The following is a 115,017-nucleotide window of genomic DNA, read 5'->3' as shown; positions in this document are numbered from 1 at the left end:
CGCGGCGGCATCCGGCTCACCCGCGTTGTCCCCGGTGACCTTGGCGTAGACCACCACCGACCCGACCAGCACGACCAGTACCAGCAGGACGGTCAGCGGCGAGTTCTTGCGGCGGCGCGGCGGCTTCGGCGGCTCCGGATCGAGGTAGCCGGAGTAGTCGGCGTAGCTCGGATACGGATCGTGGTACCCGGGGTAGCCCGAGCCAGCGGACCCGCCGTGTTCTGGCGGCTGACCCGGCCCAGAAGGCGCCGTCATCGCGTCTTCACCCCTCTTTTCCCACTCGATGCCCCGAAGCATAGGTCGATGCCGCTATTCTCCGCTGCCGTGTTGACGAACTGGGGCGCCGTGCTCTCCGCAGCCGTGCTGGCACCTGTCGCGTTCCTCGCTGTGCCCCCGCCGCCCTCGGGCGGAGTCGAGCCCAGCGGCCCCCAGGGGCTGCCCGGCACGATCGCCGCCGACGTCTCGCTCCGGCTGGAGCGCGACGGCAAGCTCAGTGTGACCGAGCAGGTCGCCGTGCCGGAAGGAAAGACGGTCACCCGGACCGTGCCACTGCGCATCGCCGCAGGTGACGACGTGGAACGGGTGTTCACCGTCAGCAAGGCGGCGGTGGAGGGCAAGGGCAGCGTCGAGCAGAACGCCGAGGAGCTGACGCTCCGGCTCGACGCGGGCCAGTCCAAGATCACCTACACCGTCGAGGGCGCGGTCAGCGAGTCCGGCGACGCCCAGGACCTGCGCTGGCAGGTCTCCGGCGGCTGGAGCGCGGACCTGGACTCGGTCACGGTCAGCTTCGTCTCGCCCAAGCCGCCCACCTCGGTCACCTGCCTGGCAGGCGTGCCCGGCTCGGCGACCCTGTGCACCAACGCCCAGGTGGTCGCCGGTGAGGCCGCCTCGGCCCGCAACATCGGGCTCAAGCAGGGCGAGCGGGTCGACCTGGCGGTCGGCCTGGAACCGGGCACCGTGCCCGCCAACGCCCGCTTCGACCAGGGCTCCACCCTGGCCAGGGCCTTCGCGCTCACCCCGCTCACCCTCGGCGGACTCGGCGGCCTGGCGCTGCTGCTGCTCGGCGGCGTGGCCCTGCTCTGGTTCGCCCGCGGCCGCGACGCCAAGGCGCTGGCCAGCGACGTCGGCCCGGTGCAGGTGCTGGTCGCGGACGAGGAACAGCGGGTCAGCTTCGCCTCCCCGGACGGCGTGCTGCCCGGTCAGGTCGGCACCGTGGTGGACGAGCACGTGGACGTGGTCGACGTCTCGGCCACCGTGGTCGACCTCGCGGTGCGCAACTACCTGTGGATCGAGGAGATCCACGGCGGCAGCGGCGTGGCCAACTGGCGGATCGTGCGGCGCAACCCGCCGGATGACTACCTCACCGACTACGAGCGCGCCGTCTACGACACCCTGTTCACCGGCGACCGGGAGCAGGTGCTGCTCTCCCAGCTGCGCGGTGGCGGCGGCCTGGACCTGACCGGCGTGCGCGACGCGCTCTACACCGACGTGGTCGAGCGGCAGTGGTTCACCAGCCGCCCGGACACCGAGCGCACCCGCTGGTGGTGGATCGGCCTCGGCCTGACCGGCCTGGGCATCGCGGCCACCCTGGTGATGGCCTTCACCACCACCTACGCCGTGCTCGGCCTCGCGGTGATCGTGGCAGGCGTCGCGCTGACCGTCGGCGCCCGCTCCATGCCCGCCCGCACCCGCCGGGGCAGCGCGCTGCTGGCCCAGGTCCGCGGCCTGCGCGGCTACCTGCATACGGTCCAGGTGGACGACATCCCGCCAGCCGACCGCGAGATGGTCTTCTCCCGCTCGCTGCCCTACGCGGTGGTGCTCGGCGAGACCGACCGCTGGCTGCGCGCCTTCGCCACCCTGGACTCCGACGCGGACGGCACGCCCGGCCTGTACTGGTACGGGGAATCGGCCCAGGGCGAGGAGTCCACACCCGACCTCCGCCGGTTCGCGGCGCACTTCCCGCTGTTCCTGGCCGCGGTGGACGGGGTGCTCGCCGAGGCTGGGCACCTGCGCGCACTTCGGTAGGGCCCGTAGTCTTACGTCATGTCAGATCCCCAGCTGCACCGGGTGACTCTCGCCAACGGACTGCGCGTCCTGCTCGCGCCCGATCGCACGGCTCCCGTGGTGTGTGTCAGCGTGCACTATGACGTGGGCTTCCGGTCGGAACCCGAGGGCCGCACCGGTTTCGCGCACCTGTTCGAGCACCTGATGTTCCAGGGCAGCGAGAGCCTGGAGAAACTCGCCCATTTCCGGCACGTCCAGGGCTCCGGCGGGGTGTTCAACGGTTCGACACATCCGGACTACACCGACTACTTCCAGGTGGCGCCCTCCGCGGCGCTGGAGCGGATGCTCTTCCTGGAAGCCGACCGGATGCGCGCGCCCAAGCTGACCGAGGAGAACCTGCGCAACCAGGTCGACGTGGTCAAGGAGGAGATCCGGCTCAACGTGCTGAACCGGCCCTACGGCGGGTTCCCGTGGATCACCCTGCCGCCGGTGCTGTACTCCACCTTCGCCAACGCGCACAACGGTTACGGCGACTTCTCCGACCTGGAGCAGGCCAGTCTGCAGGACTGCGCGACCTTCTTCGACACCTTCTACGCCCCGGGCAACGCGGTGCTCACCGTCGCCGGTGACTTCACCGTGAACGAGGCGATTGACCTGGTGCAGAAGCATTTCGGCGACGTGCCTGCCCGCCCGGTGCCGGTGCGGCCCTCCTTCGCCGAGCCGTTCCCGCAGGGCGAGCTGCGCGGGGAGTACACCGACGCGCACGCCACCCTGCCCGGGGTCGCGGTCGGCTACCGGCTGCCCGACCCGGCAGGCGATCTGGACTCCTACCTCAACTACGTGGTGCTCACCGCGCTGCTCACCGACGGGGACTCCTCCCGGTTGCAGCGCCGGATGACCCAGGACGAGGAGCTGGTGGTCGAGGTCGGCGCCCGCTGCGGCCTGCTGGGCAGCGCGCTGGACGCGCGGGACCCGGACACGCTGACGGTGACCGCCATCCATCCGTCCACTGTGGACGTTTCGCGGGTGATCGGCGCGCTGGACGAGGAACTGCACCGGCTGGCCTCCGACGGTCCTGACACCGACGAACTGGCCAGGGTGGAGGCCCGCTGGGCCGCCGCGCTGTACTCCGAGCACGACCGGCTGATGTCGCGCACGCTCGCCCTCGGCGCGGCCGAACTGCTCTTCGGGCGGGCCGAGCTGATCAGCGAACTGCCGCGGCGGATCGCCGGGGTCAGCGAGGAGGACGTGGTGACCGCGGCCAAGGCGCTGCGCCCGGACTCCCGCGCCGTGCTCGTGCTCAACGCCGGAGGAGACCAGTGACCGAGTCCACTGTGACAGCGGGTCTGAAACGCCGCCCACGCACCGCAGAAGAAATCGGCCGCACCGAAGCGGGTCCGCGTCCGCTGCCGCCGCTGGGCGAGCAGAACGTGGCCACCGAAGTGTCCATTGTGGACAAAACGCTGGCCAACGGACTGCGGGTGGTGGCCGCCCAGCGCGCCACCGTGCCGCTGGTCGGCATGCGGCTGTTCGTGCCCTTCGCGGGCACCGACCCCCAGCACCCGGCCATCGCCGAACTGCTGGCCGCCACCGTGACCACCGGCACCGGCAGGCGCAACCGGCTGCAGATCGCCGACGAGCTGGCCCTGGTCGGCTCCTCGATCAGCGCCACGGTCGACCCGGAACGGCTCTCCTTCAGCGGCGAGGGCCTGGCCAGCGGCCTGGACGTGCAGCTGGACGTGCTCGGCGACCTGCTCACCGGCGCCAGCTACCCCGAGGACGAGCTGCTCCGTGAACGCGAGCGGCTGGCCAGCGCGATCGCGCTGGCCCGCAGCGAACCGGGCACCATCGCCCGCGAGGCCCTGCAGAAGCACCGCTACGGCGACCACCCGTTCGTCAAGGAGGTGCCGCTGCACTCCGATGTCGCGGAGGTCTCCGCCGAGCAGGTCCGCGCGCTGCACAAGAACAACCTGCTGCCGCGCGGCTCGATCCTGGTGCTGGTCGGCGATGTCGACCCAGACAAGATGATCGAGGTCGTGGCGGACAAGCTCGGCGGCTGGCAGGGCGAGGGCAGCGCGACGCCGCTGCCCGCGCTGCCGGAGCTGACGGGCGGCGACCTGAAACTGGTGCACCGGCCCGGCGCCGTGCAGTCCCAGTTCCGGCTGTCCACCCAGGCGGTGCCGCGCAACCACCCCAAGTACGCCGCGCTGCAGCTGGCGAACCTGGTCTACTGCGGCTACTTCTCCTCCCGCCTGGTGGAGAACATCCGTGAGGACAAGGGCTTCACCTACTCGGCCCGCTCGGCCTTCGAGTACACCCCCGGCAACGCCACCCTGTTGCTGGACGCTGACACCGCCAGCGATGTCAGCGCCGCCGCGCTGCTGGAGATCCGCTACGAGCTGGGCCGGATGGTGGTCTCGCCGCCGACCCAGGCCGAGGTGGACTCCGCCCGCAACTACCTGATCGGCATGCAGCTCATCGCCGAGGCATCCCAGGCCGGACTGGCGAACACGCTGCTGTCGCTGACCGCCTTCGGGCTGGACTTCGACTGGCTGCGCGCGCACCAGCGCAGGCTGGCGCAGGTCAGTGTGGCGGAGGTGGCCGAGGCGGCCCGCGAGTTCTTCGCGCCGGAGGCCTGGACCGGGGTCGTGGTCGGCGACGCGGACGCGCTGGCCGGAACAATGGGCGCCCTTGGCGGAGTTCTCCTTCCGTGACCCAGGAATTCCAGCTCGACCGGCTGCCCGCACTGTCCAGGTCCACGGTGGACCGCGACGATCTGCTGCGGGACGACGCGGCCCGCCTCGCCGGACTTTGGCGCACGGCGGAGCTGCTCGTTGTCGACAACCGGGGCCGGGTCGAGTTGCGCGAGGGCGGTGCGGGACTGCGGTTGCGCGCCGCGCTCGAGCACTCGCCCGAACCCGGTGACACCGCGGTGCTGCTCGGCACCCAGGACGGCCGCTCGTACTGGGCCGTGCCCGCCGAGCAGGAGCTGGAAGAGGAGAACTGGCAGGACCTCCGGATGACCGGCGCCCTGCTCGACGACACCGACGCGGGTCTGCTGACCACCGCGGTCGGGCTGCTGACCTGGCACCGGCACTCCGGTTTCTGTGCGCGCTGCGGCGCGTCCACCAAGCCCGAACGGGCCGGGTGGGCGCGCCGCTGCACCGGCTGCGGCCGCGAGGAATACCCGCGCACCGACCCGGCGGTGATCTGCCTGGTGCACGACGGCGCGGACCAGGTCATCCTGGCCCGCCAGCCGATCTGGCCGCCGGAGCGCTACTCGGTGCTGGCCGGTTTTGTGGAGACCGGCGAGTCCCTCGAAGCCTGTGTGGTGCGCGAGGTCGCCGAGGAGGTCGGCGTCAAGGTCCGCGACGTGCGTTACCTGGGCAGCCAGCCCTGGCCGTTCCCGCGGTCGCTGATGGTCGGCTTCGCCGCACTGGCCGATCCGGGCGCCACGCTGACTCCCGCCGAGGGCGAGATCGAGGAAGCCAACTGGGTGCACCGGGACCAGGTGCGGGCCGCGATCGCCGCCGGCGGCGAGATCCCGGGCCTGCGCCTGCCGCCGGAGACCTCCATCGCGCGCCGCATGCTCGAGGGTTGGGCGGCAATGCGAGGATGACCCGGTGGGTGACGCCGAGACGCTTCTTGCGGGACTGGATCCGGAACAGCGCGCGGCGGTAGAGGCTCCACGGGGCCCGGTCTGTGTGCTGGCCGGAGCGGGCACCGGCAAGACCCGCACCATCACCCACCGCATCGCCTACCTGGTGCACCGGGGCCTGGTCGCCCCCGGCCAGGTGCTCGCGGTCAGCTTCACCAGCCGCGCGGCAGGCGAGATGCGCACCCGCCTGCGTGACCTGGGCGTGCACCAGGCCCAGGCCCGCACCTTCCACGCCGCCACCATGAAGCAGCTGCGCTACTTCTGGCCGCGAGTCGTCGGCGGCGATCCCTGGCAGCTCATCGACGGCAAGATGCGGGCCATCGCCCAGGCCGCCCGCCGCGTCGGCATGTCCACCGAGACCGAGATGCTGCGCGACCTCGCGGGCGAGATCGACTGGGCCAAATCCTCACTCATCGCCCCCGTCGACTACGCCACGGCCGCCGCCAAGGCCACCCGCGACCTGCCAGCCGCCGCGGCGCAGATCGTGGCGGTCTACGAGTGCTACGAGAAGCTCAAATCCGGCGCCCGCATGCTCGATTTCAACGACTACCTGCTGCATACCGCGGCGGTCTTCGAGGAACACCCCGAGGTGGCCACCGAGTTCCGCGACCGCTACCGCTGCTTCGTCGTCGACGAGTACCAGGACGTCACCCCCCTCCAGCAACGAGTCCTGGACGCCTGGCTCGGCGGCCGCGACGACCTCACCGTCGTCGGCGACGCCAACCAGACCATTTACTCCTTCGCCGGCGCCGCCCCCCACTGGCTGCTGAACTTCCCCCGCCGCTACCCCGAAGCCACCATCGTCCGCCTGGAACGCGACTACCGGTCGACCCCCGAGGTCGTCTCCCTGGCCAACCAGGTCATCAGCGGCGCCCGCGACCGCCCCAGCGGCTCCCGCCTCAAACTCATCGGCCAGCGCCCCAAGGGCCCCCGCCCGCACTTCGCCGAGTTCGACGACGAACCAGCCGAGGCGCACGCGGTAGCCCGCCGAATCGGCAAACTGCGCAAAGCAGGCGTTCCAGCGCACGAGATCGCGGTCCTGTTCCGCGTCAACGGCCAGTCCGAGGTCTACGAACAGGCCCTCACCGAGGCCGACATCCCATACCTGGTCCGCGGCGGCGAACGGTTCTTCAACCGCCCCGAGGTCCGCCAGGCCATGCAGGCCATCCGCGCCGCGGCCCTGACCCGCCCGCGCAGCGAACCCCGCCCCGCTGACCTGGCTGCCGAGTCGCACCCGGCCGCCGAACCCCGCCTCGCTGACTCAGCCCGCCCCGTCGCCGAGCCCCGCCCGGCTGCCGAGTCCCGCCCCGCCGATCTGTCCCGCCCCGTCGCCGAGCTTCGCCGCACCGCCGAGTCGCACCCGGCCCACCCCACCGCCGCGCCGTACTCGCCCGGCCCCCACTCCGCGACCGCCACCGCCCTGGCCCACCGCGCCGCAGGCGTCCAGTCCCGAGTCGCCGACCCCGAGGCCCCGCCCGCCCCCGCCGATGCCGAGGCGCCCCCCGCCGCAGCACCCCGGCCGCGCCCCTTCGACCTGCTCGCCGTGGTCCGCGCCGTGCTCGCCCCCCTCGGCCTCACCCCCCAGCCCCCCGCGGGCGGCGCCGCCCGCGAACGCTGGGAATCCCTCTCCGGCCTGCTCGGCGTGGCCGATGAACTGCTCACCGCCCTGCCCGAGGCCGACCTGCGCCGCTTCTCCGCCGAACTCGACGCCCGCGCCGAGGCCCAGCACCCGCCCACCGTCGCCGGCGTCACCCTCGCCTCCATGCACGCGGCCAAGGGCCTGGAGTGGGACGCGGTGTTCCTGGTCGGGCTGGTCGAGGGCACGTTGCCGATCCAGCACGCCATCGGCGACACCCCGGCCGACGCGGCGGCGATCGAGGAGGAGCGGCGGCTCTTCTACGTCGGGATCACCCGGGCCAGGGAGCACCTGTGGCTGTCCTGGGCGCTGTCCAGGGCCGAGGGCGGCAAGCGGTACCGGCGGCGCAGCCGTTTCCTCAACGGACTGATGCCCGAGGACCATCCGGCCGCGCTACCGGCCCGCGCCCATGGTGTGTCCGGCAACACACTGTCTCGGCAATCGGTCAAACCGGGTTGCCGCGGCTGCGGTGGCGCGCTCATCGGCACCACCGCGATCAAGCTCGGCCGGTGTGCCGGTTGTCCGTCCACTGTGGACGAGGAGTTGCTCGCCCGGCTGCTGGCCTGGCGGGGTGCGCGAGCCAAACAACTCAAGGTCCCGCCCTATGTGGTCTTCACCGACGCCACCCTCACCGCGATCGCCGAACAGCGTCCCGCCGACGACGCGGCGCTGGTGTCGATCTCCGGCATCGGCGCCACCAAGCTGACCAGGTTCGGCGCGGACGTGCTCGCGCTTGTGCACGGCGCGCAATCGTCTGACCACGGGGAAGACACACGATCGGGCAGTTGAAGAGCATTTTGTAAAAAGCGGTTGCATGTCCGCGGGACCGAGCAATAACCTGCAACAGCCGGGTGCGAAGAGCCCCGAGCCCGCGAGACTCGATCTCGCCAACTGGGGAAGGGGGTGGATGTCGTGAAGAACCTGATGATCATCGGAACTCCGGCCCACCCCTTGACCGGAAAATTCGGCCTGTCCGGCCACGGCATCAATGGTAACGGCGGCGCCCTGTGCGCCGGGGTGAATTCGCGGGTCGGCCTTGCCGCCCGGCGTTACGCCCAGATCCAGGGGACCACTGTGTTCGCAGCGTGGGCCCCCACCACCGTCGCCGCCCTGATTCCGAGCGTCGTCGATGTGCCGAACACCGATGAGCGTCGCACGTCCGCGTTGGAGAGAAGTCCCTGACCACAGGTCAGGAATGACCAACCTCTCGAGGCCGCGGACCCCCACCAGGGACCGCGGCCTTTTTGTCGCTCCAACCCAAAAATAATGCACAGAACCGTTGGTACTGAAGGAGAAACCCCTTGTTTACCGTCACTGCTCCGTCCACTCGTGACGTGGCCCCTACCGGCTGGGACACCTCGGCCGGTGTGACTGACCTGCTGGACGACGCGTCAGGTGCGGGCCTGAGCCTGCCCTGCCGCGTCAACGACCCCGACCTGTGGTTCGCCGACACCCCCGCCGACCTCGAGGTCGCGAAGGGTTTGTGCGCTGGCTGCCCGGTGCTCGCCGAGTGCCTGGCCGGTGCGCTTACCCGTCGCGAGCCCTGGGGCGTCTGGGGCGGCGAGATCTTCGAGCGCGGTGTGGTCATCGCGAAGAAGCGTCCGCGTGGCCGGCCCCGCAAGACCGACACCGTCGCGACCCCGGTCGCGACCCGCACTGAGGAGGCAGCGGCGTGAACACCAGCGGCGATGCCACCTTTTTCCTCGTCATGAACGTCGAACGCTCGAGCCAGGGATTCAAGACCATGCATCTGTACGAAGAACTGTCCAAAGTACGAATACAAGAGGCTCAACGGGTGTCGGCCGAGCGCAGGCTTGCCTGCGACCTCGCGTCGGCGCGCCGGTGGCGGAGGTTGTCCCAGTGGGCGGCCCGCCGCGCGGAGCGGTTCTCCGCGTCCTGAGCCCACACCCCAGCTGACCCTTCAACCCCGGCAGGCGTCGTTCCCCGTGAACGACGCCTGCCGGCGTTCAACCGGTCTAGTCCACCCCGTCCTACTGGCCAGCGGGCAACACCTCGCAGCTGTGCTCGGCCCCCTGCTCGCCCAGCCATCGGCTGTACCGATACCGAGCGCCGAGCACCGCCGCCCGCACCACCCGCCGCGGCGCGAACAACACCGCCCCCACCCACAACTCCGGCCAGGGCTCGTTCCGCCACGCCTCCAGGTGATCCATCCCCATGGCCACCGCCTGCCGCATCACCAGCGACCCGGGCGCCATCGCCAGCACACTGCTCACCGCGTAGGCCGTCTCCTCGACCGTCCCGCCCCCGACACCCCAGGACCCGTCGGCCCGCTGGGTCGACATCAGCCAGTCCACCGCGTCCGCCCGGACCCCGTCGTCCAGCCCGTCCGCCGCCGCCAGCGCCAGCCAGGTCGCGTGATAGGGCGAGAGGTGCCAGCGGTGCTGCCAGTAGGCACTCTCGGAGCGGTGGTCGCGCAGCTGCCCGAGCACGTCGGCGAGTGCGGCCGAATGCCGCCCAGGATCGGTGGCCAGCGCCCCGATCAGATGGATCGGATCAACATCACTGCTGGTCAGCAGGCCGATGAGATCCTGATCGACCGGCAGACCGCAATACCCGCGCAACGCCAGCAAGATCGCTAGTCGATCAGCCTCGGCACCACCGCCCGCACCCGCGCTTGTGTTCGCCAGTCCGTCCCCGCTCGGCACACCCAGCGCCGCCACCGACGGCCGGAGCAGCTCGCCCGGCACCCCCGACCGGGCCAGCGTCAGCGCCGTCCACAGCGTCTCCAGCTCCTCGACCGTGCCGAGGCAGAGGCTGGAATCGTTGGGCGCCAAGGGCTTCTCGCAGTGAGTGGCGGCCAGGTCGGCCAGGTTGGGGTAGGGCAGCGGCAGGTCCAGCTCGCGGGCCCGGTGCAGCAGGATCGACAGGTGGGTGGCGAAGTGCGGCGGGCGGCGCGGATCGTCCTCGCGGACCCCGGACAGCGCGTTCCACAGGTAGGCCACGCCGGCGTGGGTGGCGGGCAGGACGTCCGGTCCGTCCGCCGGATCGGCGCGATCGGCCTCGGTCAGCGCGACCACCGCGGCCAGTGTGTTCAGGCACCGGTCCGGTGCGAACGGGATCGCGCCGCCCCAAGACCCGTCGCGGTGCTGGGTGTCCAGTAACCAGCCGGTCTGCAGCGGGTCCAGGTGGCCGTCGGTGAGCGCGGCGACGGTGCGGAACGCGCTGGAAGTGGTGTGCTCCGGCATCGCGGGCTCAGCCAGCAGACGCTGGATCGCCGGCTCCGGGCAGTCCTGGTGGCTCGACACAGCGGCGAAGATTTCCACGACGCTGTTTCTGTCCGCCAGACACTTTTGGGCAAGCTTGCCTGTTCGTTCCGCCAGCGACTCATGCGCTAACGGCCAGGAGCGCGCGTGTTCGGCCCAGTACGAAGGACGGCTGTTCGGGTGTGTAGTGGTAACCCGAACAGGTGCATACTCAGAATACTGGTCAGTCACATCGTCGCGGGCTCGGTAAACGGCTCGGCAAACGGCGGGTGCACCACTGCTCGTCGCCGCTCCGGCACGTTCGCCAGACTCGGCCGACTGGATGACTAGCCAGTCAGTCAGGATCCAGGTCAGACTTAGCCATCCGACCTATCTGGTTGGGATACCTATCCACAGTGCGAAAAATCTGTTGGGGTGCAGAGATGACGCTGATGACGAGAACAGCGCCAGTCCTTCGACGAGACCACACATCGGAGCGATCCAGTGTTCCCAGTCCCGACCGCATGGGTTTGATCACAGTCGGTATCGCCGACGACGAGATTCTCATCCGCACCGGCGTCCGCGGCGTGCTGGACCGCGCCGCGGAGATCGTCGTGGTGGGCGAGGCCAAGGACGGCCACGGCGCCGTGGACCTGGTGCGCACGCACCGGCCACGGGTGCTGCTGCTCGACGCGGTGATGCCAGGAACGGACGCGCTGGCCGCCCTCCGGGTGATCCGCCGTCACTCTCCGCTGACCCGCGTGGTCATGCTGGCCAACCCGGCCGCGGGCGAGTTGTTGCTGCCCGCCCTGCGCGCGGGCGCGGTCGGCTTCCTGCCCAAGACCGGCAGGCCGGAAGAGCTGGTCAACGCGGTCCGCGTGGTAGCGGCGGGGGACGCCATCCTGTCCCCGGCGGCCACCCGCAGCCTGGTCGACCACGTGGCAGGCGCCGAGGCGGACCGTCGTGACCGGGCCTCCCACCGGGTCCGCGCCCTGACCAAGCGTGAACGCGAGGTCCTGGTGCACGTCGCCAAGGGCATGGCCAACGCCAAGATCGCCAGGGTGATGTGCCTGAGCGAAAGCTCGATCAAGGCCCACGTCAGCCGCATGCTGACCAAGCTGCGCTGCGACAACCGGGTGCAGGCCGCGCTGATCGCCCACGACGCCGCGATCATCGGCTAGGCGCTAACGTCAGCACATGGGCGAGTCCGACCCGCCGATGTGCCTCCGCTGCGGCAGCCAACGCGACCAGGACAGCGATCCGGCTGTGCTGCTCGCCTGGTCAGCCGAACGCACCACCCGCGGCACCCGCTGGCTGTGCCCCGACTGCGCACGCGCCCACGTGCGCGACATCGAGGGCAAACTGCCCGACGAGTACTGGTGACCCTGCCCCGGGCCCAGCCCTCCTCGGCCAGCCAGTCCACCCAGCACCACTCCGGACAGCCGCCCTCTCCGGCCCCGCGCAGTCGCGCCGCGCCGAGCGGCGCCGACGCTTCCGCACCCAGTCGCGCCCAGGCCCGAACTCGCGTGCCGGGCGACTCGACCCGTACCACCCTGGCCCGGTGGTGGTTGGTCAGCCTTCGTTGGCGAAGCCGGGTTGCCAGCGGGTCACGATGTCCAGCAGGGAGGTTTCCGCGTCCAGTTGGCACAGGATGCCGATGGAGCCGAAGGTCACCCGGTGGATCAGCAGGTACTGCGGTGGCAGGTTCAGGGACCGGCCGGTGCGGAAGTCCGGGCCGCGCAGGTCGCTGATCCGTTCGGCCTGGCCCTGCAGCCAGGACCGGGTGAAGTGGAACTGGTCCGTGCGCAGTGGGTCGACGAACGGGCCGAGGTAGGCCAGCACGTCCTCGGCGGAGAGGTCCGAGCCGGGACGGATGAAACCCTCGCCGCGCAACCGGTCCAGCATGTCGTCGGAGCGGCCCTCCAGGGCCAGCCGGGTGACCACGCCCAGGGTCTCGGGCAGGCCGTCGGGAAGCTGGGCGCAGGCGCCGAAGTCGAGCACGCACAGCCTGCCGTCGGGCAGCACCAGGAAGTTGCCGGGGTGCGGGTCGGCGTGCAGTAGTCCGGTGCGGGCCGGGGCGGAGAAGTGGAACTCGGCCAGCCGGCCGCCGACCTCGTTCCGTTCCACCCGCTCGCCGTCCCGGATGATCGCCGACAGCGGGGTGCCGGTGACCCACTCGGTGACCATCACCCTCGGCGCGCTGGCCACCACCCTGGGCACGAGCACCCGCTCGTCCCCGGCGAAGGCGGTGGCGAAGGTGCGCTGGTTGGTGGCCTCGTTGCGGTAGTCGAGTTCCTCGACCATCCGCTCCCGCAACTCGGTGAGCAGCGGCTTGACCTCCATGCCCGGCACCACGGCCTGGAACAACCGGCTGAAGCGCTCCAGCTGGCGCAGGTCGGCGAGCAACGCCTCGTCCGCGCCCGGGTACTGCACCTTGACCGCGACCTCGCGCCCGTCGTGCCACACCGCGCGATGCACCTGTCCGATGCTCGCCGCGGCCGCGGGTTCGTCGGAGAACTCGGTGAACCGCTTGGCCCAGCCGCTGCCGAGCTGCTCGGCCAGCACCCGGTGCACCGTCTTGGCTGGCAACGCGGGCGCGGCGGACTGGAGCTTGGTCAGCGCCTCGCGGTACGGCGCGGCCATTTCCTCGGGAATGGCCGCCTCGAACACGCTCAGCGCCTGGCCGAACTTCATCGCCCCGCCCTTGAGCTGCCCGAGCACCGCGAACAACTGCTCCGCGGTCTTGGCGGACATCTCCGCGCTGATCTCCTCGGCGCTGCGCCCGACCAGGCGTTTGCCCCAGCCGGCGGCGACACGTCCCGCCACGCCGAGCGGCAGGCTGGCGAGCTTGGCCGTGCGAGCGACGGCACGGCGCGGGATCTCAGTCACCGAGCGATTCTCCCCCGAGTTCGACGGCAGTCGGAACAGACCCGGTCACACCGGGACCGGCCCACCCAGTTGTCTGCCTACATGTAATCAGCATGGGGTGAGCCAGCGCCACAGGGGCAATCCGGATGCGGGGTCAGCACCTCCTTCCCCATGGAGGCGTTGATCGGGTCGATCTCCAGCACCGCCGACCAGCTCGGCGGCGGCACCCGCCCGCTCTCCGGCCAGGACAGGGCGAGCAGCACCTGGGTGGCCGCCAGCGCCGCGGTGGCCTGCGCACAGCTCAGCTCCGGCGGCGGGGTGCGCCACAGCAACTGCGCGGACACCCGCGGCCAGTGCGGATCGGCCGTGCCCCGGTGCAGTTCGACGCACTGCAGGCAGGCCCCGCGCCCGGCCCGGACGAACGGCCCGACGTAGCCGACGCCCTCGCTGACCCGCACCGCCAGGTGCGGCACCCGGTCGGTCATCAGCCTGCCCAGCAGCTCCGCGTCCGGGGCGTGCCAGTCGGTGAGGACCACCAGGTCCGGCCGGCGGCGGCCGGTGAGCGCCTCGGTGCGCACCGAGGGCGCGCAGCGCAGCAGGTGCGCCCGCGCGGCCTCCGCCCGGGGCCGCCCGATGTCGGTCTCGGTGAACCCGCAGCCCAGATCGTCCACGTCGACCGCGCCGGAGGTCTCGATCTGCACGTGCCCGACGCCCGCGGTGGCGAGCAGCCCGGCGATGGCGGTGGCCAGCCTGCCGCGGCCACGCACCTGCACCGCGGCGTGCTCGCGCAGCGCGATCAGCGTTTCCGGGGGTGAGCCGGTGCGTAAGGCCCAGGTGGCCCGGTCGCTGCGCAGTCGCCCGCCCGCGCCGGGGCCGACCGGCTGGTCCAGCAGCCCGGCCTCGGTCAGCAGGTCCAGCACCTGGTCGACCTGCTCGGGCGGGGCCAGCTCGTGCAGGTCGGCCACGGTGTGTCCGCCATCCAGGCGCAGCACGGTTTTCACCTGGTCAGGGGACAGGCGGTCGAGCAGCACGCCGTGTCGGCGATCCAGGCCGAGCTGGACGGTGTTGTTCTCCCGGCGCAGCACCGGCAGGCAGGGCAGGATGCGCGGCCTGACCAGGGAGAGCGGGTCGTCGGTGCTGGTCGCGGCGGGTGCGGGGGCGGTGGGCTGGAGGGTTGCGGTCATGGGGCCACGGTCGCAGGGCGGGGGCGAAAGTGGAAAAAAGCTATCCACAGGGGGGTGGGTTATCCACAGATTGGCCGCGGGGGTGTTGGGGTGGTGTTTGGGCTGGTAGAGGGCGTGAAAGAGGGGCGGCTCGTGGTGAGCCGCCCCTCGAATCGTGTGGTGCCGCGTGTTGTGGCGACAGTCTGTTCGGTCAGACAGTCGCCTTGCCGAGAATCCGGGTCATCTTGGTTCCGCACACCGGACAGGTGCCCTTGGCCATCCGACGGTTGTTGCTTTCCTCGACCTGGCCCTCGAAGTCCCGCTTCTCCCGGCACTTCACGCAGTAGCCGTTGTAGCTCTCGGCCACGGCGACCTCCCTTGGCTGTTGTGGCCCCGATCTCCCACGACCGGGGTTGACTGAGCTTGGCCCGCCCGCCTCGCTCGCGACTCGCGGCCACGCTACCTGTGGTTTCTGCGAACCGCCGGAACGACACAGCCACGGTGTGCCCGCTTCACCCGACCTCGCCTGTGGATGGTTGCGACCAAAATGTCGGTGCTGGCCGTACGGTGAACCTCGTGGCGAAGGCGCAGGTCGAGGTACGCCGCAGCTGGCGGCGTCGGCGCACGGTCACCGCGTACCGGGAGGGGGACAAGATCATTGTCCTGCTACCGGCGAGGATGAGCCGGGCAGAAGAAGAGCATTGGGTCGAGGAGATGCTGCGCAAGCTCCAGCGCAGTGAGACGCGGCGGCGTTCGCCCGCCCGCTCCTCCGACGAGGTTTTGCTGGCCAGGTGTGCCGAGCTGAACGCGAAGCATTTCGGCGGCCGGGCGAGCCCCAGCAGCGTGCGCTGGGTGCCGCCGATGCGGACCCGGTGGGCTTCCTGCACGCCGGGGGACGCCACGATCCGGATCAGCGAGCGACTGCGCGAGGTGCCGTCCTGGGTGCTCGACTACGTGCTGGTGCACGAGCTGGCGCACCTGCTGGTGCCGGGGCACGGGGCGGATTTCTGGAAGCTGGTGCGGGCCTATCCGAAAACCGATCGGGCGATGGGGTTCCTGGAGGGACTGTCCGCGGCGGCTGGGCTGGGGATCGAGGTCGAGGGGGACTGAGGGCAGGGGCGCGGGACTGACTGGCCGGGCGGCTGAGCCGGGATTGGCGAGCCGAGGTCGCTGTGCGGGGTCGCTGAGCCGGGGTGGGTCGCCGCGCCGGGCCGCTGAGGTGGCGGTGGCTGGCTGGGTCAGGCCTCCTCGGGGCGGACCAGGCGTTCGATGTGGCGGCTGGCCAAATAGGCCGGGTCGGTGCTGCGGGATTGCTTGACCACCGCTGGCCGGATGCCGCGGTCGATCAGGCGGGCGAAGGCCTTGAGGAAGTCCAGGCCGGGGATCTGGCCCTCCGGGAGGACCAGGGCCACCGGGCGGGGCAGCGGACTCGGCGGCTGGTGGTCGTATTCGCGGATCAGGCGGGTCATGGTGGCGGCGATGGGTTTGCGGGCGCCGGTGTTGGTGAGCAGGCCGAGGTCGTATTCGAGTGGGTTGAAACCGGACAGGGCCGGGTTCAGGTCGTGTGAGCACCACCAGGTGATGCCGAACAGGTCGCTGCTGGCGGCCATGGCTCTGATCGAGCGTTCGGTCCACTCGGGGATCAGCTCCGCGGCCATCCACTTCGTCGAGACACCGGTTTCCTCGACCCAGACCTGGCGGTGCGGATCCTGGTGGAATGCCTTGATCACCTCGATGAAGTACTCCGAGTAGTGCACCGACGGGGTGGACAGCGGGCCGAAGTCCTGGATCACCCTGGTCCAGCCCGCCCAGGTGTGCACGGCGCTGGCGGTGCCGCTGGTGGCCAGGCCGTCTCGGCTGAAATAGGCGTCGTTGAGCCAGGGGTAGTGGTCGATTCCGGACACGTGCAGCTTGCCGGGAGCCAGGCGTTCGCAGGTGGCGAACAGGGTGCTGTGCCAGGCGTCGCCCTGGGCGGGGGTGGGTTTGAGGCCCAGCGGGATACCAGCCCAGTGGACCTCGTTGGACAGGTCGAAGCCCAGGAAGCGGCGGTGTTTGCCGATGCGGGCGGCCAGGGCTTCCAGCAGGCGGTGCTGGGCGGCCAGGGCCGGTGGGTCGGTGAAGAAGTCGCGGACCTTGCCGGTGCCGTTGTCGATCAGCCAGGGCGGGATGAACAGCAGGCCGCTGACCGCGCCGTTGAACACGGTGACCTCGACGTCCAGGCGGTTGCGGTCGGCCAGGTCGAGCAGGTCGGCGATCCGGTCCAGCTGTTCGGCGCGGACGTAGTGCGGGTTGGGCTGCAGTTCCGGCCAGACACACATGATCCGGATGTGGTCCATGCCCAGCGCGGCGATCCGGTCCAGGTCGCGGGCGATCGAGGCGCGGTCCCAGTCGGCCCAGCTGAACCACCAGTTCTTGCTGGGGACGTAGTTGACGCCGAAGCGGATCCGGCGGCGGGACGCGGGGGAGCCCGCGGTGTCCGGGCTCGCCGCGGGATCAGGGGAGATCGGGCCGGTGGCCGGGCTCGCGGTGGCCGCGGGGGTACCGGCGGCGACAGCGGCTCCGGCCAGGGGCGCGGCGGCCGCGGTGCGGAGGAAGGAGCGGCGGGGCAGTTCGGCTGGCACCACTTCATGGCACCCTGCCCTGCCCCGCCGTGGCCAGAGTCGTTAGTCGCGGGCCGGACGGCTCACCCGGCCGGCCCCGCGCACTGGCTCTGCGGGCTCACTTGCCCTCTGGCTCGTCGTCCTTCTCGCGGCGTTCGGCCTCCTCGGCGCGCTGGATCGCCGCGATCGGGTCGTCCAGGTCCGCGTTGCCCTGGCCCCAGCGCTCGGCGAAGCCCAGCGGGTCGTCCAGATCCTCGGTGGTGGGCATCAGGTCCGGGTGCTCCCAGACCGAGTCGCGGCCGGTGACCCCGTGCTGGTCGGTCATCACCCGCCACAGCGCGGCCGCGGCCCGCAACCTGCGCGGACGCAGCTCCAGGCCGACCAGGGTGGCGAAGGTCTGCTCGGCAGGGCCGCCGCTGGCGCGCCTGCGCCGCAGCGTCTCGCGCAGCGCGTCCGCACCGGGCAGGCGGTCGCCCACCGCGTCGCCGACCACCACGTCCACCCAGCCCTCGACCAGGGCCAGCATGGTCTCCAGGCGGGCCAGTGCCGCCTTCTGCTCCGGGGAGTGCTCCGGGTTGAGCACGCCCGAGCCCATCGCCTCTTCCAAAGCCGCTGGGTTGCTCGGGTCGAGCTGGCCCGCCAGGTTCTCCAGTGCGGCCACGTCCACCTTGATGCCGCTGGCGAACTCCTCGACCGTGGCCATCAGTCGCTGCCGCAGCCACGGCACGTGCGCGAACAGCCGCTGGTGCGCGGCCTCGCGGGCGGCCAGGAACACCAGCACCTCGCTGGCCGGGCGGCCAAGGCCCTCGGTGAACTTCTCCACGTTGGCGGGCAGCAGCGCGGCCACCCCCTCCGGACCGAGCGGGAGGCCGACGTCGGTGGAGGTCAGCACCTCGGAACCGAGCTGGGCCAGCGCGTTGCCGAGCTGGGAGCCGAAGGCGAGTCCGCCCATCTGCCCGACCATGGACAGCAGTGGACCGGCGGCCTGCCGCGCCTCGTCGGGCAGCGCGTCCACCCACGCCCCGGAGACCCGCTGGGCGACCGGATCGCACAGCCGTCGCCAGCTGGGCAGGGTCTGCTCAACCCAGGTCATCGCCGACCAGCTCTGCGTGCTGCGCGCGCCCACCGGCAGCGCGGTGGCCGGGTCCAGCCACAGCTCGGCCAGGCGCACCGCGTCGGCGACCGCCGAGTCCTGCTGACCACTGGGGTTGAGGTTGCCGCCGTTGTCGATGAGCTGTTGCACGGCGATCTGTTTCGCCACGTCGTAGTTGACCGGCCCGGTCTGCCCGGAGGACTGGCTGAGCATCTGGCCGAGCTGGCTGAGCATCTGGCCGAGCGCGCCCATGTCGATGCTGCCGCCGGGCGGCATGCCCGGCAGGCCAGGGATACCCCCTGGCGGCATGCCGGGAATGTTGAACCCGAAGGGGTTCTGCTGGCCGCCCGCTCCCTCGGAGCGCTTGCGGCCGTCGCCCTCGTCCGGGTCCGGTGCGCTGAAGCCGAACGGCTGGTCCGTCATGCCTCCACGGTACGCGGACCGTGGAGGGTGCACCCGGCGACGTCGACCGCCCCGTACGCTGTGTCGTCGTGACCCGCCGTACCTGGACGCTGCTTTTCAGTTCCGTGCTCGTGCTGGTGCTCGGCCTGCTCGGCGCACTCCTGCCGGTGCCCTACGTCGCGCTCGGGCCCGGCCCGGTCTACGACACCCTCGGCAAGGTCAGCGACACCCCGGTGGTCGACATCGGCGGTGAGAACACCTTCCCGACCGGCGGCAAGCTGTCCATGACCACGGTCTCGCTCAACGACGGCATGACCCTGCTCACCGCCTTCGGCCTGTGGCTTTCCGGCGATTACGCGCTGGCTCCGCGCGAGGAGCTGTTCCCGCCGGAGAAGACCAAGCAGCAGATCGACCAGGAGAACAGCAAGGCCTTCCAGGACTCCCAGTCCAGCGCGGAGATCGCCGCGCTGCGGTTCCTGAAGTACCCGGTCAAGGTGCTCGCGGTGAAGGTCGAGGAGAACAGCGCGCTCAAGGGCATCGTGGAGCCGGGCGACCGGATCCTCGCGGTGGCGGGCAAACCGGTGGCCAACGCGACCGAGGTGCGGGCCGCGCTGGAGAAATCCAAGCCGGGTGACCAGGTAGATGTTCGCTACCAGCACAACGCCGACCCGGAGAAGACCGCCCGAGTGACGCTGGGCAAGGCCGAGGACCGGCCGCAGGGTGTGCTCGGGGTGACCTCGGCCGAGCGCCCGGACGTGCCGTTCCAGATCAAGATCGCGCTCAAGGACGTCGGCGGCCCCTCGGCCGGACTGATGTTCGCCCTCGCCATCGTGGACAAGCTGACCCCCGGCGAGATCAACGGCGGCCAGTCCATCGCGGGCACCGGCGAGATCGACGCCGAGGGCAAGGTGGGCGCCATCGGCGGCATCCCGTTCAAGATGATCGCCGCCCGCAACCAGGGCGCCACCGTGTTCCTGGTGCCGGAGGGCAACTGCGCCGAGGCGAAGCAGCGCACCCCGGACGGGCTCAAGCTGGTCAAGGTCGGTTCGCTGGGCCAGGCGGTCAGCGCGCTGGAGGCACTGCGGAACAACCAGCCGACGCCGGCCTGCTGAGCGGACTCGAACCGCGCGGCGGTGCCGAGCAGGCGCCGGCCGGGTGCACGGCGAACCCGGCCGGCGCCACTGGCTCAGTCCTGGAAGGTCTGCCGCAGCGCCTCAAGCAGGTTCGGCGCCAGGTCGGGCTGCTCGACCAGTTCGTCCCCTGGGCCGTCCGGGGCCTTGCGCACCCGCAGCACACAGGCGCCGGTGCCGTCCCGCAGCACCGCGGCCACCAGCCGGGCCTCCCGGCGGTCCGGGTGCTCGGCGGCGATCCTGGCCGCCTGCGCAGGGTCGGTCTCCGTCCCGTTGAGTTGCTCCTCGGCCGTCGGCGGCAGCACCACGATCTCCTGAGTGACCACACAGCCCGCCACCGCGTCCGGCCACACGATCCGGGACAGCGCGGTGCCCAGGTCGCCGTCGGGCAGGCTGTCCTGGGCGATCGGGGTGAGCATCGCGTCCGGGTCGAGACTGTCCGCCAGCTCGGGCTCCTGTTGGAGCAGCGCGGCCGTCGGGACCAGCGCAAACAGCTGCGGCGGCTGGTCCCAGCCACCGGTCGCAACGAAGTCGTCCACCTCTCGTGCGGCTGCGGGCAGGGCTGCGGTGAAGTCGGGTGCGGAAGACACGGCGCACATCGTCGCACTTCGATAACACGAGGCGAGTCAGGAACCCAAACGGCCGTCCGTAGAGTTGGACATACGGGACGATGCCTGTCCGTTGCTCAGCCGTGTTCTCGGCCTGGACGACATCCGGCCCAGACCGCTGAAAACTGATCGACCGCGACCCAGGAGCGTGCTCACGTGGCCATGCGGCCCCCGGTCGGGATGCCGAAGCTATCCCGGCGTAGTCGGATCCTGCTCATTGTCGGCGCGCTGATTCTGGGCGCCTTCCTGTTGGCCTCCCAGCTGCTCGGCACCTATGTCGACTGGCTGTGGTTCGGCGAAGTCGGCTTCCGCTCGGTGTTCACCACCGTGCTCTTCACCCGGATCGCGCTGTTCGTCGCGGTCGCCGTGCTCATTGGCGGTTCAGTCGGGTTGAGCCTCTACCTCGCCTACCGCAGCCGGCCGGTGTTCGTGCCGGTGGCCGGTCCCGACGACCCGGTCTCGCGCTACCGCACCGCGGTGCTGGCGCGGGTGCGGATCGTCGGCTGGGGCATCCCCCTCGCCGTCGGCCTGGTGGCCGGCACCGCGGCGCAGAGTGAATGGGAACGCATCCAGCTGTTCCTGAACTCGGTGCCCTTCGGCGTCAACGACCCGGAGTTCGGCCGGGACATCAGCTTCTACGCCTTCCGCCTGCCCTTCTACGAATGGCTGGTGTCCTGGGCGTTCGTGGCGGTGGCCGGCGCGTTCTTCGTCGGACTGATCGCGCACTACATCTTCGGCGGCATCCGGCTGGCCGGCCGCGGCGGGCAGCTCTCCGTGCCCGCACGCGTCCAGCTCGCCGTGCTCGCCGGGGTGTTCGTGCTGCTCTACGGCGTCTCCTACTACCTGGACCGGTTCGGGCTGCTGCTGAGCACCCGCAAGGCCGAGTTCAACGGCGCGACCTACACCGATCTGCACGCGGTGATGCCGGCGAAGCTGATCCTCACCATCATCGCGGTGATCTGCGCGGTGGCCTTCTTCGTCGGCGCGTTCGTGCGCAACCTGCAGATCCCGGTGATCGCCGCGGTGCTGATGGTGCTCTCCAGCGTGCTGCTGGGCGCGGCCTGGCCGCTGCTGCTGGAGCAGTTCTCGGTGCGCCCGAACCCGATCGCCCGCGAGTCCCAATCCATTGAGCGCAACATCGCGGCGACCAGGAACGCGTACGGACTGACCCCGGACAAGGTCAAGTACACCGACTACGCGGGCAGGTCCGAGTCCTCGCAGGCCGAGGTCAAGGCGGACCAGGGCACCATCCCGAACATCCGGTTGCTGGACCCGGGCGTGCTCGCGCCCACCTTCACCCAGCAGCAGCAGCGGAAGAACTTCTACTCCTTCGGCGACAAGCTGGACATCGACCGCTACACCCTCGACGGGAAGATCCAGGACTACATCGTCGCGGTCCGGGAGCTGAACAGCGCGGGGCTGGCGGAGAACCAGCGGGACTGGCTCAACCGGCACCTCACCTACACCCACGGCGATGGTTTCGTCGCGGCCCCGGCGAACACGGTGAACTCCGCGCTGCAGGACGGCAGCGGCCAGGGCGGCTACCCGAACTACCAGGTCAGCGACCTTTCCACGAAGAGCGCGTTCAACGTGGAACAGCCGCGGATCTACTTCGGTGAGAAGATCACCGACTACGCCATCGTGGGCAAGGCCGGTCAGGCCGCCGCGGAGTACGACACCGACTCCAGCAAGTACACCTACACCGGCAAGGGCGGCGTGCCGATCGGGAACTGGTTCAACCGCCTGGCCTTCGCGGCCAACGAGGGTGAACGCAACATCCTGTTCTCGGGCGCGATCGGTGGCGACTCCAAGATCATCTACAACCGCAATCCGCGGGACCGGGTGATGAAGGCCGCGCCGTGGCTGACCGTGGACGCCGATCCGTACCCCGCGGTGGTGGACGGCCGGATCCAGTGGATCGTGGACGGCTACACCACGCTGCAGAACTACCCGTACGCCCAGCGCAGCTCGCTCGGTGAGACGGTGCAGGACTCGCTGCCGGGCCAGCCGCGGCTGCCCAACACGCAGATCAACTACATCCGCAACTCGGTCAAGGCCACCGTGGACGCCTACGACGGCACGGTGACCCTGTACGCGGTGGACGAGCAGGACCCGGTGCTCAAGGCCTGGCGGGGCGTGTTCCCGAACCTGGTCAAGGGCAACAACGAGGTCAAGCCCTCGCTGCGGGCGCACTTCCGGTACCCGGAGGACCTGTTCAAGGTCCAGCGCAGCCTGCTGGCCCGTTACCACGTCGAGCAGCCCGGTGTGTTCTTCAACCAGAACGAGTTCTGGGACGTGCCGGACGACCCGACCGATGAGACCGTGGGCACCTCCACCGCCACCGGCAACCGCGAGGGCAAGCAGCCCCCGTACTACGTGGTGGCCCAGCTCAACGGCCAGACCAAGCCGACCTTCCAGCTGACCAGCGCGTTGACCGGTCTGCGCAGGGAGTTCCTGGCGGCCTGGGTGAGCGCCTCGTCCGATCCGGACACCTACGGTCAGATCAACGTGCTCAGATTGCCGACCAACACCCAGACCGAGGGTCCCGGTCAGGTGCAGAACAGGTTCTTCTCCACACCCGAGGTGACGGAGAACCGGACGCTGTTCAGCAACCCGAACGCGAGCGCGGTCAACGGCAACCTGATCACGCTGCCGGTGGCCGGTGGTCTGCTGTACGTGGAGCCGATCTACATCCAGCGCAAGGACCAGAACGCCTTCCCACAGCTGGCCAGGGTGCTGGTGAGCTTCGGGAACCGGGTCGGGTTCAAGCCGACCCTGGCCGAGGCGCTGGACCAGGTCTTCGGGGCAGGCGCGGGTTCGAACATCACGAACCCCGGTCAGCCGGGCGGTGGCACCACCACGCCGGGGCAACCGCCGAACCCGAACACCGGTGGCCTCAACGACGCCGCGCAGCGTGCGGCGGCGGACATGGTCTCGGCCTGGGCCAAGTACAAGAAGGCGCAGACCGATGGGGACTACGCGACCCAGGGTCAGGCGCTGAAGGATCTCGACGACGCGTCCAAGCGGTTCGACACGGCCCGTCAGGCGCCGCCGCCGCAGCAGCCGCCGCCTTCGAGCAGTAACCAGCCGACGCCCACCTCGAAGCCGGGCGGCTGATTCCGGGTGCGGGGTGGATCACATTTCTGGGTCTCCAGGTGATTCACCCCGTACTCCCGGAGCGCGAAAGTCATGGTCAGGCCCGGTTCGCCGGGCCTTTCCGCTTTTCCGGGGTACGTGCGGGCGGGGTCTCGATCTCCGGGTCGCGGCCGGGCTGCGGTAGGCTGTTGGAAGTTCCCGCAGGTCAGGGGCGGTTTTACCCCCCGATTTGGAAATGGTTGGACCGCCGTGTAAAGTAGTTCCTGTCAGCAAGAACGACAGAAAAAAAAGTAAGAAGCTCCAAGGCTCCAAAAGCTAGACGGCGCGGGGTGGAGCAGCTCGGTAGCTCGCTGGGCTCATAACCCAGAGGTCACAGGTTCGAATCCTGTCCCCGCTACTAGATCCGGCCCCCAGGGTTTCACACCCTGGGGGCCGGATTCTTTTTGTCTTTGTCCAGGTTCGAGCCGGGGCTCGCGCCGAGCCCCGGCCTCGCCGGCTCAGTAGTTGCCGAGCAGGCGGTTGAAGTTGCGGGCCTGAGCCTCCGCGTCGAAGAACGCCGCAGGCACCGCCTCGCCAAGGCTCAGCAGTTCGACCACCATCCCGGTGCCCAGGCTGGCCAGCAGCTGGGTCAGCTCCGGTGAGGGTTCGCCGCCGATGGCTCGCAGCATCCGGTCCTGCCAGTCCACGAACAGGTCCCTGGCCGCCGCGACCCCCGGGCGCAGTTCCGGGCGGCGGACCGCTTCCAGGCTCAGCTCCATCGTGGCGATGGTCAGGGTGGGGTTGACGCGGATGGCGCGCATGTTGGCGGTGATCAGCTGCGCCAGTTCCAGGGCGGTCCTGGGCGCGGCGTCGGCCACCGCGGCCATCCGGGCCAGCTGGAGCTGCGCCACCCGGGCCTGGGCGGCCTCCAACAGGGCCAGGCGGGTGCGGAAGTAGTACGAGGTGGACCCGGCCGCGATACCGGCCTTGGCGTCCACCGCACGGTGCGTCAGGCCCCGGGAGCCGTGTTCGGCGAGCACCTCGATGGCCGCGTCGGCGATAGCCTCGCGGCGGGTGGGCTGCTCGTTGCTCATGGTTGCTCGCACCTCGGCGTCACGCGGTGTACTCTACGGCTGTAGAGCCTCTACATCCGTAGAGTCTGGGCCAGGATCTGGGGGAGTGTGTCATGTCGACGCCTACCACTGAATTTCTCACCCTGATGGGGCCGGAGCCGTTCGCGCTGCTCACACAGGCGCGGGAACTCGCGCCGGTGGTCCCGATCAAGTTCCCGGACGGGCTGACCCGGCATCTCATCACCCGGTACGCCGACGTCCGCCGGGTGCTCGGCGATCCGCGCTTCAGCAACGATCTGACCGACACGGTCAGTCAGCTCCAGGGACCGACCGCGATCGTGCTGCAGAAGTTCCAGGAGCTGCTGGGCTCCTCGATGCTCAACGTGGACCCGCCCGACCACACCCGGCTGCGCAGGCTGGTGGTGCGGGCCTTCAGCGCCAAGCGGGTGGACTCGCTACGGCCGCGGATCACCGAGCTGGCCGAGGGGCTGCTGGACGAGGTGGCAGGCCAGTCCGAGATCGACCTGGTCGCCGCCTTCGCCTTCCCGCTGCCGGTGCTGGTGATCTGCGAGCTGCTCGGGGTGCCCGCGCAGGACCGGGCGCACTTCGGCGCGCTGTCCCACCAGATGCTGGCCTACCTGGACTCCGAGCAGGTCATCCGGGAGGCCGCGGCGGCGGTGGACGGGCTGGTCGCCTACATGGCCGGGCTGATCGAGGCCAAGCGGGTGGCCCCGGCCGACGACCTGATCAGCGATCTGATCGCGATCAGCGAGGACGGCGACCGGCTCTCCGCCGAGGAGCTGGTGGCCATGGGGGTGCTGCTGCTCAACGCCGGGCACGAGACCACGGTCAACCTGATCGGCAACGGCGCCGTGCTGCTGCTCCAGCGGCCGGACGTGCTGGAGCGGCTGCGGGAGCGGCCTGAGCTGGTGCCGGCGGCGGTGGAGGAGTTCCTGCGGCTGGACGGGCCGGTGCACCCAGGGCTGATCCGGGTGGCCACCGAGGATTCCGAGATCGGCGGCGTGCCGGTGCCGGCGGGTTCGCTGCTGTTGCTGTCCACCAGCGGGGCGAACCGGGATCCGCGGCAGTTCGCCGACCCGGACCGGATCGACCTGGATCGCCCGGCGAACGCGCACCTGGCGCTGGGACACGGCATCCACTTCTGTGTTGGCGCGCGGCTGGCCCGGCTGGAGGGCGAGATCGCCTTCAGCACGCTGTTGCGCCGTTTTCCCAAGCTGGAGCTGGCGGTGCCCGCCGCCGAGTTGCTCCGGCGACCTGGCGCGCTGCTGCGGGGCTACGCGTCGCTGCCGTTGCGGGTCGGCGACTGAGGGGGAGCGCGGGCCGGTCCGCCAACCTGGGGACCGGCCCGCCTACTCCTGGCTCAGAGGCCCTTCACCCAGGCGTGCGCGCAACCGGGTGAGCACACCCGGCCGTCGCCGTTGGCCACGGAGTGCGGCTTGAGCTTCTTCCCGCACACCATGCAGTTGTCTCGTGGTCCGGTCTCGGTGAGCTTCTGCGGGATCAACGCCTTCGCCCGCGCGGTCACGTTGCTCTTGACCTTGGTCGTGACCTCGTCCTTCTTCTCGGCCAACTTCGTTCGGAACCAACTGCGATGCACGGCAGGACCTCCCCGTCACAGGATCTGCTCGTCGGCGGACGACGGGACCCGTACGGCGTTGGACGAGCCCCGCGCCGAGTGATCTTCCGGGCTGTTCGGCCGTCCGGGGTAGACCTGTGCGCGGGAAACACCGGTCCGCGCGGGGCGAACCACCCGCGTGGGGTTACCGAACGCGCTGCTGGCTGCGCTGCGTGAAGGACCGCCGGTACTCGCCGGGCGGTAGACCATAGGCGTTCTTGAACACCTTGCTGAAGTGCGCGGCGTCCCGGAACCCCCACGCCGCCGCCAGCACCGCCACCGGGCGGCCCGCCTGGGTGACATCGCGCAGATCGCTGCGGCAGCGCTCCAGCCGCCGGGCCCGCACGTAGGCGGCCAGTGATTCGGGCCGGTCCTGGAACAACTTGTGCAGGTATCTGGTGGAGACGTGGTGCGCGGCCGCGATCGACTCCGGATCCAGGTCCGGATCGTGCAGCTGGGTCTCCACGAAGGAGAGCACCCGTAACAGCAGCGCCCGCCGGGCCGAGTCCGGCTCGATGGACCGTGGCGCCAGGTGCTCGCCGAGCAGCACGCCGAGCAGATCGAGCAGGTTGTCGGTGAGCCGCACGCCTGCCGCGCCGTCGGTTTCGTCCATTGTGGACACCACATGCCGCAGCAGCTGGGCGACCACCTCGCCGAGTCCGGCCGAGGTGGGCAGCCGCAACGCGCGCAGCCGGTCGTACTCGTCCAGCCCGGCCAGCAGTCTGCGCGGGTACTGCAGCACCAGCAGCCGCACCTGCTCGGGCATCACCATCTCGTAGGGCCGGGAGCCGTCGTAGAGCACCAGGTCGCCCGGCCCCAGCTCGGTCCGCCGCCCGTCCTGGCTCAGCACGCAGTTGCCCTGTGCCACCAAGGTGGTCTTGCACAGCTCGGTGCCGGTCTCCCCGCCGCGCCGGGCCCGTCGGATGATGTGCGGGCTGGCGGTGATCTCGTTCACCTGCACCGCGCCGAAGCGCTGGCCACGCAGGCGGGCCCGGAAATCGCCCGGCCGCGCGTCGGTGATCTCGATCGGCATCGCCGCCCGTTCGCCCGCGTCCCGCCAGAAGTCAAGGCGGTCGCGCTCGGTGACGGTGCTGGTGTGCACGAGCACGGGCATGGGCGGGCCTCCTCCTCTATCCGACCAGTGAACCGGGTCAGTGCGTGCGTTGCCAACCAGTGTGCGTGCGCGGACGGACAATCGTTGCTCCATTCGGTGATCAAGACTGCCGGTGCGAAGCGAGGAAACGGGGGCCGCTCATGCGCATGACCGGCGGACAGGCCCTGGTCGCGCAGCTGCTCGCCGAGGGCGTCCGCGATCTGGCCGGGGTGCCGCACGACCTGCTGGGCCCGGCCACCGAGGCGATCGCGCGCACCGGCGGCGCACTGCGTCTCTACGCCGCGCGGCACGAGCAGGCCGCGGCCCGGATGGCCGACGGTTACGCCAGGGCGTCAGGGCGGATCGGGGTCTGCCTGGTCGGGCCGGGCGCCGGCGTGCTGGACGCGTTGTCCGGGCTGGCCACCGCGCACAGCCGGTCCACCCCGGTGCTGCTGCTGGCCGGTCAGGCGCCCTCGCACCTGCTCGGCGCCGGACTCGGGCTGCCGCACGAACTGCCCGACCAGTCCGGCGTGCTGGCCGCGCTGACCACACACTGCGCGCTGGCCAGGCGGCCGGAGCAGGTGCCTGCCATGGTGCGCACCGCGGTCCGCGCGCTGCGCTCGGGCCGGCCGCGCCCGGTGGCGCTGGAACTGCCGCCGGACGTGCTGGCCGCCGAGGCCGACATCCGGTTGCTGGACCCCGGCCTGGACGCCGCCTGCCCGGTGCGCCCGGACCAGGGCGAGATCGAGGCCGCCGCGAAGTTGCTGCGCGGCGCACGCAAACCCGTGCTGTACGCGGGCTGGGGCGTGCAGGCCGCCGACGCGGACGCCGAACTGCTCGCGCTGGCCGAATCCCTGGGCGCGCCGGTGGTCACCAGCCTCGGCGGTCCCGGCGCGATTCCCGGCGATCACCCGCTGGCCTTCCCCCACCTGGCGGGCAGGCAGTTGCTGCGAGCGGCCGATGTGGTGCTGGCCGTCGGCGCCCGGTTCCTGGAGTCCACCGGCGAGCCCAACCGGATCGGCGCGCACACCAGGCTGGTGCTGCTCAACGCCGACGAGCACGATCTGGGCGGCCCGCGCGAGCCGGATGTGACCGTGCACGCCGACGCCCGGCTGGGCCTGGCCGCGCTGACCGAGGCGGTCGGCCAGGTGCGTGGCCGCGGCTGGCCGATGTCCACATTGGACCGGATCTGGGCGTGGACCGCGCGCGAGCTGACCGCCTGCGGTCCGCAGCTCGGCTGGGTTTCCGCGCTGCGCAAGGCGATCCCCGCCGACGGCGTGCTGGTCGACGAGGTCGGTCCGATCGGCTGTGTGGTCCCTTCGGCCTACCCGGTATTGGAACCGCGAACCTTCCTGGCCGCCGGGCAGGACGGCGGGCTGGGTGGCGCGTTCGCCACCGCGCTGGGCGCCAAGCTGGCACAACCGGACCGGCCGGTGGTGGCGCTGCTCGGCGACGGGGTCTCGGCCTGGAACCCGCAGGAGCTGGCCACCGCCAAGCGTTATCGGATCGGTGTGATCACGGTGGTGTTCAACGAGAACCCGGCAGGCGTGGACTTCCTTGGCCTGGCCAAGGCTTTCGGCGTGCGCGGCTTCCGCGCGAGCGATCCGGACTCGCTCTGCGCCGCGGTGGCCCAGGCGATCAACCTGGCCGAACCCGCGCTGGTGGAGGTGCCCACCGGGCCCATGCCCAGCCCAGCACATCTGGTGCGCGAGCGGAGATCCCCGCGGCCGGCGGTCTCAGTCCGCAGAGGGCCATTCGGGTGATCACCAGGCCCGTTCGGCCCAGAGCGCGACCATACACAATGGACAGAACGGCTGACCAATGTGGACAGCGGAGGAAAGCCGTGGCACCGTTGAACATGTGTCAGAACTGAACGCGACTGCCGCGGCTCTCCTCGGCCTGCTGCACGACGGTCCCAAGACCGGCGGCCAGCTCGTTGCTGCCGCAACGGAACGCTTCGGTGCGTTCTTCAGCGTCACGCGCAGCCAGGTCTACCGGGAACTGCCCGCGCTGGCCGATGCCGGCCTGCTGAAGCTAGGCAAGCAGGGGCCGCGCTCCAGCCAGCAGTACCTCATCACGGCCGCGGGCAAGAAGGCCTTCAAGGCCTGGCTTGCCACCGAGCCGGGACCCGACCACCTGCGCAGCCCGCTGATCCTGCGGCTGATGCACGCAGGCTCGTTGCCGGCCAAGCAGCGCCAGACGCTGGTCGACTCCGCCAAGCAGGCCTACAACGGCCAGCTGGACGAGGCCCGCAACTCGGCCAAGGCCGCCCAGGACCCCTACGCCAAGGCCGCCGCGGACTTCGCCGTGGCGCACACCCGGGCAGTCATCAAGCTGCTCGACGCCATCCCCGTCACCTGAGCGGCGGCTTCCCAGTACGCTCTAGGGCTGTGAACCCCGACGTCGCAGCCGACCTCAAGGACCTCTCCGCCACGCTGGCCAGTGTTGAGGCGGTGATGGGCCTCGACAAGTTGCGTGCCGAGGTTGCCGATCTCGAGGAGCAGGTCGCCCAGCCGGACCTGTGGAACGACCACGAACGGGCCCAGCAGGTCACCAGCCGGCTCTCCCACAAGAAGGGGGAGCTGCGCCGGGTGACCGACCTGCGCTCGCGCCTGGATGACCTCGGCGTGCTCTACGAGCTGGCCGAGGAGGAGGAGGACGAGTCCTCGGTCGCCGAGGCGAACAAGGAACTCGCCCTCCTGCGGGAGTCGATCGCCTCGCTGGAGGTCCGCACGCTGCTCTCCGGTGAGTACGACTCCCGGGAGGCGCTGGTCTCCGTGCGCGCCGAGGCCGGTGGCGTGGACGCCGCCGACTTCGCCGAGATGCTCATGCGGATGTACCTGCGCTGGGCCGAGCGGCACGGTTACCCCACCGACGTGTTCGATGTCTCACACGCCGAAGAGGCCGGCATCAAGTCGGCCACCTTCCGGGTCTCCTCGCCCTTCGCCTACGGCACCCTCTCGGTCGAGCAGGGCACCCACCGGCTGGTGCGCATCTCGCCCTTCGACAACCAGGGCCGCCGCCAGACCTCCTTCGCCGCGGTCGAGGTGGTGCCGGTGGTCGAGCAGTCCGACCACGTCGAGATCGACGAGAAGGACCTGCGCATCGACGTCTACCGCTCCTCCGGCCCCGGTGGCCAGGGCGTGAACACCACCGACTCGGCGGTGCGCATCACGCACCTGCCGACCGGCATCGTGGTCTCCTGCCAGAACGAGCGCAGCCAGCTGCAGAACAAGGCCACCGCCATGGGCGTGCTCCAGGCCAAGCTGCTGGAGCGCCGCCGCCAGGAGGAGAAGGCCAAGATGGACGCGCTCAAGGCCGACGGCGGCGGTTCCTGGGGCAACCAGATGCGCTCCTACGTGCTGCACCCGTACCAGATGGTCAAGGATCTGCGCACCGAGCACGAGGTGGGCAATCCCTCAGCGGTGCTCGACGGGGACATCGACGGCTTCCTGGAGGCAGGCATCCGCTGGCGCCGGACCAGCGAGTAAGCCGACCAAACAGGACCAAACAGACCTACCGTTCACCCCATGTAACCGACCGAATACCCACTTGCGGGCTTGCGTCGCACAGCACTCACACGTCGCATGAGTAGACTCCGGCGTCGTGATTCGGCTCGAACACGTGTCCAAGTCCTACAAGACCTCGACCCGTCCCGCGCTCGACGATGTGTCGGTGCATGTGGACAAGGGCGAGTTCGTCTTCCTCATCGGTCCGTCCGGCTCCGGCAAGTCGACGTTCCTGCGTTTGCTGCTGCGGGAGGAGACGCCGAGCAAGGGCACCGTGCACGTGGCCGACTACAACGTCGGCAAGCTGTCACGGCGCCGTGTGCCCCGGCTTCGCCAGCGCATCGGCTGCGTGTTCCAGGACTTCCGGTTGCTGGTCAACAAGACCGTCGCGGAGAACGTGGCGTTCGCGCTGGAGGTGATCGGCAAGCCCCGGCACACCATCCGCAAGGTGGTGCCCGAGGTGCTGGAACTGGTCGGTCTGGACGGCAAGGCGGACCGGCTGCCCAACGAGTTGTCCGGTGGTGAGCAGCAGCGGGTGGCGATCGCGCGAGCGTTCGTGAACCGGCCGCTGCTGCTGCTGGCCGACGAACCGACGGGCAACCTGGACCCCGACACCAGCCAGGACATCATGTTGCTCCTGGAACGGATCAACCGCACCGGCACCACCGTGCTGATGGCGACGCACGACCACTCGATCGTCGACGCCATGCGCCGCCGGGTGGTGGAGCTGCACCTCGGCAAGGTCATCCGTGACGACGCCCGAGGGGTGTACGGCGTCGGCCGCTAGGTCCGACCCCCGACTCCTGCCCGACTACCCAAGGAACGCCGAAGCCCGATGCGCGCCAGTTTTGTGTTCAGCGAAGTCATCACCGGCCTGCGCCGGAATATCACGATGACGATCGCGATGATCCTGACGACGGCGATCTCCCTCGGCCTGCTCGGTGGTGGCCTGCTGATCGTGCGGCTCATCGACAAGGTGCAGAACCAGTACTACGACAAGCTCCAGGTCGGCGTGACCCTGTCCGGCGATCTCAGCGCCAACGACAAGGAATGCGCCCAGGACATCTGTTCCGCGCTGCGGAAGAGCCTGTCCGAGAGCCCGCTCGTGGACACCGTCACCTACGAAAGCCGGGACAAGGCCTTCGCGCGGTTCAAGGAGATCTACGCGACCAACCGCGACCTGGTGGAGATCGTCCGCCCGGAATCGCTGCCCGCCTCGTTCCGGGTCAAGCTCAAGGACCCGACCCGGTTCGACGCGCTGGCCAAGGAGTACAAGGACAAACCAGGCGTAGCCAAGATCAATGACCAGCGGGCGCTGATCGACCAGCTGTTCGCCTTCTTCGACGGCCTGCGCAACGGCGTGTTCTTCATCGCGCTGTTGCAGGCGCTGGCCGCGCTGTTGCTGATCTCCAACACCATCCAGGTGTCCGCGTTCACCAGACGCACCGAGGTCGGCATCATGCGCCTGGTCGGCGCGACCCGGTGGTACACCCAGCTGCCCTTCCTCATCGAGGCCGTGGTGGCCGGTGTGATCGGCTCGATCCTGGCGGTCACCGGGTTGTCCATCCTCAAGGCCACCGTGGTGGACCCGATGATGGCCGAGCCGGTGAAGAACGCGGTGCTGCCGCCGATCGGCATGGGTGACGTGCTCTACGTCTCGCCCTGGCTGTTCCTGGTCGGTGTGGTGATCTCCGCGGTCACCGGCTACGTGACGCTGCGGCTGTACGTGCGGCAGTAAAATGGGTTTTCTCCGTACGTAAGGTCGTCTCATGCCCAAAGAAGTTGGTCGCAAGGTGATCGCGTCGAACCGCAAGGCTCGGCACGACTACGCGATCGTGGACACCTATGAGGCCGGCGTGGTGCTGGTCGGCACGGAGGTCAAAAGCCTCCGTCTCGGCCGCGCCTCGCTGGTCGACGCCTTCGCCACCGTGGACGACGGCGAGGTGTGGCTCCGGAACCTGCACATCCCGGAGTACTTCCAGGGCACCTGGACCAACCACACCCCTCGGCGCAACCGCAAGCTGCTGCTGCACCGCAGGGAGATCGAGCGCCTGATCGGCAAGCTCAAGGAGAGCGGGCTGAGCCTGGTGCCGCTGTCGATGTACTTCAACGACGGCAAGGTCAAGATCGAACTGGCCCTCGCTCGCGGTAAGAAGGCCTACGACAAGCGGCACGACCTGGCCAAGCGGGACGCCCAGCGCGAGGTGGCCAAGGTCGCGGGCCGGATCCGCAAGGGCAAGTGGTGACCGGGCCGGGCGGCGACGGGCAGATCCGCGACTGGGTACGCGGGCTCGGGCTGCCCGGACTGGTCGACCTGCACGTGCATTTCATGCCGGAGCGGGTGCTGGCCAAGGTGTGGGCCTACTTCGACGCGGCCGCGCAGCACTACGGCACGCCATGGCCGGTGACCTACCGGGTGGACGAGCAGGCCAGGGTGGAGCTGCTGCGCGGATTCGGCGTGATCGGGTTCGCGCCGCTGGTCTACCCGCACAAGCCCGGCATGGCCGACTGGCTCAACGAGTGGTCGGCCGGGTTCGCCGAGCAGGTGCCGGAGGCGGTGCGCACCGGCACCTTCTACCCCGAGCCGGGCGCGGCGGACTACCTGGCGCGGGCGCTGTCGCAGGGCGTGCGCTGCCTCAAGGCGCATGTGCAGGTGGGCGATTACGACCCGGCGGATCCGTTGCTGGACAAGGTGTGGGGCCTGATCGCCGAATCCGGCGTGCCGGTGGTGATCCACTGTGGACACGGGCCGCTGCCCGGCCGGTTCACCGGGCTGGAGGTCTTCGAGCAGGTGCTGCGCAGGCATCCTCGGCTGACCGCGGTGCTCGCGCACGCCGGCCTGCCGGACTACTCGGGCGCGCTGGACCTGGTGGCCCGCTACCCGAGGGTGCACCTGGACACCACCATGGTCGGGGTGCCCTTCACCGTGGAAGGCGCGCCGCTGCCCGCGGACTGGAACGCGCGACTGGCCGAGTTCGGCGACCGGATCGCGCTCGGGACCGACTTCCCGAATATTCCGTACGAGTACAGCGAGCAACTGCGGGCCATCGCGGGCTGGGCCGAGGACCTGGGGCCGGACTTCCTGCGGGCGGTCCTGCACGACACCCCGGCCAAGCTGCTCGGCCGCTGACCGGCCCGCGCTGACTCAGCCCGCCAGCACCGCCACGCCGAGCCGGCCGCCGTCCACGTCCAGCACGGTGCCGTGCGCGAAGGCCGCGTCCGCGCTGGCCAGGTAGACCGCGGCCTGGGCGATCGCCTCCGGCCTGCCGATCGCGCCGTAGGGCGTGCCCTTCATCATCGCCGCGGCCGGGTGGCCCTCGGTGTCGGCGTGCACCACGCCCGGCGAGATCGCGTTCACCCGCACCCCGGCCGGGCCGAACTCGGCGGACCAGGCCCGGGTGAGGGTCTCCAGCGCGCCCTTGGAGGCCGCGTAGGCCGCGCCGATCGGGATGCCGAGGCGAGCTACCCAGGAACCCAGGTTGATGATCACACCGCCGCCCTGGGCGGCCATGGCGGGCGCGATGGCGGCGGTGAGGAAGAACGGCGCCTTCACGTTGACCCCGAAGACCTGATCGAAGGCGGCCTCGTCGGTGCCGGTGGTGGTGCGGCCGCCGATCGCGCCGGAGTTGTTGACCAGGATGTCGATCCGGCCGCCCAGCGCCTCGGTGGCCTGCGCGGCGAACTCGCGCGCGGCCTGTGGCGAGCCGCTGAGGTCCGCGGCCAGGAAATCGGCCCGGCCGCCCGCGGCCTGGATCTCGGCGACCACGGCCGCGCCGCGGCCGGGATCGCGGCCGGTGACGAGCACCTGCGCGCCCTCGGCGGCGTAGGCCAGCGCGATGGCGCGGCCGAGATTGCTGGTGGAACCGGTGACCAGGGCGGTCTTGTTCGCCAAACGCATGGCGGATCCTTCCGAACGGAGTGGACCGTACGGTCCAGAAGCTAGCACAGAAGTGGACCGCACGGTCCAGAGCGCGTAGGGTAGGGCACATGACCTCGGCAAACCTCACCGCGCGAGGTGCGGCCACGCGGTCCCGGATAGTCGAGGCGGCGGCGGACCTGCTGCTCGCGCACGGCGTCGGCGGCACCAGCCTGGACGACATCCGGGAGCGCACCGGCACCAGTAAGAGCCAGCTCTTCCACTACTTCCCCGGCGGCAAGTCCGAGCTGGTCGGCGCCATCGCGGGCTTCCAGAGCGGGCGGTTCGTCGAGGCCCAGCGGCCCTGGCTGGATCGCCTGGACACCTGGGCGGACTGGGACGGCTGGCGGGACGCGGTGCTCGCGCACTACGCAGGGCAACCGCACTTCGGCTGCCCGATCGGCGCGGTGGCCGCCGAGGTCGCGGGCAATGACGAGAAGCTCGCGGCCGAACTGCACGGGCACATGGAGCGGTGGCGGGGTTACCTGCTGGCCGGGCTGGTCCGGATGCGGGACAACGGGCTGCTGCGGGCCGAGGCCGACCCGGAACAGCTGTCGCTGGTGCTGCTCGCGGCCCTGCAGGGCGGCAAGCTGCTCAGTCAGAGCATGCGCTCGCACGCCCCGCTGGCGGCCGCGCTGGACGGGGCCCTCGCCGCGCTGCGCAGCTGGTCAGTGGTGGCCTAGGTAGGTCAGCACGGCCCGCACCCTGCGGTGTTCGTCCGGGGTGGGCTCCAGCGCGAGCTTGGCGAAGATGTTGCCGATGTGCTTCTCCACCGCGCCGTCGGAGACCTGCAGTGATTTGGCGATGGCCAGGTTGGAGTTGCCCTCGGCCATCAGCGTCAGCACCTCCCGCTCGCGCGGGGTGAGCTGTTCCAGGGGATCGCGGCGGCGGCCGAGCAGCTGGGCGATGACCTCCGGGTCGATGCTGGTGCCGCCACCGGCCACCCGGCGGACCGCGTCCACGAACTCGGCCACATCGGCCACCCGCTCCTTGAGCAGGTAGCCGACACCGGCCGCGCCGCCGCCGATCAGCTCCACCGCGTAGCGCTCCTCCACGTACTGGGAGAGCACCAGCACCGGGAACCCGGGATGGCGTTCGCGCACCGCCAGCGCGGCCCGCAGGCCCTCGTCGGTGAAGGTCGGCGGCATCCGCACGTCCACCACGGCCAGGTCCGGCTGGTGCTCGGTGACCAGGTCCAGCAGGTTTGCGCCGTCGGCGGTGGTGGCCACCGTCCGGATGCCCTCATCGGCCAGCAGCCGCTCGATGCCCGCGCGCAGCAGCACCGAGTCCTCCGCGATCACCACGTGCACGGCAACTCCGCCCGGATCTTCGTCGGCCCGCCCTCGGGGCTGTCCACGGTCAGCACACCGTCGATGGTGGCAGCCCGGTCGGCCAGCCCGGCCAGCCCACCACCCGGAGCCGCGGTGGCGCCGCCCCGGCCGTCGTCGTAGATCTCCACCAGCACCCGGTCGCCGTGCCGCTGCACGGTCACCGCGACCGTGACCGCCTTGGCGTGCTTGGCCACATTGGTCAGCGCCTCGGCCACGATGTAGTAGGCGGTGCTCTCCACCACCGTCGGCGGCCGCTGCGGCAGCTCCACCGAGACGTGCACCGGCACCGGGCAGCGGCCGGCCAGCGCGGACAGCGCCGCGTCCAGGCCGCGGTCGCCGAGCACCGCCGGGTAGATGCCGCGGGCCAGGTCACGCAGTTCCGCGATGGCCTGCTTGGCCTCACTGTGCGCGCCGTCGATGAGCACCCTGGCCGCCGCCGGATCGGAGTCCAGCTTGGCCTTGGCCCGCCCGAGTTCCATCGCCACCGAGACCAGCCGCTGCTGCGCCCCGTCGTGCAGGTCCCGCTCGATCCGCCTGCGCTCGGCCTCGGCCGCGTCCACCCCGCGGGCCCGGCTGGCCCGCAGCTCGGTCGCCTCGGTGGCCAGCGCCCGCACCGAACTCGGCCGCAGCAGACCGGCGGCCAGCTGGGCGTACATCCAGCCCAGCCCGCGCAGCCCGGCCACGCAGGGCACTGCCAGGAGCAGTCCGATCGGCACCGCCAGCAGCGCTTCACCGAGAGTGTCGATGCTCCAGTCGATGCCCAGGTTGACCTGGATGCCGCCGGGCACCGTCCAGTACCAGAACGGCGCGCCCAGGAAGGACAGCGGCAGCGTCACCAGCAGCAGCCCGAACACGAAGCCGAACAGTCGCACCGGGAACAACGCCACCAGGAAGGCCAGATCCCGCCAGCTGGCCGGATCGGTGATCATCCCCTTGAGCTTGCCCAGCGGCCCGCCTGCCGGCAGCGGCCGGTAGGGGTGCGAGACCTCGTGGCCCATCACGATGCCCAGCCACAGGCGTTCCAGGCCGGCCGCGCCACGGGCGATGAACAGCGTGATGAAGAAGAGGAACACGCCCACCCAGATGATCGCGGTGCCCGCGCTGACCGAGAGCAGCGTCACGAACAGCACGAACCAGAACAGGCTCAGCGGGAACCCGGACAGCAGGTAGAGCGCCGAGCGGGCAGCGCTGCTCAGGCTGCCGCCGATCCGGCTCGGGGCGGTGGTCTCCGTCATGGCGCAAGCCTGCTGCATCACCCCCGCTGACGGCCATGGAGCGACCCCGTCACCTGGGGGTAGGGCTGTCCCCACCCCGCCAGGAGGAACCGGAATGACCAGCGCCGCCCGAAGCGTTATCCTCTGTGCAGGCACATCCACAACCCACGGGGGTGAACGGTTTCGACTCTGGACGTTTAGGCAGGGGAAGCGTGCCGGTGCAGGCAGATGACCACCGCAAGCGTCGCTGCAAAAAAATCAAGCGCCGACAACAATCAGCGCGCTTTCGCTCTCGCCGCCTGACGGTAAGAGTGAAGCTGTCGGCCCGGGTGCGTCTCCGACCCGGTGTCCGGCATCAGCTAGGAGACTTACCCGCGTTCCCGGTCACGGGGAGCAACGGGGAAACCCACAGTGGCTGGGCCCGTCATGTTGAACTTGTCTGTGTGATCAACAGGGCCGAGTAGAGACAGAGCAGACTGCGCACGGAGAAGTCCTGTCGAAGCGGCAGAGGACCCGGGTTCGATTCCCGGCACCTCCACCGATTGGCCGAGCCCTGCCCGCGGACGACCTGCGGGCGGGGCTCGGTGTCGTCATTGCTCTGGGGGGCCGAGCCCCCCAGGCCCCCAGCCGGAGGGCTGCGCCCCCGGACCCCCATCGCCGGTGCGAGTTGCTTGGGCTGGTCGCTTGGGGCTGGTTGTGGGCTTGGCCCCAAACCCTTTTTCTCAAGCTTTCGGAAAATCGCGCTCAGGCGGCCGCTGGCCCGATGCTCGGACCAGCGGCTGGCTATACCGCAGTCATTCGCAGCCAACTAGCCCGGTGTGTGCGGGCCAAGTCGAGCTGACGGGATTCGGCGGTGTTGAGAAGTCGCCGGGGTGGTTAGGGGTGGTCGCCTCGTTCGGCGTTTTCGCGGCGGGCTTCGTGGAGTTGGTCTTCCAGGCTGATGATCCGGCAGGCCGCGTCCAAGGCGGTGCCCTGATCAACCAGTTCCCGCACCCGGGCGGCGATGCGCAGTTGGTAGCGGGAGTAGCGGCGATGGCCACCGGTCGAGCGTTGCGGCTCGATCAGTTTGGCCTCGTCCAGGCTTCGCAGGAAGCTCGCGGAGGCGCCCAGCATCTCCGCCGCACGGCCCATGGTGTAGGCCGGGTAATGATCATCGTCGAACTTGTCGGCCGCGCCTGCTCCGGCCGTTTCTCGCTGGTTAGGAATCATTGCACCTCCGCATCACGAGGAGCCCCGGCGCTGATAGCGCCGGGGCTCCAGGGGTTTGGGTTTTATCACCATCAACCGACCGTAAGATCGGCTTCCGTTATCCGCGTGACCCGCCCGAGAGGCTGAATCCGCGGGGATCGCATATGCGTAACCGAAGATCACCTTCCATTCCGATGGGACTGCGGTACCCGCGTGGCGCATAACAGCCGACAGCGGGCGATCCGGCGGTGGGTAACCCTTCCCTTCTGCTTTGATTAACTGGCCTGTACTGCTATCTGACTGTCCTGCTTGTCCGCTCGCGGCGATCACGTCTGGAACCCCTCACCTGACTCGGTCCCAGCACCTGATGCCGCTGGTCACCCGCCAGAACCCCTTTTGCTGATCGGCTCTGGCGCACCTGACCGTCCAACAACTGCTCGCGGGTAGTACGTCATCTCCCGCGTCGATCCCTCTTGCGTTCCCTGGCCAGCTACCGGAACCCCGTCCCAAAATTGGCTCCGGTACGCCTGGCCGTCTTGCTCCTGCGTCACGGGTAGTTCGTCATCTCCCGTGCTGTCAGACGTTTTCTTTCCTTGTGCTGGGCAGAACACTACCCACAGCCAGCATCGAATGTCTACCCCGGCCAGCATAGATTTGCTCGGACGGGTGATGAAGGTGTGCTCTGGCGACGCGCCGGGGCCGCTGACCTGCGGAGACCCGGATCGGGCTGTCCGCGGCCACCCGGGCGCCGGCCGCTCAGGCGGGGTCGATCACCAACTCGAACTCGGTGTCCAGTAGCCGTCGCGCGTCCAGGCTGCCCCAGTAGGCGGCGAGTTCGAGCACCTGGGCTGCCTCGTCATCCTCGCCGTGTTCCAGCAGGAACGCGCCAAGGTGATAACCCCACGAGGGCTCGTGCAGCTCCCCGGCCAGCCGATACTCGCGCTCGGCGGCGGCAGGGTCGGATCGGCGGTGACTCAGGAAACTCGCGTAGTCGATGTGCGCCTGCGGGGCGCCCAGTTCGACAGCGGTGCACAGCAACTGCTCCGCCTCATCGAGGTGGCCCAGCTCAGCACGGACCTCGGCCAACGCGCAGTAGGTCGTCGGCGCGTCCGCGGTGAGGTGACGTTCGGCTACCGCCTGCGCGGCGGCGATGTCGTGCAGATCGTGCAGGTAGGTGCGGGACAGGTTGGCCGGGGCGAGCATGTCACCGGCCGCGATGGCGCGCTCGAACATCGTCACCGCCTCCGCGAACCGGCCCTGGTCGGCCAAGAACAGTGCGAAGTTGTTCATCGCCTCGCTGTCGCCTCCGCCGGTGGCGACCAGGTAGGCGTGCTCGGCATCGTCGGTCAGACCGAGATCGGCCAGCACATTGGCCAGTGCGCCGGCGAGGTCGATGCGTCCGTCCGCCACCAGTGGGGCGAGTAGTTCGTGTGCCTCGACCAGTTGTCCGCGTTCGAGGTAACCGCGTGCCAGCAGCCGTGCCGCCTCGGGTTCACCCTCAGCGACGGCCTGTTCGAGAATCTCGATCGCCCGCTGGTGCGGGCGCCAATCAGTGGTGTCGTCGTCGAGCAGTTCGGTGGCGCGACGACTCAGTAGGCCTATGTCAGGCTCGCTCATGCATTCACCCGCAATCTCCCCCGAAGCCTAGCCCCGCGGACGGCTGTGCCCTGACCAGCGGCAGTCAGTAGCGGGCCGCGTAGGTGGTGGGGGGTTCGCCGAAGAGGGACTTGAAATCCCGGGTGAAGTGGGGCTGGTCGGCGTAGCCGAGGTCGGTGGCGAGGGTGGAGAAGTTGATCTGGTCGCCGGTGGTGAGGCGTTGGGTTACCTCGTGTAGGCGGTAGCGGCGGATTACCCATTTGGGGCCCACGCCTACGTAGTCGGCGAAGAGGCGTTGTAGTTGGCGGACTGTGGTGTTGTGGGCTTGGGCTACCGCTTCTACCCGGGACAGGGTGGGGGTGGTGGCGATGGTGTTGACGATTGCCGCTGCTTCTTGGGCGCGGGGATCTGGGGGTGGGAGGTGTTGGCGTAGGTAGGTTTCGGCGGCTTCCACTGTTGTCGGGGCTGCTGGGGGTGGGCCGAAAAGTGTTGTGGCGTCCAGGGTTTTGTCGGTGATGGTGGAGATGGGGTGGTTGAGGAAGGGGCGGAAGCAGCCGGGGCGGAAGCGGATGCCGAAGACGGATCCGTTGCCTGCCAGGAGTTTGTGGTGGAAGTGGGTGTGGACGCCGTTGATGGTGGCGTTGTTGTCCTGGAAGGTCAGGTGCACGTGGGGGTGGGGGACGATTTTTTGTTGGTAGGGCTCGGGGTAGTCCCAGGTGACTGACCAGTACTGGTCTACGTAGGGGGCCAGGTCGGGGGACGGGGCCGTGTAGGTGTGGCGCTGGAAGTTCTTCCAGGCGCTGGCCAGTTCGCGTGGGTCCCTTGGCACGAGGCGATTTTATGTCGCGTTTGTTCAATACGCGGGGGCTGGGCGTGCCTAGGTTGGGGGCATGTCTGCTGAACACATGGCGCTGGTGGGTGCGCCGTTGGCCGAGGTTGTGCGGAATCTGCGGGTGGAGTCGTTGGGGCTGGCGACGCCTTGTTCGGAGTACGACGTGCGGGGGTTGGTGAACCATCTGTTGTTCTGGGGGCCCTCGTTGGAGGGGGCTGGGCGGAAGGAATCCGTGCCACCGCCCGCGGCGGGGGAAGGGGAGGTCGACCTGGTGGGGGAGGGATGGGCGAGTGCGTTGGGGGAGCAGGTTGGTCGGACTGTCGCGGTGTGGAGCCGGGGTTCTGCTTGGGAGGGGGTGACCTGGATGGGTGGTCCTGATGAGATGCCTGCCGCTGTTGTCGGGGGCATGGTGGTGGCCGAGTTGGTGGTGCATGGGTGGGACTTGGCTCGGGCCACTGGGCAGGTGGTGGAGTGGGATGCGGGGTTGGTGGGGTTCCTGTACGAGCAGGTGTCCATGACCGCGCAGCAGGGGCGGGAGATGGGGGTTTATGGGGCGGAGGTTGTGGTGTCTTCGTCTGCGTCCACAGTGGACCGGGTTTTGGGGCTTACCGGGCGGGATCCGGGGTGGACAGCCAGGTTGTGACCAGGGTGGTGACCACCTCGCCCGCGCGGTCGTTCAGGTGCAGGTTGTCGGTGAGCAGGTGCAGGCCGTTGGTGGTGGAGATGGTGTTCCAGGAGCGGCCGAGCAGGTAGCGCTGGATGGCGATGCCGAAGGTGTCCAGGAAGGTGAAGTCCTGGGCGGTGGGGGTGCCGTTGTGTTCGCGGAGCAGGGTGGTCAGTGCTTCGTTGAGGGGGAGGTAGGTGATGTTGTGCTGGGCGGCCAGGTCCTTGATGGCCTGGTTGTAGGGGGTTAGGGCCTGGTTTGCCTGGGAGGTCAGGTTTTCGCCCTGGGGTGGGAGGGAGAGGATCGCGGTCCTGGTTGGTTTCAGGCGGGTCAGGATGTCGGTGAGGTTGTCCTTGAAGGTGGGCAGCGGGACCTGGTCGCGGGCGTCGTTGCCGCCGATGAGCAGGGTTACCGCGGTGGGCTGGCAGGCCAGCACGTCGGTGTCCAGGCGGTGGCGGAGGTCGGTGGTGGTGTCGCCGTTGACGCCTGCGTTGATCACCGCGGTCGCCGGGCCGAGCCGGGTGCGCACGGCGCCTACCCAGTCGGTGCTGAGGGTGCCGCGGGTGGAACTCGAACCCGCGGCGAGCAGGACCTGGCGCACCGAGGGGTCTTTCCCTCGGTTCTGGTAGGCGGACGGGGAGTTCTCCGGTGCGCGCAGGAAGGCCGCGTAGGCCAGGGCGGCGGTGCCGGCGGTGAGCACCGCGGTGCTCACGGCCAGCGCGATCAGGGTGCGGCGCAAGGGTTTTCTCATGTCGCGACCGTCCGGGCGGTGCCGACGGTCGACGGAACGGTCAGGGCGTGCAGCAGGGCGTCGGCCAGGTCGGCGCGCGGGATGCTGTTGCCGCCGGGGATGTTGCGGCCGTTGGCGATGCGGTAGACGCCGGTGTGCGGGGCGTTGGTCAGGCGGGGTGGGCGCACGATCGTCCAGTCGGTGTCGCTGGCCATGATCAGTTCTTCCATCCGGCGCATATCGCCCCAGGGGTGGCGGAAAACGCGGTTCAGGATGGGTTTGAGCAGGTAGCGGGTGAAGGGGTCGTCGCCTTCGGTGGTGGCGCCGGAGGTGCTGACCACGACCAGCCTGCGGACGCCTGCCTTGGGCATCGCGCGCAGGATGGACTCGGCGCTGTCCGCGCAGATCGTGGTGGGTTTCAGGTTGCCTGCGCCGAGGGCGGAGATGACCGCGTCGCGGCCGATGAGGTGTTCGGTGATGGCGGTGGGATCGAGCACGTCGGCCTGGACGATGGTCAGCGCGGGATGGTGCAGCTGGAGTTTGGCCCGGTTTCTGACCACCGCGGTGACCTGGTGCTTTGCCGTGAGTGCCTGCTGGACGACGTGTTCGCCGGTGCGGCCGGACGCACCGAAGACGGTGATGTTCATGGACTCCCCAATGGTTAGTGAGTGCTCACTAACTACTATGGTGGGTGAGTGTTCACTAACCTGTCAACCGTCGGCGGTGAGCGGAGGATGTGTGAGTACTCGGGGCCGGATCCTGGACGCGGCGGCGTCGGTGTTGCGCACCAAGGGCCTGGCGCGGGCCACCACCAAGGAGATCGCCAAGGCGGCCGAGCTGTCCGAGGCCGCGCTGTACAAGCACTTCGCGGGCAAGACTGAGCTGTTCCTCGCGGTGCTGGGCGAGCGGGTGCCAGGGGAGCTGCTGGCGCGGCTGACCGCGCTGCCCGAGCGGGCCGGGGCCGGTGCGGTGCGGGGCACGCTGGTGGAGCTGACCAGGGCGATGCTGGTGTTCTTCGGGGAGTCCTTCCCGATGGCGGCCTCGTTGTTCGCCGAGCCGGAGCTGTTCGCGGCGCATCGGGCGGTGCTGCGCGAACGGGGCAACGGACCGCAGTTCATCGGGCAGGCGGTGGCCGGGTACCTGGCCGCGGAGCAGGCGGGTGGGCGGCTGGCGGCGGGAGTTGATCCGGTGGCGGCGGCGGAGTTGCTGACCGGGGCCTGCATGCAGCACGCGTTCCTCGGGCACTTCGTCGAGCACGCGGAGTCGCTGGATCAGGTGGCGGAGCGGTTGGTGGGAACTTTGCTGGCCGGGCTGGGGAAATGACCGGTCAGCGGGCCGGGGTGTCGGCGATGTCGTGGGCGGCGATGTAGCCGAAGGTCATGGCGGGGCCGAGGGTCGAGCCCGCGCCTGCGTAGCTGCGGCCCATCACGGCGCTGGTGCAGTTGCCGGAGGCCCACAGGCCAGGGATCACCGAGCCGTCGGGGCGCAGCACCCGGGAGCGGGCGTCGGTGCGCATGCCGCCCTTGGTGCCCAGGTCGCCGGGGACGATCTTCATCGCGTAGAAGGGGCCCTGGGTGATGGGGGCCAGGCAGGCGCTGGGAGTGTTGGTGGGGTCGGCGTAGTAGTGGTCGTAGGCGCTGTCGCCGCGCTTGAAGTCCAGGTCGCGGCCTGCGCGGGCGAAGCCGTTGAAGCGGTCGACGGTCTCGCGCAGCAGCACCGGCTGGATGCCGATCCGGGCGGCCAGCGACTCGATGCTGTCCGCCTTGGCCATCGCGCCGCTGTCGAACCAGGCCTGCGGCAGCGGCAGCAGGGGCGCGATGTCCTTGAACAGGTAGCGATTCCGGTACTGCTGGTCGGTGATCAGCCAGGCTGGGATGTGCGAGGCGCCGGGCTGGTCCTTCTCGTACATCACGTGCACGACGTCGCTGTAGGGCGCGGCCTCGTTGACGAACCGCTTGCCCGCGCCGTTGACCAGGATGCGGCCGGGCAGGGTGCGTTCGGACAGGCAGAAGTACGGGCCCTCGGGCAGCGGGATCGCGGGGCCCCACCAGGCGTCGTCGAGCAGGTCCGTGGCGGCCCCGATCCGTTGGCCCGCTTCGATTCCGGCGCCGGTGTTGGCCTTGGCGCCCACGGACCAGGCGGTCCCGATGGGTTCTTCCTGATACTCCTTGCGCATACGTTCGTTGTGCTCGAAACCGCCGGAACCGACGATCACCCCGCGCCGGGCGCGGACCTGGATCTGGGCGCCGTTCTGTTGCGCGATCACGCCGGCGACCCGGCCGTTCTCCACCAGCAGGTCCACCAGCGGGGTGTTCAGCCAGACCGGGACCCCGGCGGTCATCAGGCCAGCGCGTAGCCCACCGGCCAGCGCGCCGCCCATGGTCAGCGGTTTCTGGCCGGCCAGACCGGCCGCGATGCCGCGGGCGACCATGGTGCTGGCGGTGGCCACGCCGCGGGGGTGGCGGGCGATGAGGGTGAGCCACTTGTAGTCGACGCCGTAGACGACGGTGGCCGGCGGCGTTGCCATGTAAGGGGGATTGAGGTTGGCCAGCTCCGCGCCCAGGATCCGGCCGTCGATCATCTGCGGTTCGATCGAGCGGCCGGCGGGGATCCCGCCGGGGAACTCCGGGTAGTAGTCGGAGTAGCCCTCCATCCAGGTGAACTTCAGCGGGCTGTTGCGCTGCAGGAAGGAGAGCATCGCCGGGCCGTTGGACAGGTAGGCCCGCTGGCGCTCGATCGGGATGTCGCCGACCACGTGCGCCAGGTAGGTGGCGGCCTTCTCCGGCGTGTCCGGCACGCCCGCGGCCAGCAGCACCTCGTTGTTCGGGATCCAGATCGCCGCGCCCGAGCGGGCCATCGACCCGCCGAAGACCGCCGCCTTCTCCAGTACGACGGTCCGCAATCCACGCTTGGCCGCGGTGAGGGCCGCGGTCATCCCCGCGGCTCCGGCACCGACCACCACCACGTCGAACTCCGCCATCGCCGCCCTCCGTTGGAGCTAGGGGTCAATGTGGAACAGGTTATAGTTTTGCGAGGTGTCTGTGTTCTGCCAAAAGAAGGAAGTTGTTGGGACTGAAGTAGAACGTGTTCAACTGACATCGATCTTGAGTAGGGAGGCAAGAACATCGATGCTGTGCCTCAAGGTCGCTTCCAGGCTGAGGTCGTCGTCTGAGCGGCCCATGGTGTCGAACCGGCCAAGGTCGAGTTCGAGCGAGTGCCAGAGGTGCCATGGGGATCGATGCTCGGCGCGTTCCTGGCTCTGGGTGTGGAAGCTGATCAGGTAGGCGATCGAGGCTGGCCAGATGTGGTTCAGGAAGGTGATGGGATCGATGTCCGGCGGGCCGTCCCACTCTTGTGCGTTCTCGGCCCACTCGCGGTTGAGCCGGTGTGTGGCTTGTTGACGGGCTGCGGGAAAGGCTTGATCGATTGCGTTCATCACGGCGCCCAGGGAGGCTCCGCAGCCGAGATGGCGCAAGGCTGCGGGGCGGGTGGACGCCTCCGGCAGCCAGAGCCAGAGCTGCTCCGGTGTGGACCAGTGAGTCGCGGGCAGCGGCAGAATGCCGTTGCCGTGCCAGAGTGCCTGGAGGTCACGTCGCCAGTCGGGTGCCGCTGCGCAGGCAAACAGAGCGATGATCGCGTTCCAGCCTGCCGGGGCGGCGAATTGGTCGTACAGCAACTCGTCGAGGTGATGCGACAAGATCTCTGGACGCCAACGTTTCCCGATGTCGGTGTCGAACATGCATGAGGGGCAGAAGCTGAAGAATCCGCCTTGCTGGTCTTCTGCGCTGTCACTGACCCCGAGTAGGTGAGTTTGCGGATAGTGATCACCGCAGATGTCACATTCGGTGTGGTTGCCTGGCGTGGCGCTGAGGGCCTGCCGGCGACCCTGGGCGATCGCCTGGTTTGCCCAGCTCACCAGGTTGGCGATCGGCTGATCCGCGTCGGCATACGCCCATAGCTCATCGGGTGCTTCGTGCATGAGCGGAGCGTGTGCAGACAGGATCAAGTTGGCGCTGAGCGGGTGCCACTCCTGTTGCTCGGTCTCGATCGCGAGGGTGGCTGGGCCGCTGTAGCAGCGGTACTCGCCCAACTCGGGCAGGATGTCGGTTTCCACCGGCCATCCGAAGGCTCGTAGTGCGTTGGCCAGTCGGCGGTGAATATCCGCCGCGCGGGCCTGCTTGGGGTCGGTCAACGCCCAGTGTGCTGCCGAATAGGAACCACCGACGTTGTGGCGCAACGCGCGTGCGGCCCGCTTCCGGGCTCGGTCCCGGGTCATACCCAACTCCCACCGCGGCAGACCACCCGTGTCGACCTGCCGAGCGTTGTCGGGCAGCACGAACCTCGCACGCGATTCCGAGAACCTTCGTCCAGCCAATACGACGTCTTCAACACGGGTTCAGACGTCTGGATCAGGCGAGCGTGAACCGCCTTGGTGATCCTTTCCGGCGGAAATCCTACTACGCTCGGCTACCAGCCTGCTGCGGGGGGCGAATCTCCAAATCAACATGGGTGTTGTAGATTTGCCGGGTGGACCTTGTGGATTTGGTGGAGCTGGTCACCGAGCTTCGGGGAGAAGGGAGCGACCTCGCCGAGGTGGAGGTGAAGCGGGCCGCGGGTGGGTTTCCCCGGTCCCTGGTACCGACGCTGTCCGCCTTCGGGAACACTCCCGGTGGTGGCCTGGTCATTTTCGGGCTGGACGAGGGGCAGGGGTTCGCGGCCAGGGGTGTGTACAACGTGGTGCAGTGCAAGCAGGCGCTGGCCGCGGCGGCGCGCAAGTCCGTGGTGCCGCCCTTGACGGTCGCCAGCACGACACTGGAGTTCGAGGGTGTCGAGTTGGTAGTGGCCGAGATCAACGAGCTGCCAGGGTCGGCGCGGCCCTGCCGGGTGAGCGCGACCGGCAAGGCGTACCTGCGTGGCTATGACGGGGACTACCAGCTCTCCGAGTTGGAGGAACAGGCATTCCTGGCCAACCGGGAGACGCCCAGGTTTGACCAGCAGCCGGTGGCGGCCGCGGCACGGGAGGACCTGGCACCGGATCTGATCGAGTCGTACACCGAGTCCTGTCTGGCCACCTCGATGGCGTTGCGCCGGTTCGAGCCGGAGGAGTTGTTGTTCCGGACCGGGGTGCTGGTGCTGGACGAGCAGGGACGCCGGGTACCAAGTGTGGCCGGGTTGCTGGCGCTGGGCGCCTATCCGCAGCAGTACTTCCCGAACCTGGTCATCCAGGCCAGTGTGGCACCCGGGCCCGCTGATCCTCCCGGTACCCGCGCGGTTGACCCGGTCCGCTTTGACGGACCGTTGCCGATGATGCTGGACGAGGCGTTGCGCTGGGTCACCCGCAACGCGCGGAGCCGGATCCGGTTCGGCGCTGACGGCCATGGTCGTGACGAGGCCGAGTATCCGCCGGAGGCGGTGCGCGAGTTGTTGTCGAATGCGTTGGTGCACCGGGATCTGGGACCGTACGCGCTGGGCGAGGCGATCACCCTGCGGCTGGAGAACGATCAGCTCGTGCTGTCCAACCCGGGTGGGCTCTGGGGACTGACCGCCGCCCGACTGGGCACCACCGGGGTGACTTCGGCGCGCAACGGGATGCTGGTGCGGATTTGTCAGAACGTGCGTTACGCCGGTGAGCTGCGGGTGGTCGAGGCACTGGCGACCGGCATTCCCACGGTCCTGCGCACCCTGCGTGAGGCTGGGATGGTGCCGCCGCGGTTCCACGACCAGGGCATCCGGTTCACCGTGCGGATGCCCAGCCATTCGCTGCTCGGGTCTGACGATCTTGAGTGGCTCGGCGCGGTGACCGAGGGCCGCAAGATCAATGATGTGCAGCGGCACGTGCTCGCCACCATGCGGCAGGGCGCAGGCTGGACGAACAAGTCGCTGCGGACGGCGTTTCCGATGGATTCCAGGGATGCCAGGCGCACCCTCGGTGGCCTGGTGGAGGCCGGTCTGGCCGAGGCGCACGGCGAACGCGGCGGGCGGGTGTACCGGCTCGCCAGCCGAATCCCGACCGTGGTGCCGCCCGAAGTTGATCTGGGGGATAGGTCCGGACCCGCCGTCGCCCTGGTGACCGCCTTGCGGAGTGGCGCGCTGACCATGAACGAACTGCTGGAGCGCACCGGGCTGACTTACCGGCAGGCCCAGTACACCCTGGCCGTGTTGCGCGCGGAGGGTGTGGTGACCCTGGAGGGCGGTCGCGGCCGCCGGGGCAGTCACTACCGCCTGGTGTGACTCAGCCGATCGGTAGCACAGTCACGGTGCCGCGGGTGGTGTCCGGGATGAGTAGCCGCTTGCCGCGCTCGTCCAGCAGGAAGTCGGCGGTGCCGCCCGAGCCGAGGCCGGACAGCAGGAGTCTCGGGTTCTCGCCGTCGCGGTCGACCCGCCACACCGAGCCCTGGTCGTAGCTGGAGACGTACAGGGTGCCGTCGGTGGCCTGTTCGATGCCGTCGGCGGCGCGGAAGCCGGTGGCCAGGATGCTCTGGCGGCCGGTGCGCAGGTCGATCTCGGTCAGGTTGCCGTAGAAGAACTCGGCGGCGAGCAGGGTGCCGGGGCGGTTGCCGAGGGCGATGCCGTTGTGGATCAGGGTGCGGCGGGACGGGGCGGCGGCCTCGGTCACCTTGCCGGACAAGGAGATCCGGTAGACGCGGGCGCGGGCCGGGATGTCCAGGGCCTGGGGGCTGTCCACCGGCCAGAGGGCGCCGCCGGGGTCGCGCATCTTCTCCCGGGCGCCCATCTCGGTGACGTAGACGGCCTGGCCGCCGGGTTCGGCGACGGCGTCGTTGAGCGCGGCCACCGGGTGCGGGAAGGCGGTGGACTCGGCCAGCACGCGCTTGGCGCCGGTGCGGTCGATCTGCCACACCCGGGTGAAGTCGGTGGCGATCAGGAACTTTCCGGTGAAGGCCAGGCCGCGGGGGTTGTCCAGCCCAGTGGCGAAGGTGCTGACCTGGCCGGTGGCGGGGTCGAGGGTGCGGATCTCGCCGTCGCCGCGGCCGGGGGTGGCCTCGCCCTGGACGGAGACGTAGACGCGGCCCTGCCAGGCTTGGACAGCGCTTTCCGGGCGGGGGCCGATGGGCCAGGTGACCGGGGCAGCGGGGGAAGTGGGAGCGGTGAGGGTGGCTGGGGCGGGCAGGCTCGCCGGGGCGGGCGGGCTCGCGGGGGCTTCCGGGGCGGCGGAAACGGCGGTCGCGGTGGCCGTGAGCAGCAGCGTGGTGGCCAAGGCCAGTGCGGCGGGTCGTCTCATGGCCAGCATCCTTTCCAGCTGGTTCAGACCACGCCAGAGCCGGAAGGCCAATTCCGGGGTCGTCAGGAAACGGTCAGGCTACGGTCTGTCGGGAGTCAGGGTGATGGGTTGTCGTGACAGCCTTGACCGGTGTCGATGACGGGAAGCGGTGGCGGAGCGATGCGCCTGGACGCGATGGCCGCGACTGCGGGGACCAAGGTGCTCGTGGTCGACGACGAGCCCTACATCACCGAGCTGCTCGCCACCACGCTGCGGCTGGCCGGGTACGACGTGCTCACCGCGGGCAGCGGGGCCGAGGCGGTGCGGGCCGCCGAGAGCGGCAACCCCGAACTGCTGATCCTGGACATCATGCTGCCCGACACCGACGGGTTCGAGCTGTGCCGCAGGCTGCGGCTGGACCGGCCGAGGCTGCCGGTGGTGTTCCTGACCGCGCGCGATTCCACCGAGGACAAGGTGCGCGGGCTGACCCTCGGCGGCGATGACTACGTGACCAAACCCTTCAGCGTGGCCGAGGTGCTGGCCAGGGTGCAGGCCGTGTTGCGGCGCACCAGGGGCGGACAGGAGGAGTCCGCGGCACTGCGTTGCGGGGAGCTGGTGCTGGATGAACAGGCGCACGAGGTGCACCGGGCCGGGCGGCAGCTGGAGCTGTCCCCGACCGAGTACAAACTGCTGCGCTACCTGCTGGTCAACACCGGCCGGGTGGTGTCCAAGGCGCAGATCCTGGACCACGTGTGGCAGTACGACTTCGGCGGGGACGCGGCGGTGGTGGAGAAGTTCATCTCCCGGTTGCGGCACAAGGTCGACGCCGAGGGGCCGCCGCTGATCCACACCGTGCGCGGCTTCGGCTACACGCTGCGCCCGGCCAAGGGCTGACGGCGTGGCCTGGCGGTTCGCCTCCCTGCGCGGGCGGTTGCTGGCCGGCACCATCCTGCTGGCCACCATCGGCATCGTGGTGGTGGACGCGGCCGCCTACCTCGGGCTGCAGCACTACCTGCAGGTCCGGGTGGACCAGGCGTTGCGGGTGGTCGAGCTGCGGGTCAAGCAGATCGACAAGGATCACCGGGAGCTGACCAGGGAAGCGGTCGAGGCGATGGGCGCGCTCGGGCCCAGCGGCAGCTACTTCGCCCTGATCGACGGCGCCGGTCAGGTGATCAGGGAGGTCCAGGTGGACCGCCCCGGTGGACCGCCGGAGCCGGTGCCCGACCTCTCCGACGCGCAGCGCAAGGCCGCGGGCGGCGAGCCATACACCGTGCTGGCCAAGGGAAATCCCGATCTGGAGTACCGCACGCTGGTGGTCTCGCTGACCCAGCCGCTGCGCACGCCCAGCGGCAGCGTGGCGCACACCGTCGTGGTGGCCACCTCGTTGCGCCCCAACGCCGACACCCTCGCCGGACTGGCCGGGTTCGGCCTGATCGCCACCCTTGGCACCGTCGGCCTGCTCGCGATGCTGTCCCTGTGCGTGCTCTGGGTCGGGCTGAAACCGTTGCGGGACATGGCCGCCAACGCCACCGCCATCGCCGCGGGCGATCACACCAGGCGGATCGGGGTGACCGGCGGCAACACCGAGGTGGACCAGCTCGCGCACGCGGTCAACCTGGCCTTCGACGCCCGGCAGCGCTCCGAGGAACGGCTGCGCAGCTTCATCGCCGACGCCTCGCACGAGCTGCGCACCCCGCTGACCACCATCCGCGGCTGGGCCGACCTCTACCTGCAGGGCGTGGACGATCCGCAGGTGGTCGAGCTGGCCATGACCCGGATCGAGGACGAGGCCACCCGGATGCACTCGCTGGTCGAGGAGTTGCTGCTGCTGGCCCGGCTGGACCAGGGCCGCCCGCTGACCGCCGAACCGGTGGACCTGGGTGTGCTGGCCGGGGACGCGGTGGCCGACGCGATGGTGGTCGACGGCGAACGCGAGATCACCCTGGCCGTCACCACGGTCGACGCGGTGGTGCGCGGTGATGCCAACCGGCTGCGCCAGGTGCTGCGCAACCTGCTCGGCAACGCCCTGCAGCACACCCCGGCGGGCAGTCCGGTGCACGTGGCGGTGCGCGGGGTCGGCGCGGGCGGGGTCGGTGTGGTGGTCGCCGACGAGGGACCAGGGCTGTCCCCCGATCAGCTCGGCCGGGTCTTCGAGCGGTTCTACCGCGGTGATTCCTCCCGCGGCCGGGGCGGGGCCGGGCTGGGGCTGAGCATCGTGCGGGCGATCAGCGAGGCGCACGGCGGTTCGGTCTGGGTGGACTCGCAGCCGGGGCAGGGCGCGGCGTTCACCGTGGTCATCCCGCGCGGAACAGCCGACGTCAGCAAACTGTCAGGTGACATTCGGTGAACCGGCAGGTGGTCCTGGTCACCTGGAGTCGTTCCCACGAGGAGGGCTCCGCGATGACCGAGACCATGGCCGCACCGCCGTTCCCCATGCAGCGGCAGTGCCCCTTCCACCCGCCACAGGAGATCGGCGAGCTGCGCGACAGCGCGGCGCCGATCGCCCGGATGACCTTTCCCAGCGGTGACGAGGGCTGGCTGCTGACCCGGCACGCCGACATCCGGTTCGTGCTCAACGACCCCCGGTTCACCGTCCGCAACCGCAGGTTCCTCTTCACCAAGCTCCAGCAGGAACCGCAGCCGGTCCGCCGGGGCATGCTGCTGAGCATGGACGCGCCGGAGCACCCGGCCTACCGCAAGCTGCTCACCAGGGAGTTCACTGTCCGGCGGATGCAGCACCTGCGGCCGCGGATCCAGCAGATCGTGGACGAGCACCTCGACGCCATGTCGGCCAAGGGCGGGGTGGTCGACCTGGTGGAGGAACTGGCGCTGCCGGTGCCCTCGCTGGTGATCTGCGAGCTGCTCGGCGTGCCCTACGCCGACCGGGACCACTTCCAGGCCGTCACCGTGGACCTGCTCCGGCTGGACACCCCGCCGGAGCGGCGCAAGGCGGCGGTGGACGAGTTCGACCGGTACCTGGGGGTGCTGGTGCGCACCAAGCGGCTGGACCCCGGCGAGGACCTGCTGTCCGACCTGATCGCGCGCGCGGACGCCGGTGAGGAGCTGATCGACGACGAGGTGCTGGTCAGCTTCGCCTTCCTGCTGCTCGTCGCCGGGCACGAGACCACCGCGAACATGATCGGCCTGAGCACCGCGGTGCTGCTGGAGAACCCGGACCAGCTCGAGCTGCTCAAGAACAAGCCGGAGCTGGCGGACAAGGCGGTCGAGGAGCTGCTGCGCTACCTGACCATCATCCACCTGGGCCTGCAGCGCAGCGCCCTGGAGGACGTGGAGATCGACGGCCACCTGATCAAGGCGGGCGAGATCGTGGCACTGCACGTCTCCGGGGCCAACTTCGACCCGGCGCTGCTGGAGGACGCCGAGCGGCTGGACATCACCCGCCAGCCGGTGCCGCACCTGACCTTCGGCTTCGGCCCGCACCAGTGCCTTGGCCAGCAGCTGGCCCGGATGGAACTCCGGGTGGTGTTCAGCACGTTGTTCGAACGCTTCCCCACGCTGGCGCTGGCCGCGCCGCTGGCGGAGATCCCGTTCCGCTCGGACATGGCCATCTACGGCGTGCACAAGCTGCCCGTGCGCTGGTGAGAGAGGAGTTCCGCCGATGAAGGTGCTGATCGATCAGGACCGCTGCTGCGGCGCTGGCTCCTGCGTGCTGGCCGCGCCGGAGGTGTTCGACCAGCGGGAGGAGGACGGCATCGTGGCGCTGCTGGATCCGGCTCCCGATGATTCCCAGCGCGCCCTGGTGGATGATGCGGTCAGCCGCTGTCCCGCGGCCGCGATCTCAGTAGTGGAGTAGACACGGTGTTGCGTCAGGTCGTCGTGGTGGGTGCCTCGGCCGCTGGGTTGACCACGGTGGAGGCCCTGCGCAGGGGCGGGTACGAGGGCAAGGTCACGCTGGTCGGCGCGGAGCCGCACCTGCCGTATGACCGCCCACCGCTGTCCAAGCAGGTCCTGTCCGGGGACTGGGCTCCTGAACGGGCCCGGTTGCGGGCCGAGGACCACCTCGACGGCCTGGACGTGGAACTGGTCCTGGGCAACGCCGCCACCAGCCTGGACCCGGTGCTCGGGCGGGTGGAGCTGGCCGACGGCACCGGGTTGAACTATGACGGGCTGGTGATCGCCACCGGCGTCTCCGCCCGCACCCTGCCCAGCGCCGAGGGCCTGGCCGGTGTGCACGTGCTGCGCACCCTGGACGACGCGCTCGCGTTGCGCGCCGACCTGCTGACCGGGCCCAGGGTGGTCGTGGTCGGCGCCGGGCTGATCGGCTGCGAGGTCGCCGCCACCGCGCGCAAACTCGGCGCCGAGGTGACCATCGTGGAACCCCTCGACGCGCCGATGGTGCGGGTGCTGGGCGCGCGGATCGGCGGGCTGATCAGCCAGGTGCACGCCGATCACGGGGTGCCGGTGCGCACCGGGGTGGGCGTGGCCAGCCTGGCAGGCTCGATGGGCCGGGTCACCGCGGTGCTGCTGGCGGACGGCACCAAGCTGCCCGCCGACGTGGTGGTGCTGGGCATCGGCGCCAACCCGGCGGTGGGCTGGTTGCGGGGCAGCGGGCTGACCGTCAGCGCGGCCGGGGTCGAGTGCGACGCCACCTGCCAGGCCGTGCCAGGGGTCTACGCCGCGGGTGACGTGGCCAGCTGGACACACCTCGGCCTTGGCGCCCAGCTCCGGCTGGAACACCGGACCAACGCGACCGAACAGGGCATCGCGGTGGCCAAGAACCTGTTGGCCGGACCGGCGGACGCTCAGCCGTACCAGCCGCTGCCCTACTTCTGGACCGACCAGTACGACCTCAAGATCCAGGGCTTCGGCCTGCCGGCCGCGCAGGACGAGGTCGAGGTGGTGGAGGGCGATCTGGACTCACGCAAGTTCGTGGCGCTGTACCGCCGCGCCGGTCGGGTGACCGGCGCGGTCGGCTGGAACAGCGCTCGGGCCATGCGGCCCTACCGGCAGCAGGTCATCGACGGGATGACACCGGCCGGAGCCTGACCTGGGTCAGCTGATCGGGAAGTTGCGGGTGCGGTCGCTCTGGCTCATCTGGAGCCGGTCGCCCCAGGAGGAGAGCTGGCTGCCGTCGGAGAACTGCAGGTCCACCCGGAAGTTGAACCGCCAGGTGTCGTTGCCGTTCGGGTCGATGCGCAGGTGCAGGTTGCCGCCCTGGAGCAGCTCCCAGCGGCTCGGGTTGTGGATGTACATGCCGAACGGACCGTTGTCGCTGTGGTCGTCGAAGTCGCCGAAGGCGTTGGCCACCCTGGCCGCGGTGGTGCCGTTGCGGTCGACGGCGGTCACCGTGATGTGGGTGTCGTGGTCCTTGTCCTCATCGTTGGTGTGGAAGAAGACGGTGGCCCTGGTCAGGTGGGCGCCGGGGGCCGGGAGCTGCCCGGCGAAGGAGGCGGCGTCCAGGGTGATCGACTTGGCCGGGACCGGCGTCGGCGAGGCCATCGCGGCCGGGGTGATGACCAGGGTCGCGACGGCGGCGGTCAGCGCGGCCAGCTTGGACAGGTTCCGCAAGGTGTTCCCCCTGTGCTCGGGTCGGATTCGGTGGCCACAGCCAAGCGCCGGGGGCGGTCGCGGTGCTTCGGCATAACTACGTACGCGGGTGCTTCGGCACTAAAGTGAGTCCCGGCCGTACGCCCGAATGGGCACACCCGGATAGAGAACATTGACGCAGCGCCCGTTGCTCCAGGTGCACCAGTACGGTCCGCACCGGGGTCACCGGGTCTTGAGCGCGGGGGGATGCTGTGCCACAGGTCCGTGTGCAGCCGGGCAGGTCCGCTTTTGTCGGCCGGGAACGGGAACTCGCCGAACTGGTGTCCATTGTGGACGGACCGCCGTCGGCCCGGTTCCGGTTCGTGCAGATCGTCGGCGAGCCGGGCATCGGCAAGAGCCGCCTGCTCGCCGAACTCGCCGACGCGGCGCGGGACAAGGGCCAGGAGGTGCTGCTCGGCCGGGCCTCGGAGTTCGAGACCTGCCGGCCCTTCGGCGTGTTCGCCGACGCCCTCGACGACCATTTCGCCGCCCTCGGCCCGGCCTGGTACGAGCGGCTGGGCGCGGTCACGGTGGCCCGCTGCGCCGCGGTGTTCCCGGCCTTCGGCGCGCCAGGCCAGGACAACCTCGGCGCGGAACGCCATGTGCTGCACCGCGCGGTGCGGGCCGCGCTGGAGGCGGTGGTCGGCAGGGCCGGGCTGGTGGTGGTGCTGGACGACCTGCACTGGGCCGATGTCGCCTCGCTGGAACTGCTGGACCACCTGGTGCGCAGGCCGGGCCGGGGCAGGCTGACCTTCGTGGTCGCGCACCGGCCGCGGCAGCTCTCGGTGGCCGGGCACACCATGCTGGCGCGGGCGATGAGCGACGGCCACGGGCACCGGCTGGAACTGGGCCCGCTCAGCCAGGAGGCCACCGCGCTGCTGCTCGGCGCCGAGGCGGGCAAGGCCAGGGTGGCCGGGCTGCACCGGGCCAGCCAGGGCAACCCGTTCTACCTCCAGGCACTGGCCACCGTCACCGATCCGGTGCTGTGGCAGCAGACCCCGGCCGAGCTGAGCGAGGAACTGCCTGCGCACGTGCGGGCCGCGTTGCTGTCCGAAGTGGACAGACTGAGCCCGCTGGCCCGGCTGGTGGTGCGTGGCGCGGCGGTGGCCGGTGAGCCGGTGGACGCCGAACTGGTCGCGGTCACCAGTGTGCTGCCGGTGCCGCAGGTGCGCGCCGCGCTGGACGAGGCGCTGGCCGCGGACGTCTTCCGCGGCGGCACCGGCGCCCGCGCGGTGGAGTTCCGGCATCCGCTGCTGCGGCACCTGGTCTACGACGCGTCCCCGCTGAGCTGGCGGGACGGCGCGCACCGCAGGCTGGCCGAGGTGCTGCACCGGCGGGGCGCGGCCCCGGAGGTCCGGGCCAGGCACCTGGAGCTGACCGCCCGGCCAGGGGACACCGCGGCGGTGGAGGTGCTGGTCGAGGCGGCCCGCCGGGTCCGCTTCCGGGCGCCTGCCACCGCGGCCCGCTGGCTGGCCGCCGCGCTCGGCCTGGTGCCCGCGGTGTCCACAGAGGACCGGGTGGAACTCCAGGTCGAACTGGCCGACGCGCTCACCGCGGCCGGGCGCACCGAAGAGGGCGTTGAGGTGCTGCGCAGGCTCATCCGCGGCCGCAGGCCCGGTGGCTCGCCCGCGCAGACCCGCGCGGTGGTGCTGTGGTCCACGGTGGAGCGCTGGCTGAGCCAGTTCCGCGCGGTCGCGCCGGTGCTGCGCGCCGAACTGGTCACGGTGGACGAGTCCGATCCGGTCACCGCGGCCACCCTGCACCACGAGCTGGCCTACGTCGAGCACGCGCTGGGCAACCAGGCGGTGGCCGAGGCGCACGCCACCGCGGTCGCCCGCACACCCCCGGTGCCGGAGGTGCGCGGCCTGCAGGCCAGCGCCTGCGGACTGTTGTCCTACAACCGGTTCCAGCAGCGAGACATCCCGGCCGCGGCGGAGTGGATCGACCGCTCCATCGCCGATTTCGACGCGCTCACCGACGACGAGCTGGCCCAGCACCTGCTCGCGATCGAGCACAGTCACTGGGCCGGGCTGTTCCAGGGCCGCTACCCGGACACGGTGCGGCAGGCCAAGCGGATCCTGGCGCTGGCCGGTGGTTCCGGGCACCACCTGGTGGTGCTGCGCAGCCAGCTGCGCGCCGCCACCGCGCTGTACATGCTGGGCGAACTGGTGGAGGCCGAGCAGTTCGCCGAGGAGGCCATCGAGGTCGCCACCCTGGTCGGTCAGCCCTTCGAGCTGGCCCTGAGCCTGTTGCTGACCAGCGAGATCGCCGGGGACCGGGGTGATCTGGACCGGTCGGTGCGATTGGCCGAGGAGGTGGTGGAGCTGGCCCGCAAGCACGAGTTGCGCTCGATGGGCCCCGCGGTGTTCCAGCTCGCCGAGGCCCGCCGGATCTCCGGCAGGCCGGTGGACCTGGCCGCCGACTTCGCCGAGCTGAGCTACGAGCACCCGTCCCGGCGGGTGTGGGAACTGCCGAGTTTCCAGCTGGAGCAGCTGGTCGCGCACGCCACCGCGCTGGGCGATTTCCACTACGCCGAGCAGGCGCTCAAGCACTGCCAGACCCTGGCGCACGAGCTGCTCCGCGGCTCCACCGGCCACGCCCTGCTGTCCGAGGCCCTGTTGCTGCTGGCCCGCAAGGAATCCGGCCGGGCCGCCGAACTCGCCCGCGCCGCGGTGACCAGCTTCGCCGCCGACGGCCTGCCCTTCAACGTGGGCAAGGCGCACCTCACCCTGGGCGCGGCACTGGCCGAGTCGGGCGAGCGCGCCCAGGCCCTGGCCGAACTGGACCGGGCGATCGTGCTGTTCACCGAGTCCGGCGCGGACCGCTGGGTCGAGCAAACCGTGAAACTGCAACGCAAACAGGGCCGCCGGGTGCCCAAGGCCGCGCCCAGGGTGTCGCCGGGGGAGCTGACCGTGCGAGAGTCCGAGATCGCCGAGCTGATCAGCCAGGGCTTCCCGAACAAGGCGATCGCGGAACGCCTGGTGCTCAGCGAACGCACGGTGACCACGCACGTGTCCAACATCCTGGCCAAGACCGGGCTGCCCTCGCGCACCGCGCTGGCGGCGCACATGTTGCGCGCCGCCAACGGGGACTGAGCCGGTCAGCTCAGCCGGATGCCCACCGCGTACGCGGTCAGCGCGGCGGGCGAGGCCCCGCCGTGGTCCTTGGACCCGGCCCGGTAGGCGCGCGAGCTGCCTGCCACCGGTGTCAGCTGCCACAGCAGGTTGCCCGCGCCCTGCCAGTGCACCTCGGCGCCGCCGCCGGTCAGCGCGAAGCCCTCGGCCAGGGTCGCGGTCGCCCCGGGGTGGTTGGTGAAGGCGGAGCCGCCGGGCAGCACGCTGCCGGAGACCCGGCCGGCAGGCAGGTTCCGGTTGAGGTAGACGCCGTAGGCCACCACCTTGGCCGGATCGCCCTGGTTGTGGTCCTTTCCACGGGCCTTCCAGGTTTCGCCGCCGGTCGGGAAGGAGGCGGTGGCCAGGTTGCCCGCACCGGTCCACTGGAGGTTGAACCCGCCGCCGAGCAGCGCCCAGGAGTCGGCGCCGGGGTTGGGCGCCTCGGCCTCCGGGTGCCCGGCCACCGCGCTGGTGGCCTCGGTGACCCGCAGCTGCGCACGCAGCGCCTCCGCGCTCATCCCCGCGATCCTCAGCCCGATCACGTAGCCGCGCAGGCTGTGCGGCTGGCTGCCGTGGTGGTCCTTCGAGCTGGCGGCCCAGCCGGTGAACCCCGGCAACGGGTAAGAGGCGGTGAGCAGCGCGCCATTGCCCTGGTTGGTCGCGACCGCGCCACCGCCGACGGCCACCACGTCCGCGTCCGGGATGGTGACCCGGTGGTCCCGGATGTGCGCGGCCACCGCGCTCGCGCGTTCGTACACGGTCACGGTGACCTTGCCGGAGGCATCCCGGTAGGTGTTGACCAGCGTGCCCGCCTCCGAGGGTTCGGCGGTGGCGCTGAGCTGGGCGCCCGCCGCCAACAGGCAGACCGCGGTCAGGGCGGTGAGCAGGATCTTGTTCGGCTTGCGCACGGGATGCCCTTCGATGGTCAGGGGTGACCGCGCCAGCAAACCGGGTTTGGCGGCCGGGTGGTTCGTAGGAAGTGCGTACGGCCGCTGGTCTGCCCAAAAGGATCGCGGGAGTTGGCGGCCCGCCGCTCGCGCGCCGCCAACCCGGGGTGCGTGGACTCAGAACAGGCGGATGCCCAGTGCCCACACGGACATCGTCGCGGGCGAGTTGTGCCGGTGGTCCTTGGCGCCTGCCTGGAAGGTCCGGGTCAGACCGGCCGCGGGCCGGAGCTGCCACAGCATGTTGCCCGCGCCCTGCCAGTGCACCTCGGCTCCCCCGCCGGTGAGCGCGTAGTCGGCGCCCACGCTCGCGGCAGCCTCGGGGTGGGCCGAGTGCCCCGCGTGCCCTGGCTCTCGGACGGCGGTCACCGTGCCGACCGGCAGGTGCTTCTTGATGTAGATGCCGTAGGCGTCGATGGCGGCCGGGTCGGATTCGATGTGGTCCTTCGACTTGGCCTTCCAGGAGAGCGCGGAACTCGGGTAGGAGGCGGTGGCGAGGTTGCCGGCGCCGCCCCACTTCACGTTGAACCCGCCGCCGAGCATCTCAAAGGGACCGCCGGTGGGCGGCGGGCCCACCTCGGCCTCCGCGTGCGAGGCCATGCTGCCGGGGTTCTTGTTCACGTGGATGTAGCGTTCCCGCAGGTCGTGCCCGCTGATCCCGGCGATCTTCATGCCGATCACGTAGACGGACAGGTCGTGCGACTGCGCCTCCACGTGGTCCTTCGAGGTCGCCCGCCAGCCGCGCTTGTCCTCGCTGGGGTAGGAGGCGGTCAGCAGCGCGCCGTAACCCTGCTTCCAGGCGACCGCGCCACCGCCGACGACCGCCATCTCCGGGTCCGGCATGGTCACCATGTGATCCCGGTGCAGCTGCTGCTGGTGGCTGCGCCGCTCGAAGACGGTCACCGTGACGCGGCCGGAGGCGTCGGTGTGACTGCTGATCGGGGTGCCCACATCGCTCGCGCCGCTGGGTTCGGCGGTGGCGCTGACCTGGGTGCCCGCGGCCAGCAGGCTGAAGGCGGTCAACGCGGTCAGCAGGACTCTGTTCGACTTCCGCACGAGTGGTCCTTCCATCTGGGGGTTGGCCGGGCAAGCCGATCAGGACCGGCCGGCCGGCGGCTCGTAGGAAGCGCGTATGGCCCTTTGTCTGCCCTAAAGGGATCGGGGGTCGGCTGTGTCCACTCGGTACGGTGGGATCAAGGGGGATTCATGGCTTGGGCAGGACGTTCCCGCGAGCTGGACGAACTGGTTGCTTTCCTTGGCGCACAACGAACCTGGGGGGTCCGGTTCGCGCAGGTGACCGGCGATCCCTGGATTGGCAAGACCGCGCTGGTCAGCCGGGCCCGCCGGGCGGTGCCGGAGCTGGAGTTCGCGACCGACCTGCGCGGGGGCCTGGCCGGGGCGCCGGTGGTGCTGCTGGACGATCTGCACCTGGCCGGTCCGGACACCTTCGCCTTGCTGGCCAAGCTGATCCGCGCGCCCGATCGGTTGCGGCTGACCGTGCTGCTCGGCTACCGGCCGCGGCAGCTCGCGCCGGCGGTGCAGGCGCTGCTGGACGAGGTGGACGGGCTCCGGCTGGAGCTGGGGCCGTTGTCCCTGGCCGAATGCGGTGCGTTGCTCGGCGCGGCCAGTCCGGCCAGGGTGGCCGAGTTGCACGCGGCCAGTGGTGGGAATCTCTGTTACCTCAAGGCGTTGGCCGAGGAACCGTCGGCGGGTGCGCTGACCGCACTACTGTCCGAAGTGGACGGACTCGGCGAGACGGGGGCGCTGGTGCTGCGGGCCGCCGCGGTGGTCGGCGAGGCGATCACCGCGGACCTGGTCACACCGGCCAGTGACTGCCTGCCGGCCAGGGTGCGGCAGGCACTGGACGCGGCGGTGGCCGCGGATCTGTTGCGGGAGAACGGGGCGGTGCTGGAGTTCCGGCATCCGGTGGTACGGCGGATGGTGTACGGCTCGGCCCCGCACAGCTGGCGGATCGAGGCGCACCGCAGGGTGGCCGCGGTGCTGCTGGCCCAGCGGGCGCCCGCGCCGGAACGGGCCCGGCAGCTGGAGTTCGCGGCCCGGCCCGGTGACCGGGGCGCGGCCGAGGTGCTGGTGCGGGCCGCGCGCGAGGTGCGCGGCCGGGAACCGGCCACCGCGGCCCGGTGGCTGGCCGCGGCGCAGCGGCTGTGCCCGGCGCCGGAGGTGCGGCTGGAACTGGCCGACGTGCTCATCGCGGCCGGGCGCACCGAGCAGGGCATCGGGCTGTTCCAGGAGGTGGTGGGCTCGGCGGGGCCGATCGCGGCCAGGGCGGTGATCCGGTACTCGGCGGTGGAGCGGATGTTCGGGCGCAACCTGACCGCGCGGGCGGTGCTGCGCCGGGTGCTGGACAGCAGACCGGACGCGGATCCGGTGGAACTGGCCGCGGTGCGCACCGAGCTGGCCTACGCCCTGCACAACACCGGCGACACCGCGGGCGCGGTCCGGCTGGCCGCCGAGGTGCTCGGCACGCCGTTGCCCAGACCGGACGCGCTGATCCACGCGGCCTGCCACTCGCTGCTGGCCTACCACCACTGGACCTTGGGAACCATCGAGGCCGCCCAGCACGCGGCCGAGCGGAGCATCGCGCTGGTGGACGAGGCCACCATGGGCGAGCTGGCCGACTGGCTACTGATCGCCGAGCAGTGCGTGGGCATCGTGCTGCACCTGGGCCGCTTCGCCGACGCGCGGCGGCTGGGCGACCGGATGCAGCAGGTGGCCAGGGACACCGGGCAGCGGCTGGTGCTGATGCGCGGGCACCTGCGCTCGGCCTTCGGCCAGGTGCTCGCCGGCGCGTGGGCGCAGGCCGAGGTCAACCTGGCCGAGGCGGCCGGGCTGGCCGGGCACATCGGCAAGCCGCCGGTGCTGGGCTACGCGCTGTCGCTGCGCGGCTACCTGGCAGGCGAACGCGGTGACGCGGCGGCCGCACTGAGCTTCGCCGAGCAGGCCGAGGCACTGGCCCCGGCCGGTGATCACCCGTGGTGGGCCCAGGTGCGCTGGCAGCTGGGCGAGGCGCGCCGGGCGATGGATCTGCCGGTGCCCGCGGACTTCCTGGCCGAGGTGCGGGACAACCTGCTGGCCCCGCACCTGGAGCAGCTCACCGAGAGCGCGCTGCGCCGCGGTGACCCGGTCGAGGCCGCGGACTGGGCCCGCCGCTGCCGGGCCGCCGCGAACGAACCGGGCGCGCTGGCCTACGCCCTGCTGGCCGAGGCCCGGCTGCTGCTGGCCGGTGGCGAACGCGGTGCGGCGGCCCTGCTGGCCGGGGAGGCGGTGCAGGGGTTCGCCCGCACCCCGTTGCGACCGGGCCAGGCCAGGGCGCACCTGGTCGCGGGCAGGGCGCTGGCCGGGCTCGGCGAGCGGGCCGCCGCGCTGGGCGAGCTGGACCGGGCCAGCGAGTTGTTCGCCGCCTGCGGGGCGAACCGGTCGCTGGAGCAGACGATCCGGGTGCAGCGCGGACTCGGCCGCCGGGTGTCCAGGGCGGCGGGCCGGGTGGCGCCGGGTGAGCTGACCGCGCGGGAACACCAGGTCGCCGGGCTGGTCAGCCAGGGCTGCACGAACCGGACCATCGCGGACCGGCTGGCGCTGAGCGAGCGCACGGTGACCACGCACGTGTCCAACATCCTGGCCAAGACCGGGCTGCCCTCGCGCACCGCGCTGGCCGCGCACCTGCTCAGGGGTTGAACGGATCCTCCGGCCACTTGTGCTTCGGGTAGCGCCCGCGCAGCTCGGCCCGGACCTGCGGATACCCGTTGCGCCAGAAGGATTCCAGGTCACTGGTGACCGCGGCCGGCCGACCGGCGGGGGAGAGCAGGTGCAGCAGCACCGGCACCCGGCCGTCGGCGATCCGCGGTGTGCTGGTCCAGCCGAAGGCCTGCTGCACCTTGACCGGCAGCACCGGCGTCGCCTCGCCGTAGTCCAGCCGGGCCCGGTTGCCCGAGGGCAGCGCGATCCGCTCCGGGGCCAGTTCGTCCAGCCGTCCGGCCACCGGCCAGGGCAGCAACCGGCGCAGCGCGTGGCCGGCGTCCACCTTGGCCAGATCGGCCCGCCGCCGCGCGGTGGTCAGCTCCGGGCCGAGCCAGCGCTCCAGCCCGGCCAGCAGGGTTTCCTCGTCCATCGCGGGCCACTGCTCGCCGAAGACCTGGTGCAGGAAGGCCAGCCGCTGCCGCAGTCCGCGCGAATCGGGTGTCCAGCGCAGCAGGCCCAGCCCCTCCTTGCGCAACCCCTCGGTCAGCGCCGCCTGCACCGCGGCCCGGTCCGGATCGCGCAACGGCTTGTCCGACAAGGTGATCGCGCCCAGTCGGCGCACCCGCCGGGCCACCACATCGCCGTCTGCCCAGCCGATCTCGTCCACAGTGGACAACAGACTCGCCCCGGCCGAGGTGGCCAGTGCCTCATCGGCCACCGCGGCCAGCCGGATCCGGCCGTGCGTGCGACCCGGCTCCCGGTCGGCCACCGCCACCGCCAGCCACTCCGCCTCGCCCAGCCCGTCGCCGTCCCCGCGCAGTTCCACCGCGGTGCCCCCGGCCATCAGGTACACCCCGGTCTGCCCGGACCGCTTGCGCGCCAACCGTTCCGGGTAGGCCAGCGCCGCGATCAACGCCGGATCGTCCTTGCCGCCGGGGGTGTCCGGCAGCGAGCGGGCCAGCCGGTCCGCCTCCCGCCGCCACCGGCTGCTGGCCGGGCCGCGCTCGTTGCGCAGCCGCCGCAGTGAGGCGGTCAGGTCCGCCGAGGCGGCCAGGGTGTCGTCGTCGAGCACCGCGACCACCTCCGCCGCCCGCCGCGACCCGACCCGGCGCGAACCGTCCACCAGTGCCCTGGCGAAGCGCGGATGGGTGCCCAGTTCGGCCAGTTCCCGGCCACGTGTGGTGAGTTCGCCCTCGGCGTCCAGCGCGCCCAGCGCGTGCAGCACGGTCCGGCCCGCGGCCAGCGCGCCGGCCGGGGGCTGATCCCACCAGGACAGCGCGGAGCCGTCCGGCGTGCCCCAGACGGCCAGTTCCAGGGCCAGCCGGGTCAGATCGGCCAGCCGGATCTCCGGTTCGGGATAACGCGGCAGGGCGGACTGCTCGTGCTCGGGCCAGCAGCGGTAGACCCGGCCCGGCGCCTCCCGCCCGGCCCGGCCCGCGCGCTGTTCGGCCACTGCCGCGGACACCCTGGTGGTCACCAGCCCTGACATGCCGCGCCGATGGTCCACAGTGGACACCCGGGCCAGTCCGGCGTCCACCACCGCCCGCACCCCCGGCACGGTCAGGCTGGACTCGGCCACCGCGGTGGCCAGCACCACCCGCCGCCGCGGCCCCGGCCGCAACGCCGCGTCCTGCGCCGCCGAGGACAGCCTGCCGTGCAACGGAAGCACATCCGCGTCCAGTCCGGACAGCGCCGCGGCCACCCGGTTGATCTCGCCCACCCCCGGCAGGAAGGCGAGCACGTCCCCGTCGCCCTCGGCCAGCGCCACCCGCACCGCCTGCGCCACCGCCTGCTCGATCCGCTGCCCGCGCACCGGCGGCAGGTACCGGGTCTGGGTCGGGAAGGTCCGCGCGTCCACCCGGATCACCGGCGCGTCCCCGAGCAGCCCGGCCACCTGCTCGGCCGCCACCGTGGCCGAGGTGGCCAGCAGCCGCAGGTCCTCGCGCAACCCGGCCCGCGCGTCCAGCAGCAGCGCGAGCAACAGATCCGCGTCCAGGTGCCGCTCATGGCACTCGTCAAGCACCACGATGTCCACAGTGGACAGTTCGGGATCGTGCTGCAGCCGCCGCACCAGCAGTCCGGAGGTGACCACCTCGATCCGGGTGCGCGCCGAGCGCTTGCGGTCCCCGCGCACCGCGTAGCCCACCGTCTCCCCGACCGGTTCGCCCAGCAGCTGGGCCATCCGGGCCGCGGCCGCCCGCGCCGCCAGCCGCCGCGGTTCGGCCACCACCACCCTGGCCCCGCCCTCGGCCAGCGCGAGCGGCACCAGGGTGGTCTTGCCCGTGCCCGGCGGCGCGACCAGCACCGCGGCCCCGTGCGCGGTCAGCGTGCGGACGATCTCGGGCAGCGCCGGGCGAACCGGCAGGTCGGGCAGCTCCACAGCCACACAGTCTGCCCTGGCACACTCGGCCGCATGAGCGCACTGGGGCGGATCGGCGCCGGACTGGCGATCACGGTCGCGGTCGCGGCGGTCGGCCGGATGGTCAACTCCGCGTGGGTGATGCGCAAGGTGGCCCCGCCACCGGCCGAGCCACTCGCCGAACCGGTGGCGGTCGCCGCGATCATCCCGGCCCGCGACGAACAGGCCACCATCGGCCGCGGCGTGGCCGCCCTGCGCGCCCAGCGGCACCCGAACCTGCGGATCATCGTGGTCGACGACTCCTCCGCCGACCGCACCGCCGAACTGGTCGCCGTCCAGGCCGCCCAGGACGAGCGGGTCACCCTGGTCCGCGGCGAGGACCCGCCGCCTGGCTGGTCCGGCAAGGTCGCCGCGATGGCTGCCGGGGCGCACGCCGCCGGTGAGCCGGAGTGGCTGCTGTTCATGGACGCCGACGGTGTGGCGGGTCCTGGGCTGATCGGCCGCCTGCTCGCCGCCGCTGAGGCCACCGGCGCGGACCTGGTGTCCAGTCCCGGCGCGATGCGGCCCAGCGCGGGCGCCAGCCTGCTCATGCCCGCGGCCGTCGTGGCGATGTTCGAGGTCGTGCCGCCCAACCGGAACACCAAACGGGTGCTCGCCATCGGCCAGTGTCTGCTGCTGCGCCGCAGCGCGTACGAGCGCATCGGCGGCTGGGCCGCGCTGGCCACCTCCACCACCGACGACGTCGACCTGGCCACCCGGGTCCGGGACACCGGTGGCCGGGTGCTCATCGTGGACGCCACCGCCGAGCTGGCCGCCCAGGGCCACGACGGGTTCGGCCAGCTCTGGCGCTCGCTGCGGAAGAGCTTCGTGGTCGGCAGCGACGGCAACGTGCCGCTGCTGGCCGCCGGGGCCGTGGTGAGCCTGGTCTTCGGCCTCACCCCGCCGCTGGCCACGCTCACCGGCCTGGCCCGCCGCAACCCAAAGATCGCGGTGGCCGGGCTGATCGGCTGGGCGGCCCAGGGTTACGGGCACCTGCTCTTCGCCCGGTTCTTCCACCAGCCCGCCGCGACCGCGCTGCTCGCACCGCTGTCCTGGGCCGCGCTGGGCAGTGTGCTGGCCGCCAGCCTCGGTCAGGTGCTGCGCGGCACCGCGACCTGGCGAGGGCGCTCCGTCACCCGCTGAGTTCAGCCAGATCCGTTGCGTGACAACGGAATAACGTCTTGCCGAGATCGCTTATCCTCTTGTCGACTAGTTAGTGAAGCTAACGAAGATCATGGAGGCAGAGTGCGTTCGGCCGAGGAGTCCACCGACCAGAGCGCACAGCGGTTACCCGCCGAAGTCTGGGTGCTGGTCGTGGCCAGTTTCGTGATCGCGATCGGCTTCGGCATCCTGGCCCCCGCGCTGCCCAGTTACGCCGCCAGCTTCGACGTCGGCGTCACCGCGGCCTCCATCGTGATCAGCGCCTTCGCCTTCATGCGACTGGCCTTCGCCCCGGTCAGCGGCAAGCTGGTGACCAGGTTCGGCGAACGCCCGATCTACCTGATCGGCATCCTGATCGTCGCGCTGTCCACCGGCGCCTGCGCCTTCGCCGACTCCTACTGGCAGCTGCTGCTCTTCCGTGCCCTCGGCGGCACCGGGTCCACCATGTTCACCGTGTCCGCGGTGGCCCTGCTGGTCCGGCTCAGCCCGCCGCACCTGCGTGGCCGCGCCTCCGGACTGTGGGGCACCGGCTTCCTGCTGGGCAACGTGATCGGGCCGATCTTCGGCGGCGTGCTGGTGTCCATCTCGCTCAAACTGCCCTTCCTCGGCTACGCCGCCGCGCTGGTGCTGGCCGCCTTCGTGGCCTGGCTGTTCCTGCGCCGATCCACCCTGGCCGCGCCGGTGAAGAACGACAACGGCCCGGTGCTGACCGTGCGCGAGGCGCTCAAGCACCGCGCCTACGTGGCCTCGCTGGCCTCCAGCTTCGCCAACGGCTGGGCGGTGTTCGGCGTCCGGGTCTCGCTGATCCCGCTGTTCGTCTCCGCGGTGCTGCTGCAACAGCCCAGCATGGCCGGCTGGGCGATGACCGTGTTCGCGGTGGGCAACGCGGCCATGCTGCTGCTGGCGGGCTGGCTGGCCGACCGGCAGGGCCGCAAACCACTGGTGCTGATCGGCCTGGTCATCTCCGCCATCGGCACCATCTGGGTCGGCTTCACCACCTCGGTGCCGATGTTCCTGGCCTCCTGCCTGGTCGCCGGGCTGGGCGCCGGTCTGCTCAACCCGCCGCAGAACGCCGCGGTCGCCGACGTGATCGGCAACCGGGGCCGGGGCGGTCCGGTGCTGGCCGGGTTCCAGATGGCCGCCGACGTCGGCGCGATCATCGGCCCGCTGGCCGCCGGGGCGATCGCCGAGACGATCTCCTACCAGGCCGCCTTCGCGGTCACCGGGCTGCTGAGCCTGCTCGCCGCGCTGGTGTGGCTGGCCGCGCCGGAGACCCTGCCGAGCAAGGTCGAGCAGGCCGAGCAGGCGGCGGAATCGAACCGGGGTGTCGCGGTGGCCGCGGAGTGCGGCTGCCTGGACGAGGGGCCCGAGGTGCCGCTGGGCGCCAGGGTGGCCGGGAAGCCCCGTCAGCCCGAGGCCTGAGACTTGGGAACGTGGGGGGCCGGCGCCCTCGCAACCGGCCCCCCACGTGTCCGCCGAGTGTGCAGGTCGTCACCCGTACTAGGGAATGGGGACTCCCGGCGGCAGTCGGGTCCGGCGCTACCCACTGTTGATAAACAGTTGTGGCGAAATCCAGTCCTGAACTGAAAACGGCAGTTCAGGGTCTTCCGGCGGTATGCGCGTTTGCGCGCCGGGTCACCGCCGGAAAGTTCCGACGGTAATTCAATGGAACTTCGCTCACCCGCCCGCGCTCACCCCGATGAGTGAGCCCACCAGGTAGGTGGCACCCGCCGCGATCGCGCCGAAGAGCAGTTGGCGCAACCCGTTGAGCCACCAGGGCCGGGTGGTGAACCTGGCCACCACCGCGCCCGCGATCACCAGGCCGACCCCGCCCACCAGTAGACCAGCCGGCAGGGAGTCGTAGCCGAGCAGGTAGGGCAGCAGCGGGAACAGCGCGCCCACGGCGAAGCAGAAGAACGAGGAGATCCCGGCCAGCCAGGGCGAGGGCTGTTCGGTCGGGTCCACGCCCAGCTCCTGGGTCAGGTGCACCCGCACCGCCAGTTCCGGGTCCCGGTGCACCTCGGTGGCCACCCGGCGGGCGGTGTCCTCGGTCAGCCCCATGTCCACATAGGACTCGACCAGCTCCGCCAGCTCGGCCCTGGGATGTTCGCGCAGCTCTCGGCGCTCCACCTCCATCTCGGCCCGCACCTGGTTGTTCTGCGTCTCCACCGAGGCGTACTCGCCCAGCGCCATGGAGAACGCCCCGGAGACCAGCCCGGCCACCCCGGACAACACGATGAAGTGCGCGCCTGCCCCGCTGCCGCCCACGCCCGCGACCAGCGCGATGTTGGTCACCAGCCCGTCCATCGCGCCGAAGACGGCAGGCCGTAGCCAGCCGCCGGAGACATCGGAGTGCACGTGCCCGACTTCCTCGGCGCCACTGCTTTCCGGTGCGGTCATGAAATTTACGTTAGGGCGTTGCCGGGAAAACCGACATTCGACTCACGGGGTTCTCATCCGATGACCATTAGGCTGCGGCCGAGACCGCCGCACGGTGGTCGGTTCGTCGCTGGAAAGGACCAAGACGTGGGCGGTGCCGAGCGCAACGCGCGAAAGCGGAAGCAGGATGCCGCCGCGGCGGCCAAGGCGATGGCTTCGGCCCGCAAGAGCGACCGCACCAAGATGTGGGTCGGCGTCGGGGTGGTCGTGATCATCGCCGCCGCGATCTTCGGCGGCATCTACTTCACCGCGCAGACCGACAACACCGTCACCGCAGGCGCGATCCCCAAGGTCCAGGTCAACCCGACCTACCCGGTGACCAGGGACAACGCGATCGTGGTCGCGGGCAAGGACACCGCGAAGGCCACCGTGGACCTGTACGCGGACTTCCTCTGCCCCGGCTGCGGCGGCTTCGAGAAGCAGTTCGGCACCCAGATCCAGGACAAGCTGAACTCCGGTGAGCTGAAGGTCCGCTACCACATGCTGCCGATGCTGGTGAAGCTGTCCAGGCCGGAGGGCTACTCGCTGGACTCGGCCAACGCGGCCCTGGCCGTGGCCAAGGCCGCGCCGGAGAAGTTCCCGGACTTCTTCGCCAGCCTCTACGGCAAGCAGCCGAAGGAGAACGGCGCGGGCTACACCAAGGAGCAGCTGATCCAGCTCGCCCGCGACCTGGGCGTGCCCGGTGAGGACTTCGCCAACGACATCCGCAACGGCGCCAACAACCAGGCGCTGCAGGACTCCTTCGCCAACGTGGACAACGACCCCGGCTTCAAGGACGCGGGCGGCTTCACCGGCACCCCGGCCGTGGTGGCCGACGGCAAGAAGGTGGACCTGCAGAACACCCCGACCTGGTTCGAGGACCTGTTCAAGAAGTAGCCCTCACCCGATTCCCGGAACCGGCGCGTCCCCGGTGCTCCACCGCACCAGGCGACGCGCCTTTCCGGTTTCCGTGCGCGGCACCACACCCGGTTCGACCACGGTCACCGCGCAGCCGATGCCCAGCCGCTCGCGCAACGCGCCGGTCAGCTCGCGTTGCAGCGCCTCCCCGTCCACCGCGGCCGCGAACGGCTCCACCGCCACCCGCAGCTCCGGCCGCGCGGCCACCCGCCGGTCCTCCACCACGAGGTAGTGCGGGCTGACCCGCTCATCGGCCAGCAGCACCGACTCGATCTCGGTCGGATACACGTTGACCCCGCGCACCACCAGCATGTCGTCCGCGCGCCCCAGCAGCTTGCTCATCCGCCGCAAGGTGCGCGCCGAACCCGCCACCGGCCCGGCCAGACTGGCCACATCCCCGCTGCGGTAGCGGATCAGCGGCATCCCGGTCTTGGTCAGCGTGGTGAACACCAGCTCGCCGGGAGTGCCGTCCGGCACCGGCACCCCGTCGGCGTCCACGGCTTCGACGTAGAAGTGGTCCTCGGCCACGTTGAGCATCCCCTCGGAGTCCAGCGACTCGCAGGCCACCCCGGGTCCGATGATCTCGGAGAGCCCGTAGATGTCCAGCGCCCGCAACCCGAGCAGCTCCTCGATCTGCCGCCGCATCTCCGGCGTCCATGGCTCCGCCCCGAACACCCCCACCTGCAACCCCAGCTGCGCCGGCGAAATCCCCGCCGCCCGCAACGCCTCACCCAGGTGGATCGCGTAGGAAGGCGTGCAGCACAACACCTCCGCCCGCAGATCCACCAGCAACCGCACCTGCCGCTCGGTCATCCCACCGGACAACGGCAGCACGGTCGCGCCCAGCCGCATCCCCCCGTGATGCACGCCAAGCCCACCGGTGAACAGCCCGTACCCGTAGGCGTTGTGGATCCGGCTGCGCGCGGTCACCCCGGCCCCACCGAGCGCCCTGGCCATCACCCGCGCCCACACGTCCACGTCGTGCGCGGTGTAGGGGATCAACGTCGGCCGCCCACCGGTCCCCGAGGACCCGTGCACGCACACCACGTCCTGCTCCTCCACCACCCGCAACCCGAACGGGTAGTGATCCCACAGATCCCGCTTGCTCAACGTGGGCAACAGATGCAGCTCAGCCAGCCGCACCTCCCGTCCACTGTGGATCCCGCACTCCCGCAACCGCCCAGCCAGCACACCCCCGGCCCCCAGCACCCGATCCACCACCCCCCGCAACCGCCGTTCCTGGAGCACGGCCCGCCGCTCCGGCGAGGCGCCCTCGGCGTCGGGATCGGTCAGTACCGGGTTCACTGTGCGCATGCACGGGGTCTACCAGCCCAAACACCGTTGGCCAACCCCCGATTTTTGTTCATGAGGGGAGATGGGGTACGGTATCCAAGCACTGAACGGGAGAGAAAAACTCCAGGTCAGCGCACCGGAGACGGGGCTGTAGCGCAGTTGGTAGCGCACCACACTGGCAGTGTGGGGGTCAGGGGTTCGAATCCCCTCAGCTCCACTCGGTTGAGATAGCCCCAGAAGCCCTGGTGACACGGTCCACAACGTGTCCCAGGGCTTCTGGCATTTCCGGGCCAGGTGCCGACGAGCCTGCTTATCTGTCCTTTGTGGACGGTGACCCGGTGGCCGCGTCGAGCAGCGCCGCCGCCGCCGCTCGGGCGTGCTCACCACATCCGGGATCGTTGAACACCATTGCCCTGCTGGCGACTCCGTCGGCGAGGATCGCGAGTTGCTCGCCGAGGATCTCCGGATGTGCCGCGCCGAGCTGGCGCACCAGCTCGATGACGCGGTGGGTGAAGCGCTGCTTCTCCTGGCGGGTGTGGGCGTGCACCGGGCTGTCCGGGTCCGGGAACTCGGCGGCGGCGTCGATGAACGGGCAGCCGCGGATGGGCCCGGTTCCGGTGCGGGGCACGGTGAACAGTTCCAGGAGTCGCTGTCTGGGCGACAGGTCCGCCCGGTCCAGTGCGTGGTCGATCGTGTGTCCGCTTTCGGCGAGGTGGCGCAGATAGGCCACCACCAGCTGGTCCTTGGTGGGGAAGTGCAGGTAGAGGGTGCGTTTGGAGACCGGGGCGTGGGAGGCCACCTGCTCCATGCCGGTGGCGGTGATCCCCTGTGTCTCGAACAGCGCCATGGCCGCGGCCAGGATGCGTTCCCGCGCTCCGCGTCCGCGCCGGCGGGCGGTCTCGTCCTGCTCAGCCACGCTGTGAAGTATACGTCACCGTTTACCTCATGCCGGTCGCCTGCTACGGTCCTCCACAAGGTAAACGGAACCGTTTACTTCAGCTGTGTGACACCACCCGGAGGCGAGGCCATGACCACCGGCTACCCACCCGAATACGCCGAACACCTGATCCGTGCGCGACGCGCCACCCGCGCGTTTCGTCCCGATCCCGTCCCCGACCACATCCTCCGCGCCGTCTTCTCCCTGGCCGGCGCGGCGCCGTCCAACTCCAACACCCAGCCCTGGCACGTGGAGGTGGTCAGCGGCGCCGCCCGCGACCGCCTCGCCGAAGCGCTGGTGGCCGCGCACACCCGGAACGACCTCTCCCCGGACTTCCCCTACCGCGAGGACCTCTACCAGGGCGCCTACCGCCGACGGCGTCAGTGCGCGGGCGAGCGGCTGTACGCGGCGGTGGGAATCGGTCGCGCGGACCACGCCGCCCGCGCTGCCTACAACGCCCAGAGCCTGCGCTTCTACGGCGCGCCACACGTCGCGCTGCTGTTCACCCCGGCCAACGCCGAGGTGCGCATCGCCGCCGACGTGGGCATCTACGCGCAGACCCTCATGCTGGCGATGACCGCCTACGGCCTAGCCAGCTGCCCACAGGGACTGCTGAGCTTCTACGCCGACACCATCCGCGCCGAACTGGGCGTGCGGGACAGGAAGGTCCTGCTCGGGATCTCCTTCGGCTACGCCGAGGAATCCGCTCCGGCCAACACCGTCCGGGTCGTCAGGGCCGAACTCGCCGAGACCACCCGATTCCACTCCTGAACCCCCGTCAGGCCACCGGCAGGTTGGGCGGCGACTTGAACTCCAGCCACCGGCTGGTCACCACCGCCTCGACGGAGTGCGGCACACCCCGTGGATGCAACAGCGTCCCACCGGCGTGCAGCTCGCACGGCTGCCCCGCGATGGTCCCGCGCAGGTGTCCGGACAACAGGTAGATGAAGCTGTCGTGATCATGCTGGTGTTCCGGCGAGCGGACACCCCGCGGATACTCGATCTCCATCAGCAGCCCGGTCCCGGTCCGCAGCGGCACCCGGTACCGACCGGCCCCGCCCAGCAGCGGAAGTCCTTCAACCTGTGTCAGTGGCAGCCACATGCGCCCAGTCTGCGTGACCAGGCTAGGTTGCTCGGATGGGTCTCCTCGAAGATGTGGCCGAGCGCGACGGCTGGCGCTGCTGGGTGTGCGACGAACCGGTCGACCCCGGTAAGTCGGTCAACGACTCCCTGGGGCCCAGCGTTGACAGCCGCACCGCCGACCGCAAGGCCAAGATCGCCGAGCGGCTCGCGCACCGCGGCTGCAACTCCCGCAAGGGCGCGGTCAAGGTCGTCATCGCCTGGCCGGACCGCCTGCATGTGGTCGAACCCGCACCGCTGAGCACCGTCGCCACCCGGCTGGAGCGCAAGGGCGGCCGCGAGATGGTCGCCCGCTGCCCGACCAAGCGGGACGCCCAGGAGGCGGCGGACTGGCTGGTGGACCGGTTCTCCCGACTGGTGCCAGGGCTGCCGGTGACCACCAGCATCGAGCCGGGCGGCGGCCAGTTCCTGGTCATCCTGGCCACCGGGCGCCGCTGACCGGTGCAGGTCAGGTCGTGCGGCCTGGCCTGGCGTGCGACCCGTCCTGACCTCGGCCGCGAACAACCGGTCGGCTGGGCCGCTCGCCTGCATTACGTCGGGTTATGCCGAAATGTCAGTATGGACGGCTTTTCCACTCGGTCACGCTGAAGATCGCGAAGACCGGCTGGAAGGCGTGGCATGTCCGAGGAAGCACGACGGGTCGCCGAGACCGTCCTGGAGCTGGTGCTCCGGCATCAGCGCAAGCTTGGCGGGCCGGTGGGGGGTTGTGCGCCGCGTTGTGCGCGGTGTCTGGCCGCTCAGCTGGGGCAGGTGGAGCGCAGCGTCTTGGCCGGGGTGCCGGTCGTGTTCGTGTTGCCCGCCTTTCCCGGCAAATCGCCGAATGCGGCCAAGGTGCTCGGTGCGGTGCCGGATCTGGCCGAGCGGTTCGCGCTGGAGTTCCTGGACGGGCTCATCGCCGAGATCGGCACGGTTCATCTGCCCGGCGCCGAGTTGGTGATCGGCTCCGACGGGCGGGTTTTTGGTGATGTGGTGGGCATTCCGGATGAGGACATCAGCACCTATCAGCGGGAACTGCAGGTGATGATTGACGGCCTGCCCGGCCGCCGGATCCGGTTGTTCACCCTCGATGACATTCCGCTGCTGGCCGGTCAGGGCCACCACCGGGCCAGGGAACTGCTGGTGGAGGGGTTTGCCGAGGATCTGGATGCGATCAGGGAGCGGGTCCGGGCCGGCGTTGACGTCGAGTTGTACCGCGCTCTCACCCGGTTCCTGTTCGAGGACGGGGACACGCCGGCGTATCAGGGCAGCCGGGCCGCGCTGCAGCGGAGCGCGCGGGCACGGGCTTACCTGATGATGCAGCGCAGCAAGGCCTGGGGCGATCTGCTGGTCGAGTACTTTCCCTCGGCGGTGCGCCTGTCCATCCACCCACAGCCTTGCGGCGCACCGAAACTGGGCGTCCATCTCGCCGAGACCGCCGACAGCTGGCTCACCCCGTGGCACAGCGTCGCGGTTGATCTGGGCGATCGGTTCGTGCTCATGAAGCGGGCCGAGGCCGAGGCCGCGGGGGCTGAACTGGTCAGCAGGGACGGGCGGCCGAGTCACTTCGCGATGTCCCGGTCTCGCGTCGAAGTCGCCTAGAACATGTTGCCGGACAAGGAGAAGCAGATGACCGCCGACATCGTCGTGGAGAAGCTGAGCCCGTTCGGGGTAGTGGTGCGTCCGGCCCGGCCCGCCGCCGCGGTGACCGAGTTGCCGCTCGATCGGTTGCGTGAGCTGGCCAGGGCCCATCATCTGGTGCTGCTGCGGGGTTTCTCCGCCTTCGCGGGGCCGGCGGAACTCACCGGGTGGTGCGGTGAATGGGGCGAACTCGCGATGTGGCCGTTCGGCGCGGTCCTCGAACTTCTCGAGCATGACCGGCCCGAGGACCACATCTTCGACCACAGTTACGTTCCGCTGCACTGGGACGGCATGTACCGGCAGCAGGTGCCGGAGTTCCAGATCTTCCACTGTGTCAGCGCGCCCGGCGCGGATCAGGGTGGCCGGACCACCTTCTCGAACACCCCCGCGGTGCTGGCCGACGCTGACCCGGACAGCCGGCGGCTGTGGGAGCGGGTCACCGGCACCTACCGCCGCAAAATGGAGTTCTACGACAGCGAAGCCGTTTCCCCGGTGGTGACCACGCATCCCGTTGGCGGGTTCCCGGTGCTGCGCTACGGCGAACCCGCGATCGCCGGGGACCCGGACTTCATCAACCATCCCGACCTCGAGTTCACCGGTGTCGGCGCGGTCGAGCTGGAGCGTTTTCACCGGAGTCTCCGGGAGGCGCTGTACGCGCCCGCCCATTTCTACGCGCACGCCTGGCAGGATGGCGATGTGGTCGTGTCCGACAATTACACGCTGCTGCACGGGCGGGAGGCATTCACCAGCCGCGCGCCCCGGCATCTGCGCCGGGTGCACGTGCTCGGTGACCCGCCGTTGGACAACCCAGCGCTGGTCCGTTCCTGACCGATCGGAGATGTCAGTCGTGTCGAACGAGACCACCGGGTCGCGGGTGGATGTTCTGGTTGTTGGCGCGGGCCCGGTCGGCCTGCTGTGTGCCCTGCTCGGGCGACTGTACGGCCTGCGGGTGCTGATCGTTGACAAATCGGCGGCGCCCATCAGCACGGGGCGAGCCGATGCCCTCAACGCGCGTTCGCTGCAGCTGCTGGAGATTGTCGGGATTTTCGCGGAGCTTTATCCGCTGGGGAAGACCTGCAACACCAGTTCGGTGTGGGCTGATGGCGAGTTCGTTTCTCGTCAGTCCACTTGGTGGGACAATCTGGAGGGGTGTTTTCACAAGCATTTCCTGATGCTTGGCCAGGCATTCGTCGAGAGTTCGCTGGATCGGCGAGTCGGTGAGCTGGACTGCGCGGTGCGGCGCAACACCTCGGTTGACCATGTCGCGATCACCGAGACCGGCTGCCGGTCGGTCCTGTCCTCCGGCGAGGTGGTCGAGTCGAGGTTCGTCATCGGAGCGGACGGCTCGCGGTCCGCCGTCCGGGACTTCTTCGGCATCCCGTTCGAGATCACCCGGTCAGAGCTGACCTGGGCGGTCCTGGACGGGGTTTTCGAGACCGACTTCCCCAAGGTGCCGGAGATCATCGTCTTCCAGGCCGACACCTCGGACGTGGCCTGGATTCCGCGCGAAGGGGAGATCGATCGCTTCTACGTGCGCATGGACGTGGCCGAGTTCGACCTGGATCAGGTGGTCGCCAAGATCAAGCGGGCCGTGCGGCCGCATGAGTTGAGCTTGAAGCGGGTCGAGTGGTTCTCCCGGTTCTCGGTCAAGGAGTCGGTTGCGGAGAGTTTCTCTGTCGACGACCGGGTTTTTCTGGCTGGCGACGCCTGTCATATTCACTCGGTCAATGGCGGGCAGGGGTTGAACACCGGTTTGTCGGATGCGTTCAACCTCATGTGGAAGCTGGGCATGGCCGCCAACGCGATGTCCTCGCCGGAGATCCTGCGCACCTACGAGCAGGAGCGTAAGCCGGTCGCGCTGAGTGTGGTGGAAACCTCGGGCGCGCTGGTGCGATCGACCAAGTACTCCGAGGGAGGAACCCATGCGGTGGATTACGTCAAGACCGTCGAGCGGAAGGCGGGCAACATCACCGGCATGGGGATCCGGTATGGCGAAGGCGGGCTTGCGGGCTCGCGGCTTTTCGACTTCATGGTCCATGGTCCCGATGGCGAGTTGCCGGTAGGCGAGCAGGCGCGGGTCTACTCGTTGCTCGACTATCGTTTCTTCACGCTTCTCGTCTTTGGCGATGACAAGCCGGATCTCGCGCTGCCCGCCTTCGTGCGGACGATTCAGCTCCGCGACACTCCTGGCGAGTCCCCCTATGCGGATCGGTTGCTGTTGGTGCGGCCTGATTCCTACCTCGCCGCGTCGGCCTCGATCGACGATGCCTCGCCGATCGTCGACTACCTGCGGTCGCTGTCGCAGGCCAGCCTCCCGGTGTGTCCTTTGTAGACAGTGTGTCGACCTCTCCGCGCACACCCTTTCACTAGTTACGTAGTGAAAGGGTGTTAGCATCGTCGGCATGGGACAGCGGAGAGGAGTGGGCGGATGACGGACCAGCAGGCGCCGGTGCTGGCGGAGGGGCTGGGGAAGAGGTACTCGCGGGGCTGGGCCCTGCGGGACTGTTCGCTGGAGATCCCGCCGGGACGGGTGGTGGCGCTCGTCGGGCCCAACGGCGCGGGCAAGAGCACGCTGATGGGCCTGGTCACCGGGCTGGTTCGGCCGAGCGCGGGCCGGATCGAGGTGTTCGGCGAGGTGCCCAGCGGGCGCGGCATGCACTCCTCGGTGTCCTTCCTGACCCAGCAGAAGCCGCTGTATCCGCAGTTCACCGTGGCCGAGACGCTGCGGCTGGGCAGGCACGCCAATCCGGGCTGGGATCAGGCCTACGCCGAGGAGCTGGTGGCGCGGGCCGAGGTGCCGCTCACGGCCAAGGTGGGCACGCTCTCCGGTGGGCAGCGGACCCGGGTCGCGTTGGCGCTGGCGCTGGGCAAGCGGCCGCGGCTGCTGATGCTCGACGAGCCGCTGGCCGACCTCGATCCGCTCGCCCGGCAGGCCGTGTTGCAGACGTTGCTGGCGGAGTGCCGGGCGCAGGAGATCACCGTGTTGCTGTCCTCGCATGTGCTCGCGGAGCTGGAAGGGGTGTGCGACCACCTGGTGCTGCTCATCGCCGGCCGGGTGCGGCTCGCCGGTGACGTCGCCCAGCTGGTGCACGAGCACGCCCTGCTGGTCGGGCCGCCCGGTCAGCCGTGCCCGGCGGCGCCGGGGTCGGTCATCGACACCCAGGTGGTCAACGGTGCGCAGCTGGTGCTGGTGCCCGCGCACGCCGCCCGGCGCCAGCCGGGCTGGCAGCTGCACCGGCCGCGGCTTGGTCACCTCGCGCTCTCCTACATGCGCGGCACCGGCCTGGAGGTCGCGGCATGACCTGGATCGTGTGGCGTCAGCAGCGACTCGCGCTGATCAGCCTCGCCGTCGCGCTGCTCGCCGGCGTGGTGGCGGTGTTGTCGCTGCGGGCGGGAATGACCGCGGACCTGACCGCCAGGGGCATCGCGGGCTGTGTGCTGGACGGGATCAAACCGGGCTCGGCCTGTTCCGGCACCGCGGTCACCGAGTTCCAGGACACCTGGTTCGACCGGATGAAGATCGCACAGTCGCTGGTGCTCGCGTTGCCCGCGCTGGTCGGGGTGTTCATCGGCGCTCCGTTGTTCGCGCGGGAGTTCGAGCAGGGCACGCACGTGCTCGCGTTCACCCAGTCGGTGAGCCGGATCCGCTGGATGGCGAGCAAGTTCCTGGTCACCGCGGTGCCCGCGCTGGTGGTGCTGCTGACGCTGCAGTTCCTGGTCGGCGGCTGGCTGGCGGCCGCGGGCAGCCTGGGGCCGTTGAAGACCGGGCCGTTCGCCGCCACCACCTTCGGCGCCAGCGGGATCTCCCCGTTCGCCTACACGCTGTTCGCCTACACCCTGGGCATGTTCCTGGGCGCGTTGTCCCGGCGGACGCTGATGGCGATGACGCTCACCCTCGGGGTGTTCGTGGTGATCCGGTACGTGCTCACCGGCCTGCAGCAGTTCATGCTCACGCCGAAGCGGATCATCTCCGACGACCCGACCAGCTCGGCGGTGCCCTCCGGCGACCGCTCGCTGGTGCTGGACACCGGCCACCTGGACGCGGCGGGCGCGGTCGTGCCCAACAGCTGGTCCCGGATCAGCGGCTGTGGCGCCCGCGGCAGCGAGGCCATGCCGACGGATCAGCTGACCTGCTACCGCGAGCACGGACTGGTGAAGTCCTACGCCGACCTCATCCCGGCCGACGCGGCGACCTCGCTGCACCTGGTCGAGGGCTCGATCTTCCTCGGGCTCGCGGTGCTGTTCACGCTGGGTTCGATCTGGGCGGTCCGGCGGCAGGTGTGAGGTGAAGGTGGAGTGCCAGGGACCGGTGGACACCTATGCTGAACGGCGTGATCGAGTTTCGCATCGATCGGCACTCCGGGGTGGCCACCTACCTCCAGATCGCTGCGCAGGTCAAACAGGCGATGCGGATGGGACTGCTGGGGCCTGGCGACCAGCTGCCGACGGCCAGGGAGGTGGTGGCGGCCACCACGGTCAACCCCAACACCGTGCTCAAGGCCTACCGCGAACTCGAACACGAGGGACTGGTGGCCGGCCGCCGCGGGATGGGCACCTTCGTCACCGCGTCCCTGGCCACCGACGCGGTGAAACTCGGCGCCCCACTGCGGCAGGACCTCGAACAGTGGATGGGCCGGGCGGTCACCGACGGGCTGGTGCTGGAAGAGGTCGACGCGATCTACACCGACGTGCGGGACACGCACTACCCGGCCTGACTCGCGCGCTCGCCGGTCCCCGTGAGGGTGGTGGACAATGCCCGGCATGAACGTCCCCGCGCTGCCGCGTCCGGACGCGAGCCCGGTCCGGGTGACGGGCGTGGCCAAGCAGTTCGGCCGGACGATGGCGTTGCGGGACTGCGACTTCGCGCTGCCGCCGGGCAGCGTGACCGCGCTGGTGGGCCCGAACGGCGCTGGCAAGAGCACGCTGCTGTCCTTGATCGCGGGCCTGGCCAGACCGACCAGCGGCGAGATCAGCGTGCACGGGGCGCCGGTGCACGGCCGGATGCACCCCGACGTCTCGCTGCTGACCCAGCGCCGTCCGCTCTACGACGGCTTCACCGTGCGCGAGATGATGCGGGCCGGCGCGGCGCTGAACAGCCGCTGGTCGGCGCGGCGGGCGGAGGAGGTGCTCGACCTGCTGGCCGGGGTGGACCGGGACGCGAAGGTGGGCACCCTGTCCGTCGGCGCGCGCACCCAGGTCGCCATCGCGCTGGCGCTGGGCAGGCTGCCCAGGGTGCTGCTGCTCGACGAGCCGCTCTCCGACCTGGACCCGCTGGCCCGCGACGAGACGTTGCGGATCGTGCTGACCGAGGTCGCCGAACGCGGCACCACGGTCCTGCTGTCCTCGCACCTGCTCACCGACCTCGGCGACGTCTGCGACCACCTGCTGCTGCTCGACGAGGGCCGGGTGCAGCTGGCCGGGGACATCGGCGACACCCTGGCCGAGCACCAGGTGCTCATCGGGCCGGCCGGGTCCGCCGCCGCCATCACCGGCACGGTCATCGACTCCTCCGGCACCGAGCGGCAGCGGACCGTGCTGGTCCGCGGCGGCGGCGCACCCGAGGGCTGGCTGGCCGAGCGGCCCGATCTGGAATCGCTGGTGATGGGTTACCTGCGTGCCTCGCGGACCCGCAGACTGGCCGTCAGCTCGCCGCGTCCAGGCCGCTGACCAGCGCCGACCTGCCGCCGAGGCAGCGAGCCCGCAGTTTCCGCCTGGCCCGGAACAACCGGGTGCGCACCGTGGTCACCTGGGTCGAGGTGGCCTCGGCGATCTCCGTCGCGGTCAGGTCCGCCCAGGCCACCATCAGCAGCACCTCGCGTTCCTCTGGGCGCAGTCCGGCCAGTGTCCCGGCCAGGTCGGTGGCCATCGACTGGGCGTCCACCACCGCTGCGGTGTGCTCGTCGACCTGCTCGGTCACCGCCCGCCGCCCGTGCTCCCTGGCCCACGCCCGCAGGCGGCGGCCTTCCGCGCGGGTGTGCCTGCGCAGCAGGTTGGCCGCGATGCCGAACAGCCAAGCCCGCGGGGTGGCGCGCGCAGGCTCGAAGCTGTCCCGGCGTTCCCACGCGGTCAGGAAGGTCTCCGACACCAGGTCGTCGGCGACCTGGGTGTCCACCCGGCAGGACAGGTAGCGGTGCAGCTCACGGGCGTGGCGGTGGTAGAGCCGGGCCCAGGTGTCCCGGTCCAGCGGGCTGGTCACTTCGGCTCCGCGGTGGTCCCGACCGGTTCGGGCGCCGGGACCGCCTTGGCCTCGCGGCGGCGGCCCAGCGCGATCATCGGCCGCTCCACCCAGCGGTAGCAGAGGTCGGCGAGGCCGATCGCGACCAGCGACACCGGCACCGCCAGCAGCAGTCCGGACGCACCGGGCGCCAGCCCCACCACGATGCCGTGCGCGATCGACTGGACCAGGTAGATCGAGTACGAGCGTTCGCCGAGGTAGACCATCACCCGGGTGGAGAGCAGGCGCTGAGGCAGGCCGGGACCGAGCAGCGCGGGCATCAGCAACGCGGCGGCCAGGGCGTAGACCGGCACCACCGCGACGAAGCCGGGAATCCCGAACACGGCCTTGTCCAGCAGGTCGGACAGGGTGGACACGGACAGGTGCGCGCCGAGGAACAGCAGACACACCGCGCCCGCGACCCAGGGCCTGGTCAGCGGCTTGACCAGGGCGTAACCGCGCGGATTGTGCATGATCATCGCGAGTAGGCAGCCGATCAGCACGGTGAAGTAGTGCACCGACCAGCCCTTGGGGTCCGCCGCCACGGTGAACGGGATGACGGCCAGCGAGAGCGTCATCAGACCGGCCGTGACCAGTGGACGGGCCCTGGGCAGCAGGGTGAAGGCCAGCAGCGGCCACAGCAGGTAGAACTTCTGCTCGATGCCCAGCGACCAGGAGTGCCCGTACGGTCCGCCGAGCCCGAACTCGTTGAAGAACACCAGGTACAGCCCGAAATCCCGGCCCAGCGGGTTCGAGCCGAACTGCCCGGCGACCAGCAGGCCCGCGGCGGTCAGGAACAGCACCACGAAGTACACCGGCAGGATGCGGAACGCGCGCCTGCGATAGAAGCCCGGCAGGTTGATCCGACCGGTGCGGGAGTGCTCGCGCAGCAGCAGGGTCGTGATCAGGAAGCCGGACAGCACGAAGAACACCTGCACACCGAGCCAGCCCTGCAGCAGACCGGGGCCGTCGTTGTGGAAGAACACGACGAGCAGCGCGGCGATGGCGCGCACCCCGTCCAGGGCGGGGAATCGCTTCAGCGCGAGGAACTCCCCGTGGCTCATCGGCGCGTGACGAGTGGTGCTCATGGACACTAGTTGCCGATGGACCCCCCGACGTTCCTATGAGGACAGTCACACCGCCGGAGTGGGAACGCGGGCGCGGCCTGCGGCGAAGAGTGTCCATGCTGAACCTGAAGTCGCTGGTCAAGCAGGCCGTCGCGGCCGGACCCCCGGCGGCCGCCCACGCTGCCACCGCCCGCTCACCCCGGTGGGAACTCGCCCACAGGGTGGTGTGGGGCCTGTGGTGGCTGATGCTGATCGGCCTGCCGCTGGCCTTCATGAGCCGGTATTTCCTGGACCTGGAGGTCTATCGCAACGGTGGACTCGCGTGGTGGCAAGGAATTCCGCTCTACCTCGACTTCCCCGGCCCGTTGCCGGGCCCACGGCTGCCGTTCACCTACCCACCGGTGGCGGCGGTGCTGTTCAGCGTGTTCGCCGCGTTGCCGGGCTGGCTGATGAACACCCTCGTGCTCGCCACCAGCTTCCTGGCGATGACCGCGGTCTGCGTGCTGGTGGCCGGGAAACTGTTCCAGCGCAGGGAAATCGCCTGGACCGTGGGCGCCGGCGCCGCGGTGCTCTCGATCGGCATGGAGCCGGTGATCTCCACCCTCGCCTTCGGCCAGATCAACATCATGCTGATGGCGCTGGTGGTCATCGACTGCTTCGCCGTGCGCGATCCCCGCTGGCGCGGGGTGCTGGTGGGCCTGGCCGCGGCGATCAAACTGACCCCCGCGGTGTTCGTGCTGTACTTCCTGATCCACCGGGACTGGCGGGCCGCGGTGAACTCGATCGGCGCCTTCGTGGTCCTCGCGCTGATCGGATTCCTCGTCGCGCCAACGGATTCCACCGAGTACTGGTTCCACGCGCTCATCGACCCGACCCGCATCGGCGGCCTGGCCTACGCCCCGAACCAGTCCCTGCGCGGCCTGCTGCACCGGCTGAACCCCGGCCCGGACGCGATTTCGTTGCTGTGGCTGGGACTCGCCGCGCTGGTGATGCTGCTCGCGGTCATCGTGGCGCTGCGCACCCGGGACGAGGTCATCGCCCTGCTGGCCATCGCGGCAGGCGCGCTGCTCGCCTCACCCGTGTCCTGGTCCCACCACTGGGTCTGGTGCGTGCCCGCCTTCCTGGTCGCCGCCGCCCGCGCCAGGGTCTGGCAGCACTGGGCACTGCTGCTGAGCGTGCTCGCGCTGTACTGCGCGCATCTGTTCGCCATGGTGCCCAGCACCGAGGACCGCGAACTGCGCTGGACCCTCTGGCAACACATCCCGGGCAACGCCTACATCTGGATCACCCTCGCCGCACTGCTGGTGCTGGCGATCCGGCCGGTGCGATCCCGCCTGTCCAGCCGGTAGGCATCCGGCCCGCCGCCGGCAGGGTGGCGGGCCGGACACCAGGCAGGCTAACTGCCCGCCGCGTCGAAGATGGCGCTGACCAGCGAGGTCGCCCCGGTGGTGTCCTGGGACAGCTCCCAGTTCATGATCCCGCCGGCGTTGGTCTTGGCCCACTGGGTCTTGCGCTTGATGGTCGGGATGCCGTTGTAGCACTGCTGGGCGCCACTGGCCTGGATGCAGTCCTTCTGCGCGTTGGCCGCGTTCATGGCCACGATCTGCGCGTAGGTCAGGTAGTTCGGCCTGCTGTAGAACGGCACGCCGAGCACGGCCTTGCTCGCGGGCAGGCCGCGGGCCTTCCAGCCGTTGAGCGAGTCGATCGACCACTGGTAGTTCGCGTGCGGGCTGCCGCCGTCGTAGGCCATGATGTTGAGGAAGTCGACCACGGCGAACACCGCGGGCTGCACGCCGTTGGCGGTGCCGCCACCGGAGACCACGGCCGCGGTGAGCAGCTTGCCCTTGGGCTTGAGCGCGCCGCTGAGCTGCTGCATCAGCGCGGTGAAGTTGTTGCCGGAGGCGCCGGGGTCCGGGTACTCCCAGTCGATGTCGACCCCGTCCAGGTTGTACTGGTTGATCACGTTGACCACCGCGTTGACGAAGGCGGTCCGGGTGCCCGCGCTCCGCGCCAGCGCCTCGAAGGCCGAGTCGTTGCCGTCGTTCCAGCCACCGATCGCCAGCGACACCTTGACGCCGTTGCTGTGCCCCTGGGTCACCAGCGAGCGCAGCTTGTTCGGGTCCGGGATTGCCTGCAGGGTCCCGTTCGCGTTGGGCAGCGCGAAGGCGTAGTTGATGTGGGTGAGCTTGCGGTACTGGATGCTGTTCACGTTGCCGGACCAGGACGGCATGTAGCCCACGCTGCGGAAGCCGGGCGGCAGCGCCTGCACCGCGGTCGGTTCCACGGCGGCCTTGTCCACCGGGGCCGCGCTACCCGGCGCGGCGAGTCCCATCGTGATCGCGGCCGCCGCCGTGACCAAGGCGATTCCCGTTGTGGCCCAACGAGAGCGGACCATACGTGAACGAATGGCAATCGTTTGCATGACGATATATCCCTTTCAGGGCAGGGGCTGAACGGGTATTGCGGTGCGCGCACGATGCCGGGCCGCGGCGGCAGGGGGCGGCGGCGACGTCGGACGCGTTACCGGAAACCGGTTTCCACGGCTAGCGGGAACCGGTTGCTATGGTGAGGTTGATTCGGCCAGAGCGCACACCAGTGACGGTGTCTTCACAGACACATCCCTCCTGGCAGCGGGCGAGAGTCAGCCTACTGCATGACTTGAATCAAGTCACGGCAAAAGCACCGATGGGTCCAGACCACTTTGGTCTGGACCGGTGCGGCGGGTGGCGGCCCGCCCGCGCTCAGGTGGTGATCAGCTTGTCCGGGTCGGCCACCGGGTATTCGAGCTGGAGGTTCTTGTACTCGTCCTCGATGCCGGAGTTGTGGATCTGGATCGCCAGCGGTCCGACCCTGGCCGCCTTCTTGTCCTTGAACGACAACACCTCGGTGGCCTTGCACTTCGTGGCCCCGGCCGGCAGCGGGCAGCAGGCCATCCGCGCGATCCCGGTGGCCTGGTTGCCCACGATCTCGCACTGGCTCCACTTCCGCACGTCCCACTTGGGGTGCGGGTACCTGGTGAAGAACTCCTTGCCGCTGTTGTTGTGTCCCGGCCGGTAGTCCCAGTGGCCGCCGTTGGGCGGCTGGAACTGGATGGCGCCCAGGCCGTTGATCGGCTGGGTGACGCCCCAGATCAGCACCGAGGGCGCGTGGTTGCCCTTGACCTGGCGCAGGTGGAACAGCCAGCGGAAGGTGCCTGCCTGCTGCTTGTTGTAGTACAGCCAGCCCCTGGACTTGCCGGTGCTGTGGATCGCCCCGTCCTTGACCAGGTACTCACCCGGTTTGGACGCGGTCCAGCCGTCCAGGGTTTTCCCGTCGAACATGGGCTTGAGCACCGGGTCGGCTGCCGCCGGTGTGGTGAAAGCCGTGCCCAGCAACACGATCCCGGCCAGCATTGTCCACAGTGGACGACGAAGCATGGTGACCATCCTTCCCGCAACGAAAACGTTTTCATTGGGGCGGTGGAACCGAGGCTACGAGCGTGCCGAGGACAGCGTCAACCCGCGTCATCCGTTCGGTCGCGGGCGATACGCCCGGCCGCGCACGGCGACCGGGCATATCGGGCGAATCAGCTACCGCAGGCGGTGCTCAGCTTGGTGAGCTGGTCGGTCTTGTTCTTGAGCCAGGTGGCCAGCGCCTCCGGGCCGAAGTCCTTCAGCGTCACCGCGGACATCGACTTGGCCATGTCGTCGATGGCGGTCTTGACCGTGGCGTCGCCTGCCTTGGCCGCCAGCGCCTCCAGCTCCTTGGCCTTCTTCTGGGTCTCTTCGAGGGCCTTCTGCGGGTCCGCGGCGTTCGGGGTGAAGCCGGCCAGCTTCAGCGCGTCGATGCACAGCGTGGCCTTGTTGGCCACGTCGCCCACCTTGTTCGCGGTGTCGGTCGCCTGCTGTAGCGCGCCGCAGCCGGCCAGGCCGCCGAACAGGCCCAGGGTCAGCAGAACGGTGGCCACTGGACGAGCTGCGCGCATGCCGTATCTCCGATCATCGTGTGTCTGTTAAGTCCGACTCTACCGGTGCGCGGATCCCGGGGCCGGGGCTTCACCCAAGATCATCTGCCCAGGCTCTGTCAGAACTCCGCCCGGCGCCCGGCGGCCAGGGCCGTTGGGATCGCCGGTGCGGGCGAACCGGGTCCAGTAGTCGATCATCGCACCGGCAGCGGCCGGGCGGCGCGGGCCTTCGGCGTGGTCACGTTGAGGTACAGGCAATCCTCGGCCACCCTGGCCTGCTCGCCGAGGATGCCCCGGTTCCGCGCGCACTCCGGGCCGGGGGCAGGGCTCGCCCTACCCGACCGGGAACAGGTTGCGGTAGAAGGAGTTCGACCGGAAGCCGTCGTCGTGGTGGGTGGAGGTCCAGGACAGCGGGACGGTGCCGGTGCGGGCCCGCAGTTCGCCGTCCAGGCGGTAGTCCGGGTGCACGCCGTCGTTGCTGATGGTGGTGGTGAAGGTGACCGACAGCCGGTCGCCGCGGTGCACCGGCAGGCCGCCCGCGGAGAGCGGGGCGTAGACCGGGAGCCAGTTGCAGCGCTGGGCCAGCGAGTCGATCGGCTTGTCCGCCGCGGACACCCACAGCCGCACCCCGAGCGCGAACCCGTGCAGCGTGCCGCGCCGGGTGATGACCAGCTCGCGTTCCTGGGCGCCCTCCGGGACCAGGTAACCGCCGAAGTCCAGCGGTTCCACCTCGGCTACCCCGGACAGGTGTGCGCGGCGGCGCAGCTCCGGTATGCAGGCCCGCACGTCGAAGGGCCTGCCCACCGAGCTGAACACGTGTTCCAGGTAGGGCAGTGCCAGTTCGGCGAAGCCGGGCCTGCCGCCGGGTGCGGCGTGGTCGAGGTCCAGCGCGACGATCGTGGTGGTGCTGCGGTGCGGGATGAACACCCCGCCCGGCCGCACCAGCCTGCGCCCGGCATCGCGCAACACCGCGCCGGCGCCCTCCGCGCCACCCAGGTTGCCGATGATCTCCGAGACGCAGACGTCGGCGCGTTCGGGCAGGTCGACCGTGGTGGAAAGGCCCTCCAGCACGGTGATCCGGTCGGCGAACCCGGCCCGCGCCACCGCCTCGCGGGCCCGCCGGGCCGCCTCGGGCAGCACCTCCACCGCCCACACGTGCCGGGCGCCGGCCCTGGCCGCGGCCAGCGCCCAGACCGCCTCCTGGCCGGTGCCGATGTCCAGCACGGTGCGGCCGGGCGCGTGCCTGCCGATGGCGGCGGTGTAGCAGTCGTTGCGGATCCGGTCGTTGAGCATGAAGTGGTAGAGCCGGTCGTCATAGACCGGGTACTCGCCGAGTGAGGGCACCAGCAGCACCGGCGCGGTGGCGCCGGGTTCGCGGGTGCGCACCAGCACCCGGCGGTCCGGCGCGGCGACCTGGGTGATGAAAGAACCGGACAACGGTGTTCCTTCCCGGGAGGTGACGGTCAGCCCGCGGTGGGCCAGCGCAGCGGCAGACTCGCCACACTGAGCTGAACGAAGGCCCGTTCCCGCACCGGGAAACCGGCCGGGATGTGGTAGTCCGGAATGCGCCGGTGCCATTCCTCCAGCGCCACCTTCAGTTCCAGCCGGGCCAGGTGCGCGCCGACGCAACGGTGAATTCCCCAGCCGAAGGTGAGATGCCGGTTCGGACTGCGGTCCAGCAGCACCTCATCGGCCCGGTCGAATTCCCGCGGATCCCGGTTGGCCGCGCCGGAGAGCAACAGCACCAGATCGCCGGCGCGCATCGGACAGCCGGCCAGTTCGACGTCCTCGGTCACCCTGCGGCCGTCCAGGATGATGTCGTAGTAGCGCAGCAGCTCCTCCACCGCGCTCGGGATGATCTCCGGCTCACGCACCACCCGCGCACGGTCCGCCGGGTTCGTGGCCAGGTGCCAGAACGCGTAGGACAGGTGTGAGGAAATGGTGTCCAGACCGGCGATGAACAGCACGAACAGCAGGTTCGTCAGCTCCTCGCGCTTCGGCTCCCGCCCGTCGATCCGCCAGGTCAGCATCCGGCTGACCAGGTCGTCACCGGGTTCGGCCACCCGGCTGTCAACCAGCTCGCCGAAGTAGTCGCGCACCTGCTCGCGCACCGCGTCCAGGTCGTCCTCGGCCTCCTCCGGGCGCAGCACCGCCTCCTCCCAGGCCAGGAAGCGGTCCAGTTCGGTCTGCGGCAGGTCGAGCATGGTCAGGAACACCGCGACCGGCAGCCGCTGGGCGAACTCGGCGACGAAATCGCAGGAGCCGGTGGCCAGCAGCCCGTCGATCAACTCGGTGACGTGGCCGCGCACGACCGGCTCCAGCGCGCGGGCCCGAGCCGGGGAGAACTCGCTCATCAGCGGTTTCCGCCAGGCGGTGTGCACCGGCGGGTCGAGCTGCATGGGGATGGCGGGCTCGATGGGATCCGGGTCGAGCAGGGACAGACCGCTGTTGGAGAAGGCGGCCGGGTTGCCGAACAGCTCCCGCAACGGCGCCATCCGGCTGACCACCCAGTAGCCGCCGTCCGCGGTGCTGCGGAAGCCCGGACACTCCTCGCGGGCGGCGTCGTGCACCGCGCGGTAGTGCCCGATGCGGCGCGTGCCCTGCAGATAGCGGAAGTGCTTCTCCGGAACCCCAGCCTCGCCCGGCATGGCTTTTTCCTCCGTCGCGTCGAATACCCCTCGTGTCGCTCAGGAATACCCGTACACATAACCGGAAACCACGCCGGATAAACAATGGTGATGCACTGGAGGTCAGCCTCCAGTGCCTGTTGTGGAATTCCTCTGGGCGATTTCCGGAAATTCCACTGCGAATGGGCGCGCTAGGCCCCGGCGATCTCCTCCGGCGGCACCGCGGCGAGCACTTCCAGCGCGGAGAGGAACGCGGCCCGCTCCGCCGCGGGCAGCCGAGCCAGCACCCGCTCCTCCTTGGCCTGGATATCGGCCTGCGCCGTCCGCCGCAACCGGGTCCCGCGCTCGGTGATCGACACCAGCCGCACCCGCCGATCCGCCGGATCAGCCCGCCGCTCGATCAACCCCTGCTGCTGCAACCCGTCCAGCACCCCGATGATCCGCGTCTTGTCCGCGCCGATGGCCTGCGCCAGCGCCGCTTGCGTCCGCACCGGCCCCTCGTCGAGCGCGGTCAGCACCGAATAAGCCCACATCGACACCCCGTGCGCCCGCAACACCGGCAGCTCGGCCGCGATCAGCCCCCGCACCAGCGGCCCGATCATGGCCGCGAGATCGCGACGGCGCCCGGTCATGGGGGCAGCTTACTGACCTTGACGAGATCGTAGGCGCATGCACATCATATGCACATGCTTACGACTGAGTTGGGACAGCAGCACCGGCGTGCGGTGCTGGACAGCGTGACCGCGGTGAACCGGATCAAACCCACCGACCTGGGCCGCCCAACCCCGTGCGCGGACTGGACCGTGGCGGACCTGCTGGCGCACATGACCGTGCAGCACCACGGCTTCGCCGCGGCCGCCGAGGGCGACGGCGCAAACCCGGCGGTGTGGCAGGTGCGCCCGCTCGGACCGGATCCGGTGGCGGAGTACCGGGACGCGGCGGAACGGGTGCTGGCGGCGTTCGCGGCCGAGGGCGCGCTGGAGCGGGATTTCGCGCTGGCCGAGTTCGGGGTGACGGTGCCAGGGCGGCGGGCGGTGGGGTTCCACCTGATCGACTACGTGGTGCATGGATGGGATGTGGCCCGGGCGCTGGGGGATTCGTATCGGCTGGCGCCGGAGCTGGCGGAGGTCGCGCTGGGGATCGCGTTGGCGGTGCCGGATGACGAGAGCCGGGGGAAGCCGGGAGCGCCGTTCGGACCGGGATTGCCGGGGGAGGGGACGGCGCTGGACCGGATTCTGTTGGCGCTGGGGCGTTCGCCGCACTGGCCTGCGTGATTTTTCCTACGGTGTCCCTATGACGCTTGGTGAACTGGTGGAGTCCATCCACGAATGCGATGAGGGCTCGACCATCTTCGTTGAGGACGTTCCCGTGCTGGCGCCGTCAACCCGGGCCGTGCTGGTGCCGGAAGAACGCGAGGACGAGACGCCCGAGGGGATGCGGTATCTGCTTGAGGTGTTCATCGCGTGGGAGGTGCTCGATGCCTGGTCCGGCCAGCGCGACGGGGCTGAGCCGGACAGCGCGCAGAAGTTCGAAGCGGTGATCTGGTACGCGGAGCACGATGCCTACCTGCCGGAGAACTGAGCGGCAGGTGGTTGTCCGTCGCGCTACGTAGTTGCCCTGTTCGGCCTATCGCAACTTCGCGAACCAGCTGCCTATAGTTCGCCCGCGGTTTCTGGCCGCGCGTCTGGGGGGCGCAGCCACGTTCTGGTCGTTGAGACCACGTGGTTCTTGAGGGGGAGCTGGTTTGAGGTTCGGCGCGCAGCGCTGCCTTGTGCAGCGCGTGATTCGTGCTGCCGTCATCACGACGGTGGCCGCGGTAGCACTGTCCACAGTGGCCATACCGGCCGTCGCCGCACCCGCGGCCGCGGTCCGGGAGGCCCACACTGAATCCGCGGCACGGGCCGCGGCGAAACAGCAGAATCAGCCGGTCACGGTGGCGTCCAAGACCACCGAGACCGGCCAGGTGGTGGCCAATCCGGATGGCAGTTTCACGCTCACCGAGCACGTCCAGCCGGTCCGGGTTCGCCGCGGCGACCAGTGGGCCCCGATCGACCTGACCCTGCGCAAACGCGCCGACGGCCTGGTCGAACCGGCCGCGTCACCGGTGGACCTGCGGTTGTCCGGCGGCGGCGCACAGAAGCTGGCGGTGCTGGGCCGGGACGGCCGGGAGGTCGGCCTCGGCTGGGAGGGTGCGCTGCCTGCCCCGGTGCTCGCGGGCGCGACCGCGACCTACGCCGAGGTCTATCCCGGCGCTGACCTGGTCGTACGGGCCACGCTCACCGGGTTCAGCCAGTTGCTGGTGGTCAAGAACGCCGAGGCGGCGAAGAACCCCAAGGTGCGCAAGGTCGTCTTCGACTCGCACACGAAGAACGTCACCCTCGGCCTGGTGCCGCCGCCGGCGGGCGGACGCGGCGCCCCGGCCGTCGGCAACGGCACTGACCTGCAGGCCGTCGACGGCGAGGGCAAGGTCGTGTTCACCGGCGAGGCGTCCCGGATGTGGGACTCCACCGGCCCCGGCAGCCATGCGGACCGGTTGAACGGTCCCGGCGACGGCGGCCGGGAGGCGGCCATGGGCGTGGAGTTGTCCGGGGCCAGGCTCGCCGTGCTGCCGGACGCCGCGTTCCTCACCGCCACCGACACCAGGTACCCGGTCTACATCGATCCGGACTACCAGTGGACCGGCCGGAAGAACCACCACGCGGTGGTGCAGAGCGAGTGGCCGACCGAACGCAACTACGACAAGACCGGCGGCGACCTCAACGACCTCAAGGCCGGATACGCGCAGGAACGCGGGGCCTGGATGACTTCCCGGTCATTCGCGGAGCTGGACATCGTCCGCGTGCACGGCACCATCATCCACTGGGCCGAACTCAAGACCACGGTCGTACACTCGGCCGCTTGCAACAACCAGCCGACCCAGGTGTGGGTGACCGGTGGCATCGACCCCGGCACGACCTGGAAGCACCAGCCCAACTGGAACCGGCGCCTGCAGGACATCACCCAGAGGAACAACGCGACGTACTGCCGCACTGACGGTCAGGCCAAGGTCGAGGCCGGTGACGTTGTGCGCCAAGGGGTTGCCGAGGGCTGGCGGAACGTGACCTTCGGGTTCCGCGCCGACAACGAGGGCAGCAAGGACCACTGGCGGCGCTTTGATCTCAACCCCCGCCTGGAGATCGGCTACAACACCCCGCCCAACCCGCCGACCGAGCTGAGCATGGAGGTCGGGCAGATCCCCTGTGTCCGCGGGCCTAACCGCCCGGTGGTGTTCACCAAGACCCCGCGGCTGCGCGCCCGGTTGTCCGATCCGGACTCCGGCGCGCTGCTGGACGCGGGTTTCCGGGTCCTGAAGGGCACCGCGGAGCAGCACACCTGGGACGGCAACGAGACCAAGGCCGACAAAATCCCCTCTGGGGAGTTCGCCGAGGTCAAGGTGCCCGAGGGCGTGATCACCGACGGACAGGTCTACACCTGGCATCTCTGGGCGGGCGATTACGAGGTGTCGGCGTGGTCGGAGCGGTGCGAGTTCACCGTCGACTTCGAGGACCCTGGGATGCCCGCGGTGTCCTCGACCGACTACCCGGCGGGCAAGGTCTCCGGCGGCGCCGGGCAGACCGGCCGGTTCGAGATCAAAGCCAATGGCACCACCGACGTCGAGCACTACCTGTACTCCTTCACCGACCAGGACAGCGACGACCCGAAGAACCGGGTCAACGCCAACGGAATCGGCGGGAACGCGGTGGTGCACTGGACGCCGACGCTGGAACGCCCGCAGACGATGTACGTGCGCTCGGTCGACCGGGCGAGCAGGCGCTCTCCGATCCACAAGTACCAGTTCATCGTCAAGCCGCACGAGGTCGCCACCGCCGGGTTGCAGGCCCACTGGCGACTGGACACCGATCTGAGCGACTCCTCCGGCAACAACCGTTCACTCGCACCGGAAGGCGCGCCCGCGCAACAGGCCGAGGGGTACCGCGGCAAGGCAAGCCAGTTCGACGGCGTGGACGACCGGATGCTGCACCGGGGACCGGTGCTGGACACCGCCAAGAGCTTCACCATCTCGGCCTGGGTCAAGCTGGATCGGGACAACGGCTGGTTCACCGTGGCCAGCCAGGAAAGCACCGACCCCAGCCACAAGGTCAGCTCGTTTTTCCTGCAGTATGCCGACGAACCGGACCGCTGGGCCTTCGCCATGCCCAACAAGAGCGATCCCTCCGGCGGCACCGCGCGAGCGCTGTCCACCGCACCACCGAAGCTGGGTGTGTGGACCCACCTGGTCGGCGTGCACGACGCCGCCGGTGGGAAACTCTCCTTGTACGTCAACGGTATCCGCCAGCAGGAGGCCGCGGTCACCGGCTGGTCCGGTGCGGGCGACCTGGTGATCGGCGCGGCCAGGTGGGACGGCGGGCTCGTCGACTACTTCCCCGGCACGGTGGACGACATCCGGGTCTACAACCGGGTGCTGGTGCCCACCGAGGCCGCTTTCCTGGCCAACCAGCCCATCTCCCGGGCGCACTACGTGCTCCAGGAAGGCAACGGCAGCACCACGCGGGACGCGGTGAGCGGCCGGGACGCGCGGTTCCACGGCGGGGTCAGCTGGTCGGCGGAGGAGTACACCGCGGTCCGGCTCAACGGTGAGCACGGGCCGAATGGCGGTCATGTGGTCGCGCCCAGGCCAGGTTTCCGGACCGATCAGTCCTTCACGGTCTCGGCCTGGGTCAGGGCGGAGTCCCTCGACAACCGGGCGCAGACCGTGCTCAGCATCGGTGACCCCAAGTACTCGCCATTCCTGTTGCAGTACCGGCCGGAGCAGGGCAAGTGGGGATTCCTGCTCTCCTGCTCGGACCGGGAACCCTGCGGGCGGACGGCGTTGTCCAGTGAGCCGGCCAAGGCCGGGGAGTGGGTGCACCTCACCGGTGTCTACGACGCGGTCGCGGGTGAGGCGCGGATCTACGTGGACGGCCTGTTCGCCGGCCGCGAGCAGAACGTCAACGGCTGGAACAACTCCGGCGACCTGCTGATCGGCCGGGCGCAGTGGGGCGAGCAGGCCACGGACTACTTCAAGGGCGCGGTGGACGAGGTGAAGGTCATCGCCGGTGTGCCCAGCGACGCCGAGATCCTGCAACTGAAGAACCGGTCCTGATCATGGTGAATCGGCCGCGAGGTCGAGCTGAGGAGGGGGCAGTCATGAGGGTCCGAACATTCTGGCGCGCCGTGGCGCTGGTCGCGGGGGTGAGCCTGGCCGCGACACCGGCCTCGGCCATCGCCGCACCGGCCGCCGCGGCGGTCACCAGACCCGCGCCACAGAAGGAGCGCTCGGTGCCGGGCAAGCCGGTACCGGCCCTGCCGGTGCCGGTCAGCGAGACCGACACCAAGGCGATCAGCGCACCGCCACAGGTTTCCTGGCCTGCCAAGGGCACGGCGGACGTCGAGTTGCCTGCCGGGCGGACAACGCCACTGGGTAACCCAGGACCGTCCACTGTGGACTATCGCAGGGCGGGAGACCTGCCGGTCGCGATTGGTGTCCTGCCCGCGCAGGCATCAGCCCGATCGGCGCCTGCTGATCCGGGCAAGGTCCGGGTGGAGGTCCTCGACCGAGCGGAGGCGGTCAAGGCCGGTGTTCCCGGTGTGCTGCTGAAGGTCACCGACGCCGGCGGCACCGCGGGCCGCGACCTGTCGGTCCGGCTCGACTACCGCGGGTTCGCCGAGGCATACGGCGGCAACTACGGTTCGCGGCTGCGCCTGGTGCAGTACCCGGAGTGCGTGCTGAGCACGCCGGCGCGGGCTGAGTGCCGGACCGGGACCCCGCTGCGCGGCGACAACCACGCCAAGGACCGGCTGCTGAGCGGCGCGGTCACCCTGGCCGCGCCCTCCTCACCTGGCCGGGCCGCCGTCGGCACGAACGCCGTGCTGGCCGCCGAACCCGGTGCGGGCAGCAACGGAGGTTCCTACCAGGCAACGGATCTGGCGGCCTCGGCGAGCTGGCAGGCCGGTGGCTCCAGTGGCGACTTCAGCTACTCGATCCCGGTCAAGGTGCCGCCGTCGCTGGGCGGGCCCGCGCCGAGCGTCGGGCTGTCCTACTCCTCCGGCTCCGCGGACGGCCGGACCAGCGCCACCAACAACCAGGCGTCCACGGTCGGCGACGGCTGGGACCTCAGCGCGGGTGGCTACGTCGAGCGCAAGTACCGGTCCTGCCCGGAGGACAAGGACAAGAACGGCGTCAAGGGCAACCAGGGCGACCGCCGGACCGGCGACCAGTGCTACGACACGGACAACGCGACCCTGATGCTCGGCGGCACCTCCGCCGAACTGGTCTGGGACGCGCCCAACAAGCGCTGGCGCTCGAAGAAGGACGACGGCTCCTACATCGAGCTGCTCAAGGGCGCCGACAACGGTGACAACGACGGTGAGCACTGGAAGGTCACCTCGACCGACGGCACCCAGTACTTCCTGGGGCGCAACAAGCTTCCCGGCTGGGACGGCGCCAAGAGGCACCCCACGACCAACTCGGCGTGGACGGTGCCGGTCTTCGGCAACCACCCCGGTGAGCCCTGTTACAAGCCCGAGTACGCCGCCGCCTGGTGCCAGCAGGCGTGGCGGTGGAACCTCGACCAGGTCATCGACCCCAAGGGCAACATCACCGTCTACTACTACAACTACGAGGAGAACCACTACGGCCGCAACGCCACGCCCGAGGCAGGCACGTTCTACGTGCGCGCCGGGCACATCGACCGCATCGAGTACGGCCTGCGCGAGGACAACGCCTACGCGGCGGCGCCGTCGAAGGTGCGGTTCGAGACGGCCGAGCGCTGCCTGCCCTCCGGCGCGATCACCTGCGAGCCGGGACAGCTGAACAAGGACACCGCCAAGTCCTGGCCGGACGTGCCGTTCGACCAGATCTGCGCGCCGAACACCAGGTGTGAGAGCCAGCTCTCCCCGGTCTTCTTCACCCGCAAGCGGCTGACCAAGGTGGTCACCGAGGTGCTGCGGGAGGTGCCGAACGCCCAGCCGCGGCACTTCGAGGTCGACTCCTGGAGCCTGCGGCACATCTTCCCCGAGCCCGGTGATGGTCTCTCGCCGTCACTCTGGCTGGCCGGCGCCACCCGCTCCGGCCATGTCGGCGGCACCGCGTCCCTGCCGGAGATCACCTTCGGCGGGACCTCGATGCCGAACCGGGTGGGCACCATCGACCGGCTCACCTCGGTCACCCGGTACCGGCTCACCGGCATCCGCGTTGAGGGCGGTGGGAACACCACGGTCACGTACTCCAAGCCCGAGTGCGGGAAGGGCGATCCACTGCCCGCACCCGAGGCGAACACCCTGCGCTGCTACCCGACCTGGTGGAGCCCGGAGGGCGCCCCGGAACCGCTGCTGGACTGGTTCCACAAGTACGTGGTCACCGATGTGCTTGAGGGCGACTACATCGGCGGCTCCAGCGTGCTGAAGACCGAGTACCAGTACCCGGCCAAGGGCGGCGCCTGGCACTTCGACGACAACGACTTCGGCAAGCCGGAGCACCGGACCTACTCAGCCTGGCGCGGTTTCCAGAACGTTCGCGTGATCAAGGGGGACACCGGCACGGTCCAGTCGATGACCGACACCGTCTACCTGCGCGGGATGGACGAGGATCGCCTGCCAGGCGGCCGGAAGCGCGATGTCTGGGTCACTCCTGGCAAGGGCACAGCGGTTGAGGATCATGAGGCGCTGCAGGGGTTTGTGCTGGAGTCGTTGGAGCACAACGGTGGCAAGGTCGTCTCGGCCTCGGTCAACCGGCCCTGGCTGAAGGGGCCCACCGCGACCAGCGGCGACGACCGGTCCTATCTGGTGCAGACCGCGGAGGTGCGCGGCCGTGCCCTGATCGCCGGGGACAAGTGGCGGGAAACCCTGGTCAGCAAAACCTTCGACGAGGAGTTCGGCACCCCGCTGACCGTCGACGACGCGGGTGACCTCGCCGTCACGGGTGATGAGAAGTGCACGCAGAACACCTACCTGCGCAACCGGGACCGCTGGCTGTTGACCTACTCCGCGCGGGTGCTGACCGTCGCGGTGCCCTGTGCGGCGGCGCCGGGCAAGGACAGCGACCGGATCAGCGATGTCCGTTCCGCCTACGACCACCAGGAGGCGGGGAAGGCGCCGACCGGTCGTGGCGAGGTGACGAAGGTCGAGCGCTGGAACGGCACCGGCTACCAGCCGGTGAGCGAGAGCAGGTTCGACCCGTACGGCCGGACCATCGAGACCACCGATGTGGACAAGAAGAAGAGTTCCACCGCCTACAGCCCGGCAGCGGGTCTGCCGGTCCGGACGATCACCACGACCAACCAGGTGCAGCACACCTCGGTCAAGACCCTGGAACCGGCCTGGGCGATCCCGGTCGCCGAGACCGGGCCCAACGGGGAACGTGCCGATCTGGCCTACGACCCGCTTGGCCGGATGTCGAAGGTGTGGCCGCCGCACAAGCCGAAGGTCAACGAGGCGACCCCGGCGAGCACCGAGTACAGCTACGAGTACCGGCCGGGCAAGCCGACCGCGGTGACCACGAAGTCGTTGCAGGAGAAGGGCGGCCACACGATCTCGGTCACCCTCTACGACGGCATGCTGCGGCCACGGCAGACCCAGGCGCCCAGCGTCAGCGGCGGCCGGGTGCTCTCCGACACCTGGTATGACTCCCGCGGCCTGGCCTGGAAGACCAACGGCGCCTACTACAACCAGGATTCGGGTCCGACCACCGAACTGCTCGGAGTGCTGGACACCGACGTGCCGAACCAGAGCGTCACCCACTACGACGGGATGGCCCGGTCGCTGGAGGTGATCCAGCTCAAGGGCACCCGGCAGGACCAGGTGGAGCAGCGGCGCACCAGCAGCCGCTATGAGGGCGACCGCACGCACGTGCTGCCGCCGACCGGCGACACGGTCACCTCGGTGATCAGCAACGCCCAGGGGCAGGTCGTCGAGCGCCGCCAGTACCACGGCCAGATTCCGGACGGGCCCTTCGACGCCACGACCTACAGCTACACCAAGGCCGGTCAGCTGGAGACGGTCAAGGACCCGATGGGCAACACCTGGCGCTACGAGTACGACGCGCTGGGCCGCAAGTTCAAGGACCACGACCCGGACAAGGGCACGACCACCTACGCCTTCAACGACACCGACCAGCTGACCTCGACCACCGACTCCCGTGGCCGGACGGTGGCCTACTCCTACGACGTGCTCGGTCGTAAAGACGGCATGTACGAGGGGTCGGTCGGCGGGAAGAAGCTGGCCGAGTGGACCTTCGACACCCTGAAGAAGGGCCTGCCGACCGCGTCCACCCGGTTCGTCGACGGTCAGGCGTACACGTCCAAGGTGGACTGGTACGACGGCGCGAACCGGCCGACCAAGACCTCGGTGGTCATTCCCGCACGGGAGGGTGGCCTCGCCGCCACCTACACCTTCAGCGCGAAGTACTCGGCCAACACCGGTCTGCTGGAACAAAGTTCGATGCCCGCGGCGGGTGGCCTGCCCGCGGAGACCATCGCGCACGACTACAACGCACTCGGCATGCCGATCAAGACATTCGGCATCCAGACCTACGCCGATGAGCACAAGTACTCGCCCTACGGCGAGACCATGGGGCTCACCTACGGCTCCGGCGGCAGCAAGGTCTGGACCGACAACTTCTACGAGGAAGGCAGCCGCCGTGCCGAGCGCACGGTCATCACCAGCGGTTCGGCCGAGACCGCGAGGGTGGCGGACCGGAACTACAGCTACGACCGGGCAGGCAACATCAACCGCATCGCGGACACGCCCGAGGGCGGTCCGCAGGACGTGCAGTGTTTCCGGTACGACTACCTGCGCCGGATGACCACCGCGTTCACCCCGTCCACCGGCGACTGCCAGATGCCGCTGGAGCAGAAGAACATCGGCGGCGCGGCGCCGTACTGGTACGACTTCACCTTCGACAAGATCGGCAACCGCAAGACCGAGGTGAAGCACGCCCCGCAGGGCAACACCACCCGCACGTACCACTACCCGGCGCCAGGTCCGGGCGCGAGTCAGCCGCACACCGTCCGCTCCGTGGAGCAGGAAGGGCCAGGCGGGACGCGGAAGGACGAGTTCGGCTACGACGCCACCGGCAACACCACCAGCCGCAAGGTCACGGGTTCCACCCAGACCCTGGACTGGGACGCCGAGGGCAAGCTGAGCACGGTCACCGAGGCCGACGGCAAGAAGTCGCAGTACGTCTACGACGCCGGCGGTGGCAGGCTGCTGCGGAAGGAGAACGGCCGCACCACGCTGTACCTGCCGGGCATGGAGCTGACCATGCCGGACGGCGGTCAGCCAACCGCCAAGCGGTACTACGCCCACGGCGGCGCGACGGTGGCGGTCCGCGGTTCGGTCTCCGGGCTGAACATGACCTTCGGCGACCACCAGGGCTCACCGACCACCTCCATCAACGCCGCCTCCGGCGCGGTGGACCGCCGCTACCAGGACCCGTTCGGCCAGACCCGCGCACCACTGGCGGACTCCTGGCCGGACGACAAGGGTTTCGTCGGCGGCGTCAACGACAGCAGCGGCCTGACCCACATCGGCGCCCGCCAGTACGACGGCACAACCGGCCGGTTCATCTCAGCCGACCCGATCATGGACCTGGCCGACCCCCAGCAGATCAACGGCTACTCCTATTCCAACGGCAACCCGATCACGTTTTCGGACTCGACCGGGTTGGCCATGGACTGTCGGCCGACCTGCATTTACGAGGGCGAGAACTTCAACCGGGTGACCCCGCCTGGTTGGAGCCGGGAGCAGCGGGTGCGGGACGAGAACGCACGTATCGCCCGGGTGAAGGCCAAGACGGACGAGAAGAATGCCAAGAATGCTCGACAGGCGAAGGCTCGACAGCAGGCTGGTGTCAGCCAGGAGGAGTACGAAGAGGCCAAGCGCCTCGCTGCCAAGCGTGTTATCGACATCGTCCTGGACGCGGCCGGCGAGATCCTGAAGGACATCACCGGCCTCAACGACATGGAGGACTGTTTCGTCAAGGGCGACTTCTGGGGCTGTGCGTCCCTGGCGTCAAACCTGATTCCGGCGGCGAAACTGTTCACCGGTCTGGCGAAGCTCTATGACGGGATCAGACGGGCGATCAGTGCGGTCAGCACCTATTTCGAGAAGATCGGTCCGGCGAAGGCGTTGCTGGCGAAGGTCGACAAGGTCGCTGATGATCTGAAGACCGATGGTGGGTCGTGTCCGACCCGGAGTTTTGTGCCGGGGACGCGGGTGTTGCTGGCCGATGGGTCGAGCAAGCCGATTGAAGAGATACGGATAGGCGATCGGGTGCAGGCGGCTGATCCGGAGACGGGTGAGTCGGGGGCTCGGGCGGTTGTCGGCACGGTTACGAATGAGAGTGTCAAGCGGCTGGTGACGGTCACTGTGGACACTGATGGTGATCGTGGCGAGGCGACCGGGTCGGTGGTGGCCACGGATAATCATCCGTTCTGGGTGGACAACCAGGGGCGCTGGGTGTATGCGGGTGAGCTGGCACCGGGGGATGAGGTGCTGGATTCCGCTGGTGCGAGGGTCACGGTGGTGGCCGCGAGTCAGCGGGTGGCGCGGCAGCGGGTGCACAACCTGTCCGTCGATGTCAGTCGCACGTACTATGCTCTTGCTGGCGGCACTCCGGTATTGGTTCACAATTGTGGGCCGGAGCTCGGTGACGGAGCGCCGCAGCCAGGAAATGTCGCCGTTGTCGGGCGACTTGATGACACTGCCGCGGCGCGGGGTTGGGAAGGACATGACGTCTTGAACATCCCGAACTGGACGATTGGCAAGAATGATGCGTGGGTCAAAGCTGTGGTCAAGAACAAGCAGGATGTCTATGTTGCTTCGCCGCTCACGCATAGGAACCTGTGGGATGCAGGCAACAACAGGCAGACAGTTTTGGCTCGAGAACTCAAGATGCTGACAGATTCTGGGTACAAGTGGGATGGGAACTACATGCGGCCCCCGGGGAGTTGACTATTGTGAGTTTCCGTGAGCGTTCATTTACGATCCTTGAGTCGGTCAAGAGTTCGAATTACAGTGTCGAGGAACTGTCCTCTGTGCGGGACGGCCAGATTCGTGACCTCTTGCTTGACGTGGCAGGCGAGATGTCATTCGAGCAAGTGAAGCAGTTGATGCCGCGTGACGTCGATCGCGTGCTCGGCACGTTCGCTGAGCGAGCCGCCTCTATTGCGGTACGTCACCAGGATGCACGCGAGTTGCGCGCTGGCCTCTTGGCTGCGGCCATTGCTCTGTCGGTTACCGGTGACTTTCGAGAAGAGTTGCCGGTGCTTGCGTTGCTTTATCGCGCTGCTGAGATGATCGGTAATGATCCTGATCTTGAATTCTCCGAGATCTGTGAAAAATGGAGTGGTCTGACGCGTGAATTCGTCGATTTTCCGCGGCGAATACCTGAAGACAAGACGATCCAGGCGATGGGTTACAAGGAAGGCGACGATAAGAGCGGGTTCAGATTTCTGCGAACTTGGTGAAATCTGCTTGACTGAGTCGTAAGTATCGCCGAATTACCTGAGTAGACCTGGGTACCTGTGTGGCGTGCCTGACTGATCGCCGCTTCCTCGCGCTTGCCCGGTGCTCTAGCCGCCTATGTTGGCTGGAGCACCGGGCAAGGTCGTCCGTGAAGAGTCCAGTCCGCAAACTCCCGAGATTTTCGAGCCGCGCTCGGAATCCATCACACCGTGGACAGCGGTGGCGCGCTGGTCACTGCGGCAGGTCAGGTCTCATTCCGCAGCGGCGGCGCGATCTCTTCGTTCGACAACATGACCGGCCACTACACGCCGCCATGCGCGAGATGTGCTGAGCAGATATACATCCTTGATCTACTGTGACGAGCCAACCTGAATCAACGGCTATAGCCGCTGTTCGGGCAGCACTAACTGCAGTCGAGGCCGAACTGGACCGGTGGCAATTGGGCAGGGGAAGCCTGGGCAACGAGTCCCAGCTCGCAGGATTTCGGCGGACGCTGCGCGAAATGTTGGCGCAGTTGGAGGCTGGTCGGCTATCGGCCACCACGGATCGGTATGCCAGGATGGGCCGGGTGGTGACGGACTCCTGGCCGTTCGGCACGGAGCTTGGTGAATTGGTGCTGGCTGCCGAGTGAGCCTATCGCGACGCGGAAGCTCGAACGCCGATGAGTGGGAGGTAGGATACTCCGGTCGTTCAAGTGGAGTCGGAGAGGGCTCCAATATTGACCTGAAAAAAAGGGGGGCAGACTTTCGAGGGGCAGGCGGGAAACTGTGCCGAAGTTCGTGCGTGCAGTTTGGTTCTGCGGAATAATCCAGGTTCAACACTGAAGGACGTCGAGTTCGCTGTGGTGCGATCCAGGTCTGGTCAGGTTGTTCCATCGTGCTTGTCGTGTTTTGCTACGCTTGTGTTGCGCGGGGCGCGGGACGTAGGAGGAAGCTAGCATGGGAGGTCGATTTCCTGCTGAAGTCCAGAGCCTGTTGGTTTGCGCTGGCTGGTATCAGGGAAGAGCGGTTGATGTCGAACCTAGTCTGATGGCATGGCGTTCTCTGGGACTTGATGCAGATTCGGGTCCAACTGGTTTTGTGAGCGAGTTCGACGGCCTTAGCTTCCAGCATCCCCCCACTGTGGAGGCGGAAGGAATTCAGTACCCTGACCATACATGCTTCGATGCTGTGCGGGCGGTTCGCGGAATCTCGCCGAGGATGCACCAAGAGTATTCTGGTCTTGCTGGAGTTAGTGTTTACCCAGTGGGTGAGAATAGGTCGCACATGACCTTGATGATAGGTGCCAGTGGTGTGCTATTTTTTGGAGTCGACAACTACCTGTTTTCCTATTCTGGTGATATTGAAGCGTCTTTGGTAGATATATTTACGAGTGTTCCGCCTGTGCTGATCGGCGAGTGGTCGCTCTAGGGGATCCTGGTTTCTGCGTTGGTCGCTGCTTTCCTGCGCCTTGCTCGGTGCTCCAGCCGTCTGTGTCAGCTGGAGCACCGAGCAAGATCGTTGCTGTTCTCGTCAGCCACGTGCGTGTCCCTCTGGCGCGCTCGCCCGTTTTTGAGAAGGTCGGTCCGGCGAAGGCGTTACTGGCCAAGGTCGAGACGGTCGCCGATGATCTGAAGATCGATGGTGGTTCGTGTCCGACTCGGAGTTTTGTGCCGGGTACTCGGGTGTTGCTGGCTGATGGGTCGAGTAAGCCGATTGAAGAGATACGGATAGGCGATCGTGTGCAGGCGGCTGATCCGGAGACGGGTGAGTCGGGGACTCGGGCGGTTGTCGGCACGGTGACCACTGAGAGTGTCAAGCGGCTGGTGACGGTCACTGTGGACACTGATGGTGATCGTGGCGAGGCGACCGGGTCGGTGGTGGCCACGGATAATCATCCGTTCTGGGTGGACAACCAGGGGCGCTGGGTGCATGCCGGTGAGCTGAAGTTTGGCGATCAGGTGCTGGATGCATCTGGTGCGCGCGCTGCGGTGATGTCGACCACGGAGCGACTGGCGATTCAGCGGGTTCACAACCTGACTGTCGACGGTATCCACACCTACTACGTGGTTGCCGGTAAAGCGCCACTGCTTGCGCATAACTGTGATGGCGAAGTGGTTCGCCATGGTCCTATGAATGAAGGACCACTTGACGCTCAAACGGCCGATTCATTCCGGAGTAGTAGCTACGATGCGGTGGTTTCGACGGAGGCCACCACTGTCTATCGAGTCTATGGGGGAGAGAGTGAGGAACTAGGTGGATACTGGACTAGGGCCAAGCCGGAGGGTCTGCTTCAGGCAGTCATGGAGAGTGCGCTGAAAAGGACATGGGGGAATCAGGCGGCACATTGGGTGTCGGCCGAGATTTCGGCTGGAACGAAGTTCTTTGAAGGTGTTGCGGCTGCTCAGGGCGCACTTCATGGAGGTGGGAGTCAGGTATTCATTCCAACGATTGTCCAGCAAAGCTGGATTACCGGAAGAGGAAAGTTCTGATATCCTGTGAATTTTATGGAGGATTGGGAAGAAATTCGCGGATTCGAGTCGCCTGGTGAGTATGAGCGGTTTCTGCGGTGGATTTCTGAAGTTGAGCAGGAGGGTTCGCTTCGCGAGATCCCTGTAGGGGTTAGATTCAGTAATCAGTCCGTTTTCGAGGAGCATTGGTATCGCGCAGCTTCTGGGCAGGTGTGGAGACTGGTCAGTCCAGACTTTCCGTTCACTGGCGTATTTCTGAAGGTAGACTAGTCGATGGACTGAGGATGGATCGTCGAAGGATGCGGTGGACAACGCTTGTACTGGCCCACCGCATCCTTCGGCTCGAGGCTGTTGCGGTTGATGCGAGTGCGAATTTATGGCTGAGTGTGGGCCGCGCGACGAGGGGTTGTTGTCGCCCGGCCCACACTTTCAGAGCGTCTTCTCCAGGCGGGTGGCCAGGAGTTTGATGAAGCGGGATGGGTCGGGCAGGTCGCCGCCTTCGGCGAGCAGGGCCATGCTGTAGAGGAGTTCCGCGGTCTCCGGCAGGGACTCGTCTTCCGGCCGTTCCGAATGCGCTGTCCGGAGTCCGGTCACCAGGCCGTGGTCCGGGTTCAGTTCCAGGATGCGCTTGATGGGCGGCAGGGGCTGGCCCATGGCCCGGTACATCTTTTCCAGGTTTGGCGTCAGGTCGTAGGTGTCGCCGACGATGCAGGCTGGGCTGGTGGTGAGGCGGGTGCTGAGGCGGACTTCCTTGACGGTGGCTTCCAGGGTGGTGGTGAGCCAGGTCAGGAGGGGTTCGAAGTCCTTTTGCTGGATTTCGCGGGCCGCTTCGGTGGCCTTCTTCTCCTCGTCGGTATCGAGGTCTACCTGGCCCTTGGCGATGGACTGGAACTGCTTCTCGTCGAAGTCGGGGACTCCGTCCACCCACATCTCGTCGATGGGGTCGGTGAGGATCAGGACCTCGTAGCCCTTGGCGGCCAGGGCCTCCATGTGCGGGGAGTTCTCGATGGCCTGGCGGGATTCGCCGGTGAGGTAGTAGATGTGCTGCTGGCCGTCCTTCATGCGCTCGACGTACTCGCGCAGGGTGGTCTGCTTCTCCGTGTCGTGGGTGGAGTCGAAGGAGCAGATTTCCAGGATGGCGTTGCGGTTGTCCGGGTCGGAGAGCAGGCCTTCCTTGACCGCCTTGCCGAATTCGGTCCAGAAGGTGGTGTAGGACTCCGGCTTGTCGGCCTGGAGAGACTTGACTGTGGACAGGATCTTCTTGACCAGGCGCTTGCGGATCAGCTGGATCTGGCGGTCCTGCTGGAGGATTTCGCGGGAGACGTTGAGCGAGAGGTCGGCGGCGTCCACCACGCCCTTGATGAAGCGCAGGTATTCGGGGACCAGTTCCTCGCAGTCGTCCATGATGAAGACGCGCTTGACGTAGAGCTGCACGCCGCGCTTGCGCTCGCGCATGAACAAATCCATCGGCGCGCGGGACGGGATGAACAGCAGGGCCTGGTACTCGAAGGTGCCCTCGGCGTTCAGCCGCACCGTCTCCAGCGGGCCGGACCAGTCGTGGCTGACGTGCTTGTAGAACTCGGCGTACTCCTCCTCGGTGACCTCGCTCTGGCTCCTGGCCCAGAGCGCCTTCATCGAGTTGACCGTTTCCAGCTCCGGCTCGGCCGGGGCCGCCGCCTCGCCCTCGGCGTCCGCCGCGGGCTCGGGAGTGGTCAGCGGGGCCATCCGGATCGGCCAGGTGAGGAAGTCGGAGTAGCGCTTGACGATCTCGCGGATCTTGGTGGGGCTGGTGTAGTCGAAGAGGTTGTCCTCGGCGTCCTCGGGCTTGAGGTGCAGGGTGACCGAGGTGCCCTGGGGCGCGTCTTCGGCGGCGCCGATGGTGTAGGTGCCCTCGCCCGCTGACTCCCAGCGCACGCCCTCGGGCTCGCCTGCCTTCCTGGTGACCAGGGTGACCTGGTCGGCGACCATGAAGCTGGCGTAGAAGCCGACGCCGAACTGGCCGATCAGGTCCTGGGAGGCGGCCGCGTCCTGGGAGTCCTTGAGCTTGCGCAGGAACTCCGCGGTGCCGGACTTGGCGATGGTGCCGATGAGGGAGACGACCTCCTCCCGGCTCATGCCGATCCCGTTGTCCCGCACGGTCAGCGTGCGCGCCGCCGGGTCGGTCTCGATCTTGATGTGCAGATCGCCGGTGTCGGCGTCCAGGTCCTTGTCGCGATAGGTCGCCAGCCGCAGCTTGTCCAGTGCGTCTGAGGCGTTGGACACCAGTTCGCGCAGGAAGGTGTCCTTGTTCGAGTAGATCGAATGAATCATCAGCTGCAGGAGCTGACGAGCCTCGGACTGGAACTCGAGCGTTTCGGTCGGGGTGGTCACGTGCTTCCTTCCGAGAATTCACTACCGGTTGCCGCGACCGTGAATTCTAGAGGCTGCCGTGACCTGGGGTGGACGGGTTGCCAGGGAAGGCGGCCGCGACGGCCGGCCGGCCGCCGCGGCGCCGGGGATCAGGCGGTGCGGGACAGCTCGCGGTTGCGGCGCAGGCGGGTGCGCCTGGGCCGCTGGCGGAGCTGGGCTGGGGCCGCGGCGACCAGGTCGCGGTAGATCGACTCGAATCGGCCGAGGGTGTTCGCGATGGCGTGCTTGGCGATCATGGTCTGGCTGGCCCGGCCCATGCTGGCCAGCATTTCCGGGTTGCTCAGGGTCTGGGTCAGCCGGGCGGCCAGCACGTGCGTGTTGCCGGGCGGGAACAGCCAGCCGTTGTGCCCGGGGGTGACCAGGTGCGGCAGCGCCATCGCGTCCGCGGCGATCACCGGCTTGCCCGCGGCCATCGCCTCCATGGTGACCAGGCTCTGCAACTCGGCGATGCCGGGCATGCAGAACAGGTCGCAGCGGGCGTAGGCGGCGAGCAGTTCGGCGTCGCTGAGGTGGCCGTGGAAGGTGACCCGGTCCCGCACGCCGAGGCGGTCGGCCAGCTCCTCCAGGCCGGTGCGGCAGCTGCCGTCGCCGACGATCTCGGCACGCACGTCGAGTTCCTCGGGCAGCTTGGCCAGCGCCTGGAGCAGTTCGTTGACCCGCTTCTCCTCATCCAGTCTGCCGACGAAGAGGACCGTGCGGCCAGGGGCCTTGGCGGACGCGGTGGCGGTGCGGTACTTCTCGATGTCGATGCCGCAGGAGATGGCCTGCGCCTCCCGGCCGAGTTTGTTGGCCTGCAACAGCTCCACCGCGCGCGGGGTGGGCGCGGTGACCACCTGGGCGCGGCCGAACACCGACACCAGGTCCCGCCAGGCCAGCCGGGCACTGGTCGAGCGCAGCCAGCCGGGCATCTTGACCAGCGCGAACAGGTTCTCCGGCATGAAATGGTTGGTGGCAACCAGCGGGATGCCCAGCGCGGGCGCGGCCTTGGCCAGCGCGCGGCCGACCACGAAGTGCGCCTGCACGTGCACCACGTCCGGCTGCAACTCGCGCAGCAGCTCGGTGGCGGTCCGGTTCGCCTGCCAGGGCACCGAGAAGCGGAACTTCTGGTAGAAGGGCCAGCGGTAGGAACGCACCTGGTGCACGGTGATCCCGTCCAGCGCGTGCGACCCGGCGAGCAGCTGCACCGAGGGGTCCGGGGCCGGGCAGAGCACGTGCACGTCGTGGCCCGCGGCGGCCAGTCCACTGGCCAGGCGGTGGGCGAAGTTGGCCGCGCCGTTGACATCCGGCGGGAAGGTGTCCGCGCCGATGACGATGCGGAGTGCGCGCTGACTGGTCATGGTGCCGTCCTGTTCTGGGCTGACCAGGCAGGCTTGCACTGGTCCATGGCGGGGAGGTGAAGATCCTGCGGCCGCTGGAAGGCGAGCAGGGTGACGCCGGCCAACGCGAGTGGCGGGATGCCCTCGCCTGCCTGGAACTGGTGCGCGGTCAGCCGGACCAGCACCGAGACCACCCCGTAGGCCACTCCGCCGCCGGCGCCGAGGGCGAGGCAGCGCAGGTTGCCGCGGCTGAGCGAGCCGAGGATGGTCAGCGCGGTCACCGCGAGCGCGCCGAGCAGCAGCACGTCGGTGAGCGCGCCGGGCGGTGGCGAGCCGGGGGCGCTGCCCGCGGCGAAGGCGACGAAGCCGCCCATGCCGAGGGTGGCGGTGAGCACCGGCGCGAGCAATGTGCCGGTGAGGCGCCGTCCGGTCTGCCGCGCGTCCAGCACCGCGGCCAATACCAGGGCCAGCACCCCGACCGGCTGGACCACGATCAGCGGTCCGATGGCCACCGCGATCGCGTGCAGCACGGTCCCGGCGCCCAGCAGGGCCAGGCCGGACAGCCAGCGCGGATCCCGGACCAGCCGCCACAGCGTGGCCAGTCGAAGCTTCGCGCCGTCGCCGGTGGCGTGCACGGCGGCGTGCTGGACGCGGGCGGCCCCGGCGTAACAGCAGGCGCCGACCACCGCGAGCAGCACGGCCAGTCCGGTCAGATCGATCACTCCGCCAACACTGGTCGGCGGCGCGTGCCCGACCATCCGGGAAAGCCCCCGGGACAACCCTTACATGTCCCCTATACAAGTCAGGGACCTGCGGAAATCGCTCAGGATTGGGGGGTTACCACCCTTGTCGCGAGGACCGGGACCGAGCTGGGTTTCAGGAACGCGCGGGTGACCTCGCGGACCCGGGCGCCGGGTGCGAGCCGGAGGTCCCAGCGCCGGTAGACCGCGGCCACGGTGAGCGCCATCTCGGTCCAGGCGAAGTTGTCGCCGACGCAGTGGTGCGCGCCGCCGCCGAAGGGGAAGAACCGGGTGCGGCGCCACAGCTTGGCCTCCGGGTGCAGCCAGCGGTCCGGGTCGAAGCGCAGTGGATCGGGGTAGAGCGCCGGATCCCGGTGCAGGGTGGGCGGCACCACCAGCACCTCGGTGCCCGCCGGCAGGTCGGCGCCACCCAGCCGGACCGGTTCGACGCTGGTGCGCATGAGCAGCCAGACCGGGGTGTGCAGGCGCAGCGTCTCGGTGATCACTCTGTCCACATAGGACAGCTCGGGCAGGTCCCACGGCCCGGCCGGCCGGTCGCCGAGCACGGTGGTCAGCTCGGCGCGCACCCGGTCCGCGAGCACGGGATGCGCGGCGAGTTCGTAGCCGAGCCAGGACAACGCGGTCGCGGTGGTCTCGGTGCCCGCCATCAGCAGGTTCAGCACCTGCGCGCGGATCTCCTCATCGGGCACGGGCTCGCCGGTGACCAGCATGGACAGCAGATCGCCGTGGTCGACGCCGGAGGCCCGGTAGTCGTCGATGGCCTGGTCCACGATGGCGGTCAGCCGGAGCAGGGCCTCGTCGAAGCGGCGGTTGGCCGGGGTGGGCAGGTGTTCCAGGAACTCCGGCAGCAGGGCCCGGCTGGTGACCCCGTTGAGCACCGGGGCCAGCGAGCGGTGGATCTCGGCCACCGCGGCCTGGCTGAAATCGGTGTGGAACAACGACTTCGCGGTGACGTTGAGGGTCAGCTCGGCCAGCTGCTCGTCCAGCCGGAACCGGGTGCCCTCGGGCCAGGCGGCGGTGATCCGCTCGATCTCGGCCCGCATGATGGCGGCGTAGCCGGTGATCCGGGCGCGGTGGAAGGCAGGCTGCACGATCCGCCGCTGTTCCTGGTGCTCCGGGTTGTCCGCGGTGGCCAGGCCGTTGCCGAGCAGCTGCCTGGCCTTGCGGAAGACCTTGCCGCGGTGGAACTTCGCCGCGTCGGTCACCAGCACCTGCCGGATCAGCTCCGGCGCGTTGACCAGGTAGACCGGGCGGGCGCCCAGGTGGAAGGCCACCAGATCGCCCTGCCGCCGCAGGTTCTGCAGGAACTGCAACGGATCCCGGCTCATCGCCGGGAGATGGCCCAGCACCGGGAGCCGGCCCGGTGCGATCGGGACGGACGGCAGGACGGCGCTCATGGTGGCCTCCACTGACGTGCCTAGGGTTTGCGGGCCACCGCCGCGAGCAGTGAAGCGTGCGCGGGCAGGTCGGTGACCAGCCGCAGCGGGGTGTTCGGGCGCCACTGCGAGGTGAAGACCAGGCCAGGGTCGACCAGGTCCAGCCCGGCGAACAGGCTCGCGATCCAGTCCCGGGAACGGGCCGCCCCGGCGGCGGTGGTGGACCGGGACAACTCGACCAGTTGACGGACCTCCGCCGAGCCCTCGGCGCCGTCGTCGGTGATGTGCGAGAGGACCAGGTAGCTGCCGGCGGGGACCGCGTCCAGGTACTGGCGCACCAGGGCGGCGGCCTCATCGGCGTCGAGCACGTAGTGCAGCGAGGAAGCCATGATCACGGCCACCGGCTCGGTGAGGTCGAGCAGGCCGAGGGTGACCGGGCTGGCCAGCACCTCCTCGGCGGCGCGCATGTCCGCGCCGAGGATGTCCGCGCCCGGCACGGTGGCCAGGATCAGCTCGCTGTGCGCGACCGCGACCTGTTCCTGCTCCACGTAGACCACCCGGGACTCCGGATCGATCTCCACGGCCATCTCGTGCACGCTCTTGGAGGTCGGCATGCCCGAGCCGAGGTCGAGGAACTGGTTGATCCCGGCCTCGGCGCAGTACCGGACCGCGCGGCCGAGGAAGGTGCGGTTGTACCGGGCGAGGTCCCGGACCCAGGGCATCCGCGCCACGGCCGCGTGGGCCATCTCGCGATCCGCCTGGAAGTTCCACGCCCCGCCGAGCAGATAGTCGTAGACCCGGGCCGGGCTGGCGCGGTCCACGTCGATGTCAGGTGGTACCCAGCTGGTCTGGGTGCTCACGGCACGCACATCCCATCGTGTGGTGACAGTGCGGCCCGGCCGGATGCGGGGCCGAAGCAGTCACTGTGCTGGCACAGGAAGGGAAGACGGTAGGGGTATCGCCCGGAAAGCAGCCGGAGGTTAACCGGATCGGGTCATTTGGTAGCGGCTTGTTACGCAGAGGGTTGTAGTATGCACGCTCTGTTGACCGTCCCCTTCGGGAAGAGGAAACACCGTGCGACCCCTCCGGGTTCTATGCACCGCACTGTTTACCGCTCTCACCCTGCTGACCAGCACGTTGACCGCCGTTGCCGCGGACGCCCAGGTGCGTTGCGCCGAGGTCGAGGTCCCGGTCTCCTTCGGACTGGGCCTGCTGCGCGAGACCGTGCACGGCACCCACTGCGCGCCCGTCGGCGCGACCCCAGGCTCGGTGCAGTTGCTGGTGCACGGCGGCACCTACAACCGGCACTACTGGAACCTGCCGTATGCCCAGGGCCGCTACTCCTACCAGCGGGACATGGCCCGCACCGGGCATGCCACCTTCGCCATCGACGCGCTCGGCAGTGGGGACAGCTCAAAACCGTTGAGCGCCTTGATCACCGGCACCGCGCAGGCCGGGGTGGTGCACCAGATCGCGGGCAAGCTGCGCGCGGGCGCGGTCGGCGGCGTCAAGTACCGGCGGGTGGTGCTGGTCGGGCACTCCATGGGCTCGGGCATCGTGCTGCTGGCCGCGGCGCTGCACCACAGCGTGGACGGCGTGGTGTTCACCGGCATGACGCACTCGATGGACCTGCTGGCGCTGACCGGGATCTTCGTCAAGGGCATCACGCCCTCGGTGCTGGACCCGGTGCTCGGCAACCGCGGCCTGGACCCCGGTTACCTCACCACCTGGCCGGGCACCCGCGGGGTCTTCCACGAGGGCGGCGCGGTGGAGCCCGCGGTCGTGGACGCCGATGACGCCACCAAGGACCAGGTGGCCGCGACCGTGGTGGCCGACCTGCTGCCGTTCGGGTTCATCCTGCCGGTGTCCCTTGGCATCAAGGTGCCGGTGCTGATCGCCAACGGGGACAAGGACAACCTGTTCTGCGCGTTCTCCTGCAAGGACGAGCGGACGCTGCTCGCCAGCGAGCGGCCGTACTTCAGCCCGGAGGCGAAACTGGCCGTGCACCTGGTCCCTGGGGCCGGGCACGCGGTGGCGCTGGGCAAGGGCGCGGCGGTGCACCGGGATGCGATCCGCGGCTGGCTGCGGTCCACCTTCCCGGGTTGAGCGGGTCCCGATGACCCTGCCCATGCCGGAGAGCGGGCGGCCCCTGGGAGCCGTGCCGCTGTCTCCGGCCGAGCGCGCCAAGGCGCGGGCCCGGCTGGCCCGCAAGTGGGCCGGGCAGATCAGCACCACCGAGTACGTGCCGCAGGAACCCGAGGAGTTCCAGCGCGGCCTGGACGCGATGCTGGACGCGCTGGTCACCGCGGCCCGCGCGGAGCCGTTCCAGGCGCAGCAGGCCGCCGCGCACGGCGCCGGGCTGGTCGAGGCGGGCTGCACCGGCCCGGCGGCGTTGCAGCACACCATGGACGTGCTGGGCAAGGGACTGCTGGAGCTGCCCGAACTGGCAGGCTCGCCGCACAACCCGGCCAGGGTGGTGCAGTTGCTCGGCGCGCTGGCGGCCGGGTACAGCGAGGCGGTGCGGCTGCGCACGTTGTCCCAGCAGGACACCATGCTCAAGGCGCTGCGGGTGACCCTGCAGGACCGGAGCCGGGAGTTGACCCTGGCCAACGCCCGGTTCGAGCACCTGCTGGCAGGCACCAGCAGCGGGGTCGCGATCACTGACGCCGACGGCCGCATCCTGATGGTCAACGACGCGCTGGCCAAGATCCTGGGGCAGACCAACGAGGAGCTGCCGCCCGGTTCGCTGTTCGAGCTGAGCCACCCGGAGGACGTGGCCGCGCTGCGCAACGCCTACCGCTCGCTGCTGGAGGGCCGCAGCACCCGCACCCGCAACGAGCACCGGCTGGTGCGCGCCGACGGCGAGCGGATCTGGGCGGTGCTCAGCCTGGCCGCGGTGCGACCGGGTGAGCCGGGCAGCCAGGTGGTCGCGGTGCTGGAGGACAGCTCGGAGCTGAAGCTGTTGCAGAGCCAGATGAACCGCCAGGCCTTGCACGACCGGCTGACCCAGCTGCCGAACCGGCAGTACTTCGGCAGCAACCTGGAGCGGGTGCTGCGGCACACCGACCCGGCGGCCGGGATCACCCTGTACCACCTGGACCTGGACGGGTTCTCGCTGATCACGCACGGGCTGGGCAGGCAGATCGGCGATCTGGTGCTGGACACGGTGGCCCGGCGGCTCAAGGCCGTGGTGGCCCAGGAGCAGGCGATGGTGGCCCGCTTCGGCGCGGACGAGTTCGCGGTGCTGGTGCAGAACGGGCCGGGCACCCCGGACGTGGTGCGGATGATCGAGCGGATCACCGCGGCGCTGGCCGAACCGCTGTATGTGGGCGAGTCCGGCCTGGCCACCACCGCGTGCCTTGGCGTGGTGGACCGGCCCTCGCGGGACCTCTCCGCCGAGCAGCTGCTGGAGGCCGCCGAGCTGGCGCTGGCCAGGGCCAAGCGCAACGGCTGCGCGCAGTGGGCGCTGTTCGACCCGTTCCAGGACGCCAGGGACCGGGAGCGGGCCGGCCTGGCCGCCGCGCTGCCCGGGGCCTGGGAGACCGGCCAGCTGTCCGTGGCCTACCAGCCTTTGTCCACTATGGACGGATCTCGGGTGCTGGGTGTGGACGCGCTGCTGCACTGGGACCACCCGCGACGCGGTCCGGTGCGGCACGAGACGTGCGCGGACCTGGCCGAGCAGACCGGCCTGATCATGACCCTGGGCGTGGCCGTGCTGCGCCGCGCCTGCGCGCAGGTCCAGCAGTGGCGGGAGCAGGGCCACGACCTGCCGCTGCACGTCGCGCTGACCGCCAACCAGTCCGCCGACCCGGACCTGGTCCGCCATGTCCGGTCCATTGTGGACAGAACAGGGCTGCCGCCGGACCGGCTGTGGCTGGGCATGCCCGCGCCCGCGCTGCTCAACCCGGCCACCGAGGCCGCGGAGAACCTGCGACTGCTGGCCGCCGCGGGCGTGCACACCGAGCTGCTGGAGTTCAGCGCCACCGCCGCCGACCTGACCTGCCTGGAGGACCTGCCGGTGCGCGCGGTCCGGGTGGCCAGGGCGCTGGTGGACCGGCAGGCACACCGCACCGGGCCGGACTCGCTGGTGGCCAGGGCGTTGCGCGAGTTGTTGCGGCTGGTCAGGGAGACCGGGGTGACCGTGTTCGTCACCGGCGTCGAGCACGAGGCCCAGGCCGCCTGGTGGCAGTCGGTGGGGGTGGACGCGGCGCGCGGCGGGCATTTCGCCCCGGCCGGGCCGCCGGAGCGGATCCTGGACCTGCTGGACCCGCCGGGCTAGGCCCCGTCCGGATGAATCACTGGTCACCCTCCGCAGTGCTCAGGCGTGCAGATCACGCTCGGATTCCTGGATCTTCAGTCCGGGCGCGTGGAACGGCACACTGTCCGGCGTGGCACCGCATGAACTGACCGCGGCCGGCTGGCCCGCCCTGGACGTCCCCGCCGCCCGCCGGGTGGCCGAGGATGTGGCCGCGCGGCACGGCATCGGGGTGCGGGAGGTCTTCCGCTACACCTACGCAGGCCGCGGCGCGCCGGTGGCCGTCTTCGACGTGGCCGGGCGGGACTTCGCGCTGGTGCCGGGCGGCGCGGTGCCGCTGGGCTTCGACGAGCGGGGCTGGACGCCGAGCGAGGAGGAGATGGCCTCCTTCCTGGGCGATGAGGACGCGCTCTCCCCCGCCGCCGAACCAGTGCGCAGCACCCCGTACGAACCGGAGTTCGCCGACGCCGACCTCACCGAGATCCGGGCCAGGCTGGCCCGGCGCACCACCCGGCCGAGGGTGGTGGAACTGCCGCCGCTGCTGGTCGCGGTGGAGGCGGTGGCCGCGGGCTCGCGCGGGCACGCCGAGGTGGCGGCGGAACTGGCCGCGCTGGGCCAGCGGTTACCGGCGGCGGACGAGTGGGAACACGCGGCGGCCTGCGGTGCCCGCTCGCTGTTCCCGTGGGGCGACCGGTTCCCCAGCAGCGCCAACACGGTCGACCCCAGCGTGCCGAACCTGTTCGGCCTGCGCATCGCCCACCACCCCGACGAGCCAGAACTGACCGCCGACCCCGGCCTGGTCCTCGGCGCCTGCGCCCCAGGCGAGGGCCCCTGGTTCGAGGCCCGCCTCGCCCACGCCCCAGCCTTCCGCGGCGCCCCGGCAGGCGACCGCCCCCTCTTCATCCGAGCCGTCCTCCCGGTCTGACCGCACCCGGCGTGTTGGCCGAACTCGTACGCCGAGTTGGCCGTTGTTGTACGGGGTGTTGGCCGTTATTGGCGGGCGGGCGAAGTCTGGACGGGTAGCGGGGATGGGGAACCGTACGAGCACTGCTCTTGATCTTCGCTCTTGACTTCAGCCCGAAGATCAAAAAGGGATGGCCTCGCCGGCCGGGCAGACCACCGGAGGGGTGGGGCAGATCAAACCCCGGGATGAGCAGGTTGCGGGGCGGGGTTTGGGCTGCCGGGGCCGGTTCCAGCGTGGCTCCGAGGGCTCGCGTGCTCTCCGCACGGCCTTCCGCCAGCCAACCACACCTCACCGAGCGGCCCCAGTCGCGTTGGGCTGGCCGGGCGGCGGTTTGTGTTGCAGGGGCCGCTCGGTGAGGTGTGGTCTGCATGCTCCAGGCCGTACGGAGAACACGCGAGGGCCCTCGTCGTGGGGGTTTCACCCCTCCGCCCCGTCCCGCCCTGTCCCACAACGGCCAACGTGGCGTACGAGTTGGGCCAACTCGCCGTCCATAACGGCCAACACGC

General features: G+C 69.8%; 98 protein-coding genes, 2 tRNA genes and 1 other RNA gene (1 of these 101 only partly in view). 58 read left to right on the top strand and 43 right to left on the bottom strand.

The genetic code is table 11. The annotated features are described in order from the left end of the window. Nucleotides 1-255 carry the 5' portion of a neutral zinc metallopeptidase gene (locus ACTOWY_RS33975; protein WP_441313687.1) on the bottom strand. The gene continues 792 nt to the left of window position 1, outside the view, so the window shows 255 of its 1,047 coding nt (coding positions 1-255); its start codon is at nt 253-255; the stop codon falls past the left edge of the window. A 69-nt stretch (nt 256-324) separates the two neighbouring features. Between ACTOWY_RS33975 and ACTOWY_RS33970 the strand changes: the two genes are divergently transcribed. From ACTOWY_RS33970 to ACTOWY_RS33935, 8 genes are all read left to right on the top strand, one after another. After that, nucleotides 325-2,025: a DUF2207 domain-containing protein gene (locus tag ACTOWY_RS33970; RefSeq protein ID WP_441313686.1), complete on the top strand. Its 1,701-nt coding sequence runs from the start codon at nt 325-327 to the stop codon at nt 2,023-2,025. 18 nt (nt 2,026-2,043) lie between these two features. Beyond that, a complete protein-coding gene (locus ACTOWY_RS33965; RefSeq protein WP_184999947.1) occupies nt 2,044-3,327 on the top strand; it encodes a M16 family metallopeptidase in 1,284 nt (427 codons plus the stop codon). Then, nucleotides 3,324-4,718, top strand: coding sequence for a M16 family metallopeptidase (locus tag ACTOWY_RS33960; protein ID WP_441313685.1), 1,395 nt, complete (start codon nt 3,324-3,326; stop codon nt 4,716-4,718). The genes ACTOWY_RS33965 and ACTOWY_RS33960 overlap by 4 nt, the downstream gene beginning before the upstream one ends. Further along, nucleotides 4,715-5,623 (top strand): NAD(+) diphosphatase, encoded by a 909-nt coding sequence (nudC, locus tag ACTOWY_RS33955; protein ID WP_441313684.1) that lies wholly within the window; start codon nt 4,715-4,717, stop codon nt 5,621-5,623. Before ACTOWY_RS33960 ends, nudC begins: the two co-directional genes overlap by 4 nt. 4 nt (nt 5,624-5,627) lie before the next feature. Then, nucleotides 5,628-8,087: an ATP-dependent DNA helicase UvrD2 gene (locus ACTOWY_RS33950; protein ID WP_441313683.1), complete on the top strand. Its 2,460-nt coding sequence runs from the start codon at nt 5,628-5,630 to the stop codon at nt 8,085-8,087. Nucleotides 8,088-8,210: 123 nt separating this feature from the next. Further along, nucleotides 8,211-8,480, top strand: coding sequence for a hypothetical protein (locus ACTOWY_RS33945; protein ID WP_441313682.1), 270 nt, complete (start codon nt 8,211-8,213; stop codon nt 8,478-8,480). A gap of 119 nt (nt 8,481-8,599) precedes the next feature. Further along, a complete protein-coding gene (locus tag ACTOWY_RS33940) occupies nt 8,600-8,974 on the top strand; it encodes a WhiB family transcriptional regulator (RefSeq protein WP_282104652.1) in 375 nt (124 codons plus the stop codon). After that, nucleotides 8,971-9,198, top strand: a complete 228-nt coding sequence (locus ACTOWY_RS33935) for a hypothetical protein (protein ID WP_247755983.1) — start codon at nt 8,971-8,973, stop codon at nt 9,196-9,198. The genes ACTOWY_RS33940 and ACTOWY_RS33935 overlap by 4 nt, the downstream gene beginning before the upstream one ends. A 91-nt stretch (nt 9,199-9,289) precedes the next feature. Here ACTOWY_RS33935 and ACTOWY_RS33930 read toward each other — a convergent pair whose 3' ends face one another. After that, nucleotides 9,290-10,564: a hypothetical protein gene (locus tag ACTOWY_RS33930; protein ID WP_441313681.1), complete on the bottom strand. Its 1,275-nt coding sequence runs from the start codon at nt 10,562-10,564 to the stop codon at nt 9,290-9,292. Nucleotides 10,565-11,025: 461 nt separating this feature from the next. Here ACTOWY_RS33930 and ACTOWY_RS33925 point away from each other — a divergent pair, with 461 nt between their 5' ends. Both ACTOWY_RS33925 and ACTOWY_RS33920 read left to right on the top strand, forming a co-directional pair. Continuing rightward, nucleotides 11,026-11,682: a response regulator gene (locus ACTOWY_RS33925; RefSeq protein ID WP_441313680.1), complete on the top strand. Its 657-nt coding sequence runs from the start codon at nt 11,026-11,028 to the stop codon at nt 11,680-11,682. Between the two features lie 16 nt (nt 11,683-11,698). Then, nucleotides 11,699-11,884, top strand: coding sequence for a hypothetical protein (locus tag ACTOWY_RS33920; protein WP_441313679.1), 186 nt, complete (start codon nt 11,699-11,701; stop codon nt 11,882-11,884). A 189-nt stretch (nt 11,885-12,073) separates the two neighbouring features. Here ACTOWY_RS33920 and ACTOWY_RS33915 read toward each other — a convergent pair whose 3' ends face one another. The 3 genes from ACTOWY_RS33915 to ACTOWY_RS33905 all read right to left on the bottom strand — a co-directional run bounded on the left by ACTOWY_RS33915 (nt 12,074) and on the right by ACTOWY_RS33905 (nt 14,899). After that, on the bottom strand, nt 12,074-13,390 hold the full coding sequence (locus tag ACTOWY_RS33915; RefSeq protein WP_441313678.1) for an ABC1 kinase family protein: 1,317 nt from the start codon (nt 13,388-13,390) through the stop codon (nt 12,074-12,076). A 77-nt stretch (nt 13,391-13,467) separates the two neighbouring features. After that, complete coding sequence (locus tag ACTOWY_RS33910; RefSeq protein WP_441313677.1) at nt 13,468-14,553, bottom strand: TOMM precursor leader peptide-binding protein; 1,086 nt, start codon at nt 14,551-14,553, stop codon at nt 13,468-13,470. 190 nt (nt 14,554-14,743) lie between these two features. Further along, nucleotides 14,744-14,899 carry a DUF5679 domain-containing protein gene (locus tag ACTOWY_RS33905; RefSeq protein WP_185009861.1) on the bottom strand — a complete coding sequence of 52 codons (156 nt, stop codon included), beginning with the start codon at nt 14,897-14,899 and terminating at the stop codon, nt 14,744-14,746. 209 nt (nt 14,900-15,108) lie between these two features. On the opposite strand from ACTOWY_RS33905, the gene ACTOWY_RS33900 reads away from it, so the two are divergent. Further along, on the top strand, nt 15,109-15,642 hold the full coding sequence (locus ACTOWY_RS33900) for a M48 metallopeptidase family protein (RefSeq protein WP_441313676.1): 534 nt from the start codon (nt 15,109-15,111) through the stop codon (nt 15,640-15,642). Nucleotides 15,643-15,770: 128 nt separating this feature from the next. Here the strand turns inward: ACTOWY_RS33900 and ACTOWY_RS33895 are convergent, their stop codons facing one another. Then, nucleotides 15,771-17,153, bottom strand: coding sequence for a glycoside hydrolase 5 family protein (locus tag ACTOWY_RS33895; protein ID WP_441313675.1), 1,383 nt, complete (start codon nt 17,151-17,153; stop codon nt 15,771-15,773). A 97-nt stretch (nt 17,154-17,250) separates the two neighbouring features. Further along, on the bottom strand, nt 17,251-18,648 hold the full coding sequence (locus ACTOWY_RS33890; protein ID WP_441313674.1) for a zinc-dependent metalloprotease: 1,398 nt from the start codon (nt 18,646-18,648) through the stop codon (nt 17,251-17,253). A 68-nt stretch (nt 18,649-18,716) separates the two neighbouring features. On the opposite strand from ACTOWY_RS33890, the gene ACTOWY_RS33885 reads away from it, so the two are divergent. Next, on the top strand, nt 18,717-19,739 hold the full coding sequence (locus tag ACTOWY_RS33885) for a YlbL family protein (RefSeq protein WP_441313673.1): 1,023 nt from the start codon (nt 18,717-18,719) through the stop codon (nt 19,737-19,739). A 74-nt stretch (nt 19,740-19,813) separates the two neighbouring features. Here the strand turns inward: ACTOWY_RS33885 and ACTOWY_RS33880 are convergent, their stop codons facing one another. After that, nucleotides 19,814-20,356 carry a PPA1309 family protein gene (locus tag ACTOWY_RS33880; protein WP_441313672.1) on the bottom strand — a complete coding sequence of 181 codons (543 nt, stop codon included), beginning with the start codon at nt 20,354-20,356 and terminating at the stop codon, nt 19,814-19,816. 171 nt (nt 20,357-20,527) lie between these two features. Between ACTOWY_RS33880 and ACTOWY_RS33875 the strand changes: the two genes are divergently transcribed. Both ACTOWY_RS33875 and ACTOWY_RS33870 read left to right on the top strand, forming a co-directional pair. After that, entirely contained in the window at nt 20,528-23,482 is a 2,955-nt protein-coding gene (locus tag ACTOWY_RS33875) for a UPF0182 family protein (protein ID WP_441313754.1), read from the top strand. A gap of 302 nt (nt 23,483-23,784) precedes the next feature. Continuing rightward, a tRNA-Met gene (locus ACTOWY_RS33870) sits at nt 23,785-23,858 on the top strand. 100 nt (nt 23,859-23,958) lie between these two features. Here ACTOWY_RS33870 and ACTOWY_RS33865 read toward each other — a convergent pair. Next, entirely contained in the window at nt 23,959-24,534 is a 576-nt protein-coding gene (locus ACTOWY_RS33865) for a TetR/AcrR family transcriptional regulator (RefSeq protein WP_441313671.1), read from the bottom strand. A gap of 92 nt (nt 24,535-24,626) precedes the next feature. Between ACTOWY_RS33865 and ACTOWY_RS33860 the strand changes: the two genes are divergently transcribed. Further along, nucleotides 24,627-25,841, top strand: a complete 1,215-nt coding sequence (locus tag ACTOWY_RS33860; protein WP_441313670.1) for a cytochrome P450 family protein — start codon at nt 24,627-24,629, stop codon at nt 25,839-25,841. 53 nt (nt 25,842-25,894) lie between these two features. Here ACTOWY_RS33860 and ACTOWY_RS33855 read toward each other — a convergent pair whose 3' ends face one another. After that, nucleotides 25,895-26,131: a hypothetical protein gene (locus ACTOWY_RS33855; RefSeq protein WP_185009849.1), complete on the bottom strand. Its 237-nt coding sequence runs from the start codon at nt 26,129-26,131 to the stop codon at nt 25,895-25,897. Nucleotides 26,132-26,294: 163 nt separating this feature from the next. Further along, the gene (locus ACTOWY_RS33850; RefSeq protein ID WP_441313669.1) at nt 26,295-27,263 is read right to left on the bottom strand and encodes a helix-turn-helix domain-containing protein; all 969 of its coding nucleotides are present in this window, start codon (nt 27,261-27,263) and stop codon (nt 26,295-26,297) included. Nucleotides 27,264-27,409: 146 nt separating this feature from the next. Here ACTOWY_RS33850 and ACTOWY_RS33845 point away from each other — a divergent pair, with 146 nt between their 5' ends. The 7 genes from ACTOWY_RS33845 (at nt 27,410) to ACTOWY_RS33815 (ending at nt 33,881) form a co-directional block, all read left to right on the top strand. Next, on the top strand, nt 27,410-29,005 hold the full coding sequence (locus ACTOWY_RS33845; protein ID WP_441313668.1) for a thiamine pyrophosphate-binding protein: 1,596 nt from the start codon (nt 27,410-27,412) through the stop codon (nt 29,003-29,005). A 97-nt stretch (nt 29,006-29,102) separates the two neighbouring features. Next, nucleotides 29,103-29,603 carry a PadR family transcriptional regulator gene (locus ACTOWY_RS33840; protein WP_441313667.1) on the top strand — a complete coding sequence of 167 codons (501 nt, stop codon included), beginning with the start codon at nt 29,103-29,105 and terminating at the stop codon, nt 29,601-29,603. A 29-nt stretch (nt 29,604-29,632) separates the two neighbouring features. Further along, complete coding sequence (prfB, locus tag ACTOWY_RS33835) at nt 29,633-30,733, top strand: peptide chain release factor 2 (protein WP_441313666.1); 1,101 nt, start codon at nt 29,633-29,635, stop codon at nt 30,731-30,733. Between the two features lie 115 nt (nt 30,734-30,848). After that, the gene (gene ftsE, locus ACTOWY_RS33830; protein WP_185009839.1) at nt 30,849-31,538 is read left to right on the top strand and encodes a cell division ATP-binding protein FtsE; all 690 of its coding nucleotides are present in this window, start codon (nt 30,849-30,851) and stop codon (nt 31,536-31,538) included. Nucleotides 31,539-31,586: 48 nt separating this feature from the next. After that, nucleotides 31,587-32,489, top strand: coding sequence for a permease-like cell division protein FtsX (ftsX, locus tag ACTOWY_RS33825; protein WP_247756011.1), 903 nt, complete (start codon nt 31,587-31,589; stop codon nt 32,487-32,489). A 31-nt stretch (nt 32,490-32,520) separates the two neighbouring features. Next, a complete protein-coding gene (smpB, locus tag ACTOWY_RS33820) occupies nt 32,521-32,997 on the top strand; it encodes an SsrA-binding protein SmpB (RefSeq protein WP_441313665.1) in 477 nt (158 codons plus the stop codon). Then, the gene (locus ACTOWY_RS33815; RefSeq protein ID WP_441313664.1) at nt 32,994-33,881 is read left to right on the top strand and encodes an amidohydrolase family protein; all 888 of its coding nucleotides are present in this window, start codon (nt 32,994-32,996) and stop codon (nt 33,879-33,881) included. Before smpB ends, ACTOWY_RS33815 begins: the two co-directional genes overlap by 4 nt. 15 nt (nt 33,882-33,896) lie before the next feature. Here the strand turns inward: ACTOWY_RS33815 and ACTOWY_RS33810 are convergent, their stop codons facing one another. Then, the gene (locus ACTOWY_RS33810) at nt 33,897-34,649 is read right to left on the bottom strand and encodes an SDR family NAD(P)-dependent oxidoreductase (protein ID WP_441313663.1); all 753 of its coding nucleotides are present in this window, start codon (nt 34,647-34,649) and stop codon (nt 33,897-33,899) included. Between the two features lie 89 nt (nt 34,650-34,738). On the opposite strand from ACTOWY_RS33810, the gene ACTOWY_RS33805 reads away from it, so the two are divergent. Continuing rightward, on the top strand, nt 34,739-35,350 hold the full coding sequence (locus ACTOWY_RS33805; RefSeq protein WP_441313662.1) for a TetR/AcrR family transcriptional regulator: 612 nt from the start codon (nt 34,739-34,741) through the stop codon (nt 35,348-35,350). On the opposite strand, the gene ACTOWY_RS33800 is transcribed toward ACTOWY_RS33805, so the two are convergent. Then, nucleotides 35,336-35,977, bottom strand: a complete 642-nt coding sequence (locus tag ACTOWY_RS33800) for a response regulator transcription factor (protein ID WP_247756019.1) — start codon at nt 35,975-35,977, stop codon at nt 35,336-35,338. The genes ACTOWY_RS33805 and ACTOWY_RS33800 overlap by 15 nt on opposite strands. Further along, nucleotides 35,965-37,233, bottom strand: a complete 1,269-nt coding sequence (locus ACTOWY_RS33795; RefSeq protein ID WP_441313661.1) for a sensor histidine kinase — start codon at nt 37,231-37,233, stop codon at nt 35,965-35,967. Before ACTOWY_RS33795 ends, ACTOWY_RS33800 begins: the two co-directional genes overlap by 13 nt. Nucleotides 37,234-37,381: 148 nt before the next feature. On the opposite strand from ACTOWY_RS33795, the gene ssrA reads away from it, so the two are divergent. Next, nucleotides 37,382-37,753, top strand: a transfer-messenger RNA (tmRNA) gene (ssrA, locus tag ACTOWY_RS33790). Between the two features lie 335 nt (nt 37,754-38,088). Here ssrA and ACTOWY_RS33785 read toward each other — a convergent pair. From ACTOWY_RS33785 to ACTOWY_RS33775, 3 genes are all read right to left on the bottom strand, one after another. Then, on the bottom strand, nt 38,089-38,421 hold the full coding sequence (locus ACTOWY_RS33785; protein WP_441313660.1) for a helix-turn-helix domain-containing protein: 333 nt from the start codon (nt 38,419-38,421) through the stop codon (nt 38,089-38,091). 735 nt (nt 38,422-39,156) lie between these two features. After that, the gene (locus ACTOWY_RS33780) at nt 39,157-40,017 is read right to left on the bottom strand and encodes a tetratricopeptide repeat protein (RefSeq protein WP_441313659.1); all 861 of its coding nucleotides are present in this window, start codon (nt 40,015-40,017) and stop codon (nt 39,157-39,159) included. Between the two features lie 64 nt (nt 40,018-40,081). Next, the gene (locus ACTOWY_RS33775) at nt 40,082-40,825 is read right to left on the bottom strand and encodes an AraC family transcriptional regulator (RefSeq protein ID WP_441313658.1); all 744 of its coding nucleotides are present in this window, start codon (nt 40,823-40,825) and stop codon (nt 40,082-40,084) included. A 61-nt stretch (nt 40,826-40,886) separates the two neighbouring features. Between ACTOWY_RS33775 and ACTOWY_RS33770 the strand changes: the two genes are divergently transcribed. Next, complete coding sequence (locus ACTOWY_RS33770; RefSeq protein WP_441313657.1) at nt 40,887-41,471, top strand: TIGR03086 family metal-binding protein; 585 nt, start codon at nt 40,887-40,889, stop codon at nt 41,469-41,471. On the opposite strand, the gene ACTOWY_RS33765 is transcribed toward ACTOWY_RS33770, so the two are convergent. Both ACTOWY_RS33765 and ACTOWY_RS33760 read right to left on the bottom strand, forming a co-directional pair. After that, nucleotides 41,434-42,243 (bottom strand): SGNH/GDSL hydrolase family protein, encoded by an 810-nt coding sequence (locus tag ACTOWY_RS33765; RefSeq protein ID WP_441313656.1) that lies wholly within the window; start codon nt 42,241-42,243, stop codon nt 41,434-41,436. The genes ACTOWY_RS33770 and ACTOWY_RS33765 overlap by 38 nt on opposite strands. After that, a complete protein-coding gene (locus tag ACTOWY_RS33760; protein WP_441313655.1) occupies nt 42,240-42,869 on the bottom strand; it encodes an NAD(P)-dependent oxidoreductase in 630 nt (209 codons plus the stop codon). The genes ACTOWY_RS33765 and ACTOWY_RS33760 overlap by 4 nt, the downstream gene beginning before the upstream one ends. 91 nt (nt 42,870-42,960) lie before the next feature. On the opposite strand from ACTOWY_RS33760, the gene ACTOWY_RS33755 reads away from it, so the two are divergent. Further along, nucleotides 42,961-43,545 carry a TetR/AcrR family transcriptional regulator gene (locus tag ACTOWY_RS33755; protein ID WP_441313654.1) on the top strand — a complete coding sequence of 195 codons (585 nt, stop codon included), beginning with the start codon at nt 42,961-42,963 and terminating at the stop codon, nt 43,543-43,545. A gap of 4 nt (nt 43,546-43,549) precedes the next feature. Here the strand turns inward: ACTOWY_RS33755 and kstD are convergent, their stop codons facing one another. Next, the gene (gene kstD, locus ACTOWY_RS33750; RefSeq protein WP_441313653.1) at nt 43,550-45,202 is read right to left on the bottom strand and encodes a 3-oxosteroid 1-dehydrogenase; all 1,653 of its coding nucleotides are present in this window, start codon (nt 45,200-45,202) and stop codon (nt 43,550-43,552) included. Between the two features lie 108 nt (nt 45,203-45,310). Further along, nucleotides 45,311-46,498: a hypothetical protein gene (locus ACTOWY_RS33745; protein ID WP_441313652.1), complete on the bottom strand. Its 1,188-nt coding sequence runs from the start codon at nt 46,496-46,498 to the stop codon at nt 45,311-45,313. 251 nt (nt 46,499-46,749) lie between these two features. Here ACTOWY_RS33745 and ACTOWY_RS33740 point away from each other — a divergent pair, with 251 nt between their 5' ends. Then, nucleotides 46,750-48,453 (top strand): ATP-binding protein, encoded by a 1,704-nt coding sequence (locus tag ACTOWY_RS33740; RefSeq protein ID WP_441313651.1) that lies wholly within the window; start codon nt 46,750-46,752, stop codon nt 48,451-48,453. A gap of 1 nt (nt 48,454) precedes the next feature. Here the strand turns inward: ACTOWY_RS33740 and ACTOWY_RS33735 are convergent, their stop codons facing one another. Continuing rightward, on the bottom strand, nt 48,455-49,462 hold the full coding sequence (locus tag ACTOWY_RS33735) for an SMP-30/gluconolactonase/LRE family protein (protein WP_441313650.1): 1,008 nt from the start codon (nt 49,460-49,462) through the stop codon (nt 48,455-48,457). A 135-nt stretch (nt 49,463-49,597) separates the two neighbouring features. Between ACTOWY_RS33735 and ACTOWY_RS33730 the strand changes: the two genes are divergently transcribed. The 5 genes from ACTOWY_RS33730 to ACTOWY_RS33710 are packed head-to-tail and all read left to right on the top strand — an operon-like array spanning nt 49,598 to nt 54,448. Continuing rightward, the gene (locus tag ACTOWY_RS33730) at nt 49,598-50,335 is read left to right on the top strand and encodes a response regulator transcription factor (protein WP_441313753.1); all 738 of its coding nucleotides are present in this window, start codon (nt 49,598-49,600) and stop codon (nt 50,333-50,335) included. 4 nt (nt 50,336-50,339) lie between these two features. Then, nucleotides 50,340-51,788 (top strand): sensor histidine kinase, encoded by a 1,449-nt coding sequence (locus tag ACTOWY_RS33725; protein WP_441313649.1) that lies wholly within the window; start codon nt 50,340-50,342, stop codon nt 51,786-51,788. Beyond that, nucleotides 51,785-53,044 carry a cytochrome P450 gene (locus ACTOWY_RS33720; protein WP_441313648.1) on the top strand — a complete coding sequence of 420 codons (1,260 nt, stop codon included), beginning with the start codon at nt 51,785-51,787 and terminating at the stop codon, nt 53,042-53,044. The genes ACTOWY_RS33725 and ACTOWY_RS33720 overlap by 4 nt, the downstream gene beginning before the upstream one ends. Before the next feature lie 16 nt (nt 53,045-53,060). Next, nucleotides 53,061-53,255, top strand: a complete 195-nt coding sequence (locus ACTOWY_RS33715; protein WP_441313647.1) for a ferredoxin — start codon at nt 53,061-53,063, stop codon at nt 53,253-53,255. A 5-nt stretch (nt 53,256-53,260) separates the two neighbouring features. After that, complete coding sequence (locus ACTOWY_RS33710; protein ID WP_441313646.1) at nt 53,261-54,448, top strand: NAD(P)/FAD-dependent oxidoreductase; 1,188 nt, start codon at nt 53,261-53,263, stop codon at nt 54,446-54,448. Between the two features lie 6 nt (nt 54,449-54,454). On the opposite strand, the gene ACTOWY_RS33705 is transcribed toward ACTOWY_RS33710, so the two are convergent. Continuing rightward, the gene (locus ACTOWY_RS33705) at nt 54,455-54,970 is read right to left on the bottom strand and encodes a hypothetical protein (RefSeq protein WP_441313645.1); all 516 of its coding nucleotides are present in this window, start codon (nt 54,968-54,970) and stop codon (nt 54,455-54,457) included. Between the two features lie 230 nt (nt 54,971-55,200). Here ACTOWY_RS33705 and ACTOWY_RS33700 point away from each other — a divergent pair, with 230 nt between their 5' ends. After that, nucleotides 55,201-58,083: an AAA family ATPase gene (locus ACTOWY_RS33700; protein ID WP_441313644.1), complete on the top strand. Its 2,883-nt coding sequence runs from the start codon at nt 55,201-55,203 to the stop codon at nt 58,081-58,083. A gap of 5 nt (nt 58,084-58,088) precedes the next feature. Here ACTOWY_RS33700 and ACTOWY_RS33695 read toward each other — a convergent pair whose 3' ends face one another. Further along, nucleotides 58,089-59,009: a hypothetical protein gene (locus ACTOWY_RS33695; RefSeq protein ID WP_441313643.1), complete on the bottom strand. Its 921-nt coding sequence runs from the start codon at nt 59,007-59,009 to the stop codon at nt 58,089-58,091. 156 nt (nt 59,010-59,165) lie between these two features. Beyond that, nucleotides 59,166-60,101 (bottom strand): hypothetical protein, encoded by a 936-nt coding sequence (locus ACTOWY_RS33690; RefSeq protein WP_441313642.1) that lies wholly within the window; start codon nt 60,099-60,101, stop codon nt 59,166-59,168. Between the two features lie 150 nt (nt 60,102-60,251). Between ACTOWY_RS33690 and ACTOWY_RS33685 the strand changes: the two genes are divergently transcribed. Then, entirely contained in the window at nt 60,252-62,741 is a 2,490-nt protein-coding gene (locus tag ACTOWY_RS33685; protein ID WP_441313641.1) for a LuxR C-terminal-related transcriptional regulator, read from the top strand. On the opposite strand, the gene hrpB is transcribed toward ACTOWY_RS33685, so the two are convergent. Then, nucleotides 62,731-65,124 (bottom strand): ATP-dependent helicase HrpB, encoded by a 2,394-nt coding sequence (gene hrpB, locus ACTOWY_RS33680; protein WP_441313752.1) that lies wholly within the window; start codon nt 65,122-65,124, stop codon nt 62,731-62,733. The two genes, ACTOWY_RS33685 and hrpB, sit on opposite strands and share 11 nt — an antisense overlap. A 33-nt stretch (nt 65,125-65,157) precedes the next feature. Here hrpB and ACTOWY_RS33675 point away from each other — a divergent pair, with 33 nt between their 5' ends. Beyond that, entirely contained in the window at nt 65,158-66,285 is a 1,128-nt protein-coding gene (locus ACTOWY_RS33675; protein ID WP_441313640.1) for a glycosyltransferase, read from the top strand. A 102-nt stretch (nt 66,286-66,387) separates the two neighbouring features. Next, on the top strand, nt 66,388-67,725 hold the full coding sequence (locus ACTOWY_RS33670; RefSeq protein ID WP_441313639.1) for an MFS transporter: 1,338 nt from the start codon (nt 66,388-66,390) through the stop codon (nt 67,723-67,725). 255 nt (nt 67,726-67,980) lie between these two features. Here the strand turns inward: ACTOWY_RS33670 and ACTOWY_RS33665 are convergent, their stop codons facing one another. Continuing rightward, nucleotides 67,981-68,703 (bottom strand): VIT1/CCC1 transporter family protein, encoded by a 723-nt coding sequence (locus tag ACTOWY_RS33665; protein WP_441313638.1) that lies wholly within the window; start codon nt 68,701-68,703, stop codon nt 67,981-67,983. Nucleotides 68,704-68,829: 126 nt separating this feature from the next. On the opposite strand from ACTOWY_RS33665, the gene ACTOWY_RS33660 reads away from it, so the two are divergent. Continuing rightward, on the top strand, nt 68,830-69,618 hold the full coding sequence (locus ACTOWY_RS33660) for a DsbA family protein (protein ID WP_441313637.1): 789 nt from the start codon (nt 68,830-68,832) through the stop codon (nt 69,616-69,618). A gap of 3 nt (nt 69,619-69,621) precedes the next feature. Here ACTOWY_RS33660 and ACTOWY_RS33655 read toward each other — a convergent pair whose 3' ends face one another. Continuing rightward, a complete protein-coding gene (locus tag ACTOWY_RS33655; protein ID WP_441313636.1) occupies nt 69,622-70,953 on the bottom strand; it encodes a phenylacetate--CoA ligase family protein in 1,332 nt (443 codons plus the stop codon). A gap of 123 nt (nt 70,954-71,076) precedes the next feature. Between ACTOWY_RS33655 and ACTOWY_RS33650 the strand changes: the two genes are divergently transcribed. Continuing rightward, nucleotides 71,077-71,149, top strand: a tRNA-Ala gene (locus ACTOWY_RS33650). A 93-nt stretch (nt 71,150-71,242) separates the two neighbouring features. On the opposite strand, the gene ACTOWY_RS33645 is transcribed toward ACTOWY_RS33650, so the two are convergent. Continuing rightward, nucleotides 71,243-71,848: a TetR/AcrR family transcriptional regulator gene (locus tag ACTOWY_RS33645; RefSeq protein WP_441313635.1), complete on the bottom strand. Its 606-nt coding sequence runs from the start codon at nt 71,846-71,848 to the stop codon at nt 71,243-71,245. 111 nt (nt 71,849-71,959) lie between these two features. On the opposite strand from ACTOWY_RS33645, the gene ACTOWY_RS33640 reads away from it, so the two are divergent. Then, nucleotides 71,960-72,640 (top strand): nitroreductase, encoded by a 681-nt coding sequence (locus tag ACTOWY_RS33640; RefSeq protein WP_441313634.1) that lies wholly within the window; start codon nt 71,960-71,962, stop codon nt 72,638-72,640. A 7-nt stretch (nt 72,641-72,647) separates the two neighbouring features. Here the strand turns inward: ACTOWY_RS33640 and ACTOWY_RS33635 are convergent, their stop codons facing one another. Beyond that, entirely contained in the window at nt 72,648-72,971 is a 324-nt protein-coding gene (locus ACTOWY_RS33635; RefSeq protein WP_441313633.1) for a cupin domain-containing protein, read from the bottom strand. 35 nt (nt 72,972-73,006) lie between these two features. Between ACTOWY_RS33635 and ACTOWY_RS33630 the strand changes: the two genes are divergently transcribed. The 8 genes from ACTOWY_RS33630 (at nt 73,007) to ACTOWY_RS33595 (ending at nt 80,293) form a co-directional block, all read left to right on the top strand. Further along, entirely contained in the window at nt 73,007-73,447 is a 441-nt protein-coding gene (locus ACTOWY_RS33630; protein WP_441313632.1) for a hypothetical protein, read from the top strand. 180 nt (nt 73,448-73,627) lie between these two features. Continuing rightward, nucleotides 73,628-74,587, top strand: a complete 960-nt coding sequence (locus tag ACTOWY_RS33625) for an L-tyrosine/L-tryptophan isonitrile synthase family protein (RefSeq protein WP_441313631.1) — start codon at nt 73,628-73,630, stop codon at nt 74,585-74,587. Nucleotides 74,588-74,614: 27 nt separating this feature from the next. Continuing rightward, complete coding sequence (locus ACTOWY_RS33620) at nt 74,615-75,454, top strand: TauD/TfdA dioxygenase family protein (protein ID WP_441313630.1); 840 nt, start codon at nt 74,615-74,617, stop codon at nt 75,452-75,454. A gap of 19 nt (nt 75,455-75,473) precedes the next feature. Then, entirely contained in the window at nt 75,474-76,958 is a 1,485-nt protein-coding gene (locus ACTOWY_RS33615; RefSeq protein ID WP_441313629.1) for an FAD-binding protein, read from the top strand. Between the two features lie 96 nt (nt 76,959-77,054). Further along, the gene (locus ACTOWY_RS33610; protein ID WP_441313628.1) at nt 77,055-77,927 is read left to right on the top strand and encodes an ABC transporter ATP-binding protein; all 873 of its coding nucleotides are present in this window, start codon (nt 77,055-77,057) and stop codon (nt 77,925-77,927) included. After that, nucleotides 77,924-78,910, top strand: coding sequence for an ABC transporter permease (locus ACTOWY_RS33605; protein ID WP_441313627.1), 987 nt, complete (start codon nt 77,924-77,926; stop codon nt 78,908-78,910). Before ACTOWY_RS33610 ends, ACTOWY_RS33605 begins: the two co-directional genes overlap by 4 nt. Before the next feature lie 47 nt (nt 78,911-78,957). Next, complete coding sequence (locus ACTOWY_RS33600) at nt 78,958-79,341, top strand: GntR family transcriptional regulator (RefSeq protein WP_247756130.1); 384 nt, start codon at nt 78,958-78,960, stop codon at nt 79,339-79,341. Between the two features lie 46 nt (nt 79,342-79,387). Then, complete coding sequence (locus ACTOWY_RS33595; RefSeq protein WP_441313626.1) at nt 79,388-80,293, top strand: ABC transporter ATP-binding protein; 906 nt, start codon at nt 79,388-79,390, stop codon at nt 80,291-80,293. Here ACTOWY_RS33595 and ACTOWY_RS33590 read toward each other — a convergent pair. Beyond that, nucleotides 80,268-80,822, bottom strand: a complete 555-nt coding sequence (locus ACTOWY_RS33590; protein ID WP_441313625.1) for an RNA polymerase sigma factor — start codon at nt 80,820-80,822, stop codon at nt 80,268-80,270. The two genes, ACTOWY_RS33595 and ACTOWY_RS33590, sit on opposite strands and share 26 nt — an antisense overlap. Continuing rightward, entirely contained in the window at nt 80,819-81,928 is a 1,110-nt protein-coding gene (locus ACTOWY_RS33585; RefSeq protein WP_441313624.1) for an acyltransferase family protein, read from the bottom strand. Before ACTOWY_RS33585 ends, ACTOWY_RS33590 begins: the two co-directional genes overlap by 4 nt. 95 nt (nt 81,929-82,023) lie before the next feature. Between ACTOWY_RS33585 and ACTOWY_RS33580 the strand changes: the two genes are divergently transcribed. Further along, a complete protein-coding gene (locus ACTOWY_RS33580; protein WP_441313623.1) occupies nt 82,024-83,256 on the top strand; it encodes a glycosyltransferase 87 family protein in 1,233 nt (410 codons plus the stop codon). A 47-nt stretch (nt 83,257-83,303) separates the two neighbouring features. Here the strand turns inward: ACTOWY_RS33580 and ACTOWY_RS33575 are convergent, their stop codons facing one another. The 6 genes from ACTOWY_RS33575 to ACTOWY_RS33550 all read right to left on the bottom strand — a co-directional run bounded on the left by ACTOWY_RS33575 (nt 83,304) and on the right by ACTOWY_RS33550 (nt 89,109). Next, nucleotides 83,304-84,266, bottom strand: a complete 963-nt coding sequence (locus ACTOWY_RS33575; protein ID WP_441313622.1) for a glycosyl hydrolase family 18 protein — start codon at nt 84,264-84,266, stop codon at nt 83,304-83,306. Nucleotides 84,267-84,648: 382 nt separating this feature from the next. Then, a complete protein-coding gene (locus ACTOWY_RS33570) occupies nt 84,649-85,323 on the bottom strand; it encodes a family 16 glycoside hydrolase (RefSeq protein WP_441313621.1) in 675 nt (224 codons plus the stop codon). A 149-nt stretch (nt 85,324-85,472) separates the two neighbouring features. Next, on the bottom strand, nt 85,473-85,871 hold the full coding sequence (locus tag ACTOWY_RS33565; RefSeq protein WP_441313620.1) for a bacteriophage spanin2 family protein: 399 nt from the start codon (nt 85,869-85,871) through the stop codon (nt 85,473-85,475). 312 nt (nt 85,872-86,183) lie between these two features. Then, nucleotides 86,184-87,287 (bottom strand): 50S ribosomal protein L11 methyltransferase, encoded by a 1,104-nt coding sequence (locus ACTOWY_RS33560; protein WP_441313619.1) that lies wholly within the window; start codon nt 87,285-87,287, stop codon nt 86,184-86,186. A 26-nt stretch (nt 87,288-87,313) separates the two neighbouring features. Then, nucleotides 87,314-88,498 (bottom strand): cytochrome P450, encoded by a 1,185-nt coding sequence (locus ACTOWY_RS33555; RefSeq protein ID WP_441313618.1) that lies wholly within the window; start codon nt 88,496-88,498, stop codon nt 87,314-87,316. A 170-nt stretch (nt 88,499-88,668) separates the two neighbouring features. Continuing rightward, complete coding sequence (locus ACTOWY_RS33550) at nt 88,669-89,109, bottom strand: MarR family winged helix-turn-helix transcriptional regulator (RefSeq protein WP_441313617.1); 441 nt, start codon at nt 89,107-89,109, stop codon at nt 88,669-88,671. A gap of 54 nt (nt 89,110-89,163) precedes the next feature. Here ACTOWY_RS33550 and ACTOWY_RS33545 point away from each other — a divergent pair, with 54 nt between their 5' ends. The 7 genes from ACTOWY_RS33545 to ACTOWY_RS33515 all read left to right on the top strand — a co-directional run bounded on the left by ACTOWY_RS33545 (nt 89,164) and on the right by ACTOWY_RS33515 (nt 103,451). Beyond that, nucleotides 89,164-89,751: a TIGR03086 family metal-binding protein gene (locus tag ACTOWY_RS33545; RefSeq protein WP_441313616.1), complete on the top strand. Its 588-nt coding sequence runs from the start codon at nt 89,164-89,166 to the stop codon at nt 89,749-89,751. 19 nt (nt 89,752-89,770) lie between these two features. Next, the gene (locus tag ACTOWY_RS33540) at nt 89,771-90,058 is read left to right on the top strand and encodes a hypothetical protein (RefSeq protein WP_441313615.1); all 288 of its coding nucleotides are present in this window, start codon (nt 89,771-89,773) and stop codon (nt 90,056-90,058) included. 226 nt (nt 90,059-90,284) lie between these two features. Then, nucleotides 90,285-93,620 carry a LamG domain-containing protein gene (locus tag ACTOWY_RS33535; protein WP_441313614.1) on the top strand — a complete coding sequence of 1,112 codons (3,336 nt, stop codon included), beginning with the start codon at nt 90,285-90,287 and terminating at the stop codon, nt 93,618-93,620. Between the two features lie 44 nt (nt 93,621-93,664). Beyond that, on the top strand, nt 93,665-100,468 hold the full coding sequence (locus ACTOWY_RS33530) for a polymorphic toxin-type HINT domain-containing protein (RefSeq protein WP_441313613.1): 6,804 nt from the start codon (nt 93,665-93,667) through the stop codon (nt 100,466-100,468). Nucleotides 100,469-100,473: 5 nt separating this feature from the next. After that, the gene (locus tag ACTOWY_RS33525) at nt 100,474-100,983 is read left to right on the top strand and encodes a hypothetical protein (RefSeq protein WP_441313612.1); all 510 of its coding nucleotides are present in this window, start codon (nt 100,474-100,476) and stop codon (nt 100,981-100,983) included. Between the two features lie 936 nt (nt 100,984-101,919). After that, nucleotides 101,920-102,390, top strand: coding sequence for an SUKH-3 domain-containing protein (locus tag ACTOWY_RS33520; protein ID WP_441313611.1), 471 nt, complete (start codon nt 101,920-101,922; stop codon nt 102,388-102,390). 110 nt (nt 102,391-102,500) lie between these two features. After that, nucleotides 102,501-103,451 carry a polymorphic toxin-type HINT domain-containing protein gene (locus ACTOWY_RS33515; protein ID WP_441313610.1) on the top strand — a complete coding sequence of 317 codons (951 nt, stop codon included), beginning with the start codon at nt 102,501-102,503 and terminating at the stop codon, nt 103,449-103,451. 408 nt (nt 103,452-103,859) lie between these two features. On the opposite strand, the gene htpG is transcribed toward ACTOWY_RS33515, so the two are convergent. From htpG to ACTOWY_RS33490, 5 genes are all read right to left on the bottom strand, one after another. Next, nucleotides 103,860-105,800 carry a molecular chaperone HtpG gene (gene htpG / locus ACTOWY_RS33510; protein WP_441313609.1) on the bottom strand — a complete coding sequence of 647 codons (1,941 nt, stop codon included), beginning with the start codon at nt 105,798-105,800 and terminating at the stop codon, nt 103,860-103,862. A 128-nt stretch (nt 105,801-105,928) separates the two neighbouring features. After that, nucleotides 105,929-107,176 (bottom strand): glycosyltransferase, encoded by a 1,248-nt coding sequence (locus ACTOWY_RS33505; RefSeq protein WP_441313608.1) that lies wholly within the window; start codon nt 107,174-107,176, stop codon nt 105,929-105,931. Further along, nucleotides 107,173-107,877 (bottom strand): hypothetical protein, encoded by a 705-nt coding sequence (locus ACTOWY_RS33500; protein ID WP_441313607.1) that lies wholly within the window; start codon nt 107,875-107,877, stop codon nt 107,173-107,175. Before ACTOWY_RS33500 ends, ACTOWY_RS33505 begins: the two co-directional genes overlap by 4 nt. A gap of 101 nt (nt 107,878-107,978) precedes the next feature. Continuing rightward, entirely contained in the window at nt 107,979-109,313 is a 1,335-nt protein-coding gene (locus ACTOWY_RS33495) for a cytochrome P450 (protein WP_441313606.1), read from the bottom strand. A 20-nt stretch (nt 109,314-109,333) separates the two neighbouring features. Further along, nucleotides 109,334-110,152, bottom strand: coding sequence for an SAM-dependent methyltransferase (locus ACTOWY_RS33490; RefSeq protein ID WP_441313605.1), 819 nt, complete (start codon nt 110,150-110,152; stop codon nt 109,334-109,336). 214 nt (nt 110,153-110,366) lie between these two features. Here ACTOWY_RS33490 and ACTOWY_RS33485 point away from each other — a divergent pair, with 214 nt between their 5' ends. The 3 genes from ACTOWY_RS33485 to ACTOWY_RS33475 all read left to right on the top strand — a co-directional run bounded on the left by ACTOWY_RS33485 (nt 110,367) and on the right by ACTOWY_RS33475 (nt 114,472). Beyond that, on the top strand, nt 110,367-111,398 hold the full coding sequence (locus ACTOWY_RS33485; RefSeq protein ID WP_441313604.1) for an alpha/beta hydrolase: 1,032 nt from the start codon (nt 110,367-110,369) through the stop codon (nt 111,396-111,398). 10 nt (nt 111,399-111,408) lie between these two features. Beyond that, nucleotides 111,409-113,571, top strand: a complete 2,163-nt coding sequence (locus tag ACTOWY_RS33480; RefSeq protein ID WP_441313603.1) for a putative bifunctional diguanylate cyclase/phosphodiesterase — start codon at nt 111,409-111,411, stop codon at nt 113,569-113,571. A gap of 109 nt (nt 113,572-113,680) precedes the next feature. Continuing rightward, on the top strand, nt 113,681-114,472 hold the full coding sequence (locus ACTOWY_RS33475; RefSeq protein WP_441313602.1) for a hypothetical protein: 792 nt from the start codon (nt 113,681-113,683) through the stop codon (nt 114,470-114,472). Nucleotides 114,473-115,017 lie beyond the last annotated feature (545 nt).

Origin of the sequence: Crossiella sp. CA198, from assembly GCF_052078295.1 — a bacterium.
In the GTDB taxonomy this organism is placed as follows: domain Bacteria; phylum Actinomycetota; class Actinomycetes; order Mycobacteriales; family Pseudonocardiaceae; genus Crossiella.
Note: the sequence above shows the minus strand (reverse complement) of the source record. Positions and strands in the feature narration are given on the sequence as shown.

What these genes read in the sequence shown, in the direction of transcription:
- ACTOWY_RS33965 (WP_184999947.1), top strand. Translation starts at nt 2,044, where the DNA reads ATGTCAGATCCCCAGCTGCACCGGGTGACTCTCGCCAACGGACTGCGC.
- ACTOWY_RS33925 (WP_441313680.1), top strand. Translation starts at nt 11,026, where the DNA reads ATGGGTTTGATCACAGTCGGTATCGCCGACGACGAGATTCTCATCCGC.
- ACTOWY_RS33920 (WP_441313679.1), top strand. Translation starts at nt 11,699, where the DNA reads ATGGGCGAGTCCGACCCGCCGATGTGCCTCCGCTGCGGCAGCCAACGC.
- ACTOWY_RS33910 (WP_441313677.1), bottom strand. Translation starts at nt 14,553, where the DNA reads ATGACCGCAACCCTCCAGCCCACCGCCCCCGCACCCGCCGCGACCAGC.
- ACTOWY_RS33890 (WP_441313674.1), bottom strand. Translation starts at nt 18,648, where the DNA reads ATGACGGACCAGCCGTTCGGCTTCAGCGCACCGGACCCGGACGAGGGC.
- ACTOWY_RS33880 (WP_441313672.1), bottom strand. Translation starts at nt 20,356, where the DNA reads ATGTGCGCCGTGTCTTCCGCACCCGACTTCACCGCAGCCCTGCCCGCA.
- ACTOWY_RS33875 (WP_441313754.1), top strand. Translation starts at nt 20,528, where the DNA reads ATGCGGCCCCCGGTCGGGATGCCGAAGCTATCCCGGCGTAGTCGGATC.
- ACTOWY_RS33865 (WP_441313671.1), bottom strand. Translation starts at nt 24,534, where the DNA reads ATGAGCAACGAGCAGCCCACCCGCCGCGAGGCTATCGCCGACGCGGCC.
- ACTOWY_RS33860 (WP_441313670.1), top strand. Translation starts at nt 24,627, where the DNA reads ATGTCGACGCCTACCACTGAATTTCTCACCCTGATGGGGCCGGAGCCG.
- ACTOWY_RS33850 (WP_441313669.1), bottom strand. Translation starts at nt 27,263, where the DNA reads ATGCCCGTGCTCGTGCACACCAGCACCGTCACCGAGCGCGACCGCCTT.
- ACTOWY_RS33845 (WP_441313668.1), top strand. Translation starts at nt 27,410, where the DNA reads ATGACCGGCGGACAGGCCCTGGTCGCGCAGCTGCTCGCCGAGGGCGTC.
- ftsX (WP_247756011.1), top strand. Translation starts at nt 31,587, where the DNA reads ATGCGCGCCAGTTTTGTGTTCAGCGAAGTCATCACCGGCCTGCGCCGG.
- smpB (WP_441313665.1), top strand. Translation starts at nt 32,521, where the DNA reads ATGCCCAAAGAAGTTGGTCGCAAGGTGATCGCGTCGAACCGCAAGGCT.
- ACTOWY_RS33810 (WP_441313663.1), bottom strand. Translation starts at nt 34,649, where the DNA reads ATGCGTTTGGCGAACAAGACCGCCCTGGTCACCGGTTCCACCAGCAAT.
- ACTOWY_RS33805 (WP_441313662.1), top strand. Translation starts at nt 34,739, where the DNA reads ATGACCTCGGCAAACCTCACCGCGCGAGGTGCGGCCACGCGGTCCCGG.
- ACTOWY_RS33795 (WP_441313661.1), bottom strand. Translation starts at nt 37,233, where the DNA reads ATGACGGAGACCACCGCCCCGAGCCGGATCGGCGGCAGCCTGAGCAGC.
- ACTOWY_RS33785 (WP_441313660.1), bottom strand. Translation starts at nt 38,421, where the DNA reads ATGATTCCTAACCAGCGAGAAACGGCCGGAGCAGGCGCGGCCGACAAG.
- ACTOWY_RS33780 (WP_441313659.1), bottom strand. Translation starts at nt 40,017, where the DNA reads ATGAGCGAGCCTGACATAGGCCTACTGAGTCGTCGCGCCACCGAACTG.
- ACTOWY_RS33770 (WP_441313657.1), top strand. Translation starts at nt 40,887, where the DNA reads ATGTCTGCTGAACACATGGCGCTGGTGGGTGCGCCGTTGGCCGAGGTT.
- ACTOWY_RS33765 (WP_441313656.1), bottom strand. Translation starts at nt 42,243, where the DNA reads ATGAGAAAACCCTTGCGCCGCACCCTGATCGCGCTGGCCGTGAGCACC.
- ACTOWY_RS33760 (WP_441313655.1), bottom strand. Translation starts at nt 42,869, where the DNA reads ATGAACATCACCGTCTTCGGTGCGTCCGGCCGCACCGGCGAACACGTC.
- kstD (WP_441313653.1), bottom strand. Translation starts at nt 45,202, where the DNA reads ATGGCGGAGTTCGACGTGGTGGTGGTCGGTGCCGGAGCCGCGGGGATG.
- ACTOWY_RS33745 (WP_441313652.1), bottom strand. Translation starts at nt 46,498, where the DNA reads ATGACCCGGGACCGAGCCCGGAAGCGGGCCGCACGCGCGTTGCGCCAC.
- ACTOWY_RS33735 (WP_441313650.1), bottom strand. Translation starts at nt 49,462, where the DNA reads ATGAGACGACCCGCCGCACTGGCCTTGGCCACCACGCTGCTGCTCACG.
- ACTOWY_RS33730 (WP_441313753.1), top strand. Translation starts at nt 49,598, where the DNA reads ATGACGGGAAGCGGTGGCGGAGCGATGCGCCTGGACGCGATGGCCGCG.
- ACTOWY_RS33715 (WP_441313647.1), top strand. Translation starts at nt 53,061, where the DNA reads ATGAAGGTGCTGATCGATCAGGACCGCTGCTGCGGCGCTGGCTCCTGC.
- ACTOWY_RS33685 (WP_441313641.1), top strand. Translation starts at nt 60,252, where the DNA reads ATGGCTTGGGCAGGACGTTCCCGCGAGCTGGACGAACTGGTTGCTTTC.
- ACTOWY_RS33675 (WP_441313640.1), top strand. Translation starts at nt 65,158, where the DNA reads ATGAGCGCACTGGGGCGGATCGGCGCCGGACTGGCGATCACGGTCGCG.
- ACTOWY_RS33665 (WP_441313638.1), bottom strand. Translation starts at nt 68,703, where the DNA reads ATGACCGCACCGGAAAGCAGTGGCGCCGAGGAAGTCGGGCACGTGCAC.
- ACTOWY_RS33655 (WP_441313636.1), bottom strand. Translation starts at nt 70,953, where the DNA reads ATGCGCACAGTGAACCCGGTACTGACCGATCCCGACGCCGAGGGCGCC.
- ACTOWY_RS33640 (WP_441313634.1), top strand. Translation starts at nt 71,960, where the DNA reads ATGACCACCGGCTACCCACCCGAATACGCCGAACACCTGATCCGTGCG.
- ACTOWY_RS33635 (WP_441313633.1), bottom strand. Translation starts at nt 72,971, where the DNA reads ATGTGGCTGCCACTGACACAGGTTGAAGGACTTCCGCTGCTGGGCGGG.
- ACTOWY_RS33630 (WP_441313632.1), top strand. Translation starts at nt 73,007, where the DNA reads ATGGGTCTCCTCGAAGATGTGGCCGAGCGCGACGGCTGGCGCTGCTGG.
- ACTOWY_RS33625 (WP_441313631.1), top strand. Translation starts at nt 73,628, where the DNA reads ATGTCCGAGGAAGCACGACGGGTCGCCGAGACCGTCCTGGAGCTGGTG.
- ACTOWY_RS33620 (WP_441313630.1), top strand. Translation starts at nt 74,615, where the DNA reads ATGACCGCCGACATCGTCGTGGAGAAGCTGAGCCCGTTCGGGGTAGTG.
- ACTOWY_RS33610 (WP_441313628.1), top strand. Translation starts at nt 77,055, where the DNA reads ATGACGGACCAGCAGGCGCCGGTGCTGGCGGAGGGGCTGGGGAAGAGG.
- ACTOWY_RS33605 (WP_441313627.1), top strand. Translation starts at nt 77,924, where the DNA reads ATGACCTGGATCGTGTGGCGTCAGCAGCGACTCGCGCTGATCAGCCTC.
- ACTOWY_RS33595 (WP_441313626.1), top strand. Translation starts at nt 79,388, where the DNA reads ATGAACGTCCCCGCGCTGCCGCGTCCGGACGCGAGCCCGGTCCGGGTG.
- ACTOWY_RS33585 (WP_441313624.1), bottom strand. Translation starts at nt 81,928, where the DNA reads ATGAGCACCACTCGTCACGCGCCGATGAGCCACGGGGAGTTCCTCGCG.
- ACTOWY_RS33580 (WP_441313623.1), top strand. Translation starts at nt 82,024, where the DNA reads ATGCTGAACCTGAAGTCGCTGGTCAAGCAGGCCGTCGCGGCCGGACCC.
- ACTOWY_RS33570 (WP_441313621.1), bottom strand. Translation starts at nt 85,323, where the DNA reads ATGCTTCGTCGTCCACTGTGGACAATGCTGGCCGGGATCGTGTTGCTG.
- ACTOWY_RS33565 (WP_441313620.1), bottom strand. Translation starts at nt 85,871, where the DNA reads ATGCGCGCAGCTCGTCCAGTGGCCACCGTTCTGCTGACCCTGGGCCTG.
- ACTOWY_RS33555 (WP_441313618.1), bottom strand. Translation starts at nt 88,498, where the DNA reads ATGCCGGGCGAGGCTGGGGTTCCGGAGAAGCACTTCCGCTATCTGCAG.
- ACTOWY_RS33550 (WP_441313617.1), bottom strand. Translation starts at nt 89,109, where the DNA reads ATGACCGGGCGCCGTCGCGATCTCGCGGCCATGATCGGGCCGCTGGTG.
- ACTOWY_RS33545 (WP_441313616.1), top strand. Translation starts at nt 89,164, where the DNA reads ATGCTTACGACTGAGTTGGGACAGCAGCACCGGCGTGCGGTGCTGGAC.
- ACTOWY_RS33540 (WP_441313615.1), top strand. Translation starts at nt 89,771, where the DNA reads ATGACGCTTGGTGAACTGGTGGAGTCCATCCACGAATGCGATGAGGGC.
- ACTOWY_RS33530 (WP_441313613.1), top strand. Translation starts at nt 93,665, where the DNA reads ATGAGGGTCCGAACATTCTGGCGCGCCGTGGCGCTGGTCGCGGGGGTG.
- ACTOWY_RS33520 (WP_441313611.1), top strand. Translation starts at nt 101,920, where the DNA reads ATGGGAGGTCGATTTCCTGCTGAAGTCCAGAGCCTGTTGGTTTGCGCT.
- ACTOWY_RS33505 (WP_441313608.1), bottom strand. Translation starts at nt 107,176, where the DNA reads ATGACCAGTCAGCGCGCACTCCGCATCGTCATCGGCGCGGACACCTTC.
- ACTOWY_RS33495 (WP_441313606.1), bottom strand. Translation starts at nt 109,313, where the DNA reads ATGAGCGCCGTCCTGCCGTCCGTCCCGATCGCACCGGGCCGGCTCCCG.
- ACTOWY_RS33480 (WP_441313603.1), top strand. Translation starts at nt 111,409, where the DNA reads ATGACCCTGCCCATGCCGGAGAGCGGGCGGCCCCTGGGAGCCGTGCCG.